The sequence below is a fragment of the Cellulosimicrobium sp. NPDC030954 genome (assembly GCF_055571305.1).
Map to the genome: position 1 here is coordinate 1 of NZ_JBVIFN010000008.1, position 115343 is coordinate 115343.

The 115343-nt window shown below is 74.4% G+C and carries 96 protein-coding genes, 3 tRNA genes and 1 riboswitch (1 of these 100 running past the window's edge); of the genes, 38 read left to right on the plus strand and 61 right to left on the minus strand.

What is annotated here, in order from left to right; genetic code table 11:
* Positions 1 to 175: 175 nt before the first annotated feature.
* The 8 genes from ACZ402_RS15300 to ACZ402_RS15335 form a co-directional block, all read right to left on the minus strand.
* Entirely contained in the window at positions 176 to 559 is a 384-nt protein-coding gene (locus ACZ402_RS15300) for a hypothetical protein (protein WP_375825281.1), read from the minus strand.
* A 155-nt stretch (positions 560 to 714) separates the two neighbouring features.
* The gene (locus tag ACZ402_RS15305) at positions 715 to 1380 is read right to left on the minus strand and encodes a hypothetical protein (protein WP_375825280.1); all 666 of its coding nucleotides are present in this window, start codon (positions 1378 to 1380) and stop codon (positions 715 to 717) included.
* Positions 1377 to 1580 carry a helix-turn-helix transcriptional regulator gene (locus tag ACZ402_RS15310; RefSeq protein ID WP_375825279.1) on the minus strand — a complete coding sequence of 68 codons (204 nt, stop codon included), beginning with the start codon at positions 1578 to 1580 and terminating at the stop codon, positions 1377 to 1379. Before ACZ402_RS15310 ends, ACZ402_RS15305 begins: the two co-directional genes overlap by 4 nt.
* Positions 1581 to 1815: 235 nt before the next feature.
* Positions 1816 to 1888: transfer RNA gene (locus ACZ402_RS15315), tRNA-Ala, on the minus strand.
* Positions 1889 to 1952: 64 nt separating this feature from the next.
* On the minus strand, positions 1953 to 3215 hold the full coding sequence (locus ACZ402_RS15320) for a hypothetical protein (protein ID WP_375825278.1): 1263 nt from the start codon (positions 3213 to 3215) through the stop codon (positions 1953 to 1955).
* A 61-nt stretch (positions 3216 to 3276) separates the two neighbouring features.
* Positions 3277 to 3927 (minus strand): GNAT family N-acetyltransferase, encoded by a 651-nt coding sequence (locus ACZ402_RS15325; RefSeq protein WP_375825277.1) that lies wholly within the window; start codon positions 3925 to 3927, stop codon positions 3277 to 3279.
* Between the two features lie 133 nt (positions 3928 to 4060).
* Positions 4061 to 6517, minus strand: coding sequence for a glycoside hydrolase family 94 protein (locus ACZ402_RS15330; RefSeq protein WP_375825276.1), 2457 nt, complete (start codon positions 6515 to 6517; stop codon positions 4061 to 4063).
* A gap of 67 nt (positions 6518 to 6584) precedes the next feature.
* Positions 6585 to 8831 (minus strand): NTP transferase domain-containing protein, encoded by a 2247-nt coding sequence (locus ACZ402_RS15335; RefSeq protein ID WP_375825274.1) that lies wholly within the window; start codon positions 8829 to 8831, stop codon positions 6585 to 6587.
* Between the two features lie 179 nt (positions 8832 to 9010).
* On the opposite strand from ACZ402_RS15335, the gene ACZ402_RS15340 reads away from it, so the two are divergent.
* On the plus strand, positions 9011 to 9643 hold the full coding sequence (locus ACZ402_RS15340; protein ID WP_375825273.1) for a 5-formyltetrahydrofolate cyclo-ligase: 633 nt from the start codon (positions 9011 to 9013) through the stop codon (positions 9641 to 9643).
* A 343-nt stretch (positions 9644 to 9986) separates the two neighbouring features.
* Here the strand turns inward: ACZ402_RS15340 and ACZ402_RS15345 are convergent, their stop codons facing one another.
* A complete protein-coding gene (locus tag ACZ402_RS15345; protein WP_375825272.1) occupies positions 9987 to 12650 on the minus strand; it encodes a penicillin acylase family protein in 2664 nt (887 codons plus the stop codon).
* Between the two features lie 165 nt (positions 12651 to 12815).
* On the opposite strand from ACZ402_RS15345, the gene ACZ402_RS15350 reads away from it, so the two are divergent.
* The 3 genes from ACZ402_RS15350 (at position 12816) to mscL (ending at position 14632) form a co-directional block, all read left to right on the plus strand.
* Complete coding sequence (locus ACZ402_RS15350; RefSeq protein WP_375825271.1) at positions 12816 to 13124, plus strand: FmdB family zinc ribbon protein; 309 nt, start codon at positions 12816 to 12818, stop codon at positions 13122 to 13124.
* A gap of 158 nt (positions 13125 to 13282) precedes the next feature.
* Positions 13283 to 14008, plus strand: a complete 726-nt coding sequence (locus ACZ402_RS15355) for an SAF domain-containing protein (protein WP_375825270.1) — start codon at positions 13283 to 13285, stop codon at positions 14006 to 14008.
* A 156-nt stretch (positions 14009 to 14164) separates the two neighbouring features.
* Positions 14165 to 14632: a large conductance mechanosensitive channel protein MscL gene (gene mscL / locus ACZ402_RS15360; protein ID WP_375825269.1), complete on the plus strand. Its 468-nt coding sequence runs from the start codon at positions 14165 to 14167 to the stop codon at positions 14630 to 14632.
* A 192-nt stretch (positions 14633 to 14824) separates the two neighbouring features.
* Here mscL and ACZ402_RS15365 read toward each other — a convergent pair whose 3' ends face one another.
* Positions 14825 to 15064, minus strand: a complete 240-nt coding sequence (locus ACZ402_RS15365) for a hypothetical protein (RefSeq protein ID WP_375825268.1) — start codon at positions 15062 to 15064, stop codon at positions 14825 to 14827.
* Between the two features lie 327 nt (positions 15065 to 15391).
* Positions 15392 to 19405 (minus strand): hypothetical protein, encoded by a 4014-nt coding sequence (locus ACZ402_RS15370; protein WP_375825267.1) that lies wholly within the window; start codon positions 19403 to 19405, stop codon positions 15392 to 15394.
* A gap of 823 nt (positions 19406 to 20228) precedes the next feature.
* Here ACZ402_RS15370 and ACZ402_RS15375 point away from each other — a divergent pair.
* Complete coding sequence (locus ACZ402_RS15375) at positions 20229 to 21293, plus strand: hypothetical protein (protein WP_375825266.1); 1065 nt, start codon at positions 20229 to 20231, stop codon at positions 21291 to 21293.
* A gap of 121 nt (positions 21294 to 21414) precedes the next feature.
* On the opposite strand, the gene ACZ402_RS15380 is transcribed toward ACZ402_RS15375, so the two are convergent.
* Together ACZ402_RS15380 and ACZ402_RS15385 are read right to left on the minus strand one after the other, a co-directional pair.
* Entirely contained in the window at positions 21415 to 21558 is a 144-nt protein-coding gene (locus tag ACZ402_RS15380; protein ID WP_375825265.1) for a hypothetical protein, read from the minus strand.
* Positions 21559 to 21617: 59 nt separating this feature from the next.
* Positions 21618 to 21690, minus strand: a tRNA-Arg gene (locus ACZ402_RS15385).
* Positions 21691 to 21810: 120 nt separating this feature from the next.
* On the opposite strand from ACZ402_RS15385, the gene uriH reads away from it, so the two are divergent.
* A complete protein-coding gene (uriH, locus tag ACZ402_RS15390) occupies positions 21811 to 22776 on the plus strand; it encodes a uridine-preferring nucleoside hydrolase UriH (protein ID WP_375825264.1) in 966 nt (321 codons plus the stop codon).
* A gap of 21 nt (positions 22777 to 22797) precedes the next feature.
* Here uriH and ehuA read toward each other — a convergent pair whose 3' ends face one another.
* Genes ehuA through ACZ402_RS15410 form a run of 4 tightly spaced genes read right to left on the minus strand, consistent with a single transcriptional unit; the run spans position 22798 to position 26047 of the window.
* Complete coding sequence (ehuA, locus tag ACZ402_RS15395; RefSeq protein WP_375825263.1) at positions 22798 to 23601, minus strand: ectoine/hydroxyectoine ABC transporter ATP-binding protein EhuA; 804 nt, start codon at positions 23599 to 23601, stop codon at positions 22798 to 22800.
* Between the two features lie 28 nt (positions 23602 to 23629).
* The gene (gene ehuD, locus ACZ402_RS15400; RefSeq protein ID WP_375825262.1) at positions 23630 to 24271 is read right to left on the minus strand and encodes an ectoine/hydroxyectoine ABC transporter permease subunit EhuD; all 642 of its coding nucleotides are present in this window, start codon (positions 24269 to 24271) and stop codon (positions 23630 to 23632) included.
* Complete coding sequence (gene ehuC, locus ACZ402_RS15405) at positions 24268 to 25092, minus strand: ectoine/hydroxyectoine ABC transporter permease subunit EhuC (RefSeq protein WP_375825261.1); 825 nt, start codon at positions 25090 to 25092, stop codon at positions 24268 to 24270. The genes ehuD and ehuC overlap by 4 nt, the downstream gene beginning before the upstream one ends.
* Before the next feature lie 4 nt (positions 25093 to 25096).
* On the minus strand, positions 25097 to 26047 hold the full coding sequence (locus ACZ402_RS15410) for a transporter substrate-binding domain-containing protein (protein ID WP_375825260.1): 951 nt from the start codon (positions 26045 to 26047) through the stop codon (positions 25097 to 25099).
* 251 nt (positions 26048 to 26298) lie between these two features.
* On the opposite strand from ACZ402_RS15410, the gene ACZ402_RS15415 reads away from it, so the two are divergent.
* Positions 26299 to 27066: a GntR family transcriptional regulator gene (locus tag ACZ402_RS15415; RefSeq protein ID WP_375825259.1), complete on the plus strand. Its 768-nt coding sequence runs from the start codon at positions 26299 to 26301 to the stop codon at positions 27064 to 27066.
* A 54-nt stretch (positions 27067 to 27120) separates the two neighbouring features.
* On the opposite strand, the gene ACZ402_RS15420 is transcribed toward ACZ402_RS15415, so the two are convergent.
* Entirely contained in the window at positions 27121 to 27735 is a 615-nt protein-coding gene (locus ACZ402_RS15420) for a dihydrofolate reductase (protein ID WP_375825258.1), read from the minus strand.
* A gap of 5 nt (positions 27736 to 27740) precedes the next feature.
* Entirely contained in the window at positions 27741 to 28580 is an 840-nt protein-coding gene (locus tag ACZ402_RS15425) for a thymidylate synthase (RefSeq protein ID WP_375825285.1), read from the minus strand.
* Between the two features lie 232 nt (positions 28581 to 28812).
* Between ACZ402_RS15425 and ACZ402_RS15430 the strand changes: the two genes are divergently transcribed.
* A complete protein-coding gene (locus ACZ402_RS15430; RefSeq protein ID WP_375825257.1) occupies positions 28813 to 30270 on the plus strand; it encodes an NAD(P)/FAD-dependent oxidoreductase in 1458 nt (485 codons plus the stop codon).
* A 49-nt stretch (positions 30271 to 30319) separates the two neighbouring features.
* On the opposite strand, the gene ACZ402_RS15435 is transcribed toward ACZ402_RS15430, so the two are convergent.
* On the minus strand, positions 30320 to 31084 hold the full coding sequence (locus ACZ402_RS15435; protein ID WP_375825256.1) for an SDR family oxidoreductase: 765 nt from the start codon (positions 31082 to 31084) through the stop codon (positions 30320 to 30322).
* A gap of 129 nt (positions 31085 to 31213) precedes the next feature.
* Here ACZ402_RS15435 and ACZ402_RS15440 point away from each other — a divergent pair, with 129 nt between their 5' ends.
* From ACZ402_RS15440 to ACZ402_RS15450, 3 genes are read left to right on the plus strand one after another with little or no spacing between them, the layout of a single operon-like run.
* Complete coding sequence (locus ACZ402_RS15440) at positions 31214 to 31708, plus strand: OsmC family protein (RefSeq protein ID WP_375825254.1); 495 nt, start codon at positions 31214 to 31216, stop codon at positions 31706 to 31708.
* Positions 31709 to 31747: 39 nt separating this feature from the next.
* Positions 31748 to 32689: a hypothetical protein gene (locus ACZ402_RS15445; RefSeq protein ID WP_375825284.1), complete on the plus strand. Its 942-nt coding sequence runs from the start codon at positions 31748 to 31750 to the stop codon at positions 32687 to 32689.
* Between the two features lie 35 nt (positions 32690 to 32724).
* Positions 32725 to 33201, plus strand: a complete 477-nt coding sequence (locus tag ACZ402_RS15450) for an SRPBCC family protein (RefSeq protein ID WP_375825253.1) — start codon at positions 32725 to 32727, stop codon at positions 33199 to 33201.
* An 87-nt stretch (positions 33202 to 33288) separates the two neighbouring features.
* On the opposite strand, the gene ACZ402_RS15455 is transcribed toward ACZ402_RS15450, so the two are convergent.
* Positions 33289 to 34167 (minus strand): PadR family transcriptional regulator, encoded by an 879-nt coding sequence (locus ACZ402_RS15455; protein ID WP_375825252.1) that lies wholly within the window; start codon positions 34165 to 34167, stop codon positions 33289 to 33291.
* A 305-nt stretch (positions 34168 to 34472) separates the two neighbouring features.
* Between ACZ402_RS15455 and ddaH the strand changes: the two genes are divergently transcribed.
* From ddaH to ACZ402_RS15480, 5 genes are all read left to right on the plus strand, one after another.
* A complete protein-coding gene (gene ddaH, locus ACZ402_RS15460) occupies positions 34473 to 35387 on the plus strand; it encodes a dimethylargininase (RefSeq protein ID WP_375825251.1) in 915 nt (304 codons plus the stop codon).
* Positions 35384 to 36643, plus strand: coding sequence for an ornithine--oxo-acid transaminase (gene rocD / locus ACZ402_RS15465; RefSeq protein ID WP_375825250.1), 1260 nt, complete (start codon positions 35384 to 35386; stop codon positions 36641 to 36643). Before ddaH ends, rocD begins: the two co-directional genes overlap by 4 nt.
* 10 nt (positions 36644 to 36653) lie before the next feature.
* Positions 36654 to 37937, plus strand: coding sequence for an aspartate aminotransferase type Ic (locus ACZ402_RS15470; protein ID WP_375825249.1), 1284 nt, complete (start codon positions 36654 to 36656; stop codon positions 37935 to 37937).
* Positions 37938 to 38159: 222 nt separating this feature from the next.
* Positions 38160 to 39161, plus strand: a complete 1002-nt coding sequence (locus tag ACZ402_RS15475) for an ATP-binding cassette domain-containing protein (protein ID WP_375825248.1) — start codon at positions 38160 to 38162, stop codon at positions 39159 to 39161.
* Complete coding sequence (locus ACZ402_RS15480) at positions 39161 to 40012, plus strand: ABC transporter permease (protein WP_375825246.1); 852 nt, start codon at positions 39161 to 39163, stop codon at positions 40010 to 40012. The genes ACZ402_RS15475 and ACZ402_RS15480 overlap by 1 nt, the downstream gene beginning before the upstream one ends.
* Positions 40013 to 40097: 85 nt before the next feature.
* On the opposite strand, the gene ACZ402_RS15485 is transcribed toward ACZ402_RS15480, so the two are convergent.
* The 3 genes from ACZ402_RS15485 to ACZ402_RS15495 all read right to left on the minus strand — a co-directional run bounded on the left by ACZ402_RS15485 (position 40098) and on the right by ACZ402_RS15495 (position 43073).
* Positions 40098 to 41045: a universal stress protein gene (locus ACZ402_RS15485; RefSeq protein ID WP_375825245.1), complete on the minus strand. Its 948-nt coding sequence runs from the start codon at positions 41043 to 41045 to the stop codon at positions 40098 to 40100.
* Positions 41046 to 41231: 186 nt separating this feature from the next.
* The gene (locus ACZ402_RS15490) at positions 41232 to 42032 is read right to left on the minus strand and encodes a C40 family peptidase (RefSeq protein ID WP_375825244.1); all 801 of its coding nucleotides are present in this window, start codon (positions 42030 to 42032) and stop codon (positions 41232 to 41234) included.
* 2 nt (positions 42033 to 42034) lie between these two features.
* A riboswitch (cyclic di-AMP (ydaO/yuaA leader) is annotated at positions 42035 to 42195 on the minus strand.
* A 167-nt stretch (positions 42196 to 42362) separates the two neighbouring features.
* Complete coding sequence (locus tag ACZ402_RS15495) at positions 42363 to 43073, minus strand: metal-dependent transcriptional regulator (protein ID WP_375825243.1); 711 nt, start codon at positions 43071 to 43073, stop codon at positions 42363 to 42365.
* 249 nt (positions 43074 to 43322) lie between these two features.
* Between ACZ402_RS15495 and serC the strand changes: the two genes are divergently transcribed.
* Positions 43323 to 44465, plus strand: a complete 1143-nt coding sequence (serC, locus tag ACZ402_RS15500) for a phosphoserine transaminase (RefSeq protein ID WP_375825242.1) — start codon at positions 43323 to 43325, stop codon at positions 44463 to 44465.
* Positions 44466 to 44562: 97 nt separating this feature from the next.
* Here the strand turns inward: serC and ACZ402_RS15505 are convergent, their stop codons facing one another.
* The 6 genes from ACZ402_RS15505 to ACZ402_RS15530 form a co-directional block, all read right to left on the minus strand.
* On the minus strand, positions 44563 to 45909 hold the full coding sequence (locus tag ACZ402_RS15505) for an MFS transporter (RefSeq protein WP_375825240.1): 1347 nt from the start codon (positions 45907 to 45909) through the stop codon (positions 44563 to 44565).
* Positions 45906 to 46292, minus strand: coding sequence for a MarR family winged helix-turn-helix transcriptional regulator (locus tag ACZ402_RS15510; RefSeq protein ID WP_465272293.1), 387 nt, complete (start codon positions 46290 to 46292; stop codon positions 45906 to 45908). Before ACZ402_RS15510 ends, ACZ402_RS15505 begins: the two co-directional genes overlap by 4 nt.
* Before the next feature lie 162 nt (positions 46293 to 46454).
* A complete protein-coding gene (gene manA / locus ACZ402_RS15515; RefSeq protein WP_375825238.1) occupies positions 46455 to 47804 on the minus strand; it encodes a mannose-6-phosphate isomerase, class I in 1350 nt (449 codons plus the stop codon).
* A 9-nt stretch (positions 47805 to 47813) separates the two neighbouring features.
* Complete coding sequence (locus ACZ402_RS15520; RefSeq protein WP_375825237.1) at positions 47814 to 49289, minus strand: NCS2 family permease; 1476 nt, start codon at positions 49287 to 49289, stop codon at positions 47814 to 47816.
* Positions 49290 to 49374: 85 nt separating this feature from the next.
* Positions 49375 to 50121 (minus strand): hypothetical protein, encoded by a 747-nt coding sequence (locus tag ACZ402_RS15525; RefSeq protein WP_375825236.1) that lies wholly within the window; start codon positions 50119 to 50121, stop codon positions 49375 to 49377.
* Between the two features lie 40 nt (positions 50122 to 50161).
* Positions 50162 to 51676, minus strand: coding sequence for a sugar transferase (locus ACZ402_RS15530; protein WP_375825235.1), 1515 nt, complete (start codon positions 51674 to 51676; stop codon positions 50162 to 50164).
* A 447-nt stretch (positions 51677 to 52123) separates the two neighbouring features.
* On the opposite strand from ACZ402_RS15530, the gene ACZ402_RS15535 reads away from it, so the two are divergent.
* Positions 52124 to 52387, plus strand: coding sequence for a DUF2530 domain-containing protein (locus tag ACZ402_RS15535; RefSeq protein ID WP_375825234.1), 264 nt, complete (start codon positions 52124 to 52126; stop codon positions 52385 to 52387).
* On the opposite strand, the gene ACZ402_RS15540 is transcribed toward ACZ402_RS15535, so the two are convergent.
* Genes ACZ402_RS15540 through ACZ402_RS15555 form a run of 4 tightly spaced genes read right to left on the minus strand, consistent with a single transcriptional unit; the run spans position 52363 to position 57631 of the window.
* Positions 52363 to 55494 (minus strand): sacsin N-terminal ATP-binding-like domain-containing protein, encoded by a 3132-nt coding sequence (locus ACZ402_RS15540; protein ID WP_375825233.1) that lies wholly within the window; start codon positions 55492 to 55494, stop codon positions 52363 to 52365. The genes ACZ402_RS15535 and ACZ402_RS15540 overlap by 25 nt on opposite strands.
* Entirely contained in the window at positions 55491 to 56456 is a 966-nt protein-coding gene (locus tag ACZ402_RS15545; protein ID WP_375825232.1) for a DUF3027 domain-containing protein, read from the minus strand. The genes ACZ402_RS15540 and ACZ402_RS15545 overlap by 4 nt, the downstream gene beginning before the upstream one ends.
* 1 nt (position 56457) lies before the next feature.
* Positions 56458 to 56841, minus strand: a complete 384-nt coding sequence (locus tag ACZ402_RS15550) for a cold-shock protein (RefSeq protein WP_087469799.1) — start codon at positions 56839 to 56841, stop codon at positions 56458 to 56460.
* Between the two features lie 40 nt (positions 56842 to 56881).
* On the minus strand, positions 56882 to 57631 hold the full coding sequence (locus tag ACZ402_RS15555) for a TetR/AcrR family transcriptional regulator (RefSeq protein WP_375825231.1): 750 nt from the start codon (positions 57629 to 57631) through the stop codon (positions 56882 to 56884).
* Positions 57632 to 57751: 120 nt separating this feature from the next.
* Between ACZ402_RS15555 and ACZ402_RS15560 the strand changes: the two genes are divergently transcribed.
* The 7 genes from ACZ402_RS15560 (at position 57752) to ACZ402_RS15590 (ending at position 69693) form a co-directional block, all read left to right on the plus strand.
* Positions 57752 to 58690 (plus strand): NAD-dependent epimerase/dehydratase family protein, encoded by a 939-nt coding sequence (locus ACZ402_RS15560; RefSeq protein WP_375825230.1) that lies wholly within the window; start codon positions 57752 to 57754, stop codon positions 58688 to 58690.
* 179 nt (positions 58691 to 58869) lie between these two features.
* Entirely contained in the window at positions 58870 to 59823 is a 954-nt protein-coding gene (locus ACZ402_RS15565) for a hypothetical protein (protein WP_375825229.1), read from the plus strand.
* Between the two features lie 116 nt (positions 59824 to 59939).
* Positions 59940 to 62402, plus strand: a complete 2463-nt coding sequence (locus ACZ402_RS15570; RefSeq protein ID WP_375825228.1) for a helicase-associated domain-containing protein — start codon at positions 59940 to 59942, stop codon at positions 62400 to 62402.
* A 67-nt stretch (positions 62403 to 62469) separates the two neighbouring features.
* A complete protein-coding gene (locus ACZ402_RS15575; RefSeq protein ID WP_375825227.1) occupies positions 62470 to 64167 on the plus strand; it encodes a DNA repair helicase XPB in 1698 nt (565 codons plus the stop codon).
* Positions 64168 to 64428: 261 nt separating this feature from the next.
* Positions 64429 to 66627 carry an adenylyl cyclase gene (locus ACZ402_RS15580; RefSeq protein ID WP_375825226.1) on the plus strand — a complete coding sequence of 733 codons (2199 nt, stop codon included), beginning with the start codon at positions 64429 to 64431 and terminating at the stop codon, positions 66625 to 66627.
* Between the two features lie 141 nt (positions 66628 to 66768).
* Complete coding sequence (locus tag ACZ402_RS15585) at positions 66769 to 68820, plus strand: TPM domain-containing protein (protein WP_375825225.1); 2052 nt, start codon at positions 66769 to 66771, stop codon at positions 68818 to 68820.
* 69 nt (positions 68821 to 68889) lie between these two features.
* Positions 68890 to 69693, plus strand: a complete 804-nt coding sequence (locus ACZ402_RS15590; RefSeq protein ID WP_375825224.1) for a PspA/IM30 family protein — start codon at positions 68890 to 68892, stop codon at positions 69691 to 69693.
* 109 nt (positions 69694 to 69802) lie between these two features.
* On the opposite strand, the gene ACZ402_RS15595 is transcribed toward ACZ402_RS15590, so the two are convergent.
* A complete protein-coding gene (locus tag ACZ402_RS15595) occupies positions 69803 to 70561 on the minus strand; it encodes a type 1 glutamine amidotransferase (RefSeq protein ID WP_375825223.1) in 759 nt (252 codons plus the stop codon).
* Positions 70562 to 70653: 92 nt separating this feature from the next.
* Here ACZ402_RS15595 and ACZ402_RS15600 point away from each other — a divergent pair, with 92 nt between their 5' ends.
* Positions 70654 to 71253 (plus strand): NYN domain-containing protein, encoded by a 600-nt coding sequence (locus ACZ402_RS15600; RefSeq protein WP_087469806.1) that lies wholly within the window; start codon positions 70654 to 70656, stop codon positions 71251 to 71253.
* A 20-nt stretch (positions 71254 to 71273) separates the two neighbouring features.
* Here ACZ402_RS15600 and ACZ402_RS15605 read toward each other — a convergent pair whose 3' ends face one another.
* Positions 71274 to 72503, minus strand: coding sequence for a winged helix DNA-binding domain-containing protein (locus tag ACZ402_RS15605; RefSeq protein WP_375825222.1), 1230 nt, complete (start codon positions 72501 to 72503; stop codon positions 71274 to 71276).
* Between the two features lie 115 nt (positions 72504 to 72618).
* Here ACZ402_RS15605 and ACZ402_RS15610 point away from each other — a divergent pair, with 115 nt between their 5' ends.
* The 4 genes from ACZ402_RS15610 (at position 72619) to ACZ402_RS15625 (ending at position 76433) form a co-directional block, all read left to right on the plus strand.
* Positions 72619 to 73356 carry a response regulator transcription factor gene (locus ACZ402_RS15610; RefSeq protein WP_253052672.1) on the plus strand — a complete coding sequence of 246 codons (738 nt, stop codon included), beginning with the start codon at positions 72619 to 72621 and terminating at the stop codon, positions 73354 to 73356.
* A complete protein-coding gene (locus ACZ402_RS15615) occupies positions 73353 to 75047 on the plus strand; it encodes a sensor histidine kinase (protein ID WP_375825221.1) in 1695 nt (564 codons plus the stop codon). Before ACZ402_RS15610 ends, ACZ402_RS15615 begins: the two co-directional genes overlap by 4 nt.
* A gap of 236 nt (positions 75048 to 75283) precedes the next feature.
* Complete coding sequence (locus ACZ402_RS15620; protein WP_375825220.1) at positions 75284 to 76015, plus strand: HD domain-containing protein; 732 nt, start codon at positions 75284 to 75286, stop codon at positions 76013 to 76015.
* Positions 76016 to 76139: 124 nt separating this feature from the next.
* Positions 76140 to 76433 (plus strand): WXG100 family type VII secretion target, encoded by a 294-nt coding sequence (locus ACZ402_RS15625; RefSeq protein WP_237840153.1) that lies wholly within the window; start codon positions 76140 to 76142, stop codon positions 76431 to 76433.
* A 27-nt stretch (positions 76434 to 76460) separates the two neighbouring features.
* On the opposite strand, the gene uca is transcribed toward ACZ402_RS15625, so the two are convergent.
* From uca to groL, 15 genes are all read right to left on the minus strand, one after another.
* Positions 76461 to 80168 (minus strand): urea carboxylase, encoded by a 3708-nt coding sequence (gene uca, locus ACZ402_RS15630; protein WP_375825219.1) that lies wholly within the window; start codon positions 80166 to 80168, stop codon positions 76461 to 76463.
* A 357-nt stretch (positions 80169 to 80525) separates the two neighbouring features.
* Entirely contained in the window at positions 80526 to 81224 is a 699-nt protein-coding gene (locus ACZ402_RS15635; RefSeq protein WP_375825218.1) for a GntR family transcriptional regulator, read from the minus strand.
* Between the two features lie 114 nt (positions 81225 to 81338).
* On the minus strand, positions 81339 to 82031 hold the full coding sequence (gene urtE, locus ACZ402_RS15640; protein WP_375825217.1) for an urea ABC transporter ATP-binding subunit UrtE: 693 nt from the start codon (positions 82029 to 82031) through the stop codon (positions 81339 to 81341).
* On the minus strand, positions 82031 to 83029 hold the full coding sequence (gene urtD / locus ACZ402_RS15645) for an urea ABC transporter ATP-binding protein UrtD (protein ID WP_375825216.1): 999 nt from the start codon (positions 83027 to 83029) through the stop codon (positions 82031 to 82033). Before urtD ends, urtE begins: the two co-directional genes overlap by 1 nt.
* Complete coding sequence (gene urtC / locus ACZ402_RS15650; protein WP_375825215.1) at positions 83026 to 84234, minus strand: urea ABC transporter permease subunit UrtC; 1209 nt, start codon at positions 84232 to 84234, stop codon at positions 83026 to 83028. Before urtC ends, urtD begins: the two co-directional genes overlap by 4 nt.
* Positions 84231 to 85115 (minus strand): urea ABC transporter permease subunit UrtB, encoded by an 885-nt coding sequence (gene urtB / locus ACZ402_RS15655; protein ID WP_375825213.1) that lies wholly within the window; start codon positions 85113 to 85115, stop codon positions 84231 to 84233. Before urtB ends, urtC begins: the two co-directional genes overlap by 4 nt.
* Before the next feature lie 94 nt (positions 85116 to 85209).
* A complete protein-coding gene (urtA, locus tag ACZ402_RS15660) occupies positions 85210 to 86475 on the minus strand; it encodes an urea ABC transporter substrate-binding protein (RefSeq protein WP_375825212.1) in 1266 nt (421 codons plus the stop codon).
* A gap of 432 nt (positions 86476 to 86907) precedes the next feature.
* A complete protein-coding gene (locus ACZ402_RS15665; protein ID WP_375825211.1) occupies positions 86908 to 87954 on the minus strand; it encodes an energy-coupling factor ABC transporter permease in 1047 nt (348 codons plus the stop codon).
* Between the two features lies 1 nt (position 87955).
* A complete protein-coding gene (locus tag ACZ402_RS15670) occupies positions 87956 to 88933 on the minus strand; it encodes an urease accessory protein UreD (RefSeq protein ID WP_375825210.1) in 978 nt (325 codons plus the stop codon).
* Positions 88934 to 88954: 21 nt separating this feature from the next.
* Positions 88955 to 89788 (minus strand): urease accessory protein UreG, encoded by an 834-nt coding sequence (gene ureG, locus ACZ402_RS15675; RefSeq protein ID WP_375825209.1) that lies wholly within the window; start codon positions 89786 to 89788, stop codon positions 88955 to 88957.
* On the minus strand, positions 89781 to 90689 hold the full coding sequence (locus ACZ402_RS15680; RefSeq protein ID WP_375825208.1) for an urease accessory UreF family protein: 909 nt from the start codon (positions 90687 to 90689) through the stop codon (positions 89781 to 89783). Before ACZ402_RS15680 ends, ureG begins: the two co-directional genes overlap by 8 nt.
* A gap of 3 nt (positions 90690 to 90692) precedes the next feature.
* Positions 90693 to 92411, minus strand: coding sequence for an urease subunit alpha (locus tag ACZ402_RS15685; protein WP_375825207.1), 1719 nt, complete (start codon positions 92409 to 92411; stop codon positions 90693 to 90695).
* Between the two features lie 3 nt (positions 92412 to 92414).
* A complete protein-coding gene (ureB, locus tag ACZ402_RS15690; RefSeq protein WP_375825206.1) occupies positions 92415 to 92873 on the minus strand; it encodes an urease subunit beta in 459 nt (152 codons plus the stop codon).
* Between the two features lie 50 nt (positions 92874 to 92923).
* Positions 92924 to 93226 (minus strand): urease subunit gamma, encoded by a 303-nt coding sequence (locus ACZ402_RS15695; RefSeq protein ID WP_375825205.1) that lies wholly within the window; start codon positions 93224 to 93226, stop codon positions 92924 to 92926.
* A 169-nt stretch (positions 93227 to 93395) separates the two neighbouring features.
* The gene (groL, locus tag ACZ402_RS15700; RefSeq protein WP_375825203.1) at positions 93396 to 95021 is read right to left on the minus strand and encodes a chaperonin GroEL; all 1626 of its coding nucleotides are present in this window, start codon (positions 95019 to 95021) and stop codon (positions 93396 to 93398) included.
* 292 nt (positions 95022 to 95313) lie between these two features.
* Between groL and ACZ402_RS15705 the strand changes: the two genes are divergently transcribed.
* Complete coding sequence (locus ACZ402_RS15705; protein ID WP_375825202.1) at positions 95314 to 96780, plus strand: glycoside hydrolase family 15 protein; 1467 nt, start codon at positions 95314 to 95316, stop codon at positions 96778 to 96780.
* A 66-nt stretch (positions 96781 to 96846) separates the two neighbouring features.
* Here the strand turns inward: ACZ402_RS15705 and ACZ402_RS15710 are convergent, their stop codons facing one another.
* The 4 genes from ACZ402_RS15710 to ACZ402_RS15725 form a co-directional block, all read right to left on the minus strand.
* Positions 96847 to 98346: a phytoene desaturase family protein gene (locus tag ACZ402_RS15710; protein WP_375825200.1), complete on the minus strand. Its 1500-nt coding sequence runs from the start codon at positions 98344 to 98346 to the stop codon at positions 96847 to 96849.
* 19 nt (positions 98347 to 98365) lie between these two features.
* Positions 98366 to 98569: a cold-shock protein gene (locus ACZ402_RS15715; RefSeq protein WP_047232397.1), complete on the minus strand. Its 204-nt coding sequence runs from the start codon at positions 98567 to 98569 to the stop codon at positions 98366 to 98368.
* A gap of 181 nt (positions 98570 to 98750) precedes the next feature.
* Complete coding sequence (locus ACZ402_RS15720) at positions 98751 to 99401, minus strand: LytR C-terminal domain-containing protein (RefSeq protein ID WP_375825198.1); 651 nt, start codon at positions 99399 to 99401, stop codon at positions 98751 to 98753.
* A 79-nt stretch (positions 99402 to 99480) separates the two neighbouring features.
* Positions 99481 to 99801, minus strand: coding sequence for a DUF3263 domain-containing protein (locus ACZ402_RS15725; RefSeq protein ID WP_253052634.1), 321 nt, complete (start codon positions 99799 to 99801; stop codon positions 99481 to 99483).
* Positions 99802 to 100042: 241 nt separating this feature from the next.
* Here ACZ402_RS15725 and ACZ402_RS15730 point away from each other — a divergent pair, with 241 nt between their 5' ends.
* Entirely contained in the window at positions 100043 to 100702 is a 660-nt protein-coding gene (locus tag ACZ402_RS15730) for a uracil-DNA glycosylase (RefSeq protein WP_375825283.1), read from the plus strand.
* 176 nt (positions 100703 to 100878) lie between these two features.
* Positions 100879 to 101718, plus strand: coding sequence for an SGNH/GDSL hydrolase family protein (locus ACZ402_RS15735; protein WP_375825282.1), 840 nt, complete (start codon positions 100879 to 100881; stop codon positions 101716 to 101718).
* Between the two features lie 161 nt (positions 101719 to 101879).
* On the opposite strand, the gene ACZ402_RS15740 is transcribed toward ACZ402_RS15735, so the two are convergent.
* The 4 genes from ACZ402_RS15740 to ACZ402_RS15755 form a co-directional block, all read right to left on the minus strand.
* A tRNA-Thr gene (locus ACZ402_RS15740) sits at positions 101880 to 101955 on the minus strand.
* A 91-nt stretch (positions 101956 to 102046) separates the two neighbouring features.
* On the minus strand, positions 102047 to 102901 hold the full coding sequence (locus ACZ402_RS15745; RefSeq protein WP_375825197.1) for a DsbA family protein: 855 nt from the start codon (positions 102899 to 102901) through the stop codon (positions 102047 to 102049).
* Positions 102902 to 103003: 102 nt separating this feature from the next.
* Positions 103004 to 103579: a hypothetical protein gene (locus ACZ402_RS15750; protein ID WP_375825196.1), complete on the minus strand. Its 576-nt coding sequence runs from the start codon at positions 103577 to 103579 to the stop codon at positions 103004 to 103006.
* Between the two features lie 98 nt (positions 103580 to 103677).
* Positions 103678 to 105399 carry a serine/threonine-protein kinase gene (locus ACZ402_RS15755; RefSeq protein ID WP_375825194.1) on the minus strand — a complete coding sequence of 574 codons (1722 nt, stop codon included), beginning with the start codon at positions 105397 to 105399 and terminating at the stop codon, positions 103678 to 103680.
* 216 nt (positions 105400 to 105615) lie between these two features.
* Between ACZ402_RS15755 and ACZ402_RS15760 the strand changes: the two genes are divergently transcribed.
* From ACZ402_RS15760 to ACZ402_RS15780, 5 genes are all read left to right on the plus strand, one after another.
* Complete coding sequence (locus ACZ402_RS15760) at positions 105616 to 107079, plus strand: alpha,alpha-trehalose-phosphate synthase (UDP-forming) (protein WP_375825192.1); 1464 nt, start codon at positions 105616 to 105618, stop codon at positions 107077 to 107079.
* The gene (gene otsB / locus ACZ402_RS15765; protein ID WP_375825191.1) at positions 107076 to 107942 is read left to right on the plus strand and encodes a trehalose-phosphatase; all 867 of its coding nucleotides are present in this window, start codon (positions 107076 to 107078) and stop codon (positions 107940 to 107942) included. Before ACZ402_RS15760 ends, otsB begins: the two co-directional genes overlap by 4 nt.
* A 250-nt stretch (positions 107943 to 108192) precedes the next feature.
* Entirely contained in the window at positions 108193 to 109317 is a 1125-nt protein-coding gene (locus ACZ402_RS15770; protein ID WP_375825189.1) for an ABC transporter ATP-binding protein, read from the plus strand.
* Between the two features lie 225 nt (positions 109318 to 109542).
* Positions 109543 to 111213 (plus strand): discoidin domain-containing protein, encoded by a 1671-nt coding sequence (locus tag ACZ402_RS15775; protein ID WP_375825188.1) that lies wholly within the window; start codon positions 109543 to 109545, stop codon positions 111211 to 111213.
* Between the two features lie 155 nt (positions 111214 to 111368).
* Positions 111369 to 112628, plus strand: coding sequence for a DUF4032 domain-containing protein (locus ACZ402_RS15780; RefSeq protein ID WP_375825186.1), 1260 nt, complete (start codon positions 111369 to 111371; stop codon positions 112626 to 112628).
* Positions 112629 to 112686: 58 nt separating this feature from the next.
* On the opposite strand, the gene rlmB is transcribed toward ACZ402_RS15780, so the two are convergent.
* Both rlmB and cysS read right to left on the minus strand, forming a co-directional pair.
* Complete coding sequence (gene rlmB, locus ACZ402_RS15785) at positions 112687 to 113700, minus strand: 23S rRNA (guanosine(2251)-2'-O)-methyltransferase RlmB (RefSeq protein ID WP_375825184.1); 1014 nt, start codon at positions 113698 to 113700, stop codon at positions 112687 to 112689.
* A gap of 231 nt (positions 113701 to 113931) precedes the next feature.
* Positions 113932 to 115343, minus strand: the 3' portion of a protein-coding gene (cysS, locus tag ACZ402_RS15790; protein ID WP_375825183.1) for a cysteine--tRNA ligase. 19 nt of this gene lie beyond the right edge of the window; the window shows 1412 of its 1431 coding nt (coding positions 20-1431); the start codon falls outside the window, past its right edge — the gene reads right to left on this strand; it ends in the stop codon at positions 113932 to 113934.

A 115343-nucleotide genomic window follows, 5' to 3' on the forward strand; every position in this document is an offset into this window, starting at 1 on the left:
GATCCCATCGACCTGACGACGCAGATTCCGCGCTGGACGCCCCAACGACGCGACAGGCAGCAAAGACTCGATCACCGCCCACGCCGCATCACTCAGATCATGCCGCCCCGCAACCTCAGCCACGACCCCGCAGCATGCCGAACCCGCAGGTCAGACACCACTTCCGAAACAGGCCCTAGGCAGATCGAACAGGCTGAGGTGTCGTCATGCATCGGACGGCCTGTCCTGTGTCTGCAGTGCGACGACGGGCACAACGGGCGCCGCTGTCGAACGACTCCACGTCCGAGGTCGCATCGTCTGCAACGATCTCCGGCTCCCAAAGGGCCTCCTGACCATGAAGCTGGACCTTGCCATCCCCATCGAGTTCCGCGACCGCCCACTCGATCGACTGCAGCTGCCGCGGCATCGACCAGACCATCACGAGGACGAGCGGCATCTTCTCGCGAACTGCCTCCAGCACGATCGTGGTCTCGGGACAGTCGGAACCAGTCGCGACCTTCTCAGGGAAGTCACCCTCCCAGAGCATCGCCGGGGGCGGCGCCGCGACGAAGCCGCTCAAGCAGGTCGGGCTCGAGGCAAGTTCCTCACGGCCCCCGGGGCCTCAGGGACACGCCACACGTATGCGAGACAGTCGTTGACTACGGCGAGCTCATAGCCGCCAGGGGCCAGAGTGTGCGACCGGCCAGCAGGTTCTGGGTCTGAGAAGGGTGGGGGTCAAAGGGTCGGCACAGGCAAGGTGCACCTCCAGCGGACGGCTGCTCGGAGGCGGAAGACGTCGGTCACCGTCAGCGCGGCGGGGTTCGGCTGCTTGCAGCGCGGCGTCGTGGTCTTGTCCATCGGGTTGGAACGCAGCGCATCATGAACGATCGCGCGGTCCAGCACCGCCTTGAACGCCATCCGCACCTGCGCGGCCGTGACGACCATGTCGTGCGGCCCCTTCCTGCCCGCCTCGATGATCCCGTCGATCCATGCCTGGCACCTCGCTGTGGTCAGCTCGTGAAGCCGGAGCCTGCCCAGCTTCGGCACCATGAGCGTCCCGAGGAGCCGCTCGTACTCATCGACGGTCTGCGGTCGACGCCGTGCATTCGGCCACGCCGACTGCACGCGCAACTCGTCGATCCACTGCCGGGCAGCCAGGCCGACCGTGCTGTCGTGCTTGAGATCGGCCGATCCCATCGGCCGCCTGAGCCGATCGTCGATCTCGGCCTGCACGGCGAGCCGTGCCGCGGCCCGAGTCTTGCGGCTCCGCGAGATCTGCGTCTCCGTGCCGTCGAGCAGTCGCACACGAACGCGCGCCTGGAACGACCCGCTCAAGGTCTGCTTGATGAAGATCTCGCCGTGCTCGCCAACCTTCAGCCTCTCGTGAGCCATCCCGCTCACCAGCCCGATCCGGAGCCGGCGCCAGGCTCACCGTCAACGGGGACGGTCCGGGCGTCGAGCCACGCACGGACGTCCGACTCCTCGAACATCAGGTGCCGACCGATGACGTACGCCTTGGGCGCAGTCCCTCTCTTGCGCCAGGTGTGCACCGTCGCGCGGCTCACGTGGACCTTGTCGCAGAGCTCGTCGAGCGTCCACATCGGGGTGTGTGACAGGGTTTCGCTTCTAGTGACCATGGACCTCAGGTGCGTCACCGACGCCGGCGTCCAAGGTCGATCGAGGTCGTTCGCATGCATGCTCGGTGAGCACTCGCGTGGAATCTCGCGTGGAATCTCGCGTGGAATCACGGTCGTCCTGGTCCTCTCCTCGAGGACTTCGGGGAACGACGAAGGCCGTTGACCAGGACCTTCATCCTGACCAACGGCCTTCAAGGAGTGGAGCTAGGGGGATTCGAACCCCCGACCTTCTCATTGCGAACGAGACGCGCTACCAACTGCGCCATAGCCCCTCAAGCGAGGAACAGACTAGCACCCCGGGGGCGGGGTCTACCAAACCGGCCGTCCCCGGGGGAGCTACTGCCCCGCAGCCCGACGGCGAGCGAGGATCTCGTTGAGGTCGAGGCCGAGCGTCTCGGTCGACGGCTTGCGCTCGTCGCCCACGGCGGGCTCGGGCGCCCCTGACGGTGCGTCCGCGGCCGCCTCCGCCTCGATCACCGGGGCGGGCGCCGTGGCCGCCCGGGTGGGCGAGACGACGTCGTCGTCCGTGAGCGGCGCGGGCTCGCGGCGCGGGGCCGTGGGCTTCATCGTGTACGTGGGCGGCGGCACGGGGACCGGGTCCCAGGCGCGGCCCGAGGGCACGTGGTCCTCGTCGGCAGGTGCGACCTCGACCTCGACGACCTCCGCGACCTCGACCGCGACCTCCGCGACGACGTCGGCCGGACCAGCACCCGCAGAGGCGGGCTCCTCGGAGCCGGGGTCCTCGGCCGCGGCGCTCGACGACGTGGCCCGCTCCCGCGGCGACGCGGCCGCGGCGGACCCCCCGGAGAGCGCGGCAGCGGTGGCGTTGGCCCGCGCGAGGTCCTGGGGCGTGACGCGCGGGATCATCTGCGTGCTCACCTGCGACCCGTGCACGGCACGGCCGGTGACGCGCGGTCGGGCGCCCCGAGGTGCGGGCGGCGCCCCCAGGACGGTCCCGCGCGCGGCGCGGGCGGCGGCACGCCGCTCGGCCAGCCACGCGGCGTCGGACCGCTGCGCGGCGAGCACCGCACGGCGGCCCAGCACGAGCACGAGGCCGAGGACCGCCGTCGGGACCACGCCGGCCCACCACGGGAGGTACCCGAGCGCGACGACGACCCACACCGCGACGCTCGCGAGGAGCAGCACGACCGTGAGCGCGAGACGACGGCGCGCCGCGGCGGCGCGCCGTTCGAGGAGGGCGAGGCGGGACTGCTCGGACGCCGGCTGACGGCGCGGCGGTGCGCCGCGCGAGGGTGACGCGCTGTCGGTGCTCCCCATGGCGTGCGTTCCCTCCTCCTCGTGCGTCCGGCCGGTCGGCCGGTCCTGCGTCGCCGCTCCCCCGAGGAGGGCGCGACCCCCGTCCGCGGACGGACCCGGGCCGATCGACGCGACGGCCGCGACGCCGTCGAGCCGTGCGTCCCAGCCGCCCGAGCCCCCGCCGCCCGGGCCGGCGACGGCCAGGACGCGCAGGGAACCGGAGAAGCGGTCGTCCGTGCGCGCCTCCAGCAGCTGCTGCCGGTGACGCACCCGGTGCGGGACGTAGAACCCGACCCACAGCAGGAACACCGCGAGCGCGACGATCCCCGAGGCCGATTCCACATCCCGACCGTAGGCGAGGCGTGCGGCCACGGTCCGCACGCGCTCCGGCGTGTCGGTGGGCTCAGATGGTCTCGCGACGCGTCGCCTGCCAGCGCGCGAGGAGCCCGTCGGGGACCTCCTCGCTCGTGATCGCGAAGGTGCGGTGGTCGCGCCAGGCCCCCTGGATGTGCAGGAACCGCTCGCGCACGCCCTCGTCGCGCAGGCCCAGCTTCTCCACGACGCGCAGGCTCGGGCCGTTCTCCGGACGGATGTTGATCTCGATGCGGTGCAGGCCGAGGACGGCGAAGCAGTAGTCCGTCGCCATGGCGACGGCGGTCGGGATGACGCCCCGCCCCGCGACGTGCTCGCTCACCCAGTAGCCGATGCTCGCGCCGCACAGCGACCCGTACGTGATGGAGGAGACCGTGAGCTGCCCGACGAGCTCGCCGTCGAGCTCGACGGCGAACGGCAGCGACGACCCGGCGCGGGCCTGGGCGGACAGGACGCGGACGTACTCCGCGAAGGTCGGCGGCCCTCCCCCTGCGCCCGGGCGCGGCGACGTCCCCTCCCAGCGCTCCAGCCAGTCCGCGTTGTGCGCGCGCAGGCGCATCCACGCGTTCGCGTCGCGACGGCGCAGCGGCCGCAGGACGATCGACCCGCCCAGCGTGTCGTCCCGCAGGGTCACGGGCCACGGCTTGGTGACGGTCCAGCCGCGCGTGATCTTGTGCGTCATGCGGCGGTGACCGTCCTCGGGAGCTGTCGGCGGGCACGAGCGGGCGCCCGGTCCTCGGTGCACAGGGTGGCACCACCGGGCACCCGCGCGCCACCGACCGGTGACGGGGGCACCCGGTGGTGCGACCGCGGGATCAGCCGAGCGTGACGACGACCTTCGCCTCGGTGCCCTCCGGCAGCGCGGGGATCGGGGCCGCCGGGTCGTGCTCGACGCCGTCGACCGTCACCGAGCGCACGCCCTTCGACACGTGGTCGGGGTTGCGGACCTCGATGTCGTAGACGGCGCCGCGCCACTCGCGGCGCACCTCGAACCCGTCCCAGTCCGTCGGGATCGACGGGTCGACGACCAGGCCGTCGAGCGCGAGGCGCACGCCGAGGACGTACTTGGTCACGGCGGTGTACATCCAGCCGGCCGTGCCCGTGAGCCACGGGTTCTGTGCCTTGCCGAACCACTCGTGGTCGCGGCCGTAGAGGAACTGGACGTACGCGTACGGCTCCGCGCCGCGCACCTCGATGTTGTCGTTCTGGTGGTACGGCAGGATCGCGTCGTAGAACTGCACCGCCTCGTCGCCGCGCCCGAGCATCGCCTCGGCGATGATCGGCCACGCGTTGGGGTGGGAGAAGATCGCGGCGTTCTCCTTGATGCCTGGGTACACGCGCGTGACGAACCCGACCGTGTCGTCGACCTTCGTGAACGCCGGCCAGTTGAGGTGGTTGCCGTACTCGGAGCCGAGCAGCTCGCGCACCGCGTCCATCGACGCCTCGCCGCGCTCCTGGCTCGTGATGCCCGCGATGACGGGCCACGCCTGGTGCTCGAGGAAGATCTTGCCCTCCTCGTTCTCGGCCGAGCCGATCTTCACGCCGTCGCGCGTGTAGCCGCGGATCCACCAGCGGCCGTCCCAGAGCTGGGCGTCCGCGACCTTCGCGATGCGCTCGCGCTCGGCCGTGAACCGCGCGACGTCGGCCTCGGCCCGCTCGTCGCCCGCCGCGGCGAGCGGCTCCGCGATCTCGAGGAACGCGCCGATCGCCCACGCGTGCAGGAACGTCACGAGCGACGTCTCGCCGCCGCCGAGGTTGAGGCAGTCGTTCCAGTCGGCACGCAGACCGAGCGCGACGCCGTTCTGGCCCACCTGCTGCGCGGAGAACTCGAGCGCCCGGACCAGGTGGTCGTAGACCGTGCCGGGCGTGCCCTCGGCGAACGGGATCTCCAGGTCGAGGAACGCGCGGTCACCCGTCTCCTTGACGTACTCGACGATCGACGGCACGAGCCACAGGTGGTCGTCCGAGCACGTGTCCTCGAGCCCGTGGATGAGGTCCTTCGGTTCGACCGTGGGCACGATCGTCGGCGACGGGACGTCGGGCAGCTTCTCGGCGTCGGGGTCGAACGCCTTCGGGTCGAACAGGTGCAGGCCGTACCCGGCCTCCGTCTGCGCGCGCAGGAGCTCGACGATGCGCTGGCGCGTCTTCGTCGGGTTCGAGTGGATGACGCTCATGACGTCCTGCGCGGTGTCGCGGTACCCGAGGCCCGCGCGGCCGCCCACCTCGACGAACGACGCGAAGCGCGACCACTGCACGCACGTCTCCGCCTGGAGGAGGGTCCACGAGTTGATCATCGTGTTCATGCCCTCGTGGGGCGTGCGGATCCGCAGCTTGTCCTGCTTGGCGCGCCAGAACGCGCGGAGCCGTGCGCGCTCGGCGTCGACCGTCGCGAGGTCCGAGTACTTCGCCTGGATCGCGCGACCGGCCGCGTCGCGCGAGCCGTAGCCGAGCATGTAGACGAGGCGCTTGGTCTCGCCCGGCGCGAGCGTGATCTTGTGCTGGAGCGAGCCGCAGTGGTTCTGCGTCGTCGCGGACTCGTTCGACCCGTGCCCGCGCTCGATCGCGATCGGGTTCGCCTCGGACCGGTACGGGCCGATGAAGTTGTCGCGCAGCGAGTCGTACGACGACGGCGTCTCGCTCGACGCGAAGAAGTGGTACGTCCACGGCTCGTAGTAGAAGTCGTACTCGATGATCCCGTCCTCGTAGGAGGACCCGGACGCGTAGAGCGACATCTGCAGGTTCTGGTTGTCGATCGTGATCGTGTGGAAGCTGAACTCCACGTACGACCCGACGGTGAGCTCGCGCACCTCGTCCGTCGTGTTCGTCAGCCGGACGTCCCAGACCTCGACGTCGTCGTCCACGGGGATGAAGACCGTCTGCTCCGCGTCCACGCCCTTGTACTCGGCACGGAACGTCGAGTAGCCGAGCCCGTGCCGGGTCGTCCACCGGCCCGCGCCGCCCGCCGGGTCGAGCTCCTCGCCGGGGCCGACGAACGGCTTGCCGACCGGCTGCCACGACACCGACCAGCAGTCGCCGTCCGCGTCGTCGCGCAGGTACACGTAGTGGCCCGGCCGGTCGACCGGGACGCCGTTCTGCCGGAAGCGCGTGATCCGGCCGTACTGCGAGCTCTTGTAGTACGAGTACCCCCCGCCGGTGTGCGACAGCACGGTGCACAGGTTCTTGCTGCCGAGGTAGTTCGTCCACGAGACGGGGACGTCGGGGCGCTCGACGACGTACTCGTCGTGCGCGGTGTCGAAGTGGCCGTAGCGCATCGTTGCTCTGGTTCCTGTCGTGGGGGGTGGGGCTGGGTGGGGCGGGGGTGGGAAGGGTTCGGCGCCGTCAGACGCCGGCGGTGACGAACCCCTGGAGCCACTCGAGGAGCTCGGCGGCCTTCTCGGGAGAGTCCGCCTCGACGAACATGCGCAGGACGGGCTCGGTGCCGGAGAACCGCAGGAGCGCCCAGTTGTCGTTCTCGAGGAGGATCTTGGTGCCGTCGAGGTGGGAGACCGAGACGACGGGGTACGGGCCGACGTGCGTGAGCGGCTCGGCCTCGAGGCGCCGTGGCACCTCGACGCGCATCTCCGGCGTCGCCGGCACGCCCGCCTCGAGCGTGTACAGGCGGCCCGTGATCTCGTAGATCATCGCGCGCAGCTCGGAGATCCGCTTGCCCGTGCGCGCCAGCATCTCGGCGACCAGGGCGCACGCGAAGATGCCGTCCTTGCCGAGGATCCAGCCGCGGATCGTCAGACCGCCCGACGACTCGCCACCGAGCACGGCGCCGATCTCCTCCATGCCCGCGGTGACGTGCTTGAAGCCGACCTTCACCTCGCGCGACTCCTCGCCGAAGTGCGCGGCGAGCCGGTCGAGCAGGTGCGTCGTCGCGAGGTTGCGCACGACGCCGCCCTTCTCGCCACGGACCTCGTGCAGGTACCAGTACAGGAGGAGGAGCAGGTCGTTCGTCGAGATGTACTCGCCGGTCTCGTCGACGATGCCGATGCGGTCGGAGTCGCCGTCCGTGGCCATGCCGAGGTCGTAGCGCCCCCCGCCCTGCTGGATCATCGTCACGAGCGTGCTCAGGCGCTGCAGGTCCGGCGCGGGCGCGACGCCGCCGAACAGCGGGTTGTGCGCCGCGTGGATGAACTCCGAGCGCACGCGCATGTCGGACAGGATCGTGCCGAGCGTGAGCTGGCTCGTGCCGTACATCGGGTCGACGACGACCTGCAGGTCGGAGCCGCGCACCGCCTCGACGTCGATGATCTTCTCGATCGCGTCGACGTAGGGGTCGGTGAGCGACCGGTCGACCACGACGCCCGTGCGACGCGCCACGTCGATGTCGAGCGTGATGACGTCGTCGACCGAGAGCGCGTTGGCCTCGTCCTGGTAGCGGTCCGTCTCGTCGTCGAGCGGCAGCGAGCCGTCCTGGCGGAACACCTTCATGCCGTTCCACTCGGGCGGGTTGTGGCTCGACGTGACGATGATCCCGTAGGCCGCCCCGAGGTAGGGCGCGGCGAACGTCACGAGCGGGGTCGGGACGTCGTCGGGCAGGAGCGTGACCGCGATGTTGTTGCCCGCGAACACCTCGGCCGCCGCGATGGCCGACTCGCGCGAGAGGAAGCGGCGGTCGCCGCCGATCACGACGCCCTTGCCGTCGAGGCCGCGGCGGATCGTCTCGTTCGCGATCGCCTGGCACAGGCGGCGCACGTTCGCGAGCGTGTACCCCTCGCCGATGACCGCGCGCCAGCCACCGGTGCCGAACACGATCTTGGTGTCCGTGTTCTTCTTCGGGACGAACAGGCGCTTGAGCACGATGTCCGCCGCCTGCGCGAGCTCGTCCGGTGTGTTGATGCCGCGCACCTCGTCCACGTCGACGATCCGGTACGACGAGATCCGCTTCCCCGCGCCGATGACGCGGCGAGCGAGCTCCGTGAGCCGGTGCTCGCCGTCGGACGCCATGCGCTCCAGCTCGCCGAACAGCAGACCCGGCGCCGCCACGTACGCGCCCACGTTGATCTCCGTGCGCGGCTCGGCGACGCCGCCCGCCTCGGACGACTCGAGGATCGCCGCGATCTCGCCCTCGGCGCGCACCACGCGGCCGTAGCCGTCCGGGTCGTCCACGACGGCGGAGAGGAGCGACAGGTCGGCGCCCGTGAGGGTGTGGCGCGTGAGCAGGCCCAGGAGCGACTCCGAGCGCAGCAGCGGCGTGTCCGCGTACGCGACGAGCACCGGCTCGTCGACCCCGAGCCCCAGCACCGACGCGACCGCCCCGCGCGCCGCGAGGACCGCGTCGCCCGTGCCGAGCGGCGCCTCCTGCTCCACGTACACGACGTCCTCGCCGAGCAGCTCGCGCACGGTCGGGTCGTCCGGCGCCACGACGACGACGATGCGGCTCGCGTCCACCACCCGCCGGACGTTCGCCACGGCCAGCTCGACGACGGTCGCGCTGCCCAGCGGCTGGGACAGGAGGTCGCGCGACGCGGCGTCGTGCCCCGCGGCGAGCACGACGGCGGCCCTCGCGGTCCGGCTGTGCGCGCCACCTCGCGGTCGCGGGGTCGTGGCGCTGGGCTTCGCGGGCGTCGTCGCGGTCATGGCGTCCTCACTGGTCGACCTCTGTCGGACTACGACTCATTTGTCAGGAGTCCGAACTACTGGCTCTCCCTGATCATAGGCACCCGGGACCCGTCGAAGGAACCCGATCCGGACCGCCAGGGCCGAAGGTCACCCGCGCTGCGTCCGCGTGGAAGCCCGAGCCGGGTGACAATAGGGACATGAGTGGCCCGGTCCAGCCGTACCCCCTGCACGGAAGCATCGAAGCCGAGGACGCGAAGGAGATCCTCCGCAAGGCCATCCGCACCAACCGCCAGGCGCGGTCCGAGCGGCTCCGCAAGGAAGCGGCCGCCGCGATCGCCGACGTCGTCGAGACCATCCCCGAGGTCGCCGCCGCCACGTGCGTCGCGACCTACGCCGCCCGCCCCGCGGAGCCCGGCACCACGGAGATGCTCGAACGGCTCTCCGCGCGCGGCGTGCGCATCCTGCTGCCCGTGCTCGGCGCCGGCCTGCAGCGCGACTGGGCCCTGTACGACGGCCCGGCCGACCTCCAGGTCCGCGCCCCCGGCCGACCACCCGAACCCGGCACCCCGCCGCTCGGCGCCGAGGCCATCGCCCAGGCCGACGTCGTCGTCGCCCCCGCGCTCGCCGTCGACTCGCGCGGCGTCCGGCTCGGCCAGGGCGGCGGGTGGTACGACCGCGCCCTCGAGCACCTGCGCCCCGGGACCAAGGTCGTCGCCGTCGTCTTCCCCGAGGAGGTCTTCGACGCCTCCGACCGCCCGCTCCCGGTCGAGTCCCACGACAAGACCGTCGACGCCGTCGCGACCCCCCTCGGCTGGCGCTGGCTCCCGTAGCGTCTCCGCGCGGGCCTGCTCCACGACACGCGCGTTCGGGCTGCGTCGGTCGGTTCCGGCCCGCCACCCCGTGCGGTCGGGGTGACGTGGGTGACCGGTCGGGCTGCCGCTCCGTCGCCACAGGGCGCGCGTGGTGACGAGATGCGAGAAGTGGCCCCTGATACGGGGCCCGGAGGGGCAACTTCTCGCATCTCAGCCGGGGGCCATCCCGCCATCGGTGGCACGGCGGCGCGCCCGGGCCGAGCGTGGCCGCCGGACCCGGGCCGCGGCTCGTGCGGTGACGGGCACCAGACCCCACCCGACCGGCGGACCCGACCCTGCGGGCCGTGAACCGAACCGAGGACTACGGGACGAGGGTGAGCTCGTCCTTGCTGGCGTCGGCGACGGCCTGGGTGGAGAACGGCCAGTCGTAGGTCTCGCCGCGGGCCCAGGTCTTGAGCTGGTCGGAGTAGTGCGTGGACGCGGGGTGGCCGGACGTGCCGGTGACGGTGACCCACGTGGAGCGGTCGAGGTCGTCGAGGTCGACGACCATCCGCATCGACGGGCCGGCCGTCACGTCGAACGACCCGGACGCCGCGTCCCACGCGGTGGCGTTGACGATCGAGGAGCCGCCGGGCATGCCGACGGGGTCGGGGTTGACCCAGCTGCGGACGGGGCCGGGGATGGACTCGCCGCCGAGGATCGGGTGCTCGAGCGCGAGCACGTGGAGCTTGCCCCAGGCCCAGTCGGAGGGCTGCTTGCTCTGCTCGACGGTCAGGTCGAGGCGGGCGGACACGAGCGCCTGCGTGAGGACCTCGTCGCGCGTCTCCACGACGCTCACCGTCTGACGGTCGTCCCAGAACGGGTCGGTCGGGTTCTCGAGGAGATTCTCCACGACGGCGAGCCAGCGGCTCCCGCCGTTCGGGCGCGCCGACTCGGGCAGGTCGTCCCAGAAGGTGAGCTGGAGCAGGTTGCGCCAGACGGCGGCGAAGTAGGCGGCCGCGGCGGAGTCGGTGTCGGTCCGGTAGTCCCAGTCCGCGAGGAGCGCCTGGCCCTCGGCGGCGAAGCCGTCGTCGATCTCCTGGTCGAGCAGGAGCGGCACGAGCACCTCGGCGTAGGGGCTGCGGTCGTCGGTCTGGATCTCGTTCATCGTGTCGACGTCGACGGGTCGTCCGGCGGAGATCTCGGCCTCGAGGAGCTGGCGGATGCGCTGCGAGCGGTAGCCGTAGTCCCAGTCGGTCGTGAGGAACGGCGCGACGCCGGTGGGCAGGACCGCCTGGTTGGCGGCCACGACGAACCCCTCGGCCGGGTCGACGACGCGCGGCATCTGCTCGCTCGGGACGTAGCCCTGCCAGTCGTAGCGCTCGTCGGAGCCGTCGCGGGGCCACGTGCCGTCGGAGGGCACCTCGGCGTCGGGCACCGCCTGGCGGACCGGGATCTTGCCGGGCGCCTGGTAGCCGATGTGGCCGTCCACCGTCGCGAAGACGATGTTCTGCGCGGGCACCTCGAACAGCGCCGCGGCGGCCTGCATGTCGTCGGCGTCCTGGGCGAGGTTGAACGCGAAGACCGCGTCGGCGGTGCGGCCCGGCTCGAGCGCGGTCCACTGGAGGGAGACGGCGTACTCGCCCAGGCGCGTGTCGAGCGAGGGGGTGTCGACGGCAGACTCGGTCGCGGGGATCGCTTCGGAGACGATCGGCCCGTGCACGGTCGAGCGGATCTCGAGCTCGACGTCCTCGCCCCCGGCGACGCTCAGCGTCTCGGTGCGGGTCTCGAGCGGCACCCACTCGTCGCCGCGCAGGTAGGTGTCGTCGCGCACGCGCTCGACGAAGAAGTCGGTCACGTCGGCGCCCATGTTGGTCAGGCCCCAGGCGAGCTGCGCGTTGTGGCCGATGATGACGCCGGGGAACCCGGCGAACGAGAAGCCCGCGACGTCGAACGCGCACTGCGGCCCGACCTCGTTGCAGTGCAGGCCGACCTGCGCCCAGATCCCGGGGGCGCCGAGGGCCAGGTGCGGGTCGTTCGCGAGGATCGGCTTGCCGCTGACGGTGTGGTCGCCGGAGACGACCCAGGAGTTGGAGCCGGTACCCTCGCCGCGCCCGATGAGGACGGGGACGGCGTCGAGCGCGCGGTCCGCGGCCTCGAGCGCGCCCCGGAGGTGGTCCGAGCCGTAGGCGGCGCGCGCCTCGGGGCCGAGCTCGAGCGCGACCTGCTGCGGGTTGTCGAGCTCGCCGGGGTCGAGGATCGGCGCGTTGACGTCGGACGGGTAGGCGGGGAACAGCGCGGCGACGCGAGCCGGGTCCTGGAGGGTGCTGTACGACAGCGCGCGCTCGAGCTCGTCGTCGTAGTTGCCGCGCAGGTCCCACGCCATCGCCTTGAGCCAGGCGAGCGAGTCGACGGGGTCCCAGGGCTCGGGCTCGGCGACGTCGACCTGGAGGCCGAGCACGGTGTACTCGATCGCGATCTCGGACGGGCTGCGGTTCTCGAGGTACGCGTTGACGCCCTCGGCGTAGGCCTGGAGGTACGCCTTCGTCTCGGGTGAGACGACGTCCCACTCCTCCTCGGCGACCTGCCGCCAGCCGAACGTCCGCGTCACGGTGTCGGCGGCGATCGCGTCGGGGTTGTCGCCCACGAGCTCCGCGAGCCGGCCCGCGGTGACGTGCCGGCGGTAGTCCATCTCGAAGAAGCGGTCCTGCGCCTGGACGTAGCCCTGGGCGCGGAAGAGGTCCTCGGGGGTGTCCGCGTAGATCTGCGGCACGCCCTGGGCGTCGCGCAGCACCGTGACCTGGGCGTCGAGCCCGGGGAGCTCGACCTCGCCGGAGGTCTGCGGCAGCGGCCGGCGCACGGTGACGACGACGAGCGCGGCGCCCGCGACGAGCGCGAGGACGAGCAGCACGGCCACGCCGATCAGGACGCGCCGACGGCCGGACCGACGACGTCGGGGCGGGGCCGCGGTCTCGACCGGGCTCGCGGGGTCGGCACCGGGGACGGCGTCACCGGCGGGGGCCTCGGCGGGTTCGTGCACAGACACGGATGCGAGACTACCCGGCCGAGGGCGAGCGCCGGTCCGCGTATGATTAGCACTCGGAAGTTTCGAGTGCCAGGCGGTGTTGACACCGACGACCCGGCCGAGACCGACCCGATCCCGACCCGCCGGTGGCCGCCCCGACGGCCGTCTCGTGAACGAGGAGAACCCGTGCCCACCTACGCGTACACGTGCACCGCCTGCGGTCACGCCTTCGACATCCACCAGTCGTTCAGCGACGACGCCCTGACGGTGTGCCCCGAGTGCTCGGGCCGCCTGCGCAAGGTGTTCTCCTCGGTCGGCGTGACGTTCAAGGGCTCGGGCTTCTACCGCACGGACTCGCGCTCGGGCGGGAAGTCCTCGACGACGCCCGCCGCGTCGAAGCCCGCCGCGTCCTCCGCGGCGTCCGGCACGAGCAGCGCGTCCGGCGGCACGAGCAGCACCTCGTCCGCGTCGGGCGGCTCGACCACCTCCTCCTGACCTGACGCCCCGGGACGCCGGACCGAGGCGGCCCGGCCGACGGCGGTCGACCACAGCCCCGCACAGGACGGTGTCGGCGGCATCGGCCACGCGCCCCGTCCACAGGCCCGCACCGGTCTGCGCCCGCCCTGGGTGCGCGCACGGCTACGGTCGCGCCCATGCTGCGTCCCTCCCGCCCGCCGACCCCCCACCCGCGACCTGACCGCGCGCCGGTGCGGCGTCGGCTGCTGCGCGGGTGGTGGTGGCGGTCGCGCTTCGTCGTGGCCGCGCTGTGCTGCGGTGCCGCGGCGTCCGTGGTCGTCGGCGCGCTCCGCCCTCCCCCGCCACCGACCGCACCGGCGGTCGTCACGACCCGCGAGGTGCCGGCGGGTGCCGTGCTGACGGACGCGGACCTCCGCGTGGACCCCGTGGCGGCGGAGCTCGTCCCGGCGGGCTCCGCCGCCACGCCCGACGACGTCGTCGGGCGCCGCGCGACCGTCGCCCTGCCCGCGGGCACCCTGCTGCAGGACGCGCTCGTCGCCGGCGGCGAGCTCGCCGCCGCTGCTCCCACGGGCACGGTCGTCGCACCCGTCCGGCTCGACCCCGGTGTCGCCGCCCTCCTCGGCCCGGGAGACCGCGTCGACCTCCTCGCCGCCGGTGACCAGGTGACGACGCCGCTCGCCGGAGTGCCGACCGACGGCCAGGAGCCGCCGGCCGCGGATCCCTACCTCGCCCGCGCGGCCGTCGTCGTGCCCGCACCGGAGCCCGACGGCGGGGGCGGGCTGCTCGGCGCGGGCGGGGCGGGCGCGGACGTCGTGACGCTCGTCGCGGTGCGTCCCGAGGAGGCGGTCCGGCTCGCTTCCGTGAGCGGGCAGGCGAGCGTCACGGCCGTCCTCGTGCCCTGACGGACGGCCCGGGCGCACCGACGGGTGAACCGGCCGCCGGTGCCCGACCCGCCGGGCGAGGCCGTTGCCGGGCGGCGCCCGCGTTGGGAGGATCGGGCGTGCACCTGTCGTGGCCCCGCCGCCACGCGGACCACCGACCTGAGAGGGAAGCAGCACATGAAGGGCGTGTTCCAGGGATTCAAGGAGTTCGTGCTCCGAGGCAACGCGATCGACCTGGCGGTCGGCGTCGTCATCGGCGCGGCGTTCTCCTCGGTCGTCGACGCGATCGTCACCTACCTGATCAACCCGATCATCGGCGCCATCTTCGGCAAGCCGGACATCTCAAACCTGTGGGACATCACGTTGCGACCCGCCCACGGCAACGTCGAGGCCTCGGTCCTCTCCGTCGGCGGCCTCCTCAACGCGATCCTGCAGTTCCTCATCATCGCGATCGCGCTCTACTTCGTCATCGTCCTCCCGATGAACAAGCTCGCCGAGCGTCGCAAGCAGGACGTCGAGCCCGAGCCCGAGGCACCGGCCGAGGACGTGCGCGTCCTCCAGGAGATCCGCGACCTCCTCGCCGCGCAGGCGGGCGACGGCCCGGGCGGTGCACCCGGCGGCCCGACGCCGCCGCGCGGCCTCTGAGCAGGAGCCGCCCCGCCGCCGCCTGCGATCACGCGTCGCGCGGCGGTCTCGGACGAACCCGGGGTTGCTCCTCACCTCACGCCGTGAGCGGGGAACGACCCCGGGTTCGGCACGTCAGCGAGCAGCGCGGCGCCGACGACCGCCGCCACGGACCGGCCGCGGGACTCGTCCGCGCGCGTCAGTGGCGCGCGGTCAGTGCCGCCCGTAGTGCGGCGGGACGTCCCGGAGCAGCCGGTCGTCGTTCTCGCCCCGCCCCCCACGTCCCGGCGCCGCCTCGTCGCCCCAGCCCTCGGACCGCTCGTCGGCGCTCACCCCGGACACGATCTCGCTCTCCGTCCCCCGTCGCACGGCCCGCCGCGGCCGCCGACGCCGCACCGCGCCGTCGGGCACGTCGTTCGGGCGGTCAGGACTCGGGTCGGACGTGGTGCTCACGCCTCCATCGTCGCACCGCCGAAGCGTCCGACGTCGAACCACCACCCATGCCGTCATGACGCGAGGTCAGCCGGCACGGGACCCCGCGCGACGTGATGACTCGTCGGCGACGAGCACGCGTCATCTCAGGCAGCAGCCCGCGGTGAGACGACATGGCGGGGTGGGAGGCGGCGTCGGGTCGTGGCGGGCCTGGCGGGAGCCGCGAGGGACGAGCGGCGGATGGTAGACCCGGCGCCGCCTCCCACCCCGCACCCAACCCGACCAGGCGGGCAGTCGCTCCCCCGACCCCGCGCCCACGGTGACGACCCCGAACGGGTCGGCCGAAAGTCAGAGGTCGTCGTCGCCGTGCTGCTCGTCGTCGTCGATCACGGGCACGACGACGATCCGGTCGCCCCCGCCGGTCTGCGCGACGCCTCCGGTCTCGGGCAGCCGCGCGTCGCGCACCGCCTGCACGACCCGACGGATGCGCTCGGCCTCCTTGGCGGGGTCGAGGAACGCGGCGGCGGACCACACCTGGGCGACGGTCCACCCGATGCGCTCGAGGCGTTCGGCCACCTGCCGGTCCCGCACGCGCACGCTGCGCTCGGCGACGTACGCGGCGTCGTCGGTGAGGACGGCGACGAGGAGCTCGCCGGGCAGGTCGGGATGCCCGACGACGAGCGGGATGCGGTCGCCGTCGCCGATGCCGTAGTCGGTCTCGACGACGAGGCCGGCCCGCCAGAGGCGCTCGGCGAGGTCGAGCACGAGGCGGTCGGGGCTGCCGCCGAGGTCGACGCCGTTGCCGAGGGTCACCTGGTCGGCGGCGCCGCTGCGCTGCTCGGCGAGGTCGAGGACCTCGGCGAGCAGCCGGGCGCCGGCGCCGCGGAGCCGCTCGGGGTCGAGGTCGCCCGCGGTGAAGCACGACACGACGTGCAGGCGGCGGCGGGTGGCGCCGACGGAGTCGAGCAGCATGGCCTCGGCACCGGGGGTGTTGAGGATGCCGAACCGGTGGAGCACGCGCCCGTGCGGGGTGCGGCCGAACCCGACGGACAGGACGATCGTGTCGCGCACGAGCCCGGCGACGCCGGACACGTCCGCGACGACCACCGGCTCCTCGCGCGCCCCGGAGAAGAATCCGGCGAGCGCGGGGTTCTGGCGCACCTCGACGAGGAGGGCGTCGCGGATGCGGTCGGCGTGCAGGGGCGTGACGGTGACGATCGCGAGCGACTCGTCGGGCCGCGTGAGCGCGTGCTCGATGGCGACCTCCACGACGCGGTCGACCTCGGCCTGGGTGCTCTCGACCGCGCCGGACGTCGGGTCGGGCATGCCGGCGCCGTCGACGACGTCGAGCTGGACCAGGACCTCGGCGCGGGGCAGGGGCGCAGGGCGCAGGACGCCGTCGTAGCCGTGCTCGGCGAGGAAGGTCGTGACGAAGGGGTCGCGTCGCGAGCCGTCGGCGAGCAGCTCGACCGTCGGGAGCAGCTCGGCGAGCTCGCGGACCGTCTCGGTCGAGGCGGCGCGCGGGTCGCCGACCGCGACGACCTGCCGCCCGCGCGCGAGCGCGGAGAGCACGAGCTCGACGGGCGCGTGCTCGATCGCGTCGAGGACCACGAGGTCGACGGTGCGCGTCGCAGGGACGAGGTGCGGCACGAGGGTCGGCGTCGCGACGAGCACGGGGCGCAGGCGCCGCAGCACGGCGGGGTGCTTCTCGGCCGTCTCCCGCAGGCTCACGAGGCGGCCCTCGAGCAGCTCGGTGAACAGTTCCTCGGCCTCGTCGCGGTGCTCGCGCATCGCGGTCCCGAGGTGCTCGCGGACCGCCGCGCGGACGGGTGCGGCCAGCGACGCGACGTGCGTGCGGTCGAGGTCGCGGAACCGGCGGGCGAGCGCGTCGAGGCCGGCGCCGTCCTGCCCGGCCAGGGCCTGGTCCTGCGCGAGCACCTGCTCGAACACGGAGCTCCACCACGCGAGCTCGAGCTCGGGGCCCACGAAGTCGGGCTCGACGCGGCGCACGGCGAGGTCGGCGAGGAGCTCGCCGAGACCGAGGTCGGTGAGCCTGCGCAGGATCGCGGTCCGCGCGGGGAGGGAGTCGAGGGACTCGGCGTCCTCGGCGAGCGCGTCGAGGCGCGCCGCGAGCGCGTCGAGCGGGGCGTCGAGGAGGTCCCGGCCCCCGGGGGTGCCGTCGAGCGCGGGCTCGAGCTCCTCCACGTCGATGCGCACGGCCTCGTGCGTGTCCTCGATCGCGGACAGCCCCTCGGGCAGCACGGGCCAGCCGCCGCGCGGGCACTGCTCCTGCCAGACCGCCCGCTGCGCCTGCACCTCGACGAGCGCGGCGTGCAGGTCGGGCACGCGGACGCCGGGGCGGACCATGTCGCGCGCCTGACGGTGCAGACGTCGGCGGGCGAACCAGCCCATCTCGATGCCGCGCTCCGCGCGCCACTGCTTCGTCGCTGTCGCCTCGACCATGTCCTGCGCGGTGCGCTCGAAGATGAGGGGCTGGAACACGTCGAGCGTGCCGCGCATGCCGCCGAGCATGGTGAGCTGGTCGCCCCACTGGCGAAGCGTCGTCGCGGGCGTCAGCCCGGTGCGCTGGGCGACCTGCTCGACCTGTGCGCGCAGCTGCGGGAGCGTGTGGGTGCGCAGGCGCTCGACGCGCACGAGCGCGTCGTGGGCCTCCTGGGGCGTGGTGAGGGCGGCGCCGTACCAGGGGGTCGAGGTCGCGCGCGCGGTGAAGGCGCCGAGCAGCGCCGCCTCGCGCAGCTCGGCCGCGATCCGCTCCCGCTGCGGCCCGACGCCGAGCACGACCTCGGTCGTGAGGCGCACCCGGGTGTCGGGGGCCGGTCGCTCGGCGGTGAGCCGGGCGAGCGCCTGGAGCGCGTCGTAGGCGGAGACGCCCCACGGCTCGCGCACGAGGTGCAGCGCCTCGATGTACCCGGCGAGCCGGGCGCGCGCGCCGAGCAGCGCGTCGCGCGTGCGCGCGAGGTCCTCGTCCTCGCCCGGCTCGGGCTCGGTCGCCATCGCGGACAGGAGGCGGTGCGACGCCGTCTCGCGCCACGTCGGCTCGGGGACGACGTCGAGCACGAGGCCGCCCAGGCCGAGCTCGTCGAGCCGCGCGAGGAGCGCGTCCGCGGCCCGGCGGTGACCCGGGACGTAGAGCACGTGGCGCCCGGACGCCGCGGCCTCGGCGACGACGGCCGCGAGCGTGCCCGCGACGTCGGACCCGGCCGGCGCGTCGACGAAGAGGTGCGACCCGCTCGCGAGCACGTCGACGACGTGGCGCTGGGACGGGTCGAGGTCGCCGGCACCGCGCTCGTGCACGGGGTCCGCGTCGCCGACGCGCGGCGCGGGCAGCTCGGCGCGCAGCGCGGTGGCGGAGCGCTCGTCCCCGGCCAGCGCGGCGACGACCTCGTGCCGTTCCAGGGCGGGCGCCAGCTCGTCGAGGTCGTCGACGAGTACCTGCCCCGGGTGCACGAACGTGCCGACGAGGACGCGGTGGGTCAGGTCGAAGTCGTCGAGGACGGCCTCGCCGAGCGCGGCGATACGGCGGGTCGCGTCACCGGGGTCGAAGCCCGCGCCGGTGAACGTGGAGCGTGCGAGCGTCACCGGGTCGAGGAGCGCGCCGTGCGCGCGCAGCGTCCGCGCGAGGAGCGGGTTGATCTCGGCCGTCGGCTCGAGGGTCAGCTCGTAGTCGGTCTCGCCGTCCCCGCGCGGGGTGACGGTCAGGGGGCGCAGGAGCACGGGGGCGCGCACGGTCCGGGACGTCGGCTCCTGCTCGGCCTCCTCGACCGCGCCCCGGGGCTGACGGCCGGCGTCGGGGACGTGCGCGCCGTCGGTCCCGTCGCGCTCGTCGGAGACCGTGGGACGGTCCTCGCCCGTGGCGCCACCGGGGCCGGGGCCGGCCTCGCCGGGGTCGACGACGTCGTCGTCCCCGCTCGGGACGACCGTCGCGGGGGCGCGCCCGGCGACCCGGGCGAGCGCGGCGACGTCGTCCTCGGCGAGCGGCGCCGAGAGGCTCTGGGTCCAGGTCGCCACGCCGATCGCCAGGTACGTGGGCGCGACGCCGTAGCGCTGGGCGTGCTCGGCGGCGCGGACCACGACGGCGCGCGCGCGGCGTCGCGCGGCGGGCAGCGACCCGCCCTCGCGGAACAGGTTGGAGAGCCGGGTCGGCCGCCCGGCGAAGAGCTGGGCGACGCCCGAGGGGTGGGCCGCCGTGAGGTCGACGACGGCGTCGCCGAGCAGCGAGACGTCGGCGAGCGACGACCCGCCGGCGAGCTCGACGAGCCCGGCGCGCCACCGCGCCACCGCCTCGTCGACGAGGTCGGCCGTCGTGGGCTCGGGGACGAGCACGGGGCGGGGCGGCGTCACGTCGGCTGCCTCGGCGGCGGGCTGGTCGGTCCCACCGGGAGCGGTAGCGGGCAGCCGAGCAGGATCGGCCACGCTCCGGGCGGCTGAGCTGGTGCGGGCTGCGGCATTCACCCTCCGACGCTAACCGTCCGCCTCGCGAGGCCCGGCGCGGCGCGCCGGAGGGTCGGCGACCCGGACCGTCGGGCGGTACCGGGCCGCGGCCGCCCGACGGCCGGACGTGCGCGAGGCTGCGACGAGGCAGGACGACGAACGGCCCCGGATCACGAGAATTCGTGTTCCGAGGCCGTCGTTCCGAACTATTCCGGGATGTTCTCCCGGAGAAGTGTGAAACAGCGCGCACCGCGCAGGGGGCAGGCGATGCGCGCTGTCGAGGACTATCTTGCACGGCGAGATGCCAGGCGTCAACACGGCCCACGCTCCTGGACGGGTGAATCACGCGCGCGGCCCGGAAGCGCCTGAGAACCACCTGGACGAGCGTCCACAACTCGCGCGGGATTCTGCGATTCCTGTGGCTCGCGCGGCCGCCTCCGCCCTGTGGCGGGGACCACACGGCGCTCGTCTCCCCGGGCCCGGCGACGGTCGGCGCGGACCTCGGCAGGATACGTCGCCGCCCCTCCCCGCCGCGGTGCCCCGACCGGCGGCGTCACAGGATCTCTCCCGTTCCTCTGAGCCCCCGGCACGACGCCCCTGAGCGAGGTCCACACGAGCGGCCTACCGTGGGAGGACGCCCGTGGCCCGACGCCGGTCCCTGGCGCGCGGCCGACGTCCACGGCCGGTGGCGGCGGGTGGTCCTGACCCGCCGACGACCGGAAACCCGCACCACGTGACGACGCCCCCAGCACCCCGCCCCGACAGCGACGACTCCCCCGCACAGCGCCCCGCGCCCCACGACGCCGGGCGCGAGGCAGGACGTGCCGCCGCGGAGACCGCGCCCGCGAAGGAGCGCGAGGCCCCCGCCCGGCTCTCCCTCACGCAGGTCCTCGCGAGCTCTCTCGCCGCCGTGAGCACCACGGTGCTGCTGTCGTACTTCGGGACCGCGGGCACGATCATCGGCGCCGGCATCGCGAGCGCGCTCACCGTCGTCGCGAACTACGTCTACACGCGCTCGATCCAGAAGACGCGCGAGCAGCTCGTGCCCGTCGTCGGCAAGGTCGTGCAGGTGACCACCGGTGGGAGCACCCCGCGCGAGCGCGCGACGACCACCACCGTCACGACCGCCGTCGCGAGCGTGCCGCGCGGGACGGTCGTCGTCGACGGCTCGGCGCCGGAGGCGGACTCGGCCACGGGGACGGCGGCGGACTCGGCCACGGGGGCGGAGGCCGCCCTCGCGCTGGGCGGCGACGCGACCGGGGGCGCCGACGGCGACCCGGTGGCCCCCGAGGGCACGGAGCCGGAGCCGCCGCAGAACGCCTGGCTGCGGCTCGTCGACCGCTACGGCCGCGGGCGCGTCCTGACCGTGTCGGCGCTCGCGCTGTTCGTCGTGGTGATGGGTGTCGTCCTCGTGGTCGAGCTCGCGATCGGCAAGCCGATCTCGGACGCCGTGCGAGGCGTGGAGGGCTCGGGGACGACGATCAGCCGCGAGCGCCCGACCGGGACCGACGCTCCCGCGACGCCCGCGCCGTCGGACCCGGCCGTGGACCCGTCGACCGTGCCGACCCAGGACCCGGCGCCGTCGACGACGCCGACGGACGAGCCGTCCACGACCCCGACCCCGGACCCCACCGAGAGCCCCACCGTGGAGCCCTCACCGGAGCCGACGACGCCGGACCCCGGTCCCTCGACCACGCCCGACCCCGGCACGGGAACGGGTGAGGGCGCCGAGGCCGAGACGGGCGGGAGCACGGGCACGGCGCCCACCCCCGCGCCCTCCACACCCGCGTCCGCCTGAGGACGGCCGAGGGCACGACGGCGGTGGGCGGATCCGAGTCCGTGCGCGTCCGCCCACCGCACGACCGCCCGCGCACCGACCACCTGGCCAGGGTCGCTCCCGTCGTCGGGCGCGGGCTCGGTCACCGTGCGGGCAGCGTGACGGGCGTCGTGGGCCGCGGGTCGAAGCAGGCGAGGAAGCGCCGCACGACGTCGGCGTCCGTGACCGTGGTCGCGCGGGCCAGCACGTCGTCCGCGGCCGCGATGTCGCTGCTGAGGCTGCGCACGGCGGGGTGCTCGGCATGGGATCGCCGGCCCAAAGATCGTGAGCCGCGGTGATGCTCGGTGCGCCTGGCCAGATTCGAACTGGCGACACCCGCTTTAGGAGAGCGGTGCTCTATCCCCTGAGCTACAGGCGCGCGGCCCCGGGGAACGGGCCGGGGGACAGCCTAGCCGTCGGCGACGGTCGGAGGCGAAGCGCACCTGCGACCGGCCGCGGCTGCCGGGCCGGACCGCGGCTGGCGGGCGAGGATGGGCCCATGCCCACCGGACGTGCCGACGCGCCACGCCGCGTCCTCCTCGACTGCGACCCCGGCCACGACGACGCGATCGCGATGCTGCTCGCGCACGGCAGCCCCGCCGTCGAGCTCGTGGCCGTGACGACGGTCGCGGGGAACCAGACGCTGGAGAAGGTCACGCGCAACGCGCTCGCCGTCGCCGAGCTCGCGGGGATCGACGTCCCGGTCGCGGCCGGGTGCGACCGGCCGCTCGTGCGGCCGCGGATCGTCGCACCGGACATCCACGGCGAGTCCGGGATGGACGGGCCGGTCCTGCCCGCCCCGCGGCGCGCCGTCGACCGCCGCCACGCGGTCGACCTCGTCGTGGAGACGGTCATGGGCGCGGAGCCCGGGGAGATCACGCTCGTGCCGACCGGGCCGCTGACGAACGTCGCGATGGCGGCGCGCCGGGAGCCGCGCATCGTGCCGCGCGTGCGGGAGGTCGTGATGATGGGCGGCGGCTACCACGGGGGCAACCGCACGCCGGTCGCGGAGTTCAACGTGCTCGCCGACCCGGAGGCGGCACACGTGGTGCTGCACGAGGCGTGGCCGGTGACGATGGTCGGGCTGGACCTGACCCACCAGGCCGTCGCGACGCCGGACGTGCGCGACCGGCTCTCCGCGCTCGGCACACCGGCCGCCCGGTTCGTCGGCGAGCTGCTCGACTTCTACGGGGCGACGTACCGCTCGGCGCAGGGCTTCCCCTACCCGCCGGTCCACGACCCGTGCGCGGTGGCGGCCGTGATCGACCCGGAGGTCATGACGACGCGCCGCGCCCCGCTGGACGTCGAGCTCCACGGCGCACTGACCACCGGCATGACGGTCGCGGACCTGCGCGGCGACGAGCCGGGCCCCGACGAGTGCCGCACCCAGGTCGCGGTCACGCTCGACCACGCCCGGTTCTGGGACCTCGTCGTGGACGCGCTCGCGCGCGTCGGGGACGTCTGACCTGCGAGTCAGACCTGCGAGTCAGCCGAGCACGGCCCGGAGGAACTCCTGCGTGCGCTCGTGCCGCGGCGCGGTGAACATCGTCTCGGGGTCGGCCTGCTCGACGATGTGCCCGTGGTCGAACATCAGCACGCGGTCGGAGACCTCGCGCGCGAACTGCATCTCGTGCGTGACGAGCAGCATGGTGATGTCCGTGGTCGCCGCGACGTCGCGCAGGACGCCGAGGACGTCGGCGACGATCTCCGGGTCGAGCGCCGACGTGACCTCGTCGAGCAGCAGGATCTCCGGGTCCATCGCGAGCGCACGGGCGATGGCCACGCGCTGCTGCTGCCCGCCCGAGAGCTGGTTGGTGCGGAAGTCGCGCTTGTCGGACAGCCCGACCTGCTCGAGGAGCTGCTCGGCACGGACCACCGCCTCGTCCTTGGACCGTCCGAGCACGTGGACCGGCGCCTCGACGACGTTCTCCAGCACGGACATGTTGGGGAACAGGTTGAACTGCTGGAACACCATGCCGACGCGGTTGCGCACGACCCGGCGCCGCTTCTCCGGGACCGCGACCCGGCGCTGCCCCCGGTACTCGTGCGTGTAGGGGTCGCCGTCGACGAGGATGAGCCCGCCGTCGGCCTCCTCGAGCGTCATGAGCAGACGCAGGATCGTCGTCTTGCCGGACCCGGAGGGTCCGATCAACGTCACGCGCTCGCCCTGCGGGACGGTGAAGTCGAGCCCGTCGAGCACGACGTTGTCGCCGAACCGCTTGACGACGTCGCGGAACTCGATAGCGGGCGCGACGCCTCGGTCCGCGGTGTCGGCCTGGTCGGTGGTCACGGTCGTCCTCCCGGTGGAGGTGGTCAGGTCAGGCAAGGCGGGTCTCCATGCGTCGGACGAGCAGCGACGTCGGGTAGCTCACGACCAGGAAGAGGATCCCGACCATGGTGAGCGGCTCGACGTACGAGAACGTGTTGGCGCCGAAGGTCTGGGCGGCGGTGAACATCTCCACGACGGAGATCGCGAAGAGGAACGGCGTCTCCTTGAACATCGAGATCGCGTAGTTCCCGAGCCCCGGCAGCGTGTTCTTGATCGCCTGCGGCAGGATCACGGCCCGCCACGTGCGCCCGCGCGGCAGGTTCAGCGCCGTCGCGGCCTCCCACTGCCCGCGCGGCACGGCGTCGATCCCGGCCCGGTAGACCTCGGACATGTAGGTCGCGTAGTGCACGCCGAGGACGACGCACCCCACCACGATGCCCGGCACGGCGGGCAGGAGGAGGTAGACGAACACGAGCTGCACGAGCAGCGGCGTCATGCGGACGAAGTCCACCACGAGGCGCAGCGGCGCCGTGGCCCAACGGCTCGGGGCCCGGCCGGCGAGCGCGATGAGCAGCCCCAGGACGGACGCGATGACCATCCCGACGACGGTCGCGAGCACGGTGACCCTGAGCCCCTCCAGCAGCTCGGGGAACACCTGGGCGGCGCGGTCCCAGCTCCAGATCTCGTTCATGCGTCCTCCCCTCGCACGCCGGCCGCCACGGGGCGCGCGGCGCGCTCGTGGGGCTCCCCCGCGAGCGGCGCGGTGCCCCGCTCCGTCGGCACGTCCCCGGGCCGCTGCGCCCTGGGCGGGCGCACCCGGAGCACCTCGCGCAGCGACGGGCGGGTCGGCACGACGCCGAGCCGCCGCTTGGCCCGCGCCTCGAGCCCGTTCATGCCCCAGGTGAGGAGGTAGGCGATCGCGAAGTACACGAGCAGGCCGACGGTGAAGCTGAAGACCGTGTCGCGCGTCGCCGTGCGGAGCTGGTCCGTCCAGAAGAAGACGTCGTGCAGGTAGATGTACGTCGCCAGCGCCGAGCCCTTGAGCAGCTGGATGAGCAGGTTCGCGAGCAGGGGGATCATGAGCGCCCACGCCTGCGGGAAGATCACCCGCCGCACGCGGTGGACCGGGCCCAGGTTGAGCGCGGTGCACGCCTCCCACTGGCCGCGGGGCACCGCGTTGATCGAGCCGCGGACGACCTCCGCGCCGTACGCCCCGTAGTTGAGGCCGAGCGCGAGGACGCCCACGGCCATCGACTCGAGCTTGACGCCGAACGCGGGGAGCACGAAGAAGAGCCAGAAGAACTGCACCACGAGCGACGTCCCGCGGAAGAACTCCACGACGACCCGGGACGGCGCGCGCAGCCACAGGGTGCGGGCGCGCGAGCCGAACCCGAGGAGCAGCGCGACGGCCATCGCGAGCAGGGCGCCGCCGACCGTCAGCTGCAGGGTGACCAGGACGGCGTCGCCCAGCCGCGGGAGGCGGTCGACGAGCGTCTGGATGTCGTCGGACATCGGCTCAGGAGCCCAGGCCGAGCTCCGGGCCGAGCTCGTCCGCGATCTTCTCGAGGTCGCCCTCGCACAGCATCTCGGCGGTCAGGCCCTCCACGGGGCGCTCCGCCTCGGTGAACCCGAACGGCCCGAGGACGTCCTCGTACCGCTGCGGGTCGGACACGATCTCGGCGAGCTGCTCGTTGTACGCGTCCAGCAGGTCGGTGTCGCCCGCGCGGAAGACCGTCGCGCCCGCGCCGATCTGGGGGACGCCGTCGATCACGGCGACGAACGACTCCGTGGCCTCGACCGGGGCGTCGGCGCTCTCCGCGAGCGCCCGCAACGAGATCCCGGTCAGCGCGAACGCGTCGGCACGGCCCGAGACGACGGCGTCCAGCCCGTCCTGGGGGCTGCCCACCTGGGTGGTGCGCACGTCGGTCTTCTCGGCGTAGCCGGCCTCGATCGCCCCGGACATCACGGCGAGGTTCACCCCCGCGTCGACGGCCGACTGCCAGTCGGTGAGGTTCTTCGGGTTGCCCTCGGGGACGAGGAACGCCGTGGTGTACATGATCTCGGGCTCGCTGAAGGCGGCCTGCTCGCACCGCTCGGGCAGGATCGACATCCCGGCGCTGATCGAGTCGAAGCGGTCCGCGTTGAGCCCGGGGATGAGGGCGTTCCACTCCGTGAGCGTGCCCTCGACCGTGTCGATGCCGAGCTCGCCGTAGACGGCCTCGTTCAGCGCTACGGCGGCGCCCGTGAGCTCCCCGGACGCGTCCTGGAAGCTGTACGGCTCCTCACCGGCGAAGCCGACGGTGATGGTCCCGGCGTCCTGGAGGTCGGCCAGGAGGCCGCCGTCGCCGGTCGCGCCGCCGGACCCGCCGTCGACGCTCGAGCAGGCGGCCGTCGCGGTGAGCAGGACGGCGGCACCCGCCCCGAGCAGCGCGCGGCGACGGTACGGGGTGGTTCGCGTGGAAGACATGGTTCCCTTCGTGCCCGTCGACGCGAGCGGTCGCGGACGGTCGTGGGGCTGAGCGGACGGTCGGCCACGCTAACGCTTTGTCCGACGTTAGACAATCCGACTGTCCTATGGTCCGATTGTCGACAATAACCGCACCGCCGTGCGGACGTCCGCGACAGGGGATGATGTGATACCGGATCGTGACCCAACGGTCTGGGCACGAAGGCCGGCACCGGCACCGCCACGACCACCACGACGCGGAAGGGGACTCGATGAGCCCGACCTCGCGCGCGCCGCACAGCGCCGCACCGTTCCTCTCGCCGGTGACGCGACCGTCGACGGTCGACCTCATCACGCGCGAGCTGCGCGACGCGATCTACTCCGGCGCGCTGCGTGTGGGAACGCCCATCCGCGAGGTCGAGATCGCCGGACAGCTCGGCGTCAGCCGCGGCCCGTTCCGCGAGGCCGCACAGCGGCTCGTGCAGGAGGGGCTCCTGACCGCGACCCCGGGGCGGGGCCTGCGCGTCGTGACGATCGGGCGCGACCGCATCCCGGCGCTGTACGCCGCGCGCACGAGCGTCGAGACCACGGCCGCCCGCCTCGCCGTCGCCCGAGCGACCGACCCGGAGGTCGCCTCGGTCCGCGCCGCGTACGACGCCCTCGTGTCGGCCGGCGCCTCGCAGGACCCGCGCCGGATCGGGGACGCCGACCTCACCCTGCACTGGACCCTGGTGGCCGCAGGCGGCAACCCGTGGTTGCTGCGCTGGATGACGACGCTCATCGTCGAGGTCCGGGTCGCGAGCTTCACGGTCAGCGACGAGTACGCCGTGCGCGCCGACTCCCCCGAGTCCCACGAGATCCTCGTCGACCGCCTCGAGGCGCGCGACGCCGACGGCCTGGTCGCCGCGATCACGACCAACCTCGAGGAGGCCGTCGCGCGGCTCACCGCCCCGCAGGAGGCGGCCGTCGAGACGATCGAGGAGCCGCACCCCGTGCCGCCGCCCCGGCTCGACCCGATCGAGCCGACCGGCCTGCTCTGACGCACCCGTGCCCCGTCCGTGCGGCACGGAGGGCTGACGACCCCGGGACCGAGGTCAGACGCGCGTGCAGGTCGTGAAGCGGTAGCGCAGGCCGGTGGACGACGTCGCCCACCCGCCCGCGTGCACGGCCCACCCGTCGGGGACGTCGGGAGCGTAGGTGTCGCCCGCGACGACGGCGTCGATCTCCGTGACGACGCACCGGTCCGCAAGCGCGATCGTCGCCGCGTAGAGCTGCGCGCCGCCCATGACCCACACCTCGCCCGACCCGGTGTCGCGCGCCGCCGCGCGGGCCGCCGCGAGCGCCTCCGCGACCGACCCGGCCACGCGCACGGGCGCGCCGGCCGGCTCGGCCGGGTGACCGCCGTCGGGCACCGCACCGCCGGACGCACCGGCGCGTGGCGAGGGCTCCCCGGGCGACCAGCCCCGCTGTCGCGTCACGACGACGTTCGTCCGCCCCGGCAGGGGCCGGAACCGGGGCGGGAGCGAGTCCCAGGTGCGGCGGCCCATGACGACGGGGTGGCCCGACGTGACGCGCCGGAAGTGCGCGAGGTCCTCGGGCAGGTGCCACGGCATGGTGCCGCCCGCGCCGATGACGTGCCGCCCGGCGGCGTCGCGCGCCTGCGCCCAGACCAGCCCGAGCGTCGGCCCGCCGAGCGTCTCCTCCCCCACCGCCGTCAGACCGCGATCGGGGCCTTGATCGTCGGGTGGTGCTGGTACCCGACGACCTCGATGTCCTCGTACTCGTACGCGTCGATCGAGTCGCGCGGCGCGAGGCGCAGGGTCGGGTAGGGGTACGGCTCGCGCGTGAGCTGCTCGCGCACCTGCTCGACGTGGTTGTCGTAGATGTGCACGTCGCCGCCGGTCCACACGAAGTCGCCGACCTCGAGACCGGTCTGCGCGGCGACCATGTGGACGAGCAGCGCGTACGACGCGATGTTGAACGGCACGCCGAGGAACAGGTCGGCCGAGCGCTGGTAGAGCTGGCACGACAGCTTCCCGTCGGCCACGTAGAACTGGAAGAACGCGTGGCACGGCGGCAGGGCCATGTCCTCGATCTCCGCGACGTTCCACGCGGAGACGATGTGGCGACGCGAGTCCGGGTTGGACCGGATCTGCTCGATCACCTGGGCGACCTGGTCCACGTGCCGGCCGTCCGGCGTCGGCCACGAGCGCCACTGGACGCCGTAGACCGGGCCGAGCTCGCCGTCGGCGTCGGCCCACTCGTCCCAGATGCTCACGCCACGCTCCTGCAGCCAGCGCACGTTCGAGTCGCCGCGCAGGAACCACAGGAGCTCGTACGCGATCGACCTGAGGTGGACGCGCTTGGTCGTGATGAGGGGGAAGCCCTGCGACAGGTCGAACCGGAGCTGCCGACCGAACACGCTGCGCGTGCCCGTCCCGGTGCGGTCGCCCTTGGGGGTCCCGTGGGCGAGGACGTCGCGCAGGAGGTCCTCGTACGGGGTCGGGACCGGCCCGGCGGGGCTGCCCGACGGCGCACGCTCGCCCTCGGTCACGACGGCAAAGATCGGGGAGGTCGAGTCGGGGGCCACGGTCGTCAGTGTGGGTCGTCGCCGCGGGGCGGGTCAACAACTGCCGTCGGCCTGTCCCGGCCTCGACCGCCCACGGCCGCGGGCGCTCGTCGACGAGGGTGACGCACGTCATGTCACGCAGCGCGCTCCCGGGCGGTCGTACGGGTAGGGCGTCGGACGGACGCTCGTGGGGCACAGGGGCAACCAGGAGGCAGTGATGGAACGCATCGTCATCGTCGGCGGGGGCTACGCCGGGTTCACGGCGGCCCGGGAGATCGAGAAGCGCCTGCGGCGCGAGCTGCGCCGCGGCGAGGTCGAGCTGGTCCTGGTCGACCCGCGCCCGTACATGACCTACCAGCCGTTCCTGCCCGAGGTCGTCGCGGGCTCTGTCGAGGCGCGGCACGCCGCGGTCGCGCACCGCAGCCACCTGCGCCGCACGCGCCTGCTCGACGGGACGGTCGAGCACGTGGACCACGCGCGCCGCGTGGTCGTCGTGCGGCCGCGCTCGGGCGAGGCGTACGAGCTCACGTACGACACGGTCGTCGTCACGGCCGGTGCCGTGACACGCGTGTTTCCCGTGCCGGGCGTCGCCGAGCACGCGATCGGGATGAAGCACGTCGAGGAGGCCGTCGCGATCCGCGACCGGCTGCTCACGTCGTTCGACCGGGCCGCGAGCCTGCCCGCCGGTCCGGAGCGCGAGCGGCTGCTCACGGTGACGTTCGTCGGCGGCGGGTTCTCCGGCGTGGAGGGGTTCGCCGAGCTCCTGTCGCTCGCGCACGACCTCACGCGCGTCTACCCCGAGATCGACCCGGCCGAGCTGCGGTTCCACCTCGTCGAGCGCAACGCGCGCATCCTGCCGGAGGTCACCGAGCGTCCGGGGCGGTGGGTCCTGCGAGAGCTGGAGCGCCGCGGCGCGCACGTGCACCTGGAGGCCGGGCTCGTTTCCGCCGAGGGCGGGGTCGTGACGCTCTCGACCGGCGAGTCGTTCGCCACGGGGCTGCTCGTGTGGACCGCGGGCAACGCAGCGAACCCCGTCGTCGCGACGCACACGGACCTGCCCGTGGACGCGCGCGGCTACCTCGTCACGCGGCCGGACCTGCGGATCGGGACGGTGGACGACACCGTGCCCGACGCCTGGGCCGCGGGCGACGGCGCCGCCGTCCCTGACCTCGCGGTCCCGCGGCCGGGCGCGCTCACGGTCCCGAACGCCCAGCACGCGGTGCGGCAGGGCAGGCGCCTCGCCCGCAACCTCGTCGCCGCACGCCGTGGCCGCGCCACGCGACCGTACGTGCACGGGAGTCTCGGCGTCGTCGCGACGCTCGGCCTCGGCTCGGGCGTGTTCGAGTACCGCCGTCTTGTCGTGCGCGGGCGCCTCGCGTGGCTCATGCACCGCGGGTACCACGTGCTCGCGATCCCGAGCTGGGAGCGCACGGCCCGCGTGCTCGCGGTCTGGGCCACGGCCGCTGCGTTCGGGCGCGACGTCGTCTCGCTCGCCTCGGTGCAGCGGCCGCGCGAGGCGTTCGTCGCCGGGGCGACGGCAGCGGTCGCCGCCGACGGCCGACCCGGCCCGCGGCTCGACGGATCGTCCGACAGTGCCGACGGCGACGCCCCCGCTGGGTCCACGCGGCCCCCGCGGCCCTCGCGACCCGCGCCGGAACCTCTCCGCGCGGCCTGAGACCGCCGTCCGGGTCCGTCGGCCCGCCCCGACCGACGGACCCGGGCGGCTACCCCTGCGCCTGGCGCGGGTTCGCGGCCCGGGCCGCGAACCGTGCGAAGGACGTCCCGCCGTGCAGCGCCTCGCCGTGCGGCACGAGCGAGCCCTGGACGAGCCGCGCCCCGAAGTACCGTGCCTCGGGATCGGTGACCACCTCGCGCCCGTCGCCCCGCGCGGCGAGGACGTCGCGCAGGAACGCGTCGAACCGCACGCGCTCCGGCCCGGCCAGGTCGACGACCTCCCGCAGTGGTTCCCCCGTCGCGACGTCCGCGAGCGCCGACGCCACGTCCGCCGTCGCGACGGGCTGGAACGCGACCGGCGGGACCCGCACGACGCCGTCGACCGTGAGGTGGTCCGCGATCGTGCCGACGAACTCGAAGAACTGCGTGGCCCGCACGACCGACCACGCGACGTCCGACGCGCGCACGAGGTCCTCCTGCGCGCGCTTCGCCCGGTAGAACCCGGCGTCCACGTGGTCGACGCCGACGATCGAGAGCACCAGGTGGTGTCGGACGCCGGCGCGCGCCCCGGCGTCGAGCAGCGTCCGGGTGCCGGTGGTGAAGAACGCCAGGACCTCCGCGTCGACGTACGTCGACGGCCGCGTGACGTCCACGACGACGTCCGCGCCCGTGAGGGCCGCGTCCACCCCGGCGCCGGTCTGCAGGTCGGCGCCCGTGCTCCGGGCGAGCGGGACGGCGTCGTGCCCGCCCGCGCGCAGCATCGCGACGAGCTGCGCGCCCACGCGTCCGGTCCCTCCTGCGACGACGACCCTCATGCCCCGATCCTCCCCGCCCGGAGCACCGGCGGCACGGCGGGAATCACGTGGCCGCCGTCCGCGTTCTCGCGGGCGACCGACCGGTGGGCGACGAGCGCACCGGCACCGCACGAGTGCGAGGATCGACGCATGACGACCGAGCCAGCCACCACGCCGCCGCAGCCGGGCACCGACGAGATCGCCCCGTCGTCGCCGTCGCCCACGGACGCCCTGTGGGTCGAGCGCACCGGCGTGCGCACGTACACCGGTTACTCCGCGCGCGGCGCGCAGGTGCTCATCGGGCCCGCGAGCGCGGGCGCGGTGTTCACGCCGGGAGAGCTGCTGAAGATCGCGCTGGCCGCGTGCGCGGGCATGAGCTCGGACCGCACGTTCGCGCGCCGCCTCGGCGACGACTACGCGGTGACGATCCACGCGGAGGGCGTCAAGGACCTGCCCGAGGACCGCTACCCCGAGATCACGGAGCGGTTCGAGATCGACCTGTCCTCGCTCGACGACGAGGCGCGCGAGCGCCTGCTCACGGTCGCCGAGCGGGCGATCGAGAAGACCTGCACAGTGGGACGGACGATCAAGGCCGGCGCGACCGTGCACACGGTGTTCCAGCAGCCGGGCGGCAGCGTCGAGTGACGACCGGGCCGTGAGGCCCGACCGACGACGGGAGGCGTGATGGCGCACGAGCAGCCGTCCGGTACGCCGGACTACGGGACGTGGGACCCCCCGGGGACCCCCACGTCGGACGCCGTCGCGCGGCGGGGCCGGCGCGCCGTCCGGGCGCCGCAGGACGCGACCGGCGACGCGACGGACTGGGCCGCCTACCGCCCCACGCCGCTGCTCGACGCGGCGCTCGACAATGCCGTGACGATCCCCTCCCACGTGATCCGCGCGCACGTGGACGGCGTGCGCCGCCGGAACCCGGAGGCGAGCCCCGCGCAGATCGTGCGGATCCTCGAGCGCGAGTACCTGCTCGTCATCCAGGCCGCCGGCGGCGCCGTGGGCGCGGCCGCGGCCATCCCGTCGGTGGGCACCGGCGTGGGGATCGCGCTGACGTCGAGCGACATCGCGACGTTCTTCGCGTCGTCGGCCGCGTTCGCGCTCGCCGTGGCGGACGTGCACGGGATCGCCGTGGACGACGTCGCGCGCCGCCGCGCCCTGCTCCTCGCCACCGTGCTCGGCGAGAAGGGTGCGCGCGACGTCGAGCGCGCGACCCAGGGGTCGGGCCTCGCGTGGGGCAAGGTCCTGCTCACGAGCATGCCCGCCGGGACGCTCGTCAAGGTGAACAAGGCGCTCGGCAACCGTTTCCTGCGCACGCAGCTCGCCAAGCAGTCCGGCCTCGCGATCGGACGCCTCGTCCCGTTCGGCGTCGGGGCGGTCGTCGGCGTCGCCGGGGCGCGCGCGCTCGGGCACGGCGTGATCGGCCAGTCCCGGCGCGCGTTCGGGCCGCCGCCGTCGGTGTTCGGGCGGCTCCTGGAGGTCGTCGAGTCTCCGGTCGAGGACGCACCGCCGCGGCTCGTCCCGGTGCCCGACGGCGCGGCGAGCCCGCGGCGGCGCCGTCGCCTCCTGCCCGGGCGCGGGCGGCGGGACCACTCCCCCGCGCGCGACGCGGAGTGACGGGCGGCGACGAGGCGCCCCGCCGGGGTCGACCCGTGCGGCGGGTCGCCGTGGCGCGCGAGCTCGACGTCGACGCGTCCGTCGCGTTCGCGTGGGTCGCCGACCCGCGCACGCACCCGCGCTGGATCCCGCTCACCGTGATGGCGACCCCCGCGGCCCGCGGCCCGGAGGTCGGCGACCGCTTCACGATGGTGAGCGGTCCGCGCGTCGGGCGCACGGGGCGAGGCTTCACCGACCGCATGGTGGTCGAGTCGCTCGACCGCCCGTCCGTCGCGGCCGGCCGGACCGGGAGCACGCGGGTGCACAAGCTCGGTCCTGTCCTGCTCGGCGACGCGGGGTTCGACGTCGTCCCGCTGGGCCGCGGTCGCTGCCGCGTCGTGTGGTGGGAAGAGGCGTACCTCGCCGGCCTGCTCCCGCGCGCCGTCACCGCACCGCTGGTCGGCCTCGCGCTGCGCTGGATGATGCGGACGTCGCTGCGCCGCCTCGAGACCCGGCTGTCCGCCCACCGCTGAGCCCCTGGACACGCCGAACCCGGGGTTGCGGGCCACCAACCTGCGCTGGTGCCCCACGACCCCGGGTTCGGCGGGGGCCGGGCGAGGTCAGGCCGGCGGGGCGTCCTCGACCTGCGCGTCCGACGATGCGGGGGCACCCGTCGTGTCCGGCGCGGGGGTCGTCGCGGCGGGGCCGGCGAGGATCAGGTAGAGCTCGCGGCGCGTGCGCTCGAGGAGCTCCGCCGCGGCCTGCGCCTGCTCGTCGGTGCCCGTGCGGGCGACCTGGTGGACCGCCGCGGCGACCGCCTCGACGCCCGCGCGCAGCTCGCGCCGCGAGCGGCCGCCGCGACCGGCGGCGTCGGCGAACGGGTCGCCCAGCTCGGCGGCGTGCTCCGCGACGTACGCGGTGCCCGCCTCGGTGAGCGTCGCGAGGCGGCGCCCGCCGTCGGCCGAGAGCTCGACGAGCCCCTCGTCCTGGAGCAGGTTCAGCGCCGGGTACACCGCGCCGGGGCTCGGGCGCCACTGGCCCTCGCTCCGCTCGGCGATCTCCTGGATGACCTGGTAGCCGTGCATGGGCTGCTCGGCGAGGAGCAGCAGGACGGCGGCGCGGACGTCACCGCGGCCGGCGCGCCCGGGGCCGCGACCGCGGCCCCCGTGACGACGCCCGCCGTGGCCCGGACCGAAGCCGGGGCCAACGGGGCCGCCCGGCCCGAAGCCGGGCCCGAACCCGCGGTCGCCGGAGCCGGGGCCGAAGCCGCGTCCGCCGTCAACCGGGCCGCCGAACCCGCGGCCACCGCCGCGGCGCGCGCCGCCCCGACCACGGCCGGAGGGGCCGTCGCCGCGGAACCAGGCCGCGTCGTCGGGCACGGGCGGGAAGCCGTCACGACGACGGCGGCCGGGCCGCGGCCCGGGACGCCCGCCGAACGGCTGGGACATGTTCTGGACGTTCTCCGGGGTGCTGCCCCGGTGCTGGTGTGCGTAGCTCATGGGATGTGTCTCCTGGGTGTTCGTGGGGCTCCGGGTGTTCCGCGGAGCGGTGGCGGGCCGTGCCGGCCTCGCGATGGTCGCGAGTCGTCTCGACTCTCAGCGACACGCTAACGATATATCGATAGAATATCGCTGTCAACAGCCGGGCGTGACGTGCGCCGTCCCAGGACGCGCGCACGTCACGGACGTACGCTGGCATCCAGCAACCAACCGGCAGCCCACCAGCACCATCGGACGCCACCCCCGTCCGACCACCACCCGGGCCGCACCACCCCGGCAGGCCCGGCTCCCGCGAGGAGGCGGCGATGCGCCCAGGCCAGCCCCGGCACTACCTCATGTGCCGGCCCACGTACTTCACCGTGAGCTACGAGATCAACCCGTGGATGGACCGGCGCACCCCGGTCGACACCCCGCTCGCGGTCGCCCAGTGGGAGCGCCTGCGCGACACCTACCGGGACCTCGGCCACACCGTGGAGACGATCGATCCCGTCCCGGGTCTGCCGGACATGGTCTACGCCGCGAACGGCGCGACCGTCGTCGACGGCCTCGTCTACTCCGCGCGCTTCACGCACCCCGAGCGCGGCCCCGAGGGCCCCGCCTACCTCAAGTGGTTCGCCGACCACGGGTACGTCACCCACCTCGCCGAGCACGTCAACGAGGGCGAGGGCGACCTGCTCGTCGCGGGCGACGTCGTGCTCGCCGGCACCGGCTTCCGCACCGACCGCGCCGCACACGCCGAGGCCGCGGCGCTGTGGGGGCGCGAGGTCGTGACGCTCGAGCTCGTCGACCCGCGCTTCTACCACCTCGACACCGCGCTCACCGTGCTGCGCGGAGGCTCCGGCACGACCCCGGGCGCCACGCGGCCCGACGACGACGCGCACCCCGGCCTCACCGGCCCCCCGCCCGTCGACGTCGCCTACTACCCGCCCGCGTTCTCGCCCGCCGCGCAGGAGGTCCTGCGCGAGCGCTACCCCGACGCGCTCCTCGCGACCGAGGAGGACGCCGTCGTGCTCGGCCTCAACGCGGTGAGCGACGGCGTGCACGTCGTGCACGCCCCGCGCGCCGAGCGGTTCGCCGCCGCGCTGCGCGAGCGCGGCTACGAGACGGTCGCCGTCGACACGTCCGAGCTGCTGCGCGGAGGCGGTGGCGCCAAGTGCTGCACGCTCGAGATCCGTGAGCCGGCCCCCGTGTCGCGGCCCACCACCGGGAGCGCGTCGTGACCGCGCAGGACGTCCGCCCGGTCGCCGGGGCGGCGGACGACGGCCCACGCGACGCGCTCGCGCACAACTACCACCCGCTGCCCGTGACCGTCGCGACCGCCGAGGGGTCGTGGGTCACCGACGTCGACGGGCGCCGCTACCTCGACTTCCTCGCGGGCTACTCCGCCCTCAACTTCGGGCACCGGCACCCCACGCTCGTCGCCGCCGCGACCCATCAGCTCGGGCGCGTCACGCTCACGTCGCGCGCGTTCGACCACGACCTCCTGCAGCCGTTCGCCACCGCGCTCGCCGCGCTCGTCGGACCGCTCACCACCGGCGGGACGGACTCCCTGGTGCTCCCGATGAACACCGGCGCCGAGGCCGTCGAGACCGCGGTCAAGACCGCGCGCAAGTGGGGGTACGACGTCAAGGGCGTGCGCCCCGGAGAGGCGACGATCGTCGTCGGCTCCGGGAACTTCCACGGCCGCACGACGACGATCGTGTCCTTCTCCGACGACGAGGACGCGTGCCGCGGGTTCGACCCGTACACGCCCGGCTTCCGCCTCGTGCCGTACGGCGACGCCGACGCCGCCGCTGCCGCGATCGACGAGACCACCGTCGCGGTGCTGCTCGAACCGGTCCAGGGCGAGTCAGGAGTGATCGTGCCGCCCGCCGACTACTGGCCGCGGCTGCGCGCGCTCACCGCCGAGCGCGACGTGCTTCTCGTCGCCGACGAGATCCAGTCCGGGCTCGGCCGCGCCGGCACGACGCTCGCGGTCGAGACGTGGGGCGTGCGCCCCGACCTCGTGACGCTCGGCAAGGCGCTCGGCGGCGGGATCCTGCCCGTGTCCGCGGTGGTGGGCCGTCGAGACGTGCTGGAGGTGCTCACCCCGGGCACGCACGGCAGCACGTTCGGCGGCAACCCGCTCGCGTGCGCGGTGGCGCTCGCGGTCCTCGAGCTCCTCGCGACCGGCGAGCCGCAGCGCCGCGCGCGCGAGCTCGGCGCCCGGTTCCACGCGCGGCTCGCCGGGTTCGTGGAGGCCGGCCTGCTCGACGACGTCCGCGGCCTCGGGCTGTGGGCGGGGCTCGACCTCGACCCCGCGCGCGGGACCGGTCGCGACCTGTGCGAGGCGCTGCTCGCGCGCGGCGTCCTCGCCAAGGACACGCACGGCTCGACCATCCGCCTCGCTCCCCCGCTGACCATCTCCGCCGACGACCTCGAGACCGGGCTGTCCGCCCTGGAGGACGCTCTCACGGGTCTTGCGCGGGGTCGGTAGAGTCCGGAGGGTGACCACGCCCGAGCACCCCGCACCCGGTACCACCACCCTCGCGTCGTCCCTGGACGACCTGCGTCGCGCGTACGCCGACCTGCAGGCCCTGGGGCTGAAGCTGGACCTCACGCGCGGCAAGCCCTCGGCCGAGCAGCTCGACCTCTCCGAGGCCCTGCTCGCGCTCCCGGGCGAGGGCGTGCACACCGACGCCGACGGCACCGACGTCCGTAACTACGGCGGCCTCGACGGGCTCCGGCGGCTCCGGGAGATCTTCGCCGAGCTGCTCGGCGTCCCGGTCGAGCAGCTCCTCGCGGGCGGCAACGCGAGCCTCACCCTCATGTACGACACGCTCGCGTACGCCACCCTGTTCGGCGTCCCCGGCTCCGAGCGCCCGTGGGGCCGCGAGGAGAAGGTCCGCTGGATCTGCCCCGTGCCCGGCTACGACCGTCACTTCTCGGTGTGCGAGGCCCTCGGCATCGAGATGGTCACCGTGCCCATGACCGCCGACGGCCCGGACGCCGCCGCCGTCGCCGAGCTCGTCGCGAACGACCCCACCATCAAGGGCATGTGGGTCGTGCCGACCTACGCGAACCCCGACGGGTCGGTCGTCACCGAGGAGGTCGCGCGCGCGCTCGTGTCCGTGCCCGCCGCCGCCCCGGACTTCCGCATCCTGTGGGACAACGCGTACGCGCTCCACCACCTCACCGACGACGAGGTCCGCAGCGCCGACGCGCTCTCGCTCGCCGCCGAGGCCGGGCACCCCGACCGTGTGATCCTCTACGCCTCGACGTCGAAGATCACGTTCGCCGGTGCGGGCGTCGCGTTCCTCGCGTCGTCGCCCACGAACGTCGCGTGGTACAAGAAGCACCTGTCCGCCCAGTCCATCGGCCCGGACAAGGTCAACCAGCTCCGCCACGCGCTGTTCTTCGGCGACGCCGACGGCGTGCGCACGCACATGCGCAAGCACCGCGACATCATCGCGCCCAAGTTCGACGTCGTGACGAGCATCCTCGCCGAGCGTCTCGGCGGCACCGGCGTCGCGTCGTGGACCGAGCCCAAGGGCGGCTACTTCGTCAGCCTCGAGGTCGTCCCCGGCACCGCGTCGCGCGTCGTCGAGCTCGCGAAGGCCGCCGGCATCGCCCTCACGCCCGCCGGCGCCCCGTTCCCGTACGGCAAGGACCCCGAGGACAAGGTCCTGCGCCTCGCCCCGACCCTCCCCCCGATCGAGGAGGTCCGCGTCGCCATGGACGGCGTCGCGACGTGCGTCCTCCTCGCCGCGGCGGAGCAGGCCGCGAGGTAGAAGGCTCCACCCCGCGAGATAGAGCCTCCGGTCGCGAGGTAGAGCCCCACGGGTTCTACCTCGCGACCGGAGGCTCTACGTCGCGCAACCACACTCCGCGCCGCGCAGGATGGAAGACGTGCGCGACCGATGAGTTCTGCCGGCCCCGACGGTCGGTGGGTGGGTGGCCCGGGGAGCCGGGCAGCTCGTCGGCTCCGGCGAACGACCACCCGCGGAGGGGACATGACCGACACTGCACGCGGCGACCTCGCCGTCGAGGCACGCGGCCTCGTCAAGCACTTCACGACCGGGAAGTCCGTCACCAAAGCGGTCGACGGCATCGACCTGCTCATCCCCGAGGGCACCGTGTTCGGCGTCCTCGGGCCGAACGGCGCGGGCAAGACGACCGCGGTCCGCATGCTCGCGACGCTCCTGCGCCCCGACGCGGGGACGGCGCGCGTGCTGGGCCACGACGTGGTGCACGACGCCGACAAGGTGCGCTCCGTCGTCGGGCTCACCGGGCAGTACGCGTCCGTGGACGAGGACCTCACGGGCACGGAGAACCTCGTGATGCTCGCGCGGCTGTACGGGTTCCTCGGCGGCACGGCGCGTGGGCGCTCGGCCGAGCTCCTGGAGGCGTTCGGCCTCGGCGACGCGGGCGACCGCCAGGTCAAGACGTACTCGGGCGGCATGCGGCGGCGCATCGACCTCGCGGCGAGCCTCGTCATGAGCCCGCGCGTGATCTTCCTCGACGAGCCGACGACGGGCCTGGACCCGCGCAGCCGCAACCAGGTGTGGGACATCGTGCGCGTGCTCGTCGCGGACGGCGCGACGGTCCTGCTGACGACGCAGTACCTGGAGGAGGCGGACCAGCTCGCCGACCGGATCGCCGTGATCGACCACGGCAAGGTCATCGCGGAGGGCACGGCGACGGAGCTCAAGCGCTCCGTGGGCGAGGGAGCGGTCCACGTCCGGCTCGCCGACGCGACCCGGCGGGGCCGCGCGGCGGAGGTCGTCGGCACGCTGCTCGGCACGGAGATCACGCTCGCGAACGACCCGTACGCGTTCACGGCGCGCGTGCCCGACGACGGCGCCGCGGACGTCGCGCGCATCCTGCCCGCGCTCGGGGACGAGGGCATCGTGGTCCCCGAGTTCACGCTCGGCCAGCCGAGCCTCGACGAGGTGTTCCTCGCGCTGACGGGTCAGCCCATGGACGACGACGAGACGACCGAGGAGGTGGCCTGATGGCCGCGGACCCCACCCTCACCGCCGCGGAGCTGTGTGCGCCGGAGGCGAACGCGCTGCGGGCGGCGGTCGCGCTCGAGCGACGGCCGTCGCGCCCGTCTGCGATGTCGGCGACCTTCACCTACACGTGGCGCGCGCTGCTCAAGATCAAGCACGTCCCCGAGCAGCTCTTCGACGTCACGGTCTCGCCGATCATCTTCACCTTGATGTTCACGTACCTGTTCGGCGGCGCGCTCGCCGGGGACGTGCAGAGCTACCTGCAGTTCCTGCTCCCCGGCATCCTCGTGCAGGCGGTGCTCTTCACGACGATCTACACCGGGTACACGATGAACACGGACATCAGCAAGGGCGTGTTCGACCGGTTCCGGTCGCTGCCCGTGTGGCGGCCCGCTCCGATCGTCGGAGCGCTGCTCGGCGACACCGTCCGCTACACGATCGCGTCGGTCGTGACCCTCGCGCTCGGCCTCGTGCTGGGCTTCCGCCCGCCGGGTGGCGTCGTGGGGGTCGTCCTCGGGATCGTGCTGCTGCTCGTCTTCGCGTTCGCGCTGAGCTGGGTCTTCACGGCGCTCGGGCTCGTGCTGCGCTCCCCCAACGCCGTCATGGGCACGTCGATGCTCGTGCTCATGCCGCTGACGTTCGCGTCGAACATCTTCGTCGACCCGTCGACGATGCCCGTCGTGCTGCAGCGCTTCGTCGACGTCAACCCGGTGACCCACCTCGTGACCGCGGTCCGCGGCCTCATGGCGGGAGAGCCCGCGACGGAGGGGATCGTCTGGGTCCTCGTCGCCTCGGTCGTCCTCACGGCGGTCCTCGCCCCGATCACCATGCGGCTCTACCGCAACCGGAGCTGACGGGTCGCCGGGGCTCCGGGCCAGAGCCGGACCTGCGAGGCGCACCCCCTCGCGGGTCCGGCGCTCCCGCCGCCCGCCGCGCGGCTCAGCCGTCCTCGGGCGGCGGCGCGTCGTCCTCGCACTTCTTCGTCACGACCATGACCGGGCACGCGGAGTGGTGCAGGACCGCCTGGCTCGTGGAACCGAGGAGGAGCCCGCGGAAGCCACCACGGCCACGGGACCCGACGACGATCAGGTCGGAGGCCGTCGAGAACTCCGTGAGGAGCTCCGCGCCCGTGCCGTCGAGGACGATGCGCTTGATCGTCAGCCCCGGGTGCTCCGACTCGTGGCGGTCGATGATGACGTTGAGGCCCTCGGTGACGTCCGCGAGCACCTGCTCGTGGTCGATCGACGCGGGCAGCCACGCCAGGAGGCCCGCGCCGGCACCGACCGGGACCCCGGCGACCGCGACGAGCTCCGCGCCCCAGGCCTGCGCCTGACGGATCGCGTGGCGCAGGGCGATCTCCGCCGACGGCGACCCGTCGACGCCGACGACGATGCGCCGCAGCGGCGTCACGGCGGGCAGCTCCTGCGGCGCGTCCTCCTCGCCCTTGGCCCCGGCACGGTACGGCACGACGACGGTCGGGCAGTGGGCGTGCGCGGGCAGCGCCGAGGACACGGTGCCGAGCAGCCGCTCGGTGAATCCGCCCCGGCCCCGCGTGCCGACGACGACGAGCGAGTGCTCGCGCGACATCTCGACGAGCACGCCCGCGGCGTCGCCCGTCGTCACGGTCGCGGTCGTGCGGACCCCGGCCGCCTCGGAGCGGGCGCGCGCCTCCTCGAGGACGGCCCGGGCGCCCTCCTGGATGGCCGAGTCGTCGAGCGCCGCGTAGCCGCCGTCCAGCGAGGCCGCCGTGAACGACGGCAGCGAGTACGTACAGACGATGTGGAGCGGCCAGCCCACCTGCAGCGCGTACGCCGCGGCCCAGTCCAGGGCGTGCAGGCTCGGTGCTGAGCCGTCGACGCCGACGAGGACGGATTCCGTGCGGGTCATGAGCGACTCTCCTCTCGACGGCCCGGTGCCATCGGACGACCAACCTAGCCGAGACCAGCGCGCCCGTCCGTCTGCCACGAGTCATGAACACGTCAAGAATGCCACGAACCCCGCCTCCTCGCGACGATGCGCGAGGTGACGGGGTTCGTCAGGCCAGTGACCGCGTGGGCCCTGAGGCGTGGGCGATCAGGCCACGCGGATGAACGTGGGGTTCGACTGCCAGATCTGACGGAACTGGACGGTCTTCCCGGGGCGCGGGGCGTCGATCATCATGTTGTCGCCCGCGTAGATCGCGATGTGGCCCGGCGTCCAGATGAGGTCGCCCGGCTGCGCCTGGTCGCGCGACACCTTGGTGCCGACGGAGCCCTGGGCGCTCGACGTGCGCGGCAGGCTGATGCCGACCTGCGCGTAGACGTAGCTGGTGAAGCCCGAGCAGTCGAAGCCGTCGGGGGTGGTGCCGCCGTAGACGTAGGGGACGCCCACGTAGCGCGCGGCGATCGAGACGATGGACGAGCCGTAGGCCGAGGCGGGAACCTCGACGGCCGCCTCCTGCTGGGCAGGAGCCTCGGACTGGGTGGACTGACGCTCCTGCGTCCGGCTCGTCTGCGTGGTGCGGACGGGCTCCGGCTCGGGCTCCGGCTCGGGAGCCGGGGTCACGGTGACGGGCGCGACAGCCTGCTCGATCGTGAACGCCGCGTCGGCCGCGACGGTCACCGCGGGTGCGGCCTCGAGCGCCTGGCGCGCCTGCGCGGTGAGGGCGCTGAGGTCGACGGCGTTGAGCTTGCCGGACTCGTTGTCGACGGGGGCCGCGGTCGCCGGGGCGGCGGCACCGATCATCGAGACGATGAGGCCCGAGGACGCGGCGACGACGGCGGTGCGGCGACCGACGGTCGACATCTGGTCCGACGCGGCCTGGGCGATTGAGCTGAGTGGCGTCACGGGACGCCGCGCCGCGCGGTGGCGGGCGCGAGTCGTGCTCACGGTCACTTTGTGCCTCTCCAAGACGCCTGCGAGGTCAGCTGTCGGGTTCGGGTGGAAGAGTCACCCGGCCGTCAGGACCGAGGTCCGTCGGGCTTCACCCCAAGGGCGCTGTCTCCAGCACCCGGAAGTGGGTCCCCCGTCCCTGTCATCGGGTCGTCGTTGGCCTCATGCGGTGACAGGGTTAGGCGTTCCGCGCGAGGACTCCGTCGAATGGGTATTCCGATGGAGCAGCACCGACCGTACAGGACGCCTCGGCAAAAGTCACGTTCCCATTACGAATCGATGCGGACGATCGCATCTCTGCAGGTCAGCGCCCGTTTGCCGGTGAACGGGCGGCTAGCCCCGGGCGACGAAGAGGTGACGCGCGACGTCGTCGGGCAGGTCCAGCACGACCTCCGCGCCCTCCCCCTGCACGGTCACGCCGCCGTCGCCCGTCGACCGCACGACGAGGGTCCGGCGGGGCAGCACCTCGGCCTCCGCGAGCCGTGCGAGCAGCTCGACGTCGACCTGGATCGGCTCGGCGATCCGCTGCAGCACGACGCGCGTCTCCGCACCGTCCCGGCCGTGCTCCGCGAGGAGCGCCGGGAGAGAGACGACGCCGTCGAGGAAGTCGACCTCCTCGAACTGCTCCCCGAGCTCCGGGAGGCCCGGGATCGGGTTCCCGTACGGGTCGAAGTGCGGGTGGTCGAGCAGCCCGATCAGACGCTCCTCGACGAGCTCGCTCATGACGTGCTCCCAGCGGCACGCCTCGGTGTGCACGTACTCCCAGTCGAGCTTGATCACGTCGGTGAGCAGCCGCTCCGCGAGCCGGTGCTTGCGCATGACGCGCGTGGCCTTGTCGTGGCCGACGGACGTGAGCTCCAGGTGGCGGTCCCCGGTGACGACCACGAGACCGTCGCGCTCCATGCGCGCGACCGTCTGCGACACCGTGGGTCCCGAGTGGCCGAGGCGCTCCGCGATGCGCGCGCGCAGCGGGACGATGCCCTCTTCCACGAGCTCGTAGATCGTCTTCAGATACATCTCGGTGGTATCGATCAGATCGGTCACGTCACGCTCCCAGTCGCTCGTCGGCTCGGGGCGCCCGGTCGTCGTCGCCGCGGGCGCCTGCCCGCACCGGCGGGCCGCTGGGGACAGTCTATGGCGAGCCCGTGACCCGGCCTGGGGACCGCGCGGGAGAACCCGTGGTGCCGGCCCCGACCGACGGCACGGGTACCCGTCCGCGACCCGGCGACCGCCGTCGACGCCCGTCCACGGACGCCGCTCCCGGCCCGCGCGCCACGCGCGTAGGGTGACGGCGTGCCCGATCCCGCGAACGCCCCGATCACGATCCCCTCGGACCTGCTGCCGGCCGACGGCCGCTTCGGCTCCGGGCCCAGCAAGGTCCGCGCCGCCCAGGTCCGCGCCCTGTCCGACGCCGGTGCGTCCCTGCTCGGGACGTCCCACCGCCAGGCACCGGTCCGCTCGGTCGTGCGCCGGGCGCGCGAGGGGCTCGCCGAGCTCTTCGCGCTGCCCGAGGGCTACGAGGTCGTGCTCGGGAACGGCGGCTCCACGACGTTCTGGGACGTCGCCACGGCGAGCCTCGTGCGCACCAAGGCGCAGCACGCCGCGTTCGGCGAGTTCGGTGCCAAGTTCGCCGCCGCGACGACGTCGGCGCCGTTCCTCGAGCCGTCGCAGGTGATCTCGGCGCCTGCCGGCTCCGTCGCGCTGCCCGCGCCGGCCGACGACGTCGACGTGCACGCCTGGCCGCACAACGAGACCTCGACCGGGGCCATGGCGCCGGTCCGCCGCGTCGAGGGGTCGCGCGAGCGCGGCGCGCTCACGCTCGTCGACGCCACCTCGGGCGCGGGGGCGCTCCCCGTGGACATCGCCCAGACCGACGTCTACTACTTCGCGCCGCAGAAGGTCTTCGGGTCCGACGGCGGTCTGTGGCTCGCGCTGTGCTCGCCCGACGCGCTCGCGCGCGCGGAGGAGGTCGAGTCGAGCGGTACGCGCTGGGTGCCGGAGTCCTTGTCGCTGCGCACGGCCGCGGCGAACTCGCGCCTGGACCAGACGCTCAACACGCCCGCGATCGCCACGCTCGTCATGCTCGCGGAACAGGTCGAGTGGATCCTCGGCAACGGCGGTCTCCCCTGGGCCGCGGCCCGGTCGGCCGAGTCGGCGACCCACCTCTACGGCTGGGCCGAGGAGTGCGAGTGGGCGACGCCGTTCGTCACCGACCCGGCGCAGCGCTCCACCGTCGTCGGCACGATCGACCTCGACGACGCGGTCGACGCGACCGCCGTCGTGGCCGCGCTCCGCGCGAACGGGATCCTCGACGTCTTCCCCTACCGCAAGCTCGGCCGCAACCAGCTCCGCGTGGCGATGTTCCCGGCGATCGAGCCCGATGACGTCCGCGCCCTCACCGCGTGCGTCGACCACGTCGTCGCGCACCTGGCCTGACGACCACGACCCTGCTCCGCGTCGAACACGACCTTGGTGTCGCTATGGAGGTCATAGCGACACCCAGGTCGTGTTCGGCGGCGGGGGGACCGAGGCGTCAGGCGGCGCGGGCCGCTTCCTCCGCGTCCTCGACCCCGAGGCGACGGCTCGTCTCGGCGCGGGCCGAGCGGTCCGTCGGGGTGCCCGCGTCGAGGTAGCGCACCACGAGGTGCGGGCGCTGGAGGACGCGGTAGCGGACCTCGAGGTGCCAGTTGCGCACGGCCCAGACGGCGGCGCCGACGGCGACGAGGCCGGCGGTGATCGACCCGACGCCGATGGCCCAGCGCGGGCCCCACGCCTCGGCGATCCAGCCGACGAGCGGCGACCCGACCGGCGTCGCGCCGAGGAACACGATCATGTAGAGCGACATGACCCGCCCCCGCATGACCGGGTCGACGGACATCTGGATCGTGGAGTTCGCGGCGGTCATCATCGTGAGCGACGCGAGGCCCACGGGGATGCAGGCGATCGCGTAGCTCGGGTACGTCGGCATGAGCGCCATGACGCCCGTCGCGACGGCGAACCCGAACGCGGACCCGATGACGAGCCGGACGCGCGGGCGCTCGCGCCGCGCGGCGAGCAGTGCGCCGGTCAGCGACCCGATGGCGAGGATCGACCCGAGGATCCCGTACTCCCCCGGCCCCTTGCCGAACTCGACCTTGGCCATCATCGCGGACGTGAGCTGGAAGTTGAGCCCGAACGTCGACACGACGCCGACGACGACCATGATGACGATGATGTCGGTGCGCCGGCGCACGTACCGGATGCCCTCGCGGATCTGCCCCTTCTCGCGCGGGGCGCTGGGCAGGACGTGGAGCTCGCGCGTGCGCATGTACATCAGCGCGAGGATCGTCGCCCCGAACGTCACCCCGTTGAGGACGAAGAGCCAGCCCGAGCCGACGGCCGCGATGAGCAGACCGGCGACGCCCGGCCCCACGAGGCGCGCGGCGTTGAACGACGCGCTGTTGAGCCCGACGGCGTTGGACAGCTTGTCGGCGGGGACCATCTCGGCGACGAACGTCTGGCGCACCGGGTTGTCGAACGCGGTGACGACGCCGAGGAGCCCGGCGAACACGTAGACGTGCCAGAGCTCGACGCGCCCGGACAGGACGAGGGCACCGAGGCCGAGGGCGAGCACACCCATCGCGCCCTGCGTGGCCATGAGGAGCCGGCGGCGCGGGAGCCGGTCGGCGAGCAGGCCCGCCCACGCGGACAGGGCGAGCACGGGCGCGAACTGCAGCGCTGTCACGACGCCGACGGCGATGCCGGAGTTGTCGGTGAGGTCGGTGAGGACGAGCCAGTCCTGCGCGACGCGCTGCATCCAGGTGCCGACGTTCGCGACGAGCGCGGCGCCGAACCAGACGCGGTAGTTGTAGTACTTCAGGGAGGAGAACGTCGCGCTCATCGGGCGGCGATCCGGGTCAACAGCTCACTGGCGCGGGCCAAGGTCTCTCTTTCGTCGGGCGTGAGGGAGGACAGCTGCTGCGTGAGCCACACGTCCCGGCGGCGGCGGGTCTCCTTGACCTCGCGCACGCCGGCGTCGGTGAGCCCCACGACGACCTGACGCCGGTCGCTCGGGTGCTCGCTCTTCTCCACGAGCCCCATCTCGACGAGGGCGTTGACGGCCCGGGTCATCGAGGGCGGCCGCACGCGCTCGTGCTCGGCGAGCTCGCTCGGCGACATGGCGCCGTGCTTGTGCAGCACCGTGAGCACGCCGAACCGCCCTTCGGGGAGGTCGGCCTCGCCGCGCTGGGCGCGCAGCCGGCGCGAGATGCGGGTGAGCGCCACGCGGAGCTCGCCGCCGAGAGTGGCGGGCCGGCACTGGCTCCGGGAGGGGGCAGTGGGATCCGCAGCAGGCATGATAGTTACCCTAACTCATTACCTAGAGTAAAGAAAGGGACGCACGTCACCCCCGCGGGCAGAGAGGGTGAGCGAGCCGTGCGGACCCGGTCAGGGCACGTAGGCGACGACGACGCGACCGTCGCCACGCGCGACGACCGGCCCGGTCGCGTGGGGCACGAAGACCGACCCGCCGCGCACCAGGCTCGTCCCGGCGACGTCCTCGTCGAGGTCCTCGGCGAGCGTCACGGCACCGTCGAGGCACAGCACGACGCGTGGACCGGCGTCGGGCAGGGGCACCGGGCCCGTGACCCGACCCGCCCGGAGCGCGAACTCCGCGACCGGCGGACGGTAGGTGACGAGGCCGGTCCCGTCGTCGACCAGCCGCGGTCGCGCGGCGGGTCCGGGCGTGCACGTGGCGCACTCGAGCAGCGCGTCGACGTCGACGAGCTTGCTCGTGAGCCCGGCGCGCAGCACGTTGTCCGAGCTCGCCATGACCTCGACCGCGCAGCCGGACAGGTAGGCGTGGACGTGGCCGGACGGCACGAACATCGACTCCCCGGGCGCGAGCGTGACCCGGTTGAGCATGAGGGAGACGACGGCGCCCGGGTCGCCCGGGTGCTGCTCGGCGAGCGCGAGCACCGTGGCGTCGGCGCGCCGCGACGTGCGGCGGGGGGCACCGGAACCGGCCGGGGTCCCGGCCGGAGCGTCGGCCCGGGCCCGCACCGACGCGACGGTCCGTGCGAGGTCCGCCGCGACGTCGGGCTCGGAGCGCGCGTGCAGGGCGAGCGTGAACGCCGTGCGGACGCCCGCCTCCGTGGGGCTGGCGAGGAGCGCCGCCCGCATGCGCCCCACGAGATCACCGTCGAGGCCGTCGAGGAGCTCGAGGATGCGGGTCGGCCGGCGGAAGCCCGACAGGCCCTCGAAGCGCGACACCGCCACGACCATCTCCGGCTTGTGCTGGTCGTCGTGGAAGCTGCGCAGCGGCGAGTCGCGCGCCACGCCCTCCCGGTTCTCGCGGTTGAACCCCTCGCGAGCGCGGTGCGGGTGCGGGTGCACCTGCAGCGAGAGCGCGCGCTCGGCGGCGAGCACCTTGAGGAGGAACGGCAGCCGGGGACCGTGCTGGTCGAGCACGCGCTGGCCCAGCACCCCCACCGGGTCCGCGCGCACCAGGTCCGCGAGCGTCGTGCCGGACGCCGCCGCCCCGCCCGGTCCCTCGCTCGGGCGCAGCGCGCCGTCGGGCACCACGCGCGACGGTGCGAGCGGGTGCGCGCCCATCCAGAGCTCGGCCGCCGGACGACCGTCCGGCTCCACCCCCAAGAGGTCCTGGATCGCCGACGTCGAGCCCCAGTCGTACGCCTGGACGGTGTTCTCCAACCGGTAGAACGCGGGCGGACGACCGGCGGGGACGGCGTCGTCGACCGACGCCTCTCCCGACCGCTCGTCCGCCGTGCTCGTCATGGGCCGAGCCTAGACGCCCAGCGCTTCCCGGATCGGGCCGAGGAGGAAGTACACGAGGAACATCGCCGACGCGACCCACATGAGCGGGTGGATCGCGCGGATCTTGCCGAGCGCGAGCTTGATGACGACGAACGCGAGGAAGCCCGCGCCGATGCCGTCCGCGATCGAGTAGGTGAACGGCATGACGATGATCGTGAGGAACGCCGGGATCGCGATCTCGACGTTCTTCCAGGAGATGCCGGCGATCTGGGTCATCATGAGGAACCCGACGAAGACCAGCGCCGGTGCGGCGGCCTCGTAGGGCACGAGCGCGACGAGCGGCGACAGGAACGTCGCGAGCAGGAACGCGACGCCCGTGACGACCGAGGCGAGACCGGTGCGCGCACCCTCGCCCGCGCCGGTGGTCGACTCGACGAAGCTCGTGTTCGACGACACGGAGCCGGCGCCGCCCGCGGCCGCGGCGAGCGAGTCGACGACGAGGATCGCGCGCGAGCGCGGCGGGACGCCGTCGGCGTCGTTGAGGCGCGCCTCGGCGCCGACGGCGACCATGGTGCCCATCGTGTCGAAGAAGTCCGCGAGCAGGAGCGAGAACACCAGCAGGATCACGGTGACGGTCGCGATGTTCTGGAACGAGCCCAGGAGCGAGAACTGGCCGAGGAGGCCGAAGTCCGGGACCTGCACGACGCCGTCGAACGTGGGCGCGTTGAGGTTGAAGCCGTTCGGGTTGGAGCCGTCGGGCGCCTTGGCGCCGATGTGCAGCGTGTTCTCCAGCACGACGGCGAGCGCGGTCGCCGTGAGGATCGCGACGAGCAGAGCGCCCTTGACCTTGCGGACCCACAGCACGATCGTCAGCACGAGGCCCACGACGAACACGAGGATCGGCCACGTGCCGAGGTTGCCCAGGGCGAGGAGCGTGCCGCTGCCCGCGGTGACGAAGCCCGCGTTGACGAGGCCGATGAGCGCGATGAAGAGGCCGATGCCCACGCTGATGGCCGTCTTCAGCTCGACCGGGACCGCGCGGAAGACCGCCTCGCGGAACCCGGTGAGCACGAGGAGCAGGATGATGAGGCCCTCGATGACGACGAGGCCCATCGCGTCCGCCCAGGTCACCCCCGGCAGCGAGGCGATCGAGTACGCCACGACCGCGTTGAGGCCCAGCCCGGCCGCGAGGCCGAGGGGGAAGTTCGCGAAGACGCCCATGGCGATCGTCATGACGCCCGCGACGAGCGCGGTCGCCGCGGCGATCTTGCCGAAGTCGGGCTCGGCGCCGCCGCCGAGGAACTGGCCCGTGCCGTCCTGGACGGTCCCGATGATCAGCGGGTTCAGCACGATGATGTAGGCCATCGCGAAGAACGTGACGAGACCACCACGGATCTCGGTGCCGATCGTCGAGCCGCGCTCGGTGATCTTGAAGAAGCGGTCGATCGCGCCGGACGCGGGGGCAGGCGCCTGCTCGTCCTCGTGGACGGAGGTGGGGGTGGACATGGGGAGAATGCTGCCAGAACCCTGTGACCGCGCGGTAACACGCGGGACACGGTCCGGCATCGTGCCCTGCGGGCGTCCTCCCACGTCAGGCGGCGCCGACGGCGGCGAGGGCCGGCGCGGGTGTGCTCGACGCCACGTCGGCGTCCTCGCGACCCTGCCGGCCGCGACCCCCGAGCGTCGTGGGACGCGGCGTGCCGACCCCGTGCCCGAGCCCCTCCGCGGTGGCGAGGTCGGTGACGGTCCGGGGAGCGCCGCTCGCGAGCTGCACGGCGTGGAGCGCGTCGAGGATCGCGGCCGCCCGCTCGCCGGCCGGGCCGGCGGGGACCCCGTGGACGAGCCGGGGCGGGTGAAGGAGGTCGACGACCGCGCGACCGGGCCGGTGCTCGTCCGGGACCCACGCGACGGTCGCGCGGACGCCGTCGGCGACCAGGCCCGCCGCGAGCCACTCCGCGGTCCCGGCGGGCACGCGGGCGCGCCCGACGACGAGGTCCCCGGGGCCGAGGTGCGGGGCGAGGTCGTCGAGCGCGTCGCGGAGCGTGGCCACGCGCGAGGCGCCGTCGGGGTCGGGGTCGGGTCCCGCGCCGACGCACAGGACGTGCACCCGCGCCCCCGCGACCGCCGTGCGGTCCGTCGTGGGGCGCAGCCGCCCGCTCACGAGGCCGAGCGCGAGGAGCCGGTGGAGCCGGGGCTCAGCGGCGCGGTTCAGTCCCGTGCGGAGCGCGTCGAGGGCAGCGGGGTCCGTGTCGTGGAGCACGACCTCGTGACCCGCCGCCGCGAGGTACGCCGCGTGCAGGACGCCACGGCGACCGCATCCCGAGACCGAGACCCGCACGACGCACCTCCTCGCGCCCGACCCTGCACCCCGGCCGGCCTCAGTAGGCCCCGGAGCCGGAGAACACCGCGCGCGCCGTGCGCGCGAGGATGAGGAAGTCGCCGAACATCGTCCAGTTCTCGACGTAGTAGACGTCGAGCCGGACGCTCTCCTCCCACGACAGGTCCGACCTTCCCCCGACCTGCCACAGGCCCGTGAGACCCGGCTTGACCAGGAGGCGACGACGCACCTTCTTCTCGTACTTCTGCACCTCGCGCGGCAGCGGCGGCCGCGGCCCGACGAGGCTCATGTCGCCGCGCAGCACGTTGAAGAGCTGCGGGAGCTCGTCGAGCGAGTAGCGGCGCAGCACGCGGCCGACGCGCGTGACGCGCGGGTCGTCGCGCATCTTGAACAGCGGGCCGGCACCGTCGTTCTGCTCCTCGAGGTGCTGGACCTCGCGGTCGGCGCCGACACGCATCGACCGGAACTTGAACATGGGGAACGTCCGTCCGTTGCGGCCGACGCGCTCCTGGCGGAAGAGCACCGGGCCGCGGCTCGTCGTGCGGACGGCGAGCGCGACGAGCACGAGCACCGGCAGCGCGGCGAGCGTGATGAGCGCCGCGCCGGTCCAGTCGATGACCGACTTCACGGCGAACTTGGGGCCCGTGAAGCGCGGCGCGTCCACGTGCAGGAGCGAGACGCTCTCGGCGGGCGTGATGGTGATGCGGGGCCCGGCGACGTCCGCGAGCTCGGCCGTGAGCATGAGGTCGACGCCGTACGGCTCGAGCTCCCAGCCGAGCCGCCGGACGACCTCGGCCGTGATGGCGTCCGAGCCCGACACGGCGACGACGTCCGCGCCGACGCGCGTGGCGACCTCGCCCGCGTGCCGCAGCTCCCCGAGGACCGGGACGCCGCGGATCTCCTCGCCCGCCCCGAACCCGCCCGAGGGGACGCACACGCCCACGACGCGGTACCCCGACTCGTCGCGGCCGTTGAGGTCGCGGATGAGCCGCTCGGCCTGGTCGCGGTGGCCGATCGCGAGCACCGCGGAGCGCATGCGCCCGTGGGCCCGCTGGGCGTGCAGCCACTGGCGCCACGCGTACCGTCCGAGGAGCAGCCCGCCGAGACCGAGCGGGAACGCGAACGCGAGGTACCCGCGCGCCTCGGGGAAGCGGAGCAGGAACGCGAGCACCGCGAGGACGGCGAAGAGGCGCCACGACGCGTCGAAGACCCGGTGGTACTCGGTAGGGCCGCTCCCCATGACGCGCGGGTCGCGCGTCCGGCTCGCGACGAGCGAGACGGACCAGGCGACGCCGACGAGGAGGCTGAGCACGACGTACGGCACGCGCGTCTCGCGGACGGGCTCGTTGATGAACTGGTCCCAGCGCAGGAAGTAGGCGACGAGCACGGCGACGACGATCACGGCGGTGTCGGTGAGCAGGAGCCGGCGCCGGTAGGCGACCTCCCAGCCCTGGGCGGCGAACGCGGCGCGCGCGGCGCGGATCCGGGCCGCGGGAGTCGTGGCGAGAAGGGTGCGCAGGCTCCGCCTGGCGTCCTCGGTGACGCTGTGGGACATGCGTCCACCTCCGGTCGGTTCTACACCCTGCATGGCGACTCATCCTAGGGTTCGGAAACTGCGGGAACGAGGGTTGTCAGGGGGTTTCACCCGGGTGAGAAGACGTTCCGCACCATCGTGGTCGGAGTCGTCCTGAGGGTCAGGATCCTGCGGATCTGGTGCCGCGTCAGCCGCTCGGAGAAATAGATTGGACGGGTGTCCAGGTTCCACGTTCTGCCGAAGGTCCGGATACCTCGGACGAAGGTCCCGAAGCGATGCGCGGCCCGGCGCCGGCCAGATCCACCTGGACGAGTGACCATCTGTGGAGGCCGTAGCGCGGCGCCTGCATCCTAGCGTGCCGTTGCGAGTGGTCCCGACGTGTGTTCACACCAGAAGGAGATGTGGTGCAGGTCACGGGTGTGACACCCAGGTGCGGGTGAAAAACCGCGCGGTGGCTACGATGCCCCTGTGCCCTCGTTCGTCACGCTGCTGCTCCACCCCGACCGCCGCCGCCCCGACCCCGGGCCCTGGCGGGTCGACCTGCGCGTCGTGATCCTCGTCGGCATGGGCCTCTGGACGGTCGCGCTCGTCGTGTGCACGGTCCTCCTCGCGACCGGCACGATCGCCCCGCGCGCCGTCGCGACGTGCGGCGTCGGCCTCGTCCTCGGCCTGCTCGGCCTCGTGTGGGAGCGCCGGAACCGCACCCGCTACCGCGCGTCGTCGGGCGACTGAGGGTCGTCCCAGGCGGTCCGCGCGAGCGCGTCCTGCGCCGCGTCCGGGTCGCGGAGCGCCGCCTCGAGCACGAACCGCGCGTTGTGGCGTCCCGTCGCGACCGCGAGCCCCGCGGCGAGCCCGGCCGGACCGGTCGCGTGCACGACGGCGTCCGCTCCCCCGCCGCGCTCCACCCACCACGAGACCGCGACCCCGCCCACACGCAGGTCGTCGTGACGTTCCCAGGTGCGAGGCGCCGGACCGTCGAGGACCGCGCGCACCGCCTCGGGGACGTCGCCACGACGGCCGGGGGCGTCGGGGGCGGGAGCGGTGCGCGGGACCGTCCGGACGTCCAGGAGGTCGGCGACCTCGGCCAGGAGCCCCGGCGGCGCCGGGAGGACCGCACGGACCGGTGACCACATCGGGTCGGGGGCGACGGCGACGTCGTCCGCACCGACCACGACCACCGCGCCGGCACGCAGCGCAGGCACCCGGTCGGGCGGCGGGTCCAGCCGCTCGCCCCGGGCCGCGAGGGCACCGAGCGCACGCCAGAGCGTCAGCGCGGCCCGCGCGTCGACCGCCTCCCCGACGTCGGGCAGGTCGTCCAGCAGCTCGACCCACTCGTCCGGCTCGAGCTCCGCGAGGCCCCGCACGCCGCCCAGCGCAGCCAGCACCTCGTCGTCGAGCCCCGTCACCTCCGGCGGGGCCGGGCGCAGGAACGGGACCTGCCGGGGGCCCGTACCGAGCGCGAACGCCCCGCCGAGCTCCTCGCGCAGCCACCACGCGGCGTAGGAGCGCGCCGTGGTGGTCCGTCCTCCCTCGGCCCGCACCGGGGCGAGCAGCGCCTCCCGGGTGGCGGGGTCCGCGGCGAGCCGCGCGAGCGCGTCCGGCCACGCCGCGTCGGCGACCGCGTCGAGGTCCGCGACCGCGAGGACGTCGCCCACGTACGCCTCGGGACCGAGCGTCACCGCGAGGTACGCGAGGTACCCGCTCCAGTCGGACAGCCAGCCCTCGGGGGCGTGCGGGTCCAGGTCCGGCTCGTCGTCGGCCGACGCGGTCGTGAGCACGTCGCGCACGCGGAGCACCCCGAGCCCGTCGGCCGCGCCCACCGCGCGCAGCACCGACTCGCCCCAGCGGTCGACGACCGCGGGATCCACAACGTCCAGCGTGTCGAGCGCGTCCGCGGCCCACGTCCCCGGCAGCGCGCAGCCGCGCACGGGCGACCAGTCGCCGTCGGCCGTCGGGACGGGCAGCTCGCCCCACCAGAACGGCAGCCCCGCCCGTGCCGGTGCCGCGCGCGCCGCGGCCGCGACCAGCGCGAGCAGCCGCTCCACGTCCGCCGTCGGCTCGTCGCCCGCGTCCGCCACGTCCGACGCCGCCAGGACGCGCTCGCGCACGGCCCCGTCGGAGAGCACGGTCCGCAGGTCGGTCGTCCGCGCCCCGAGGCGCTCGAGCAGCGGGTGCGCGGCGCGCGGGTCGACGACGCGCAGCCCGAGCTCGGCCGCGTCGCGCGCGTCGAGCACCCCGCCGTCCGACGGCTCGCCCGACCCGGCGTCCAGGAGCAGCAGCCCCCGCGCGCCGCGCACGACCTGCCCGCCGAGCAGCGGCACGGGGAGCGCCCCCAGCGCCTCCAGCACCGACCGGTCGCCGGCGTGCGCCGCGAGGGCGTCGTACAGGGCGCGCCAGCGCACCGGGTCGGCGACGAGCGGGAGGTCGTCCACGACGTCCGCGAGGTCCACGACCTGGGTTCCCAGCGACCGCGCGACCACGCGGAGCGGCCCCGGGACGTCCACCAGGTGCGCGACCCCGAGCTCGGCCCGCACGCGCGCGTCGCCCACGTCCCCCGCGAGGACCCGCGCCTCGGCGGGCGTGACCAGGGAGTGCCGGTCGACCGACGTCCCGGCCTCGTCGTCGGCCGCCCCGCGCGGCTCCCCGGTGCCGCGTGCAGGCGGCGCGTCGAGCGGGAGGAGCGGGGTCCGGGCGAGCGCGGCCTCGGCCGACGCACGGACCTCGGCGTCGACGGCGCTCGACGGCAGCCCGGTCGGGACGAGGGCGAGCACGTCGGCACCGCGCGCGTGCGCGAGCTCCCCGAGCAGCTCCGCGTACGCGCGCCCCGCCGCGCGGGCGACGTGGGCCGTGACGGGCCCCGGCGGGACGTGCCGGCGCGCCGGGTCCAGCGGGAACGTCGCCAGGAGCAGCGCGGGGAACGTGAGGCGCTCGTCGGTGGGGGTCGGGGCGTGCAGGACGTCGGTGCGCGCGCCGTCGTCCGGGAGCGCCCACGTGACCGACCACCGCGTCGACGTGCGCTCCTCGACCGGGCGGTCCGCGAGCAGCGCGGCGTCGACCGTCCCCTCGCGCCGCAGGACGGTCCACCGGTCGGCGACGTCCGCGACCCGACGCTCCTCGACGCCGTCGCCCGACACCACGACCTCGGTGAGCGCCGGGAGCGCGAGCAGGAGCGGGTCCCCCACGTCCGCGAGCTCGGCGCGGACGGCGGCGAGCGCGTCGGCGTCGCGCAGCTCGACCTCGACGACCGTGTCGTAGCCCGCCGGCACCTCCACGCGGCCCGGGAACGGGAGCCGCAGCACCGGGAGCCGGTCGCCGCGGCGCGCCACCTCGGCGGCGAGGTCGGGACGGTCGGCGACCACGTCGTCGAGCGCGGCGCGCGTGCGCGCGAGCGACAGCTCGACGGTGCGCTCCCCCGCTCCGACCCGCACCCGGTCGGAGACCGACCGGACCGCCGCGAAGCCGACCCCGAACCGGCCGACCGTGGAGGTCCGGTCGCCGGCGTCGCGCGCGCCACGTCCCGTCGCGGACGCGCGCAGCGCCACGAGCGACGCGACGCCCGACGCGTCCAGCGGCTCGCCGGTGTTCGACGCGCGCAGCACCCAGGGCTCGTCCGGCCCCGACGGCGCGTGCAGGCTCAGGCGCAGCCGCCCCGGGACCCCGGCGCGGGCCGCGGCGTCCGCGGCGTTCTGCGCGAGCTCGACGACGACCCGGCCCCGGTACGACCCGTGGGCGTGGTCCTCCTCGGTGTTCGCGTCCTCGCGCAGCCGCGTCGGGGACGACCGCCACGCCTCCAGGACCGCACGGCGCAGCGCGGCCGTCCCGAAGACGTCGTCCGTCACTCCTGCGGCTCGTCGGCCGCCGGCTCGGTGGCCGGCTGGGCGTCGGCCGGCCGGGACTCCAGCGCAGCTCCCGGCTCCGGGGCATCGGCCGTCGGCTCGGGGGCCACGGCGTCGGCCTCCGGCTCCGCCACCGGCTCCCCGTCGGGCGGCGCCGACGGGGCGACGGACTCGAGCAGGGAGACGATCTCGACGTGCAGCTCGTCGACCAGCGGGTCGGCGTCGGGCCAGTCGCTCCGCTGCTGCTCGACGTCGGTCTCCGAGTGCGCGCCGCACCCGTGGTCGAGGCTCACGACCTTGCCGTCGTCGGGCGACCACTCGTTCGCGCACACGCCGAACACCTGACCGAGGCTGCCCTGGAGCGTGACGAGGAACCCGCACGACCCGCACTCGGCGGCCGACGCCACGGCGCCGCGCGCCGTCGGGCCGCGCGAGCCGCGGTACCAGCGCTCGGCGGCCTCGTCCCGACCCTGCGGGGACAGCACGCGGGCGCGCGCGAGGGCGAGCTCGTCGATCGCGACCGCGTCCTGCTCCTCGTCGCCGGTGGGGACGTAGCCGGGCTCGAGGCGCGGGTCGTCGGCGCGGAACGGGAGCACGTCGCCCGGCCCCACGTCACCCGGCTGCAGGCGCTCGGACCACGGGAGCCACGACGGCGCGAGCAGCGCGCCGTCGCCCGGCAGCAGCTCGACCTCGCACACCGTGGCCGTCCGCCCGCGCGGCACGCGCGCGAGGGTGACGGTCCAGTGCCAGCCGCGGTAGCCGCGCATCGTGCACGCGAACCGGTGGGAGATGAGGCGGTCCGCCTCGGCGAACGTGCCGAGGTGCTCCCCGACGTCCTCGGGGCGCTCGGCGACCTCCTGGGCCGCGGCGCGCGCGAGCTCGACCGCGCCCGTGAGCACGGCGTCCCGCGCGGCACGCGCGGACACTCCCCGGGAACGCTCCTCGGCGGCAGCCACGGCGACCATGTCAGCCCTCGATCTCGTCGGCGACCACGCGCAGGACCTTGGCGACCATCGTGGCCTTGCCCTTCTCCGGGTAGCGGCCCTTGCCGAGCCCGTCGCGGATCCGGTCGAGCTCCTTGATGAGGTCCTCCACGATGACCGCCATCTCGTCCGCCGAGCGGCGCTTCGCCTTGACCACGGACGGGGCCGGGTCGAGGAGCGTGACCGCGAGCGCCTGCGGGCCGCGACGCCCGTCGGCGACGCCGAAGTCCACCCGGGCGCCCGGCTTGGGCGCGGGGGCGTCCGCGGGCAGCGCGGAGGCGTGCAGGAAGACCTCGCCGCCGTCGTCGTTGGCGATGAAGCCGAACCCGCGTTCGGTGTCGAACCACTTGACCTTGCCGGTGGGCACGTGAACCTCGTTCGTGCTCGTAGGAACCAGAACCCCCAGGCTACCGGCCGGACGGCGGCAAGGCCGCATCCGTCCCGCGCGGGACGACCCCGGCGTCGGCCCCGACGCGCAGGGCGACGGCGTCGAACCAGTCCGCGTAGTCCGCGACGGTGCGGTGGAGGTGGCCGAACAGCTCGAAGGAGACCGTGCCGAACAGGGTCGTCCAGGCGACGAGCGTGCGCACGACGGCCTCCGCCGGCGCGTCGCCGCCGACGAGACCGCGGGAGGCGACGTACGCGACGGCGGGGGCGACGAGCGCGCCCGCGTCGCCGGCCGACGGCGGGGCGGGCGCGGGGCCCTCGCCGCCCGCCCAGGAGTCGGCGACGATCCGCACGAGGGTCCGCACGACGCGCGTCGCGGGCTCCACGGTGTCCTGCGGCGCCGCGTATCCCGGGACGGGCGTGCCGTAGAGCAGGGCGAAGTCGCCGGGGCGCTGGACGCACCACGACCGCAGCGCCCGGCACGCGGCGAGCCACCGCCCGGGCAGGTCGTCGCGCGCGACGGCGGCCTCCGCGGCCTCGACGGCGGCGCCGAGCTCGTCGTAGCACTCGACGAGGAGCGCCGTGAGCAGCGCGTCGCGGCTCGGGAAGTAGCGGTAGACGGCCGACGACACCATGCCGACGTCGCGCGCGACGGCCCGCAGCGAGAGCGCGGCGGGGCCGTCGGCCACCAGGCGCGCACGGGCGGCGTCGAGGATGTCGCGCGTCAGGGTCTCGCGCGCGAGGGCGCGTGCCGTGCGAGGGGCCGTCATCCCGCCAGGGTGGCAGACGAGAGCGCCGCCCACAAACGAGAGCACCGCTCTTGCACTGGACGACCGCCCGTGCCATGCTCCTCGACGAAGCGAGAGCACTGCTCTCGGAAAGGAGATCCCATGTCCAGCGCACCCTCCTCGGCCGACCGGCACGTCGTCGTCGGTGCCGGCCCCGTCGGCCGGCACGTCGCCGCCGAGCTCGCGGCCCGCGGGTCGCACGTCACCGTCGTCACCCGCAGCGGCCGGGACACCGGCGTCGCGGGCGCCACGCACCTCGCTCTCGACGCCACCGACGCGGACGCTCTCGCGCGCGTCGCCGAGGGTGCCGACGTGCTCTACAACTGCGCCAACCCCGGCGACTACACGCAGTGGGAGCGCGTGTGGCCGCCCCTCGCGACGGCGATGCTCACCGCCGTCGAGCGCACCGGCGCCGTCTACGCGATCACCGGCAACCTCTACCCCTACGGCCCCGTCGACGGGCCGATGACCGAGGACCTGCCCGACGTCGCGACCGACCACAAGGGCGTCCTGCGCGCGCGGCTGTGGGCCGACGCGCTCGCGGCGCACCGCGCCGGTCGCGCGCGCGTCGTCGAGGTGCGCAGCTCCGACTTCGTGGGGCCCGGCGTCGGGGCCAACGGGCACGTCTCGCGCGTCGTGCCGGCCGCCCTGCGCGGGCGCGCCGTGACGATGATCGGGCGCACCGACCTGCCGCACACCTTCACCGACGTCCAGGACGCCGCCCGCACCCTGGTCGCCGCGGCGGCCGACCCCGACGCGCACGGCCGGACGTGGCACACGCCGAGCAACCCGCCGCGCACCCAGCGCGAGGCGCTGACCGACGTCCTCGCGAGCGTCGGGTATCCGCCCGTCCGCGTCCGCTCGCTGCGAGGCGCCGGCCTCGCCGCCGCCGGTCTCTTCTCGCCCCTCCTGCGCGAGCTGCGCGACCTCGCCTACCAGTGGGACCGCCCCTACGTCCTCGACGACACGGCGGCACGCGCCCGCTTCGGGATCGAGCCGACACCCTGGGACGAGGTCTGCCGACGCACCGCCCGCACCTGACCGGACGCACGAGGTCGGCACCCACCGGTGAGATCGGCGGTCGCGGGCGAGATCGGCGGTCGCACCTGCCGATCTCGGCAGAAGCTGCCGATCTGGCGTGACGTGCCGGCTCGACCGTTGTCCACAGATCCGGTGCGCACCCTGTCGCGACCGTGACGGGAACGGCACGATCCCACCTCATGCCGAGTCGAGAGCCTGAGACACCGCTGCACCTCGCGCGCGAGCACCTCCCCGAGGAGGTCCGACGCCGTCTCGCCGCCGGCGAGTGGGAACGGGTGCGGCGCGGCACCTACCGCGACACGCCCCCGCCCGACGTCCCACCCGTCGTGGCGGCGCGCACCCTCGCGGTCGCCCGAGCGCGTGCCGTCGCCCTGGGCCTCGGCGCCGACCCCGTCGTGAGCCACGCGTCCGCCGCGCTCCTGCACGGCCTGCCTCTGTGGGAGCTCCCCACGACGACCCACGTGGTCCAGCCGTACCGCCGGTCGGGCTCCGCCGCGCTCGACGTGACACGACACGTCGGCGACATCGGCGTCGAGGACCGGGCGACGGTCCTCGGTGTCACCACGACGTCGCTCGCGCGCACCGTCGCCGACTGCCTGCGCACGATGCCTGCGCTCGACGGTCTCGTCGTGGCGGACGCGGCCCTCGCGCGCGGCGTCCGCCGGTCCGACGTCGCGGCCGTCCTCGACCGTCGACCACGAGGTCGCGGTTCCCGCCGGTCCCGGCACGTGCTCGAGCTCGCGGACCCGGGCGCGGAGTCGGCCCGCGAGACCTGGCTGCGGTACGTCCTCCTGCGGACCGGGCTGCCGCGCCCGGAGACCCAGGTGCCGCTCCGGACCGAGGCCGGCCCGGTGCGGGTCGACCTGGGCTGGACGCGCTGGCGGCTCCTGCTCGAGTTCGACGGGCTCGTGAAGTACCGCACCGGTCCGTCCGGGTTGGCTCCCCGCGAGGACCCCGGGCGCGTTCTCGTCCGGGAGAAGCTCCGACAGGAGGCGATCGAGCGCACGGGGCACCGCGTGCTGCGCGTCACCTCCCGGGACCGGCCGTCCCACGTCGTGGCGCGGGTCCTCCGGCACGTCCCGCCCGACGTCGTCCGCGGCCTTCGTCCTGACCCGTACCTCCCGCCGCCGTGAGATCGGCGGTCCGGTGCGACGTCGGCACCTTCCGTCGAGATCGGCGGTCGTGACTGCCGATCTCGACCGCGGTCGCCGATCTCGTGGTACCGGGCCCGGCGCGTAACATCGAACGGATGGCCACCTCCCGGCCCGAGCGGGCTCCGACGTACAGCGAGTCGCTGCGCCAGCGCGACGACGCCGCCCTGGTCGCGCTGCTCGGACGGCGGCCCGACCTCGCGACGCCGTCGCCCTCGACCCTCCTCTCGCTCGCCGCGCGCGCGATGAACCGGACGAGCCTGGAACGGGCGCTCGCGGGGCTGGACGAGCTCACGCTGCACGTCCTGGAGGCGGTGCTGGTCCTCGACTCGGTGGGCTCGTCCGCGACGGCGGCGGCGGTCGCCCGCGCGACGGGCGTCGGCAAGGCTCCCGTCACCGCGGCGCTGGCGCTGCTCGACGAGCTCGCGCTCGTGTGGACGCCGGGTGCGCGGTCGGCCGGGTACCGCCCGGCGCCGGGCCTCGCCGAGGTCCTGGGGCCGCACCCCGCCGGCCTGGGCCCGGTCGCGACCGCAGCGGGCGCACCGGCCGCGGGGCCGCCGTCCGACCTGCCCGACGACGCGCCGCCGGGCGCCCGGGCGATCCTCGACGCGCTGGCCTGGGGCCCGCCGGTCGGCGTCGCTCCCCGGTCGGACCCGTCGGCCCGGCGTGCGACGGACTGGCTCGTGGGGCACGGCTACCTGCGCGCGACCGACGAGCGCCACGTCGTGCTGCCGCGCGAGGTCGGGCTCGCCCTGCGCGGCGGCCGCACCCACCGCGACGTGCGGACCGCGCCGCCCGTCCCGGAGGTACGGGAGCTCCCGGCTGCCACGGTCGACGCGGAGTCCGCGAGCGCCGGGCTGGAGGCCGTGCGCCTCGTCGCGCGCCTCGTGACGCACTGGACCGAGCACCCGCCGGGCGTGCTGCGTGCCGGCGGGCTCGGGGTGCGCGACCTGCGCCGCGCCGCGCTCGCCCTGGAGGTGGACGACCCGACGGCGGCCGCGGTCGTCGAGCTGGCCGCAGCAGCCGGGCTCGTGGCCGACGACGGCGACGACCCGCCCACGTTCGCCCCGACCCTCGCCGCGGAGGACTGGCTCGACGACGACCTGGGCGACCGCTGGGCGACCCTCGCCCGCGGCTGGTGGCGCTCGCGCCGCACCCCCTGGCTCGTGGGGAGCCGCGACGAGAAGGGCGCCCTGCGTGCCGCGCTCGACCCGGAGCTGTGGCGCCCGTGGGTGCCGCGGCTCCGCCGGTCGGTCCTCGACGTGCTCGACCTCGCCCCCGGGCGCCCGCTCGCCGCCGCCGACGTCGTCGCGGTGCTGCGGTGGCGCACGCCGCGCGCGGTGCCGCCGGAGCAGGCGGTCGCGGGGCTGCTGCGGGAGGCCGCGCTGCTCGGGGTGACGGGGGCCGGCGCGCTCGCTCCCCCGGGCCGGGCCCTGGTGGGGTCCGACGACGTCGCGTCGTCGTCCGACGCCGGTCCGACCGACCTCGGCGCCGCCTTCGAGGCCGTCCTCCCGGCCGAGGTCGACGACCTGCTGCTCCAGGGCGACCTCACGGGCATCGTGCCGGGCCGGCCGACGCGCACGCTCGAGCGCCTCGTGGAGGTCGCGGCGGACGTCGAGTCGCGGGGCGCCGCGACGACGGTGCGGTTCACCCCGGACTCCGTCCTGCGCGCGCTCGACCGCGGCGCGACGGCCGACGACCTCCTGGGCGAGCTCGCGGCGCACTCGCGCACGCCCGTGCCCCAGCCGCTGGAGTACCTGGTGCGGGACACGGCCCGCCGTCACGGCCGGGTGCGCGTGGGGACGGCGTCGTCGTACGTGCGCGCGGAGGACCCGGTGCTGCTCGCGGGGATCGCGGAGGACCCGGCCCTGCGCGGGCTGGGCCTCGTGCTCCTCGCGCCGACCGTGCTCGCGTCCTCGGCACCCGCCGGAGAGCTGCAGGAGGCGCTGCGGGCGCGCGGCGTCCCGGCGGTCGTCGAGGGCCCGGACGGGCGCGTGCTCGTCGCGGACCGGGCGGCACGGCGGGGCGGGCCCGACGACGTCGCACCCTCCCGGCGCGGACGGCTCGCCGCCGCGGGTCGGCGTGGTCGGGCGCGGACGGGGGTCGTCCCGGGGTCCGGGGCGCGCGTCGACGAGCCCGGCTCCGATCGGCGGGAGGCACGGTTCGCGGACCTCGTGGCGCGGCTGCGCGCCGCCGACTCCCGCGCCGCCGCGCAGGCCGACGGCCGCACGGGCCGGGCCGCCGGGGACGGCGACGGCTCGCACGGGGCCGACCGGGCGCCGTCGGGCACGAACGGGCACAGCGGGTCCGGCGGGTACGACCTCGGGGAGGGAACATCCGACCCGGTGGCCGCGTTGGGCCTGCTGCGCGAGGCGATCGCGGACGGGGCGATGGTCTGGCTCGAGGTGGTGGGACCGACCGGAGGGCAGGACCGCCGCCGCGTCCGACCCCTCACCCTCGACGCAGGACGGCTGCGCGCGCAGGACCCGGCGCGCGACGCCGAGCTCACGGTCGCGGTCCACCGCATCGCCTCCGTCACCCCCGACACCCCGCCGAGGTAGAGCCCTGGTAGCGCGGCACCACGGCTCTACCTCGCGAGACCACGGCCCTACCTCGGCAAGGAGACACATGACCGACGGACCTCTCATCGTCCAGAGCGACAAGTCGCTGCTGCTCGAGGTCGACCACCCCCGTGCCGACGACGCGCGGCGGGCCATCGCGCCGTTCGCCGAGCTCGAGCGCGCCCCCGAGCACGTCCACACCTACCGGCTGACGCCGCTCGGGCTGTGGAACGCGCGCGCCGCGGGCCACGACGCCGAGCAGGTCGTCAACACGCTCATCGAGTACTCGCGCTACCCCGTGCCGCACGCGCTGCTCGTCGACGTCGCGGAGACCATGTCGCGGTACGGACGGCTCACGCTCGCGCAGCACCCGACGCACGGGCTCGTGCTCGAGGCGACGGACCGCGCCGTCCTCGCCGAGGTGCTCAAGTCCAAGCGCACCGCCGGGCTGGTGGGCGAGTCCGTGGAGCCTGTCGGCGAGGGGACCGTCGCCTGTGTCAAGGTCCACCCGTCCGAGCGCGGCCACCTCAAGCAGGTCCTGGTGAAGCTCGGCTGGCCCGCAGAGGACCTCGCGGGGTACGTCGACGGCGAGAAGCACGCCATCGCGCTCAGCCCGACGACGCCGCCGCGCGCCGAGGGCGAGGCGCCGAAGCCGTGGGAGATGCGCCCGTACCAGGCCCAGGCCGTGGACGGGTTCTGGCACGGCGGGAGCGGCGTCGTCGTGCTGCCGTGCGGCGCTGGGAAGACGATCGTCGGCGCGGGCGCGATAGCGAAGTCCGGGACGACGACGCTCATCCTCGTGACGAACACGGTGAGCGCGCGCCAGTGGCGCGACGAGCTCGTGCGGCGCACGACGCTCACCGAGGACGAGATCGGCGAGTACTCCGGCGCGCGCAAGGAGATCAAGCCCGTCACGATCGCGACCTACCAGGTGCTGACGACCAAGCGGAAGGGCGTGTACACGCACCTCGAGCTGCTCGACGCCCGCGACTGGGGACTCGTCGTGTACGACGAGGTGCACCTGCTGCCCGCGCCGATCTTCCGCATGACGGCGGACCTGCAGGCGCGCCGCCGCCTCGGGCTCACCGCGACGCTCGTGCGCGAGGACGGCCGGGAGGACGAGGTGTTCTCGCTCATCGGGCCCAAGCGGTACGACGCCCCGTGGAAGGACATCGAGGCGCAGGGGTACATCGCGCCCGCCGACTGCGTCGAGGTGCGCCTCACACTGCCGGAGTCCGACCGCATGACGTACGCCGTCGCCGAGCCCGAGGACAAGTACCGGCTGGCCGCGACCGCCACGGGGAAGAACCGGGTCGTGGAGCAGATCGTCGCGCAGCACCCGGACGACCAGGTGCTCGTGATCGGCCAGTACCTCGACCAGCTCGAGGAGCTGTCGCAGCACCTCGACGCGCCGCTCATCACGGGTGCGACGACGGTCCGCGAGCGCCAGCGCCTGTTCGACGCGTTCCGCTCGGGCGAGATCTCGCGGCTGGTCGTGTCGAAGGTCGCGAACTTCTCCATCGACCTGCCCGAGGCGTCGGTCGCGATCCAGGTGTCGGGGTCGTTCGGGTCGCGCCAGGAGGAGGCCCAGCGCCTCGGCCGCGTCATGCGCCCCAAGTCCGACGGACGCACCGCGCACTTCTACGCCGTCGTCGCGCGTGACACGGTCGACCAGGACTTCGCGGCCCACCGCCAGCGGTTCCTGGCGGAGCAGGGGTACGCCTACCGCATCGTCGACGCGGAGGACCTGGGCGTCGTGCAGTGACGGGTGGGGGCCCGCGACGCAGGAGCGCGGCACCCGCCCGGCACGGAACGCCGCCCAGTCCGACCGAGAGCACGAGGACCTGGGCGTCGTGCAGTGACGGGTGGGAACACGCTTCGTCGAGCACGTCCCACGATGTGAGAGCGCTCCCAGCAAGTTACTGACAAGACAGTCAGTCGTGCCCTAGGCTCCCGGCATCAGCGCGACGACGCGCTGGTGCCGGCGCGCTGGCGTCGGCTCCCCGTTCGAAGGAGAACACCCACCGTGACCCTCTCGACGACCATCCCCGGCGCGGGCAGGACCGCCCGTCGGGCCCGTGCCGCAGGCGCGGGCGTGGCGGCGCTCGCCGTGGCCGCGACGGGCGTGGCGCTCGGCGCGCCCGCGACGGCCGCCCCGGCCACCGACCCCGACCTCGGACCGAACGTCGTCTTCATCGACGACTCGTGGTCGGTGGACCAGATCAACTCCTACCTCGCGTCGATCAACGACGAGGCGGAGTTCAGCCAGGACCGGCACGCCGTGTTCTTCGAGCCCGGCGTCTACGGCGACGCGTCCGGCGCGGACGACCCGGCGACGGCGACCGGGATCGTCAACGCCGAGGTCGGCTACTACACCGCGATCGCCGGTCTCGGCGCGCAGCCGGACGACGTGCTCGTCAACGGCGCGCTGAGCGTGCAGCCGGTCGTGAGCTGCCCGAGCAACCCGTGGGACTGCCAGGATCCCGGTTCGCTCACGCGCTTCTGGCGCTCGCTGAGCAACGTCGCGATCAACCCGATCCAGCGCCCGGTCGACGAGGACGTGGACCGCCCGTTCCCGGCCGGGGTCACGGACCCGCACCAACTCCGGTTCGCGGTGTCGCAGGCCGCGCCGCTGCGCCGGGTCGACATCCAGGGCGACCTCACGGTGTTCGGCCGCTTCGGCGAGTACGCGAGCGGTGGCTACCTGGCCAACTCGCGCGTCTCCGGCCGCCTCGTGACCGGCTCGCAGCAGCAGTGGTACACGCGCAACTCCGAGGTCGGCACCTGGGACGGCGGCGTGTGGAACATGGTCTTCTCCGGCGTCGAGGGCGCCCCCGCCACGGACTTCGGCCCCCAGCCCGACGGCACCGCCGGCAACAAGACGACGCTCGACACCACCCCGCTGAGCCGGGAGGCGCCGTTCCTCTTCCGCGACGGCGAGGACCTCGCCGTGTTCGTGCCGAACGCGCGGACCGAGACGCGCGGCGTCGACTGGTCGACCGACGCGGACGCGGGCCAGAAGCTCTCCCTCGACACGTTCTTCGTCGCCCACGAGGGCGACTCGGCGGCAGAGATCAACGCGGCCCTGTCGACCGGCAAGAACCTCCTGCTCACCCCCGGCGTCTACCACCTCGACGAGGCGATCCGCGTCGAGAACCCCGACACGGTCGTGCTCGGCGTCGGCTACGCGTCCCTCGCGCCGACGTCGGGCACCGCGGCGCTGGAGATCGGCGACGTCGCGGGCGTGAAGGTCGCGGGCATCACGGTCGACGCCGGCCCGGTCGAGTCGGACGTCCTCGTGCGCGTCGGTCCGGCGGACGCGCACGTGGCGGACGCCGCCGACCCGACGACGCTCACCGACGTGTTCGTCCGCGTCGGCGGACCGTGGGTCGGCAAGGCCACGACGAGCATCGAGGTCAACAGCGACCACGTGCTCATGGACCACATCTGGGCCTGGCGCGGGGACCACGGCAGCGGCATCGGCTGGGACCAGAACACGGGCGACCACGGCGTCGTCGTGAACGGCGACGACGTGACGGCCACGGGCCTGTTCGTCGAGCACTACCAGAAGAACCAGACGATCTGGAACGGCGAGCGCGGCCGCACGGTCTTCTACCAGAGCGAGATCCCCTACGACGTGCCGAGCCAGGCCGCGTTCATGGACGGCGACCGCAAGGGCTACGCGTCGTACCGGGTGGGCGACCACGTCCGGCGGCACGACGCCGTCGGGCTGGGCGTGTACTCGTTCTTCAACCAGGGCGTCGACGTGCGCGTCGCGAGCGGCGTCCAGATGCCGGTCCGCGCGGGCGTGACGTTCCGGTCGATGACGAGCGTCTTCCTCAACGGCTCGGGCGGCATCGACCACGTCGTCAACGACACGGGCGCGCCTGCCGTCGGCTCGTTCGCGTCCCCGCAGGTCGTCGCCTACCCGACGGACCTCCCCGCGGAGGCGGACGTCACGGTCGAGGCCTCGACCCGCTGTCTCGCGGGCAGGGCGTACGTCGCCGTCCGGGCGACCAACGGGGGCGAGGAGCCGCTCGCGGTGACGCTCTCGACGCCGTTCGGGTCGCGCACCGTCGCGAGCGTCGCCCCGGGCGCGAACGCCTACCAGTCGTTCGCGGTGCGCGCCGCCTCGGTGGCGGCGGGCGACGCCGTCGTCAGCGCGGTCGCCGGAGGGGTCACGAGCGAGGTCAGCGCGCCCTACGCGGCGCTGACCTGCGGGTGACCGACCGCACCGGTCGAGCGTCACGAGGCCCGTCTCCCCGAGGGGGAGGCGGGCCTCGCCGTCGTGCCGGCCGACGGCGCAGCGTCCCACGGCGCCCCGGCCCCGATTGCGGGACCCCAGGGGCTGGGAAAGGATCGGCGCGTGAGCACGGCCCACCGTCCCTCGCTCCCCCGCGCCGCCGCGGACCGTGGTGCGCGCGCGTCGCTCGCCCTCGCCGCGACGGCGCTCCTCGCCCTCGTGACCGGCCTCGCCCTGCTCCTCCCCGCCGCGACCGCGCACGCCGTGCCCCCGATCGACGTCGCCGACGAGATCACCGACCCCGACGGCGTGCTCGGCGACCAGACCGACGCGGTCCAGGACGCGCTCGACCGCCTCGCGCAGGACACCGACCTCCAGCTCTTCGTCGTGTACGTCGCGAGCTTCGACGGCATGGACGGCGTCGACTGGGCGAACGCCACGGCCAACACGTCCGGGCTCGGGGTGGACGACCTGCTCCTCGCCGTCGCGACCGAGGACCGCCGCTACGGGCTCTCCTACGACAACAACGTGTCGCTCACCGACGCCGAGCTGGACCGGATCTCCGCCGCGGTGGAGGACGAGCTGCGGGACGACGACTGGCCGGGTGCCGCGATCGCCGCCGCCGAGGTCGCGCGCGGCGCGAGCCAGGGCTCCGGGGGCGTGTCCTGGTTCTGGGTCCTGCTCGGCCTCGGCGTGCTCGTCCTCGTGGTCGTGCTGGTCGTGCGAGCGGTCGCCAGACGCCGCCGCGCCGCCCCGGGCGGGGGACCTGCGGAGGGTGGCCTCGCGGCCCTGCCCACCGACGAGCTCAACCGGCGTGCGAGCGCCGCGCTCGTCGCGATCGACGACGCCGTGAAGACGTCGGAGCAGGAGCTCGGCTTCGCGCAGGCCCAGTTCGGCCTCGAGGCGACGCAGCAGTTCTCCGCGGCGCTCGCCGAGGGCAAGCGGAAGGTCTCCGAGGCGTTCGCGCTCCGCCAGCAGCTCGACGACGACCGCCCCGAGACCGAGCCGCAGGCCCGGGACGCGATGGCCCGCATCGTCGCGCTGTGCGACGAGGTCGCGGAGTCCCTCGACGCCCAGTCCCGCACCTTCGACGAGCTGCGCGACCTCCAGGCGCGCGCCCCGCAGGTGCTCGACGAGACCGACCAGCGCGCGAGCGAGGTGCTCGCCCGCGTCGAGCCCGCGCGCGCGACGCTCGACGGGCTCGGCCGCACGTACCCGCCGACGTCGCTCGCCTCCGTCACGCAGAACCCGGACCAGGCGCAGGCGCTCGTCGCGAACGCGCGCGAGTCCGTCGCCCGGGGCCGCGAGGCGCTCGCCAGGAAGGACCGGGCCGCGGCCGTCGCCCTCGCCCGCGCGGCGCAGAACGCCGTCGGGCAGGCGGTCACGCTGCTCGACGCCGTCGACCGGGCCGGCGCGGACCTCGCCGAGTCAGGCCCGCGCCTCGACCGGGGCCTCGCCTCGATCACGTCCGACGTCGCCGACGCCGGTCGCCTCGCCCCCGCGGACCCCGCCGTCGCCCCGGCTCTCGCGGAGGCGCAGGCCGCCGCGGCCGCGGCCGGAGCCGCGCGCGACGGGGGCGACCCCCTCGCGGCGCTACGGCGCCTCACCGAGGCCGAGGCCGCGCTCGACGCCGCGCTCGCCCCCTTCCGCGAGCGCGCCGAGCAGGCAGCGCGCGCGAACGCGCTCCTGCGCGACACGCTGGCGCGCGTCGACTCGCAGGTCCGCGCGACGAACGACTTCATCGAGACCCGGCGCGGCGCCGTCGGGCCCGAGGCACGCACCCGGCTCTCGGAGGCGATCCGGCTGCTCGGCGAGGCCCGCGCCCTCCAGCCGACCGACCCCGTCGCCGCGCTCGACCGCGCGCAGCAGGCCGACGCCCAGGCGCAGTCCGCCGCCCAGCGCGCCCAGCAGGACGCGTCGAGCTGGCAGTCGTCGCAGGGCGGCGGGATGTTCGGCGGCGGGGGCGGGGGCGGGAGCAACGTCGGGGGCATGGTGCTCGGCGGCATCCTGCTCGACTCGATCCTGCGGGGCGGCGGGGGCGGCCGGTCCGGCGGGTTCGGGGGCGGGAGCTTCGGAGGCGGGTCCGGGGGCGGCGGGTTCGGCGGCGGACGGTCGGGCGGGCGCTCCGGCGGACGGTCGTCGGGCGGGCGCTCGGGCCGCGGCGGGCGCTTCTGACAGGACGGACGAACGAGACCAGCACGCAGCACCGACCAGCACGAGACGGCTCACCAGAGAGGGACGACCATGGCGGAGAAGCAGAGCATCTTCGGACGGATCGCGCAGCTCGCCCGCGCGAACATCAACGCGCTCCTGGACAACGCGGAGGACCCGCAGAAGATGCTGGACCAGCTCGTGCGCGACTACACGAACAACATCGCCGACGCCGAGCAGGCCGTCGCGCAGACCATCGGCAACCTGCGCCTCGCCGAGCAGGACTACAACGAGGACGTCGCCGCCGTCCAGGAGTGGGGCCAGAAGGCCGTCGCCGCCTCCGCGCAGGCCGACCGCTACCGGCAGCAGGGCGACACGGCCAACGCCGACAAGTTCGACAACCTCGCCAAGGTCGCGCTCGGCAAGCAGATCTCCGCCGAGGGCGAGGTCCGCCAGGCCGAGCCCCTCATCGCGTCCCAGCGCGAGTCGGTGGAGAAGCTCAAGTCCGGCCTCGCGATGATGAAGGACAAGCTCGGCGAGCTGAAGTCCAAGCGCGACTCCCTCGTCGCGCGCCAGAAGAGCGCGCAGGCCCAGCAGACCGTCCAGGGCGCCATCAGCTCGATCAACGTGCTGGACCCCACGAGCGAGATCTCCCGCTACGAGGAGATCGTGCGGCGCGAGGAGGCGCAGGCGATCGGCCAGGCCGAGGTCGCCGCGTCGAGCATCGACTCCCAGTTCGCCGAGCTCGAGACGTCCGGCGAGGCCGTCGAGATCGAGGCGCGCCTCGCCGCCCTCAAGCAGGGCTCGTCGCCCGCACCGCAGGTGTCACCCACCCAGGTCACGCCCGCGATCGAGTCCGGCACCACCACCCAGGACGCCCCCACCACCGACTGGTGACGCCCCGCGCGGGAGAACCGGGACCGAGGTCGAGAACCCTGGGCCGCGCGAGGTAGAGCCCTGGTCGCGCGACCACGGCTCTACTTCGCGGAGCGGGCGGCGACAGCGCTCAGGCCGGGACGCTCTGCCCGACCGTCGTGCGGACCTCGGCGACGAAGGCCTCGGCGAGGCGACGGCCGCCGTCGAGGATCTCGGCCGCGTGCTCGTCGAACCCGGCCAGGGCTGCCGCGGTGTCGACGTCGTCGTACGCGTCGCACCACGCCTCGAAGCCCGCGCGCGTCGTCTCCGGGTGGAACTGCACGCCGAGCGCGGAACCGAGGCGGAACGCCTGGTAGGGGTACATGTTGGACGACCCGAGCCAGACGGCGCCGCGCGGGAGGTCGACGATCGCGTCGGCGTGCATGCTCGTCACGTGCCGCACCGGCGCATCGCCCGCGGCGAGCGCCGAGAGCACGGGGTCGGTCTCGGCGTCGGCCCGCCAGAAGACGCGGGTCGCGCCGATCTCGGGCCCCGGGGGCGGGCTCACCTGCGCCTGCCCGCCGCCGGCGACGGCGAGGAGCTGCGCACCGAGGCAGACGGCGAGCGTCGGGACGCCGGTCGTCGCGGCGCCGAGCAGCGTCTCGCGCAGCGCGGGGAGCCAGGGCGCGAGCTCGTCGTCCCGCGCGGACATGCGCCCGCCGATGACGACGAGCCCGTCGTCGAGCCCGTCGGCCGACGGGATCGCGTCGCCGTCGTACGCGCGCACGACCCGCAGGTCGGCGGCGAGCAGGTCGGCGAAGCCGTCGAGCGTGACGTCCGGGGAGTTCTGGACGACCGTGATCCGGACGGTTCCGGTTGCGGCCGTGGCGTCGGTGTCGTACGTGGTCACGAGGTCCGACGGTACCCACTCAGGGGTACCCCGACGCAAACACCCACGTCGTGGACATGGCAGGCGACCGTCGCGCGGATAGGCTGACCAGCATGTCCGACCTCCAGACCCCCGACGGCCGAACGCTGACGACGCCGCGCCGCACCTACCTCGTCGTCGACGGCGAGAACATCGACGCGACGCTCGGCATGAACGTCCTCGGGCACCGGCCCGCGCCGGAGGAGCGGCCGCGGTGGGACCGCATCGTGGAGTTCGCGCGTCAGGCCTGGGGCCAGGACGTCACGCCGCTGTTCTTCCTCAACGCGTCGTCGGGCCAGATGCCGATGTCGTTCGTGCAGGCGCTGCTCGCGATGGGCTACCGGCCGATCCCGCTCGCCGGCTCGAGCAGCGAGAAGGTCGTGGACATCGGTATCCAGCGCATGCTGGACGCGATCGTCGACCAGCCGGGCGACGTGCTCCTCGCGAGCCACGACGGCGACTTCCTGCCGCAGGTCGAGACGCTGCTCGACGACCCCGACCGCCGCGTCGGCGTCCTCGCCTTCCGCGAGTTCGTGAACGTGCGGCTCACCGAGCTCACGGGCCGCGGGCTGCAGGTGTTCGACCTCGAGGACCACGCCGGCGCGTTCACGACCGTGCTGCCGCGCGTGCGCATCATCCCCCTCGACGAGTTCGACCCGCTGCGCTACCTCTGAACTCAGCCGGGTCTCCACCGTCAGGCGTGGAGCTCGCGGTACAGGGGCGTGGGGAACGACGCCGTCACGCCGTCACCGCCGAGGAGCGCCGCGATCCGCTCCGCCTCCGCGGCGACGGCGCGCTCGGCGTCCGACCCCACGTCCTCGAGCAGCCGGAACGCGGGCTCCCCGCCGGGGCGCACGACCCACGCCCCGACGATCCGGCCCTCCCACCAGACTGTCGCGCCGGCGTTGCCGATCGTGTCGAAGACCGCGGCCTTGTGCGGGCCGAGGTACCAGTCGCGCGCGGCCCAGCCCATCGTCGTCGGGTCGAGCGCCGGCAGGAGCGCGACGCTCCCCTCCAGCGGGACGTCCTCGGGCCCGGGCAGGTCGGTCCCGCGCAGCATCACGCCGTCCTGCGGGGCCGGGTCGTCGGGCGTGCCCGTCTCGACCTCGACGGCGACGACGTCGAGCTCCGCGAGCGCGGCGCGCGTGTCTCGTAGGTTCCAGCCGGTCCACCACGACAGGTCCTTGACCGTCGCGGGGCCGAACACCTCGAGCCAGGACCTGGCCAGCGCCGTGCGCGCGACCGCCTCGTCCATCGCGGGGATGCCGCCCGGGAACCAGTCCTCGACCGGCGACCAGACGTGCCGGTTGGACGACCACGACCCGCGCGGCTCGCCCCGCACGACCGCGCCCTCCGCCGAGAGCAGCGCTGTGAGCTGGGACGTCATGGTGCGGCGCACGTCCCAGGTCTTGGCGGTGGTGGGCAGGAACGCGGTGCGCAGGAGCGGCGCGGCCTTCGACAGGCTCGCACCGTCCATCGGACCGTGCTCCGCGAGCGCGCCGTGCACCTGTGCCTCGACGGCAGCGAGGAAGGTCGCCGCGTCGTCGACGGGCGGGTCCGTGGGCAGCGTCGCGAGCTCCTTGAGCAGGCGGGCGCGCAGCCGTCGGGCCACCGCGAGCGCCGCGGCCGCGTGCACGACGGGCACCGTCTCGCGCCGCACGACGAACATCGTGCGCCGCATGGCGAGCACCTTGACCAGGGTGCGCCGTCGGAACACGGCGTCCCGGACGTCGTCGAGCACGAGGCCGGGGACGCGCCCGAGGACGGAGAGGTAGACGCTCGGTGCGTCGGTGGCGTGCAGCGCGAGCAGCCGGTCGACGACGTCCTCGGGGGTGCGGGCCGCCGGCCGTCCGGGCAGGTCCGTCGCGAGCGCGAGCTGCTGCGCGACGAGCCGCCGTCGCCTCTGGTCCACCGTGATCCGCACGTCCGCCATCCTGCCCGACGCCGCCCACGCGCACCGAGGACGGCGTCTCCGGAACGCGCCACGGGTGGAGCCCCTTCCCAGGCGACTCCCAGACCGCGGGAGGACACTGGAGGACATGAGCACCACGCCTGAGGCACGCCTCGTCGTCGTCGACGACGAGCCGAACATCCGCGAGCTGCTGGCCACGTCCCTGCGCTTCGCCGGGTTCGAGGTGCACGCCGCCGCGGACGGGCAGAGCGCCCTGCGGCTCGTGCGCGACGTCGACCCCGACCTCGTCGTGCTCGACGTCATGCTCCCGGACATGGACGGGTTCACCGTCACGCGGCGCCTGCGCGAGAAGGGGCAGCACACGCCCGTCGTCTTCCTCACCGCGAAGGACGACACGCGGGACAAGATCACCGGCCTCACCGTCGGCGGCGACGACTACGTGACGAAGCCCTTCAGCCTGGAGGAGGTCGTGGCGCGCATCCGCGCGGTGCTGCGCCGCACGCACGCCGAGCCCGTCGAGGACGCGGTGCTGCGGTTCGCCGACCTGGAGATGGACGAGGACTCGCACGAGGTCCGCCGCGCGGGCATCGACGTCGACCTGTCCCCCACGGAGTTCAAGCTCCTGCGCTACCTCATGCTCAACGCGGGCCGCGTGCTCTCGAAGGCGCAGATCCTCGACCACGTGTGGCAGTACGACTGGGGCGGGGACGCGAACATCGTCGAGTCCTACATCTCCTACCTGCGCCGCAAGATCGACAACCTCACGGTCCCCGGTCCGGACGGCGAGCCCGTCGCCCTCCCGCCGCTCATCCACACCAAGCGCGGCGTGGGCTACCTGCTGCGCCAGCCGCCGACGACCTCATGACGTCCGGCCCCGACCGCACGACGACGGGGTCCCGACCGGTCCCACCGCCCCCTCCCCCGCCCCCCGGGTCGCGCACGGCCCCAGCCGGCCCCGCGCCGTCCGGCACGGGCGACACCTCCGCGGCGGAGGCTCCCTCCTCGCCGGGCGACGGCGGCCCGACGGCGGAGCGCCCCTACGGCCGACCCGTCCCCACCGAGGGGTGGGGCTGGTTCGCGCGCGTGCCGCTGCGCGCCCGGCTCGTCGCGATCACGGTGCTCCTGCTGGCCGCCGGGCTCGGGCTGGCGTCGGTGGTGACGACGACGGTCGTGTCGAGCTATCTGGTCGAGCAGGTCGACGACCAGCTCAACCGGACGGCGAAGGACCTCGCGAACGAGCCGTTCCAGAGCCTGCCCGGGACAGCCTCGACCATGCCCTCCGACTACTACGTGCTGTATCGGTTCGCGGACGGCTCCGAGGTCGAGCGCAAGACCGACGTCACCCTGCTCCGGTACGGGGTCCCCGACATCCCCGCGCTGTCCGAGCCGGAGCTGCGAGCCCTCGACGGCGAACCGTTCACCGTGGATGCCACGACGTCGACTCTCGGGGTGGCCGTCCAGCCGACGCAGTGGCGGGTCATCGCCCTCACACGGCCCACCGAGGAAGGCGCGGTGGAGAGCGCGTTCGTGGCGCTGCCGCTGACAGGCATCCACGAGACGGTGAAGATCCTGGGGCGCACGCTCGCCCTGTCCGCCCTGGGCATCGCGCTCGTCGGCGGCGCGATCGCCTTCCTGGCGGTGCACCGCTCGCTGCGCCCGCTGCGCGAGATCGAGGAGACGGCGGCGGACATCGCGGCGGGCGACCTGTCGCGGCGCGTGCGTCCCGCCCCGCCGACGACCGAGGTGGGTTCGCTGGCCGCGTCGCTCAACGCGATGCTCTCGCAGATCGAGGAGGCGTTCGCGGTCCAGGAGGCGTCGGAGGAGCGGATGCGGCGGTTCGTGTCCGACGCGAGCCACGAGCTGCGCACGCCGCTCGCGACGATCCGCGGCTACGGCGAGCTCTACCGGATGGGCGCGCTCGACACGCCCGACAAGGTCGACGACACGATGGGGCGCATCGAGGACTCGGCGACGCGCATGGGCACGCTCGTGAACGACCTGCTCGCGCTCGCGCGCCTCGACGAGGGGCGGCCGCTGCGGCACGAGCCGGTCGACCTCGTGTCGCTCGCGCGCGACTCCGCGCAGGACCTGCACGCGCTCGACCCGACCCGGGACGTCCGTCTCGTGGGCCTGCCGGCCGGGGCGAAGGCGCCGGGGGCGCTGCGCGTCGTCGGCGACGAGGACCGGCTGCGGCAGGTGCTGGCGAACCTCGTCGGGAACGTCGCGCGCCACACGCCCGCGGGGACGCCGGTCGAGATCGCGCTGGGCGCCGCCCGCTCCGCGACGCCCTCCGACGACGCGCAGGACGGCTCCCGTGACACCGTCGCCGTGCTCGAGGTACGCGACCACGGCCCGGGCGTCCCCAACGAGCAGCGCGGGCGGGTGTTCGAGCGGTTCTACCGCGCGGACTCCTCGCGCAACCGCGCGTCGGGCGGCTCGGGACTGGGCCTGGCCATCGTCGCCGCGATCGTGGGCGCGCACGGGGGTCGTGTGTCGGTGCGCGAGACGACGGGCGGCGGGCTGACCGTCCGCGTCGACCTCCCGCTGCCCTCCTGATCCGCGCGCACCCCGTCCCACCTGCGCGTCCGTGCGTGCCGCGCCCGGTGCTCCCGGGCGGCCCGACGGCGTCCGTCCCACCCGTCGCCGAGTGCGGCTACGATGGCGGGTCGTCCCGCGCGACCTAGGCTGGAGGTGAGGCCGCGCGGCGACGCGGGGGCCTCCGCGCCAGGTACCGCACCTGGTGACGACGACCTCCGTCATCTCCTCGTGTCCGACGAAGAAGGCGAAAGTTCATGGGCGTCAACAGCGCCGACGCACCGCAGTGGTTCCTCTCCTCGTTCGTCCGCAGCGCCCGCGGCGCCGGGGCGACCGCCCCGGACGACGAGGTCCGCGCCGTCGGGCAGGGGCTGCTCGACCGCTGGGACCAGCCGGACCGCCACTTCCACAACCTGCGCCACCTGGCGGACGTGCTGGGGCGGGTCGACGAGCTCTCCGAGGAGACGCACGACCCCGACCTCGTGCGCCTCGCCGCGTGGTACCACGGCGCGATCTTCGACGCGAAGGGCCGCGCGACGTACGCGAACAAGGGCGGCGAGGACGAGTCCGCGAGCGCCGCGCTGGCCCACGACGAGCTCACGACGCTCGGGGTCCCGGAGCCGGCCGCCCGCCGCGTCGCGTACCTCGTCAACGCGCTCGTGCGGCACTCCCCGGACGCGACGGACTTCGACTGCGCGGTGCTGTGCGACGCCGACCTCGCGATGCTCGCCGCGGAGCCGCAGCGCTACAAGGAGTACCTCAAGGATGTGCGCGACGAGTACGCGCACATCCCGAAGGTCGACTACGTGCGGGCCCGGATCGCGATCCTCACGAAGCTGCTCGACCGCCGTTCCCTCTTCTCGAGCCCGCTCGGCGCAGCGTGGGAGGAGCCCGCACGGCAGAACCTCGACGCGGAGCTGCAGCGGCTGCGCAAGGAGCAGCTCAAGCTGGCAGAAGCGTCGACACCGTCCACAGGTCCCGCGTCCTGACCCGTCGTCCACAGGGACGTCGCCGCGCCCGCGGCGCCCGGGGTCCCGTGGCTAGCGTCGTCGTCGCACCGGCACCCGCCGCGTGCGGGACGGCCCGCGGGCCGACGAGACGACGGAGGACGACATGAGCCGGTACGAGGTCGACAGCGCACGGGTCGCCCAGGCGAGCGCGGCGGTGAACGGGTCGGTCACGGCGATCCGGGCGGAGGTCGGGGCCATGATGCGCCACCTCACCGACCTTCAGGCATCGTGGCGCGGCGGCGCGGCGACGTCCTTCACGGGCGTGATGACGCAGTGGCAGACCACGCAGAACCAGGTCGAGCTCGCGCTCGACGACATCACGGCGGCGCTCGGCGCGGCCGCCCAGACCTACGCCGACGCCGAGTCCCAGGCCGCGCGGCTGTTCACCACGCGGTAGCACCCGGGCGCGACGGCGCTCGGCGCGTCATGCGTCGAGGTGCACGACGGCGAGCCGGTCGCCGGCGCGTACGTGGTCGCCCGGGCGCACGCGGACGTCGACGACGATGCCGTCGGAGGGTGCCAGGACCGGCAGCTCGAGCTTCATCGCCTCCAGCACGACCACGGGCGTGCCCTCGGCGACGCGGCGCCCCGGCAGCGCCTCCACGCGCCACACCACCCCGCCGAGCGGCGCGCGCAGCACGACGCGCGCCGGGTCGTCCAGGTCGGCGGAGGCGAGCTCGGTGTCGCGTGCGCCGGCGGACGCCGGGTCGAGACCGCCGCGCGCGGTCGCGCGCGCGGCGGACCCGACGAGCTCGCCTGCCTCCGCCCAGGCCGCGGCCTCGCGTCCGAACGCCGCGCGGCGCGCCGCCCCGACCGCGGCGATGTCGTCGGCCTCGCGCGCGAGGAGCGCGGCGTGCTCCCGGCCGGAGAAGACGCCGTCCTCGATCGGCACCTCCAGGACCCCCGCGCGGGCCGCCGCGCGGCGCTCGGCGAGCTCGTCCGGGTCGACCGGCTCCCACACGATCCGGTCGAAGTGCCGGAACAGCCACGGGACGCCCGGGCGGAACGGCGGGCGCTGCGCGTGGGCCGACCAGACGGGGACGGTCCTGCCCACGAGCTGGTAGCCCCCGGGGCTCGCCATGCCGTACACGCACAGGAACGCCCCTCCGAGGCCGACGGCGTCGGACGGGGTCCAGGTGCGCGCCGGGGTGTACTTCGTGGTGAGCAGGCGATGTCGCGGGTCGACCGGCACGGCGAGCGGCGCGCCCAGGTACACGTCCCCGAGCCCGAGCACGAGGTACTCGGCGCCGAGGACGGTGCGTCGCACGTCCTCGACGCTCGCGAGCCCGTTGGCCCGACGGACGAAGTCGACGTTGGACGGCAGCCACGGCGCGTCGGACCGGACCGCGGCCGCGTACCGCTCGACGGCGTCCCGGATCGCGGGGTCGTCCCAGCTCAGCGGCAGCCGGAGCACGCGGCTCGGCACCTCGATCTCGTCGCTCGGCGGCAGGTCCTCCTCCAGCTCGCGCAGCAGCCCGACGAGCCGTGTCACGGGCAGCGTCTCGGGATCGACGTGGAGGTGGAGCGTGCGGACGCCCGGTGTCACGTCGAGCAGGCCCTGCGGGGCCGCAGCCTCGAGACCGGTCGCCAGGGCGTGCACGCGCAGACGGTCGTGCAGGTCGAGCCCCTCCCCGCCGTCGTACTCGACGAGGAGCGCGTCGTCCGCGCCGCGCAGGTAGCGGACCGCGGGTCGCCGGTCGGCGCGCGGCGTCGGCCCGCCCGGAGGTCGGACGTCGTCGCCGACGAAGGCCCCGACGTCCCGGCCCCGGACGGCGCGCACCGCCGTCGGGACGCGCGCCGCCGCCCGGGCCGCGTCGTCGCGACGCAGCCGGTCGGCGCCGTCGCCGTGGACGGTCACGAACCGCACGACGTCGCCCGGCCGCATCTGTCCGAGCTTCCACCGGGAGCCGGCCACGACGGTGAGCGCGCACACGAAGCCGCCGAGGCTCGGTCCGTCCGGGCCGAGCAGGATCGGCGTGTCCCCGCTGATGTTCAGCGCACCCACCGAGTACGGGTTGTCGAGCACGTTGGACGGGTGCAGCCCCGCGTCGCCGCCGTCGGGCCGCACCCACGTGAGCGGCGGCCCGGCGAGCCGCACGCCCGTCCGGTCCGCGTGCGGCAGGACCCGCCACCAGGACGCCCGCAGCCGACCGAGCGCGGCGGCGGTGAGCGCCGCAGACTGCGGTCCCGTCGTCACGGCGAGCTCCCACGAGTGCCCCATCCGGGGCCGGGCGCCGGGCGGCACCGCGCCCGCCGCACCGAGCCCGGGAGACGCCGTCTCGCCCGGCCGACCGGCTGTCCCGGGACCAGTGGTCCGAGGGTGCAGCGCGTCGCCCGCGACGAGCGCGCGCCCGGCCGGGCCGCCGACGGCGCCGAGGACGAAGGTCGCCGCCGACCCGAGATGCTCCGGGACGTCCAGGCCGCCCGCGACGAGCACGTACGTCCGCAGCCCGACGGCGTGCGGCGCGCCGACGGCGAGCACGCCGCCCGCGGGGACGACGACGGGCTCCCACTGCCGCACGGGCTCACCGTCGACCGTCACGGGCGCCGGCGCCCCCGTGACGCACACCGTCGCCTCGTGCGAGAACCGCAGGGTCGGGCCGGTGAGGGTGCACTCGAGCCCCGCCGCACCCTCGGGGTTGCCCAGCGCGCGGTTGCCGGTGCGGAACGACAGGTCGTCCATCGGGCCCGAGGGCGGGATGCCCACGCCCCAGTACCCGGTGCGGCCCGGCCAGTCCTGCACCGTGGTCAGCACGCCAGGGTCGAGCACGTCGACCCAGGGTTCCGGGTCGTGCACGATCGCGAGCGTGGTGGTGGTCGCCGATCCCTCGGCGACGGCGGGGTCGGCGAGCGCGGCGCGCAGCAGCGAGACGTTCGTGGGGACGCCGTCCACCCGCACGTCCCCGAGCGCGGTGCGCAGCCCTGCGACCGCGAGCGTGTGCGACGCCGCGTGCACGACGACCTTCGCGAGCAGCGGGTCGGCGTCGGGACCGAGCTCGTCGCCCGCGCTCGCGCCGGTCTCGACGCGGACGTCCGTCCCCGCGCCCGAACGCGGAAGGTCGAGCCGCGCGAGCGTGCCCGCGGCGGGTCGCCCGTGGCGCACGTCCTCGGCATAGACGCGCGCCTGCGCCGCCACCCCCCGGGCCGCAGGGCCCGACGGCAGCACGTCGTCGAGCACGGTCGTGTCGCCGAGGGCGAGGCGCAGCATCCAGGCCACCAGGTCGACGCCGGTGACCTCCTCGGTCACGGTGTGCTCGACCTGGATCCGCGGGTTCACCTCGAGGAACGTGACCTCGCCCGAGCCGACGTCGAGCAGCGCCTCCAGCGTCGCGGCCGAGCGCAGCCCGACCCGCGCCGCGAGCCGACGGGCGCCGTCGTGCAGGGTCGCGCGCACGCCGGTATCGAGGCCGGGCGCGGGCGCGACCTCGACGACCTTCTGGTGGCGGCGCTGGAGCGAGCAGTCGCGGTCGCCGAGCGAGACGACTCGGCCCGCCCCGTCACCGAAGAGCTGCACCTCGAGGTGGCGAGCCCGGTCGACGTGACGCTCGACGAACAACCGCCCGGACGACCCGGGGCGCGACGACTCCCGCCGCCACGCCCCGGCGAGCCCCGCCGCGTCGCGGCACACGTGCACGCCGGTCCCGCCACCGCCACCGGCGTCCTTGAGCACGAGCGGGAAACCGATCTCGTCCGCCCACCCGAGCGCGTCCTCGAGGCCGCCGAGCACCGGCGACCCCGGCAGCACCCGCAGGCCGCACTCCTGCGCGAGCGCGCGGGCGCGGGCCTTGTCGCCGAGGAGACGGAGCTGCTCCGGGGTCGGGCCTGCGAACGCGACGCCGGCCGCCTCGACCGCCGCGGCGAACTCCGCGTCTTCCGCGCGGAAGCCGTAGCCCGGGTGCAGCAGGTCCGCACCCGACGCGAGCGCCGCATCGAGGAGCCGTCGCCCGTCGTCGTAGGACTCGGCGACGGGTGCCGGACCGATCCGCACCGCCTCGTCCGCGAGGCGGACGTGCCGCGCCCCACGGTCTGCGTCGGAGTGCACGGCGACGGTGCGCAGCCCAAGCTGCCGCGCGCTGCGCAGCACGCGGCAGGCGATCTCGCCGCGGTTCGCGACGAGCAGCGTGGCAGCCATCGCCCTCCCCGGGGTAGGGGCGCGAGGCCACGCCTCGCCGTCGGACAGAACGGGCCCAGCCTAGAGCCCACCGCCGGCGCCGCGGGCAGTCGCCCGAGGTGGGCGAGGCCTGGGCGAGCCGAAGCCGGTCGGGGTGGGTGGTGGTTCCGCGTCGTGGCGGGCCTGGCGGGAGCCGCGAGGAACGAGGGGCGGATGGTAGACGCGGCTCCACCACCCACCCCGACCACCCCAGGCGACCACACGCCGTCGAGCACAAGAACCACGGTTCTACCTCGCGCGACCACGGTTCTACCCCGACCGACCGGGGTTCTACCTCGGCCGACCAGAGCTCTACCTCGGCCCGTGGGACGCCGAGCGTCAGACGGCGAGGGCCATGCGGGAGAGGGCTCGCGCCGCGCGTTCCATGACGACGGCGAGCGACTCGCCGACGTGCAGGTGGAGCGCGGTGCGCGCCTCGGGGAGGCGGTCGGCGAGCGCGAGCTCGAGGATCTCGATGTGCTCGTCGATGGTGATGCGGATGCGCTCGGACTCGACGAAGTCGTACATGCGGACGGCGCGCACCTTCTCGTTGACCTCGACGAGCGCCTCGGTGAGGCGGTCGTTGCCCGCGGCGCGGGACAGCACGGTGTGGAAGCGCTCGTCGAGGAGCACGAAGCTCGGGTCGGGTTCCGGCGGCGCGGCGCGGAGCTCGACCCACCGGCCGAGCTCGTCGCGCAGGGCATCGGTGTCGTAGTGCAGCTCGGTGTTCTCGATGATGCGCTCGACGCCGCGCAGCTCGAGGGTCACGCGCAGCTCGTACAGGTCGCGCAGCTCGGCGAGGCTGGGCACGACGACGGCGTACCCGAAGTCGGTGCGCTGGATGAGCCCGTCGGACAGGAGCCGGGACAGCGCCTCGCGCACAGGCGTGCGCGACACCTCGAACCGCCGGCTCAGCTTGGGCTCGGTGAGCCGCTCGCGCGGGTCGACCCGGCCGTTGAGGATCTCGGCGCGCAACCGCGTGTAGACGGCGTCGCGCAACGAGGTCGCGGCGGGTTCCGGCGCGGTCACGATGTCCATGCGGGGTCTCCTGGTCGTCCGGCCCGTGCGTCGTGGTCATGCCCTGCCATCATCCCGCACGGCGACCCGGCGGCGGTGCCGCCGGGTACGCCGTGCGGGTCGACGCCGCGTCGGCTACACGGCCATCGCCGCACGGACGCTCTCCTCGGCGGCCTCGCCGCCCGACCCGCGGCTCGTCACGCGCCCGGACTGGAGGACGACGTAGTCGCGCGCCGCGCCGAGCGCGAACCCGACGTGCTGCTCGACCAGCAGGACCGACAGGCCGCCCGCGTCGGTGAGGGTGAGGATCGCGTCCTCGATCTCGGTGACGACGGACGGCTGGATGCCCTCGGTCGGCTCGTCGAGCACGAGCACGCGCGGGCCGGTGATGAGGGCGCGCGCGATGGCGAGCTGCTGCCGCTGCCCGCCGGACAGGAGCCCGGCCCGTCGGCCGAGGAGCCCGCGCAGCGCCGGGAACAGGTCGAGCGCCTCGTCGAGGCGTCGCGGCCCCTCGCGCGACGTGTCGGCGACGAGCTGGAGGTTCTCGCGCGCCGTGAGGTCGCCGAACGACTGCTGCCCCTGCGGGACGTACGCGAGACCTCGCCGCACGCGCTGGTGCGTCGGCAGCCGGGTGACGTCCTCGCCGTCGAGCACGACGCTCCCCGACCGGGCCTTGAGCAGCCCGAGCGCGGTCCGCAGGAGCGTCGTCTTGCCGGCGCCGTTGTGCCCCAGCACGGCGGCGACGCCGCCCGCCGGCACCGTGAGGTCGACGCCGTGGAGCACCATGGTCCGGCCGTAGCCCCCGTGCAGGCCCGTGAGCTCGAGCATCACGCCTCCTCGTCGTCGTTCGTGGTGGTCGCCGGGCTCGTCGCGCGCTCCTCCGTGCCGGACGCCGCGGGCTCGCTCCCCGCATCACGTCCCGGAGGGCGGCGGCGAGCGCCGCGGGTCGCGCCCGCGCTGCCGAGGTAGACCTCCTGCACGCGCGGGTCGGCCTGGACCTCGGCGTACGTGCCCTCGGCGAGCACCTGGCCCAGGTGCAGCACCGTGACCGAGCTCGCGAAGGCCCGGAGGAACTCCATGTCGTGCTCGACGACGACGACCGTCCGCTGGGCGCCGATGCGCTGGAGCAGCTCGCCGGTCTGCTCGCGCTCGGACTGGCTCATGCCCGCGACGGGCTCGTCGAGCAGCAGCAGCCGGGCGTCCTGGACGAGCAGCATCCCGATCTCGAGCCACTGCTTCTGCCCGTGCGCGAGGATCCCGGCCTGGACGTCGCGCAGGTGCGCGAGCCCGACGGTCTCGAGCGCCTGCTCGACGGTCTCGGGCGTCGAGGTGCGACGCCGCAGGAGCGTGAGCGGGCCGCGTCCGGCACCCGCAGCGATGTCGAGGTTCTGGAGCACGCTGAGCTCCTCGAACACGCTCGCCGTCTGGAACGTGCGCCCGACGCCGGCCCGCGCGATGCGGTGCGTCTTCTTGCCGAGCAGGTCGACCCCGCCGAACTGCACCGATCCCGACGCCTTGGCGAGGCCGGTGATGGCGTCCACGATCGTCGTCTTGCCCGCGCCGTTGGGCCCGATGAGGAACCGGAGGTCGCCCGCGGTGACGGTGAGGTCGACGCCCTGGACGGCGACGAACCCGTCGAACTCGACGCGCAGCCCGCGCACCTCGAGGTAGTCGTGCCGGAACCGCGAGTCGTCGACGCCGAGGACGGACTGCGCGGCCTCGAGGTCGAGCCCGTCGCCCGCGACGCCGGTCTCGAGGACAGCGGCGCCCGCCGCCTCGGGCACCGGCACCGTGCCCGACGCCGGTCCCGTGGGTTGCGTGGTCATGCGGTCCTCCCGGAGGTGGCGGGGTCGTGGTCGACGGCGGTCGGTCGCTCGGTCGCCGGGTCGCCGGTGCCCGGCTCGTCCGCGGTGCCGCCGTCCGCCGGGGCGGGCACACCGCCGTCGGGCACGGCGCCGCGGCGCGCGCGGCGCCACCGCGTGAACAGCTCGGCGAGCCCGCCGGGCAGGAATGCGACGACGAGGATGAACAGCGCACCCTGGGCGTAGATCCAGCCGGACGGGAACGCCTCGGACAGGCTCGTCTGCGCCCAGCTCACGGCGATCGACCCGAGCACCGGGCCGAGGAGCGTCGCCCGGCCGCCGATGGCGACGCCGATGAGGAACCCGATCGACGGCACGACGCCTACGTCGGCGGGCGAGATGATCCCGACGATCGGCACGAACAGCGCGCCGCCCACGGCCGCCATGAACGCCGCGACGGCGTACGCGACGACCTTGACCTTGGCCGGGTCGTAGCCGAGGAACCGGACGCGGTTCTCCTGGTCGCGCACGGCGACCAGCAGCTCGCCGAACCGCGACACCATGAGCTGGCGCGCGATCGCGACCATGACGAGCAGGGCGCCGGCGGCGATGAAGAAGAGCATGCGCTTGTTGACCGGGTCGGCGAGGTCGTACCCGAAGAACGACCGGAAACCGTTGAGGCCGTTGGTGCCGCCCGTCGTCGCCTGCTGACCGATGAGCAGGATCGCGAAGGCCGCCGCGAGCGCCTGCGAGAGGATCGCGAAGTAGGCGCCCCGCACGCGCCGCGTGAAGACGGCGAACCCGAGCAGCGCGGCGAGACCGGCAGGTATGACGGCGATGGCGAGGATGGTCACGACCGGCGACCGGAACGGCTCCCACCAGCCCGGCACCTCGCCCGAGCCGTAGAGCATCATGAAGTCCGGCACCCCGCCCGGCCCGGCGTCCGCAAGCTTGAGGTGCATCGCCATGATGTAGGCACCGAGGCCGAAGAACACGCCCTGCCCGAGCGTGAGCATCCCGCCGCGGCCCCACGCGAGGCCGATGCCGACGGCGACCATCGCGAGGCACAGGAACTTGCCGAGCAGGCCGAGGCGGAACGTGGAGAGCGTCGCGGGCGCGACGGCGAACAGCAGGACCGCCGCGACGGCGAACCCGACGATCACGCGGGCGCGCGAGGAGCGGTACAGGGTGGTGAGCCGGGACGTGCCCCCGGTCGTGACGGCGCTCATGCGAGGCTCCTCGTCCGGACCGACACGAGGCCCTGGGGTCGCACCTGGAGGAAGACGACGATGACGACGAACACGAGCACCTTCGCGATGCTCGCCGTCGTGGAGTACTCGAAGGTCGCTTGGAGCAGCCCGAGCGCGAACGCCGCGATGACCGTGCCCTTGATCTGCCCGATGCCGCCCGCGACGACGACGAGGAACGCGTCGACGATGTAGCTCGTCCCGAGCGTGGGGCCGATCGACCCGAGGAGCGTGAGCGCGACGCCCGCGATCCCGGCGAGACCGGACCCGATGAAGAACGTCAGGCGGTCCGTCGTCCGCGTGGAGACGCCGCTCGCCTCGGCGAGGTCGCGGTTCTGCACGACGGCGCGGATCCGCCGCCCGAGCGGCGTCACCTTGAGCACGACGGGCAGCGCGACGACCGCGACGACCGCCAGCGCGAGGATGAACACGCGCGTCTTGGGCACGGCGAGGCCGAACAGGTCGACGGCGCCGCTCAGCCAGGCGGGGGCGCGCACGTCGACGTTGGGGGCCCCGAACACGTCGCGCGCGACCTGCTGGAGCACGAGTGCGACGCCCCACGTCACGAGCAGGGTGTCGAGCGGCCGCTTGTACATGCGGTGGATGAGCGTCGCCTCGAGCAGCAGCCCGAGCAGGCCACCGACGAGGAACCCGAGCGGCAACGAGACGAGCAGCGAGACGCCGGCGTTGCCGACGACCCCTTGCACGACGAACGCCGTGTAGGCGCCCGCCATCATGAACTCGCCGTGCGCCATGTTGATGACGCCCATCTGGCCGAACGTGAGCGCCAGCCCGAGGGCGGCGAGGAGCAGGACGGAGCCGAGGCTCAGTCCCGCGAAGAGCTGCGAGAACAGCACATCCATGGGCGTCGTGCCTTCCGGTGAGTGCGGACGAGGACTCACGGAGCGCCGGGCACCCGCCGCCGCGTGGGGCGGCGGATGCCCGGCGCTCACGGGGTCAGGAGAGGCCCTCGGCCCAGTCGTAGCCCTCGAGGTACGGGTCGGGCTCGATCGGCTCGCCCGAGCTCCACTCGGTGTAGATGAGGCCGTCGGGGCCGATCTTGCCGATGAGGGCGGTCTTGGCGATGTGGTGGTTGTCGCCGTTCACGGTGACGGAGCCCTCGGGGGCGTCGAAGGTCACGCCGTCGGCGGCCTCCTGGACGTCGGCGACGTCGAACGACTCGGCCTTCTCGACCATGCCCTTCCACAGGTAGAGCGAGGTGTACGCCGCCTCCATCGGGTCGGACGTCACGCGGTCGGCGCCGTACTTGGCCTGGAACGCCTCGACGAACGTGGTGTTCTCCGGGCTGTCGATGGTCTGGTAGTAGTTCCAGGCCGTGAGCTGGCCCTCGACGTTCTCGACGCCGACGCCGCCCACCTCCTCCTCGGCGATCGACACCGACACGACGGGCATCGTGTCCGGCCCGAGGCCCGCGTTCTTGTACTCCTTGAAGAACGCGACGTTGGAGTCGCCGTTGAGCGTGTTGAACACGGCGTCCGCCCCGGCGGACTTCACCTTGTTGACGATCGTGGAGAAGTCGGTGTGGCCCAGCGGCGCGTACTCCTCACCGAGGACCTCGATGCCGTTCGCCTCCGCGTACGCGTTGATGATCTTGTTCGCCGTGCGCGGGAAGACGTAGTCGGAACCGACGAGGAAGATCGACGTGACCCCCTGCTCCTTGAGGTAGTCGAGTGCGGGGACGATCTGCTGGTTGGTCGTGGCGCCGGTGTAGAAGATGTTCGGCGACGACTCGAGGCCCTCGTACTGGACCGGGTAGAAGAGCAGCGAGTCCTGCGCCTCGAAGACGGGCAGCATCGCCTTGCGCGACGCGGACGTCCAGCCGCCGAACACGGCGGCGACGCAGTCGCTCGTGATGAGCTTCTCCGCCTTCTCGGCGAAGACCGTGGGCTCGGACTGGCCGTCCTCCTGGACGATCTCGAGCTGCTTGCCGAGCACGCCGCCGTCGGCGTTGATCTCCTCCGCCGCGAGGGCCAGGGAGTCGGCGACGGTCTGCTCGGAGATCGCCATGGTGCCGGAGAGCGAGTTGAGGAAGCCGATCTTGACGGTGTCGCCGGAGGTGTCGACGCAGCTCTCGGCAGCGCTGGTCGCGGCGCCCGCTCCGTCGCCGGTCTCCGTCTTCGCGCCGCACGCGGTGAGCGTGAGCGCGAGGACGACGAGAGCGGCGGCCGGGGCGAGACGGGTCGTGGCGCGTGAAGGTGTCACGAGAGTCCTTTCAGCGAGGTTCGCACAGCGGAGTTCTCCGCAGGTTTCTCAGCAGGAGGCCGGCGGCCGCCGGGGAGGCGGTCGCGCGCCGCGAGCACCGGGTACAGGCGTGTATACGAGCCTGTGCCCGGGGTGGTGCCCACTGATGTCGACGCTAGTGACGCCGTGTTTCGGCCGATCTGCCCGTCCTGTTAACGGCACGTGTCACACGGTCACGATCCGGTCACGCGCCCGGGAACACTGCCGAGAGAGAACCCTGGTAGCGCGAGATAGAACGCTGGTCGCAGAGGTCAACCCCAGGTCCGCCGACGTAGAACCCTGGTGGTGAAGCGTTCTCGAGGCTCGGGTGCCCCTCGACCCACCAGAGTTCTACCTCGCACGACCACGGTTCTACCTCGGGCAACCGGGGTTCTCCCTCGCCGGGGAGGGCCGTCAGGCGGCCGGGGCGGTCGCCGTGCGGCGGCGGGTGGTCGCGCTCAGGACGGCGGTGAGGAGCCCGGCCGTGAGCGCGACGACGAGGGCGACGCCCACGAGGCCGGCGACGCCGACGAAGATCCCGCCGGCCTCGCCGTAGTCGGCGAGCGGCATCCCCGCGAACGCGTGGTCGCGCGCCGCGTCGGCGAAGCCGACCGACTCGGCCGTCGCCTCGAGGCCGTCCGGCGTGGCCGCCGCGAACGACGACACGACGACCGCGGCGAGCAGCGCGCCCGACCCGAGCGCGAGCACGGCACGCCGCACCGCGCCGGCCGGGGCCGCCGCGAGCGCCGTGGAACCAGGCGAGACAGCCGTTCCCGGCGAGGCCACGGCGTCGGGCCCGACGGCACGGCTCGGCGCAGGTCGTGCCACGCCCTCGATGGCTGCGACGCCCGGAGCGACCGCGAGCACGAGCCCGACGACCCCGGCCGTGATGAGCGCCTCGCCGAGCCCGATGACCGCGTGCACGGAGAGCATCTGACCGACGAGCTCGCCCACCGGGACCGGTACCGTCCCGCCGACGGCGAAGAGCGAGGCGAACACCGCGGCCGAGGCGGGCACGCTCACGAGCGCTCCCACCCCCGCGGCGCCGGCTGCACCGCGTCCGCGCGTCAGGCGCAGGACGCCACGCGTCGCCGCCCAGCCGACGAGCGTCCCGACCACCGCCATGAGCAGCACGTTCGTGCCCAGCGCGGTGATCCCGCCGTCCGCGAAGACGAGCGCCTGCACCAGCAGCACGAGCGTCACGGACAGCACGCCGAGCCACGGCCCGACGAGCGCGGCCGCGAGCGCCCCTCCCATGAGGTGGCCGCTCGTCCCGGCGGCGACCGGGTAGTTGAGCATCTGGACGGCGAAGACGAACCCGGTCGTCGCAGCCGTCAGCGCGACGCGACGCGGGGTGAGGTCCTCGCGCGCCCGGTACGCCGCGTAGCCGACGGCGGCGAGGGACACGACGGCGGTCGTCGCCGACGTGGGGTCGTTCAGGAAGTGGTCGGGGACGTGCATGTCAGGCTCCTGTCGTCAGCAGTGTCGTGCGGGGTTCGGGAAGGTCGGTGTCCGACGGCGCCGCGCGAGCGGGCTGCGGGTCGTCGGGCAGGTCGCCAGCGATGCCACGGGCGGCGCGCACCGCCGTCGTCCAGGCCGCCACGACGGCGTCGATCCCGGCGTCGTGGGTGCTCGGGCCGAGGTGGCGGCCGATCGCGCCGGGGCCGTCGAGGTCGAGCCGCAGCGGTGCGGGTGTCGTGCTCGCGGGCCGGTCTGCCGCGAGGGCGCCGAGCGCGACCGGCGGGCGCGTCCCGAGGCACAGCACCGAGTCGACGACGCGCGCGTCGCCGAGGATCCCGGGCAGGGTGCGGTCGTCGTCGAGGTCGAGGTCCTCGACGAAGAGCTCGCGCACGTGCCCCGGTCGTGCCGGGTCGCTCCGCCATGGAGGTCCCGACCCTGCTGGCGTCGCGGACTCACCGGTCCCGCCGACACCGCGGGACGTCGGGGCGGCACCAGGTGCCGACAGGGCGACGCGCGTGCGCGACCGCAGCCGGCCGCCGACCTCTCCCGAGCGGCCCAGGACGAGCGTCTCGCGCAGGAGCGCGACGCCACCTGCACCCCGGGTTCCGCCGCGGGCGAGCGCCACGCGCGTGGAGCGCTCGACGTCGGCCCCGTCGGCGACGACGAACGGCAGCGCGTCCCACACGAGGAGCCCACCGGCGTCGACCTGCACGGCCACGTCCCACGAGGCCGACCGCCCGCGCCCGGCGTACGCGACGGTGCCCGACACCTCGACGAGCTCGAGCTCGACGCCCTCCCCCACGTGCACCTCGATCCGCACGCGGTCACCGCCGAGGAGCAGCGCGCGCGTCGCGACGAGCGCGACCCGGACCACGCCCGGCCCGGTGGACAGGACGCGCGGGCTGAGCGCGCCGGGGCGCAGGTCGCAGCGCACCCGGCCCGCGTCCCGGTACGCCCCGACCCGCGTCACCTCGTCCACGAGCGTCTCGTCGCCCGGGTCTCAGTCGCGCCCGACGGCGGCCACCGGCTCCGCGGCCGCGTCGCCGTGCTCGTGGGCGTGAGGGTGGCCGTGGCCGTGGGCGTGCGCCGCGTCGCCCTCCTCGTGCGTGTGGAGGAACCCGTTGCCCTCCTCGTCCGCGTGGAAGTGCGGCGCCATCGGACCCGGGTCCTGCGGCACGTGCGCGCCCGCGCGGTGCGCCGCGAGCAACGTCTGCACCCACGTGGTGAGCGCGTCGATCGACTCGCGGTCGAGGCGCGAGAGGGCGAGCACCGGGGCGCCGTCGCGCGCGGCCGTCGCGTCGAGGACCATCCGCGGCACGTCGACGCCCACGTAGGGCGCGAGGTCCGTCTTGTTGACGACGAGCAGGTCGGCCCGGGCGATCCCCGGCCCGCCCTTGCGCGCGACGTCGCCGCCGCCCGCGACGTCGAGCACGAAGATCTGCGCGTCGACGAGCGCGGGCGAGAACGTGGCGGTGAGGTTGTCGCCGCCCGACTCCACGAGGACGACGTCGAGCGGCGCGAAGTCCTCCTCGAGGTCCTCGACCGCGAGGAGGTTCGCGGTCACGTCGTCGCGGATCGCGGTGTGCGGGCACGCGCCGGTCTCGACCGCGCGGATGCGTTCGGGGTCGAGCACGCCCGCGGAGCGCAGGAAGCGCGCGTCCTCGTCGGTGTAGATGTCGTTGGTGATGACGCCGAGCTGGAGCACGCCGGACAGCTCGCGGCACAGGAGCGCGATGAGCGAGCTCTTGCCCGTGCCGACGGGGCCGGCGACGCCGAGTCGCAGGGAGCGGGTGGAGCGGTTGTCGGGAGTGTTCTCAGGCAGGTTGTCAGGCACTGAACAGCCTCTCGGTGGTGCGGGCGTGGATCTCGGCCCACTGCTCGACGAGCGGTGCGCCGTGCGCGGGGATCGCGCGGGGGTCGGTCACGTGGGCGACGTCGTGAGCGAGCGCGTCGATCGCGGGCTGGGCCGCGACGACCCAGCCCGTCGCGACGACGGGATCAACGGGCTCGAGCTTGAGCGTCGCCGCGGCGACGGTCTGCACGTCCTCGTACCCGACGAGGCGCGCGACCTGCAGCGCGGACAGCCCCGCGCACGCGGCGGTCACGCCGAGCACCACCGGTCGCGGGGGCTGCGGCGCCCTGCGGCCCGCCGCACCCCGACCCCCCGCGCCGTGTCCCGCGCCCGACGGAGCCGGCGCGGCCGACGTGGCGCCCTCGTGCGGGTCGGACATCCCGTCGGCGCGGCGCGCGTCGGCGACGAGCACCGCGGCCTCGTCCAGCGCAGCGACCGCGGGACGCTCGGCCCACAGCCGGCGCAGGAGCCGCAGATAGCCGCGGCCGAGCCGCTGCGACGTCTCGCGGAGCGCGGGCGACGGCGTCCGCGCCGCCCAGGCGAGCCAGGTGTCGGCGAGGTCGAGCGCCGCGGACGCCACGCCGTCGGGCACCCTGGCGGACGGTGCGCGATCCGCGGGGGCGGATCCGGCGCCGTCGGGCCCGGGACCGGCCGCGAGCGCCACGTGCCGTGCGACGACCGCCGTGGCTGCCTCGACGCGCGTGACCGTCGCGAGACGCGCGCGCACGTAGTCGGGCACGCGCGGAGCGGGCATGCCCGCCCGCAGCGCGGGCTCGAGGCCCGCGGACTGCGTGTGCCCGCCGGTGGGCAGGCGCGCGTCGGCGAGCAGCGCGAGCATGAGCTCCGCGCGTCCCGCCACGTCGACCTCGGGTGTCTCGCTCACGGCTCAGAACAGCGAGTAGAGCTGCGCGAGCGGCAGCCGGTCGGCGGGCGCGGGGACGACGAGCTCGCCGTCGACCTCGATCGCGAAGGACTCCGGGTCGATCACGATCTGCGGCAGGTAGTCGTTGTTCTTCATCTGCGCCTTGCCGACGCCGCGCGTGTCCGCGACCGGGAGGAGCTGTCGGGCGAGCCCGAGCCGCTCCTCGAGGCCGTCGTCGAGCGCGGCGGGCGAGACGAACGACATCGAGACGTCGGCCCCGATCGCGTCGGCGAGCGCCGGACGCATGAGCACGGGCTGCGGCGACGGGATCGACGCGTTGGGGTCGCCCAGCGCACCCCAGACGAGCGCGCCACCCTTCATGACGACGCTCGGCCGCACGCCGAACAGCTTGGGCTCCCACAGCACGAGGTCCGCGACCTTGCCCGGCTCGACCGACCCCACGTACGCGTCGATCCCGTGCGCGACGGCCGGGTTGATCGTGTACTTGGCGACGTACCGGCGAGCGCGCAGGTTGTCCGCCGGCAGCTCCGGTCCGCGCGCCCCACCCGGGTGCGCGCCACGCCGCGCCTTCATGACGTGCGCGACCTGCCACGTGCGCGTGACGACCTCGCCGATGCGGCCCATCGCCTGCGCGTCGGACGACGTGATGGACATGGCGCCGAGGTCGTGGAGCACGTCCTCCGCGGCGATCGTCGTGCCGCGGATGCGCGACTCGGCGAACGCCAGGTCCTCCGCGACCTGCGGGTTGAGGTGGTGACACACCATGAGCATGTCGAGGTGCTCCGCGACGGTGTTCACCGTGTGCGGGAGGGTCGGGTTGGTCGAGCCGGGGATGACGTTCGGGTGGCTCGCGACGGTGAGGATGTCGGGTGCGTGCCCGCCGCCCGCGCCCTCGGCGTGGAAGGCGTGGATCGAGCGGCCGCCGATCGCGCGCAGCGTCGACTCCACGAACCCGGCCTCGTTGAGCGAGTCCGAGTGCAGCGCGACCTGCAGCCCCCAGTCGTCGGCGGCGCGCAGCGCGGCGTCGATCGCGGCCGGCGTCGACCCCCAGTCCTCGTGGACCTTGTAGCCGCCCGCGCCGGCCATGGCCTGCTCGCGCAGCCCTTCGGCGCTCACGGTGTTGCCCTTGCCGAGCAGCAGGACGTTCACGGGGAGCCGGTCGAGCGCGCGGTGGATCGCCTCGAGGTGCCACGCCCCGGGCGTGACGGTCGTGGCCTTGGTGCCCTCGCTCGGCCCGGTGCCGCCGCCCGCGACGGTCGTGATGCCGGTGGCGAGCGCCTCGACCACCTGGGACGGCGAGATGAGGTGCACGTGCGAGTCGATGCCGCCCGCGGTGAGGATCTTGCCTTCGCCGCTCACGACGTCGGTCGAGGGGCCGATGTGCAGGTCGGGATGCACGCCGTCCGCGACGTCGGGGTTGCCCGCGCGTCCGAGCGCGACGATCCGCCCGTCCCGGATCCCGACGTCCGCCTTGACGATCCCCCACCAGTCCAGGACGACGGCGTTCGTGATCACCGTGTCGAGCGCGCCCTCGGCGCGGGTCGTCGACCCCTGCGCCATGGACTCGCGGATCGACTTGCCGCCGCCGAAGACGACCTCCTCGCCCCCGAACGTGCGGTCCTCCTCGACCTCGATCCACAGGTCGGTGTCGCCGAGGCGCACCTGGTCGCCCGTCGTCGGGCCGTACAGCGCGGCGTAGCGCTCGCGCGAGATCGCGACCATGCGTCAGTCCTCCTCAGGGGTGGTCGTGCTCCGTGTGCCGAACCCGGGGTCTCTCCCCACGTCCGCCGGATCCTGGGGAGCGACCCCGGGTTCGGCAGGCTCGGTCGCGCGGTCCAGCGCGCCGCCGTCGGGCTTGCCGCGCTGGAGCCCGGGGACGCGGCGTCGGCCCCGCAGGGCGACGGCCTCGACCTCCGCCGACGCACCGGGCTCGAAGCGACGCGACGTGCCGGACGGGACGTCGAGCCGGAAGCCGTGCGCGGCGTCCCGGTCGAACGAGAGCGCGGCGTTGGCGTCGGGGAGGTGCAGGTGGGAGCCGATCTGGACCGGGCGGTCTCCGGTGTTCGTCACGACCAGCGTGACGCGCTCGTCGTCGGTGCGGTCGGCGTTGAGGACGACGGGGACGTCCTCGGTGCCGCGCTTGAGCCGGATCGCTCCGGGTCCGCTCGTGCTGATGCCTGCCATGGGTCGCCTCGCTCTCGCTGCGTCTGGTGCGTGCGCCGGACCGGGACGGCTCAGGCGATCGGCTGGTGGATGGTGACGAGCTTGCGCCCGTCGGGGAAGGTCGCCTCGACCTGGACGTCGGGCAGCATCTCCGCGACGCCGTCCATGACCTCGTCGCGGCCGAGCACCGCGCGGCCGGAGACCATGAGCTCCTCGACGCCCGCCCCCTCGCGGGCGCGCTCGATCACCCACGTGGTGAGCAGGGCGACGGTCTCGGGGTAGTTGAGCAGCACGCCACGCTCGCGCCGGTCGCGCGCGACCATGCCCGCGACGGCGAGCAGCAGCTTCTCGGTGTCCGCGGGGGTCAGGTGCATGACCGCGATCCTGCCGCGCGTTCGTTTCCGGCGTGTATACACCGCGTTATACGTCCGTGTACCGCGTCCGTTCCCGGGCACGACGAAGGCCGCCGACCGGGCGAACCCGGCCGGCGGCCTTCGATGTCCTGCGGTCTCCCGGCAGGGCCGGGAAGGGGTCAGGCGTGGATCAGAAGTCCATGCCGCCCATGCCACCGTCGCCACCGGGGACGGCCGGAGCCTTCTCCGGCTTGTCGGCGACGACGGCCTCGGTCGTGAGGAAGAGCGCCGCGATGGAGGCGGCGTTCTGCAGCGCGGAGCGCGTGACCTTGACCGGGTCGTTCACGCCGGCGGCGAGGAGGTCCTCGTACTCACCGGTCGCGGCGTTGAGGCCCTGGCCAGCGGGGAGGTTGCGCACCTTCTCCGCGACGACGCCACCCTCGAGGCCCGCGTTGACGGCGATCTGCTTGAGCGGGGCGTCGATCGCGGCGCGCACGATCTGCGCACCGGTCGCCTCGTCGCCCTCGAGCTCGAGCTTCTCGAACGCCACGGCACCGGCCTGGATGAGCGCGACGCCACCACCGGCGACGATGCCCTCCTCGACGGCCGCCTTCGCGTTGCGCACGGCGTCCTCGATGCGGTGCTTGCGCTCCTTGAGCTCGACCTCCGTGGCGGCACCCGCCTTGATGACGGCCACGCCGCCGGCGAGCTTCGCGAGGCGCTCCTGGAGCTTCTCGCGGTCGTAGTCGGAGTCCGACTTCTCGATCTCGCCACGGATCTGGTTGACGCGACCCTGGATCAGGTCGGCGTCGCCCGCGCCCTCGACGATCGTGGTCTCGTCCTTGGTGACGACGACCTTGCGCGCCTGGCCGAGCAGGTCCAGCGTCGCGTTCTCGAGCTTGAGGCCCACCGTCTCGGTGATGACCTGGCCGCCGGTGAGGATCGCGATGTCCTGGAGCATGGCCTTGCGGCGGTCGCCGAAGCCCGGGGCCTTGACGGCGACGGACTTGAACGTGCCACGGATCTTGTTGAGCACCAGGGTCGCGAGAGCCTCGCCCTCGACGTCCTCGGCGATGATGAGGAGCGAGCGGCCGGCCTTCATGACCTGGTCGAGGACCGGGAGCAGGTCCTTCACGTTCGAGATCTTGGACTCGACGATGAGGACGTACGGGTCCTCGAGCACGGCCTCCTGGCGCTCGGGGTCCGTCTCGAAGTAGCGCGCGAGGAAGCCCTTGTCGAAGCGCATGCCCTCGGTGAGCTCGAGCTCGAGGCCGAACGTGTTCGACTCCTCGACCGTGATGACGCCCTCCTTGCCCACCTTGTCGAGGGCCTCGGCGATGAGCTCGCCGATCGCGGGGTCGCCGGCGGAGATGGCGGCCGTGGCGGCGATCTCCTCCTTGGTCTCGATGTCCTTGGCGGCGTTGAGCAGCTGCTCGGTCACCGCGTCGACGGCCTTCTCGATGCCGCGCTTGACGGCGATCGGGTTGGCGCCGGCCGCGACGACGCGCAGGCCCTCGCGCACGAGCGCCTGGGCGAGCACGGTCGCGGTGGTGGTGCCGTCACCCGCGACGTCGTCGGTCTTCTTGGCGACCTCCTTGACGAGCTCCGCACCGATCTTCTCGTACGGGTCCTCGAGCTCGATCTCCTTGGCGATGGAGACGCCGTCGTTCGTGATGGTCGGCGCGCCCCACTTCTTGTCGAGCACGACGTTGCGGCCCTTGGGGCCGAGGGTGACCTTGACGGTGTCGGCGAGGGCGTTGAGCCCGCGCTCCATGCTCCGACGAGCCTCCTCGTCGAAGGCGATGATCTTGGCCATGGGGAATGATCCTCCGCTGGTGGCGTATGGCGGTCGGCCGGCGCCCGCGACGGACGACCCGCGACGGGCGGCGTTCCTGTCACGCCGCCGGGGCGGGCCTCACCTGTCGACCTGGTGGGTTGCGCCGCACCCGCGGTGAGCGGCTGCCTGCGCTGTTCACTTCTGTCACTCTCATGACGAGAGTGCTAACGCCATTATTGGCACTCGCAGGGTGCGAGTGCAAGACAGCCCGCCAGGGCCGGTCCCCGTATCGCGACGGGCGAAACCCGCGGCACCGCGCACTCCGCCTAAGATGCGCGGTGTGATCCGCGCAACACCGTCGTGGCGCCTCGCAGCAGCCCTGGCCGGCTTCGTGCTGGTCCCCGCCCTCGGTCTCACCGCCGCGACCGCCGTCGCCGCTCCCACGGGCGAGCACATCGACCTGTACCAGGACGGCGTCGCCGTCGCGACCGCCCCCGACGGCGGCACCGCGCTCCTGCGCCTCGCCCCCGGGGCCGCCGTGACGTACCTCCCCGGCAGCCGCGTGCTCGACCCCATGTCGCTCGACCCGGTCGCGCTCGCCGACGGCGTCGACCCCGCGGACGGCGAGGCGGACCGCCTCGCGCAGGTCGCCGGGGCGCGGCTCGACGCGTCGGCGCTCCTCGACCCCGGCCTGGCGCAGGACGCCGCCGCCGCGTCGCGCGCCTGGCTCGTGTCCGGCGTCGTCCCCGGCGCGGACGGGCCGTTCGCCGCGCTCGGCGAGGCCGCGCTCCTCGACCTGCGCGCCCTCACCCTCGACGACGGCGCCGCGCTCGCCGCCGCCTCGCCCAAGTGGCGCTACGTGTGGCCGCGCGACGCGTCGTTCACGGCGGCGGCGTTCGCGCGCACCGGGCACGTCGACGACGCGCGGGACGTCCTCGGCTTCCTCGCCCGTGTCCAGGAGGACGACGGGTCGTTCCACGCGCGCTACCTGCCCGACGGCTCCGGCGTGCCCGACGACCGCGGCCTCCAGTCCGACGGCGTCGGCTGGGTGCTGTGGGCGGCCGACGTCGTGCTGGAGGAGACGCCCGCCGCCGAGCGGCGCGAGGTCGCCGCGGAGCTGCGGCCCCTCGTCGACGCCGCGACCGACCACGCGCTCTCGCTCGTGGACGGCGAGGACCCGCTGCCCCCGCCCTCCAGCGACTACTGGGAGGTCGAGCCGACGGCGCTCACCCTCGGCACCGCCGGCCCCCTGCTCGCCGGGCTCGAGGCCGCGGCCGACGTCTACGCCGCGGCGGGCGAGACCGGGCGCGCGACCGACGCGACGTTGGCCGCGGCGCGGCTGCGCATGGCCGTCGAGCGGTCGTTCGGGTCCCAGGGCTACCCGCGCCACGTGACCGGCGGCGCGCGCGACGCGTCGACCGCGTTCGTGCTGCCGCCGTTCCAGCCCGAGCCGCTCGCGGGCGCCGACGTCGCGTGGCGCGCGTCGGTCACCGAGATGCTGCGGCCCGCGGGCGGTCTCGCGCCCGGCGCGGGCTGGCGCGAGGACGGCATCTCCTGGACGCCCCAGACGACGCTCTACGCGCTCGCCGCCGCGTCGTCGTCGGACCCGGAGGACCAGGCCGACGCCCGGGAGTGGCTCCGCTGGGTCGGCGACCACCGCACGGCGTCCGGGGCGATCCCGGAGAAGGTCCTCGCGGACGGCTCCCCGGCCGCCGTCGCGCCGCTCTCCTGGAGCTCCGCGCTCGTCGTGCTCGCGCTCGTGGAGCTCGACACGACCACCGCCGACCCGGCGAGGTAGAGGCGCGGTCACCTGAGGTAGAGGCGTGGTCAGACGAGGTAGAGGCGTGGTCGCGGACCGCGACCGCTACCTGGCGCCCACCTCCGACGTCGGCGCCAGATCGGGCTCCGCGCGGACGTCGAACTCCCGGCGCAGCACGCGCCGCGCGGCGTTCCAGCCGCCGAGCCCGTGCACGCCCGGTCCGGGCGGCGTGGACGCCGAGCACAGGTAGACGCCCTCCAGCCCGACCGCGTAGGGGTCGAGCCGGGGGGTGGGGCGCGCGACCATCTGCCACATGCTCACGGCACCGCCCGCGATGTCGCCGCCCACGTAGCTCTCGTCGTGCGTGGCCATCTCCGCGGCGGGCACGCACCGCGACGCGACGACGAGGTCCCGGACCCCCGGGGCGAACCGTTCGAGCTGGCCGAGGACGTCCTCCGTCACGTCGCGCGTCGAACCGGCGGGCACGTGCGCGTACGTCCACAACGGCCGCGCCCCGTCGACCTCGCGCGCGGGGTCGACGACGGTCGGGTCGCTCACCAGCACGACCGGGCGCGCCGCGTGCCGACCGGCCGCGACGTCCGCCTCGGCACGCGCCATCTCGGCACGCGTCCCGCCGACGTGCACGGTCCCGGCACGTCCCACCTCGGGATCGGTCCACGGGACCGGCCCGGAGAGCACGAGGTCGACCTTCGCGGCGGCGTCGCCGTGCCGGAACCGCCGCAGGGCCCACTCGGCCCGGGGCGACAGGCGGTCGCCGAACACGTCCGCGACGACGCCGGGCGCGGTGTCGAACACGTACGCCCGGGCCCGCGGCAGGTCCTCGAGCGCACCGACGCGGTGGCCGGTCACGACCTCGCTACCGTGCGCGCGCAGGTCGTCCAGGAGTGCCGCGACGATCGCGCCCGACCCGCCCCGCGGCAGGGGCCAGCCGCCCGGCGCGTGGCCGAGCGAGGCGAGCAGGAGCGCGGTCCCGGCGGCGGCCAACGACGGCAGGCGGGAGATCGCGTGCGCCGCGACGCCCGTGAGCAGCGCCCCCGCCTCCTCGGTGCGGAAGCGTCGGCCCCAGGCAGCGCTCCCCTGCTCGAGGACGGCGGCGCCGAACCGCGCGGCGACCGCGGCCCCGCCGGGCGTCAGCGCGCGCCCGGGGACCGAGCGCTTGTCCCCGAGGGCGAGCGCGACCACGTCGCGCCAGCCCTCCGCCAGCGGGCCGAGCAGCGCACGCCAGGCGGCGCCGTCGACGCCGAGACGCTCCACCGTGCGGTCGAGGTCGTGGTACGCGACGCCCGCGCGACCGCCGTCGAGGGGCTGCGCGTACGACACCTCCGGCGCGAGCAGCTCCACGCCGCGCGCGCCCAGGTCGAACGCCTCGAAGAACGGCGACGCCCACGCCATCGGGTGCACGGCCGAGCACACGTCGTGCACGACCCCGTCCGCCAGACCGAGGTCGAGCGTGCGCGCGCCGCCGCCGGTCGTCGGCTGTGCCTCGAGCACGCGCACGGCGAGCCCGGCACGCGCGAGGGTCACGGCGGCGGCCAGCCCGTTGGGGCCCGAACCGACGACGACGGCGTCGAGGTTCTCCGTCACGCGACCCTCGCGAGCGGCGTCAGAGCGGCCGCACCTGCTCGGCCTGCGGGCCCTTGGTGCCCTGGCCGAGCTCGAACTCGACCTCCTGGCCCTCGTCGAGCGTGCGGTAGCCGTCGGTCTGGATCGCGCTGAAGTGCACGAAGAGGTCCTGTCCGCCGGCCGCGGGCGTGATGAACCCGTAGCCCTTCTCGGAGTTGAACCACTTCACGGTGCCCTGAGCCATTGACGTTCTCCTCGTGCATCGTCGCCCGCGAGGCGACCCCCGCCCCGTGGTAGCCCGAGCCTAGCCCGACCGTGGCGTGCGCGGTAGGTCGAACGCGTGGCCGCGACAGGCAGACGGCGAGGCGAACGAGCAGGTCACACCGGTGCCACCACGATCGCAGGGAGAACCGACCGCGCCGTCGTCAGCCGACAGGCGTGAGCTCCGACTTGACGATGACCACCACGTCACCGGCACGGAGAGTCTGCTGACTCACCTGCTCGGCCGGGATCCCGAGGATCGCCGCCACGGCGGCGGCGCTGTCGCTGCGGTCCTCGCCGTACCAGACCGTGGTTGCTGCGATCTCGTCCGGGTCGCCCTCGTAGTCCGCAGCCTCGACGTTCGTGAACCCCTGGCTCGTGAGCGCGTCGCGGCCCTTCCCTGCCTCACCGCCGATGCCGCTGGCGTTGAGGACGCGGACGCTGGCCGACGGGTCGGCCGCGGCCATGAGCGTGGCGAGGTCGGGCGCCGCGGGCGGCTCCTCGACGGCCGGATCCTCCGCGGCCGGGGGCTCCTCGGTCGCCGGAGCCTCCTCGGTCTCGTCGGCCGGCGGCGCCTCGGTCTCTTCCGCGGCGGGGTCGGTCGACTGCGCCTGCGGCGGGTTCTCGGTCGCGCCGTTGTCCGACAGCAGCGCGACGCCCCCGTACGCGAGGCCGGCGAAGACGACGGCGACCAGCAGGAACGGCCACGTCTTGCTCCACCCGCTGCGCGGCGTGCGGTGCACCCCCACCGGGGAGCCCTGCTGCGCGGGCGCGTCGAACTCGTCGGGCGCGTAGGGGTAGCGGCTCTTCGTCACGGCGACAGGGTAGCCCGGTCAGGCCGGTTGGCTAAACGCCTGGTTCGCCCGGACTTCACGGGCGGCGGCGGTCCGCACGTCAGAGGCCTTCGAGCCGACGGGCGGTACGGGCCCGCTGCCTGGTGGAACGCATCCGGCGCAGCCGCTTGACGAGCATGGGGTCGTGCGCGAGCGCCGCCGGGGAGTCGATGAGCGCGTTGAGCACCTGGTAGTAGCGCGTCGCGGTCATGTCGAACAGCTCGCGCACCGCCTGCTCCTTGGCGCCCGAGTACTTCCACCACTGCCGCTCGAACGCCAGGATCTCCTGGTCCCGCTCGCTCAGGCCCGACGACGGGGCCTCCTGCACGGTCGGGTCGCCGACCGCGTCGGGTCCGTCGAGCACGTACGCCGCCTCGCTCATCGTTCCCTCCCTGCACTCTCTCGTCACCACACCTGCGCACTCCGGCGCCCGGCCGCCTCTCAGCGTACGCACGAACCACACGCGTGTCATTCGTCCTCGCCGGAGTCGTGAGAGGCCGCTCCGTGCGGCCGTTAGGCTCGGTGCCGTGGAGAGCGCACCCGCCCAGCCCGTCGACGTCGCCCCGGGCAGCACCCCGGCCGCCACCGGTCCGACGCCGAGCCCCCGCCCCCCGCTCGCGAGCATCATGGCGCCCGACTGGGCCGAGGCCCTCGCGCCCGTCGAGCCGCAGCTCCACGCGACCGGGGACTTCCTGCGCGCGGAGGTCGCGGCCGGGCGCGAGTACCTGCCCGCGCCGTCGGCGATCCTCAACGCGTTCTCGCGGCCCCTCGCGGACGTGCGCGTCCTCGTCGTCGGGCAGGACCCTTACCCCACGCCGGGGCACCCGATGGGGCTGTCGTTCTCCGTGCAGCCGCACGTGCGCCCCGTGCCGCGCTCGCTCCAGAACATCTTCGCCGAACTGGCCGACGACGTCGGCGCCCCCACGCCCGCGAACGGCGACCTCACCGCGTGGAGCGACCAGGGCGTCATGCTCCTCAACAGGGTGCTCACCGTCCGCCCGGGCGAGCCCGGCTCGCACCGCGGCCAGGGCTGGGAGGCCGTGACGGAGGCCGCCATCCGCGCGCTCGTCGACCGCGACGCCCCGCTCGTCGCGATCCTGTGGGGCCGCGACGCCGCGACGCTGCGCCCGATGCTCGGCGACACCCCCGTCGTCGCGAGCGCCCACCCCAGCCCGCTCTCGGCCCGCCGGGGCTTCTTCGGCTCGCGCCCGTTCTCCCGCGTCAACGAGCTCCTCGTCGCCCAGGGCGCCACCCCCGTCGACTGGACCCTCCCCACCCCGTGACCTCACCGTCGAGGTAGAGCCCCGGTCGCCCGAGGTAGAGGCGTGGTCACGGTGCACGGCGCTACCTCAGGCGACCACCGCTCTACCTCGGCACACCACGGACGGGGCTCGGTGGTGCAGGGCCACGGCGGGAGCAGAATGGGCGGGTGACGACGCAGAACCCGACGACCACTCCCCTGGCCGGTGACACCTCCGACGCACGCCGACCCGAGGACACCCCACCCCGCTGGACGAGCTACCTCGCGATCGGCGACTCGTTCACCGAGGGGCTGTGGGACCCGTACCCCGGCGAGGACGACCACCAGCGCGGCTGGGCCGACCTCCTCGCGCAGCACCTCGCCGCCCGCCGCGTCGCGGCGGGCGAGGAGCCGCTGCGCTACGCGAACCTCGCGATCCGCGGGCGCAAGCTGCGCTCGATCCTCACCGAGCAGGTCCCGGCGGCGCTGGAGCTGAAGCCGGACCTCGTGAGCGTCATCGGCGGCGGCAACGACATCCTGCGGCCGAACGCGGACGTGGACCGCCTCGCACGCAACCTCGAGCACGCCGTCGCCCGGCTGCGCGACGCGGGGATCGACGTCCTCATGGCGACGGGCTTCGACGCGTCGCAGTCGCCGCTCGTGAGCCTCACGCGGTCGCGCGTCGGGGTGTACAACGCACACGTGTGGTCGATCGCGCGCCGGCAGGGCGCGTACGTGCTCGACCTGTGGGGCATGCGCGCGCTCCAGGACTGGCGCGTGTGGTCGGAGGACCGCATCCACCTCACGCCCGAGGGGCACCGGCGGGTCGCGCAGGCCGCGCTCGTCGGGCTGGGCCAGGCGCCCGACGACGCGGTGTGGGACGACCCGCTCGCACCCCTGCCGCCGGTCCCGGCGCTGGACCGGGCCCGGCAGAACGCGCAGTGGGTGCGCACCCACGTCGTGCCGTGGGCCCAGCGCCGCCTCCGCGGGACGTCGTCGGGCGACGGCCGGCTCCCCAAGGCGCCCGAGCTCCTCCCGGTCCCGCTCGCCGACCGCTGAGCGTCGCCGACCGCTGACGTCGCCGACCGCCGAGCGCACGAGATCGGCGGTGTCTGCGGAGATCGGCGGTCGCGACTGCCGATCCCGGCAGAAGCTGCCGATCTCACGATGCGTGCCGACACGACGACGCCCCCGGCTCCGAGGAGCCGGGGGCGTCGTGGTGGAGCCGCCTGTCGGGTTCGAACCGACGACCTTTCGCTTACAAGGCGAGTGCTCTACCAGCTGAGCTAAGGCGGCGTGCCCGGGCCGCCGGGCGAGCGAACAGACTACCCGCTCGCCCGGCCGGCCCGGGACCGCTCACCGCGCCGACGAGGGCGCGGTGCCGCGGTCAGCCCTGCGCGGCCGTGACGGCGGCGGAGAGGGCGTTCGGGTCGCTCCAGTTGCCGTCCCAGCGCTCGCCGTCGATGGTGATCGTCGGCGTGCCGAAGCCGCCCGACTGCGGGTTCGCCAGCGCCTCGTCCTGGGTGACGAGGCTCGTCGCGGTGGCGGCCCAGTCGCCGAACGTCTCGACGGCGGTCCCGTCCGCGATCCCCGCGGCGACGTCGGCCGGGACGCCGGCCTGCTCGGCCAGGTCCGCGATCTGCTCGTCGGTGAGGGTCGAGACGTTCTCCTCGGGCTGGTTCTGGAACATGATCGCGTTGAACGCGTTCATCTGCTCCGGCGCGCGGTCGGCGACCCACGCCGCCGCGGCGGCGGAGCGGGTCGAGAACTGCTGCGCGTTCGCCATCCGGTCGAGGATCGCGACGGGGTGCAGCACGACGGTCACGTCGCCCGACTCGCGGAGCTGGTCGAGCGTCGGGCCGTTCGTCTGCTCGAACTGGCCGCAGATGGGGCACATGTAGTCGAGGTACACGCCGACCTCGACCGCGCCGTCGTTCTCCGTCCCGGCGGCGCCGTCGACGCCCAGGGGGATGCCGCCGTCGTCGCGCGCGGTGGTCGGGCTGGTCACGTCGGCGAGGTTGCCGGCCGCGACGGCGTCGATCGTCTTGTTCTGGTCCTTCATGGCCGGGATCCAGACGGCGAGGAACACACCGACGAGGACGAGGACGCCCGCGACGAGCGCTCCGATCGTGATGAGGCGGTTCCGCTTGTCGCGCTTGGCCTGCGCCTCGCGCAGCGCGAGGGCCTCCGCGCGCGCGGCCTCGCGGCGCTGGGCCTTGGTCTGGGCTTCGTTGCTGGGCATGGTCGTCCTCCGAGGGAGTTCCGAGAGCTGGGGATGTGTCGAGGTGCGCGCCGACGGGGGCGCGCTGGGCCGTGCGTCCGACGGCGTCGTCAGACGTCGGCGTCAGACCAGGGCGAGCCGCGGCGGCCCGCGCCGCGTGCGCACCACCGCGTCCGCGAGGTGGTGCAGCGCGGCGGGGACGGCGTCGGGCACCGGGCGGACGACCCGCCGGGCACCCGCCACGAGCGCGCGCACCGGGCGCGCGGCGCCCCGCAGGACCGTGCGCAGCACGCGCGCCGCGCCGGTCACGACGGCCCGCGAGCGCTCGTGGGCGCGCCGCGCCCACGCCGAGACGCCCCACGCGACGGCCGCGGCCACGGCGTGCCCGACCACCACGGGGAGCGCGAGGACGCCCACAACGGTGACCATGGCGGCGGGGTCGCCGCCGAGGGCGGTGCCGGACGGGCAGTCGGGGGTCTCGTGGACGAGCGCCAGGTGCATCCCGGCGACGCCCCACGCACCCGGCACCGTGACGCACTGGTGCACGACGGCGTACCCGCGGTCGGCGAGCTGTGTCACCAGGGCTGCGAGGAGCGTGAGGAGCAGGAGGGCGGGGCCGACGAGGCGACCGGTCACGGGCACGACGGACGTGCGCGTCACGCCGCGCGACCACGCGCGCGGCACCGTCGTCCGGAGCACGGCGCCCATCCTACGCATGCGGGCTGGTAGCGGGCTGGGAACGTCCAGGACGGGTCGGGCGCACCGGCCGGGCGCGTCGGCGAGCGACGCGATGCCGCTCAGCGCAGCGACGGGGGCCCGGGGAACGGCCACCACGTCACCTCGGGGTCGCCGGCGAGGAGGACGACGCACAGGATCGTGAGGGCGAGCCCGACGCCCGCGAGCACCAGGGTCCCCGTGCGTCCCGGGGCGAGCCGCGCGAGCGCGGTCCGCGTCCCGTAGCGCGTGAGGTGGGTCAGCGGACCGGCCCACGCGAGCACGACGGCCGCGAGCGCCGCGAGGCCCAGGATCACGGTCGTGACGACGGGCGAGTTCCCGCCGTCCGCGCCCTCGACGACGACCCAGCGGTCGGACTCCAGCAGCCACCACCCGGCCACGACGACGAGCACGCCCGCGCAGGCCGCGACGAGCAGGGACGGGAGCGCCCCGACCACGGCGCGCACGACGTACCAGGGTGACGCCGCGACGGCCCGCACCGTGTCCCGGGGCGAGACGCCGCGCCGCTCGCGCCGTGCGTGCAGCGACTCGGTCGTCACCCCGACGACGCGCGCGAGGACGACGAGCACGGAGAGCACGACGAACGCGACGCCCGGGTGCAGCATGCCCAGGAGCACGAGCGGGGCCGCGAGGAGGAGCAGCGCGGTGCGGCGCGCGGCGGGCACGGGCCGCACGTAGAGCGGCTCGCCGTCCTCCCCCACGGGCGGGGCCCCGAGGTCGTCCATGAGGTCGTGGCCGGCCGGGACGGCCATGGTGCGGCCGTCGTTGACCTGGGACTGCGACGTGGGCAGGGGCGGCGGCACGACGTGCGCCTGGCCGGTCCACGCCTGCGCCCCGGTGCCCCCCGGGACGACGGCGACCGGCGGCACGACCTGCGTGGGGCCCGTGGGCGCGCCGACGACCTGGGTCGCAGGGGCGGCGTCGCCCGTGTCGGCGGCGTGCCGCAGTGCGGCGACGACCTCGGTCGGCCCGAGCCGCTGCGCGGGGTCCGCGTGCAGGGCCCCGGCGAGCACGCGCGCCGTGACGGGCCCGAGGCCGGCGAGGTCGGGCCGCCCGCTGCGGGCGCGGGCCAGGACGACGTCGGTCGGTCGCACCCCGAACGGGGCCCGGCCCGTCGCGGCGTAGGCGAGGAGCGCGGCCCAGCCCCACCAGTCGCTCCCGACGCTCGGGGCGGCCCCTTCGAGCAGCTCGGGCGCGAGGTAGCCCGGCGTCCCCATGACGAGGCCGGTCGACGTGACGCGCGCGTCCTCCAGGCCCTGCGCGATGCCGAAGTCGATGAGCACCGGGCCGCGCGAGGAGACCATGACGTTGCTCGGCTTGAGGTCGCGGTGCACGACGCCCGCCGCGTGCACCGACTCGAGCGCGGCGGCGAGCTGGTCGGCGAGCTCGTAGAGGTCCCACGGGTCGAGCGGGCCGCCCTCGGCGACCTCGTCCTCGAGGGTCGGGCCGTCGACGAGCTCGGTGACGATGAACGCGTCGGGGCCGTCGAGCTCGACGTCGAGGATCTGCGCGACGGCGGGGTGCCGCAGGCGCTGCAGGGCGAGCGCCTCACGGCGCAGCCGCTCGCGTCCCTGGGCCGCGGCGTCGAGGTCGACGTGCGCGTGCAGGAGCTTGATCGCGACGAGGTTCCCACCGCCGTCGTGCGCGCTGTGGACGGTGCCCATGGCGCCCGAGCCGAGCCGCGAGCCGATGAGGTAGCCCCCGACCTCGGTGCCCGGTGTCGGCCCGCGCGCCGGGCCGCCCGGCGCGGTCCGCGCGTCGACGCGCTGCGTGGGCTCCTCCATGGTGACAAGGTAGCGGCAGCGGGCCGGTCGTCGCCTTCCGGACGAACGTTCCGGACGGGCGTTCAGACGGGCGATGCGGGCCCGGTGGGCGGGTCGGCCCGGGACGGACGCCCCGTCCGCGGGGCGGACGGGCCGACTACCCTGGGTCGCCCAGGCGCGATCTATCGAACCTCAAGGAGAAGTCCATTGACAGGCAAAGACGGATTCGATCTCGTCGTGGTGGCCAACCGGCTGCCCGTGGACTTCACGGTCGGACCCGGCGGCGACGTCGAGTGGAACCGCTCGCCCGGCGGTCTCGTCACGGCGCTCGAGCCCGTCATGCAGGCGTCCGACGGCGCGTGGGTCGGCTGGTCCGGCGCGCCCGACCTCGCGAGCGACCCGTTCGACGCCGACGACATGCGGCTCGTGCCCGTCACCCTCTCCGCCGACGAGATCGAGCGCTACTACGAGGGCTTCTCCAACGACACGCTCTGGCCCCTCTACCACGACGTCATCTCGCCGCCCACGTACCACCGCACGTGGTGGGAGGCGTACCGCCGGGTCAACCAGCGCTTCGCCGACGCGGCCGTCGCGCAGGTCTCGCGGGGCGGCGTCGTGTGGGTGCACGACTACCAGCTCCAGCTCGTGCCGCAGATGATCCGCGCCCAGCGCCCCGACGTGCGGATCGGGTTCTTCAACCACATCCCGTTCCCGCCCCTCGAGCTGTTCCAGCAGCTCCCGTGGCGGCGGCAGGTGCTCGACGGCCTCCTCGGCGCGGACCTCGTGGGCTTCCAGCGCGCCGGCGACGCCGCGAACTTCATCCGCGCGGTGCGCCGCCTGCGCGCGCACACGACGCGCGGCCCCATCATCACGGTCCCCGGTGAGGACGGTCGCGACCGCCACGTGCGCGCCGCGGCGTTCCCCATCTCGATCGACTCGCGCCGCTTCGACGAGCTCGCCCGCACGCCCGAGGTCCAGCAGCGCTCGCGCGAGATCCGCGCGGACCTCGGCGACCCGGACATCATGATGCTCGGCGTCGACCGCCTCGACTACACCAAGGGCATCCGGCACCGCATCAAGGCGTACGGCGAGCTCCTGCAGGACGGCCGGCTCGACGTCGAGCACGCGACGCTCGTCCAGGTCGCGAGCCCGAGCCGCGAGAACGTCGACGCCTACCAGGAGCTGCGCGAGCACGTCGAGGGCGCGGTCGGGCGGATCAACGGCGAGTACGCGGAGATCGGGCACGCCGCGATCCACTACCTGCACCACTCCTACCCGCCCGAGGAGATGGCCGCGCTGTACCTCGCGGCGGACGTCATGCTCGTCACCTCGCTGCGCGACGGCATGAACCTCGTCGCCAAGGAGTACGTCGCCGCCCGCTCGGACGACCGCGGCGTGCTGGTCCTCTCGGAGTTCACGGGCGCTGCGGACGAGCTCTCCTCCGGCGCGCTCCTCGTCAACCCGCACGACATCGACGGGATGAAGGACATCATCGTGGCGGCCGCGCACATGGACCACCGCGAGCAGCGCAAGCGCATGCGCCGCCTGCGCCGCAAGGTCCTCAACGACGACGTCGCGAAGTGGTCGGAGTCGTTCCTGGGGGTCCTCACGGCCATGCCGTCGCGCGTGCCGCACCGGCGGCCCGACGACGCGGGCCAGGACGGCGCGCAGGCCGACCTCGCCGCGGGGGCCGGCGCGTGACCCGGCCCGACGACGTCCCCTTCCAGCCGGTGACGCCGCCCGGTCCCGTCGCGGAGGCCGCGCGCGCGTTCGCGGCGGACGGCGGTGACGCCCCGCACCCCCGGCTCGTCGCGCTCGACTTCGACGGGACCCTCGCGCCGCTCGTCGACGACCCGCACGCGGCACGCATGGCGCCCGCCGCACGGGCCGCCGTCGACCGCCTCGGGGCGGTCCTCGCCGGGACGACGACGCGCCTCGCCCTGGTCTCCGGGCGCCACCTCGCGGACCTCGCCGAGCGCAGCCTGCCGCCCGTCGGGACGTTCCTCGTGGGCAGCCACGGCGCCGAGACGGGCGTCGTCACGCCCGCGGGGCTCGAGGCCGTCCCCCTGGAGCTCACCCCGGACCAGGCGGACCGGCTCGACGCGCTGCGCGCGGGGTTCGCCGACGCCGTCGCGGGGCGCGAGGGGGCCTGGGTGCAGGAGAAGCCGAGCGCCGCCGTCCTGCACACGCGGCTCGCGTCCGCGGCGGACTCGCGCGCCGCCGAGGACGCCGCGGACGCGGTGGCCGTGCGCCTGGGGCTGCACGCGATGCACGGCAAGGACGTGGTCGAGGTCGCCGTCGTCGAGACGTCGAAGGGCGAGGCGGTCGACCGGCTGCGGGACGTCGTCGGGCACGACGCGGGGCTCCCGCACGCGCGGACGCGCGTGCTCTACGCCGGGGACGACACGACGGACGAGACCGCGTTCGCCGTGCTCGGCCCGGGCGACCTCGGGGTCAAGGTCGGCGACGGCACGACGCTCGCGGCGCAGCGGGTGCCGGACGCGGACGCGCTGGCGGCGGTGCTCGACCTGCTCGCCGACCTGCTGGGGCGCCCGGGGGCCTGAGGGCCCCGGCCCGGGGCACCACGAGACCGCTACCCGATCGTGACCGGCTCTGTGACGAAGCACTCAGAACCGGGAGTAGTATCGGGTCCACGATGACGTCGGGTCCCCTGCTCGGGCTAGAGGGGGTCCGACTTCTTCTGTGTCGTCGAAGACACGCTCGTCCGCCATCGCGAACAGCTACGTCGACGTGGCACGTCACTGCACAACGGATCGTCCGGCACGTACCTGCCGGTGGAGGGATGTACCAGTCATGGCTACGGTCACCTACGACCACGCAACCCGGCTCTACCCCGGGACCGAGCGTCCCGCCGTGGACCAGCTCAACCTGCACATCGAGGACGGCGAGTTCCTCGTCCTCGTCGGCCCCTCGGGCTGCGGCAAGTCGACCTCGCTCCGCATGCTCGCGGGCCTCGAGGACGTCAACGGCGGACACATCTACATCGGCGACCGCGACGTCACGGACGTCCAGCCGAAGGACCGCGACATCGCGATGGTCTTCCAGAACTACGCGCTCTACCCGCACATGTCCGTCGCGGACAACATGGGCTTCGCGCTGAAGATCGCCGGCACGCCGAAGGCGGAGATCCGCCAGCGCGTCGAGGAGGCCGCGAAGATCCTCGACCTCACCGAGTACCTCGACCGCAAGCCGAAGGCGCTCTCCGGTGGTCAGCGCCAGCGCGTCGCCATGGGCCGCGCGATCGTCCGCCAGCCGCAGGTGTTCCTCATGGACGAGCCGCTGTCGAACCTCGACGCCAAGCTCCGCGTCCAGACCCGTACGCAGATCGCGTCGCTCCAGCGTCGTCTCGGCGTCACGACCGTCTACGTCACGCACGACCAGACCGAGGCCCTCACCATGGGTGACCGCATCGCGGTCCTCAAGGACGGCCTGCTCCAGCAGGTCGGCACGCCGCGCGAGATGTACGACACGCCGGCCAACGTCTTCGTCGCGGGCTTCATCGGCTCGCCGGCGATGAACATCGGCACGTTCGTGGTCAAGAACGGCGTCGCCGAGGTGGGCCCGGCCCGCATCGCGCTCGAGCGCGAGACGGCCGCGAAGATCACCGAGGCGGACAACGGCAAGGTCACCATCGGCTTCCGCCCCGAGTCGCTCGACGTCGTGTCGCAGGCGAACGAGGCCGCGTTCCCGGTCGAGGTGAACATCGTCGAGGAGCTCGGCTCCGACGCGTTCGTCTACGGCACGCTCAAGGGCGACCTGGCCTCGCAGGCCGACGTCCACTCGGGCGCCGGTGACAACCAGGTCATCGTCCGCGTCGACCCGCGCAACGTCCCGGCCAAGGGCGAGCGCATCTACGTGACGATCCGCCCGGGTCACTCGCACGTCTTCGGTGCGGCGTCGGGTCAGCGCATCAGCTGACACCCGTCACGCAGCACCGCCGCAGGGCGGGTCCTCCCGGTCGGGAGGGCCCGCCCTTCGTCGTCTCCCGGCGGTGCGCTCCCCGAGGCACGGTGCCGGGCCACGGGCGTCGGCGCGGCTCGCCCTTGACAGGGTCATGGTCGACCACAAGACTACTTTTGCACACGTGACATCAGAAGTCGCATGTTCGTCAGCCAAATAGACAACGCTGTCAATTGGAGCCTCATGCAGATCTCGCACCCTTCGTCCCGCGCCCGGCGCCTCGGCGCCGCACTGACGGGCGGCGCGCTCGTCGCGGGCACGTTCGCCGCGGCCCCCGCCGTCGCCGCCCCGTCAGCCGAGACCAGCCCACCGACCACCCTCGCCGCGGCCGAGACGTGCGGCCCGGACGACGGCCTTCCCGACTCGAAGATCTCCATCCAGCTCTACACGCACGTCGGTGAGCTCGGGGGCTCGGGGACGCCGTCCGCCGAGACGATCGACCGCGTGCTCGGGGAGGTGGCGGGCGCAGGGTTCACCAACGTCGAGCCGTACAACCAGCCCTACTCGATGCCCGTCGAGGAGTACCAGGCGATCCTCGACAAGCACGGCCTCGCGGTGTCGTCCAGCCACGGCAGCACGGACTGGGGCTCGTGGCCCCAGACCGTCGCGTACGCCGTCGCGCTGGGCCAGGACTACATCGGCACCGGCGGCATGGCCGGTGGCTACGGCACCTACGCCGAGGCGGTCGCGACCGCCGCCTACGTCAACCAGCTCGGCCAGTACGCGCACGAGAACGGCGCGAACAAGATCGTGCTGCACAACCACCAGAGCGAGTTCACCACGCGGTACCCCGACCCGGTCACCGGCGAGATGGTCAGCGCCTGGGAGGTCATCGAGGAGAACACCGACCCGCGCTACGTCACGTTCGAGCTCGACGTCGGCTGGGCCGCCGACGCCGGCCTCGACGTCCCCGCGTGGATCGAGGAGCACGGGGACCGCATCGAGCTGCTGCACATCAAGGACGCCGTGAACGTCAACGCGCCCGGCGACATGCGGCAGGTCGCCCTCGGCCGGGGCGACCTCGACCTCCCGGCGATCATCGCCGCGGCCGAGCCGTACGTGCAGTACTACACCTACGAGTGGGACTGGGCGCCGTCGTTCGAGACCTCGGCGGAGTCCTACCGGTACCTCCGCTGCTTCGAGTCCGAGGACGGGGGCGGGAACGAGGGCGACGAGTCGCTCGCCCTGGGCCGCCCGGTGACGGCCTCCAGCATCGACGAGGCCGGTCACGAGCCCGAGATGGCGGTCGACGGCAACGCCGGCACCCGCTGGAGCAGCGCGTGGAACGACCCGGAGTGGATCGCGGTGGACCTCGGCGCGAGCTACGACCTCAGCCAGGTCGTGATCGACTGGGAGACCGCGTACGGGTCGGGGTACGAGATCCAGACCTCGCCGGACGGCGAGACCTGGACCACGGTACACACCGTCACCGACGGTGACGGCGGGTACGACGAGCTGGACGTCGCGGCCACGGGCCGGTACGTGCGCCTCTACCTCACCGAGCGCGCGACGCAGTGGGGCTTCTCGCTCTACGAGCTCGAGGTCTACGGCACGCCGAGCGGGCAGCTCGACCTCGACGTCGCGGTGCAGGCCCGGTGCCTCGCCGGCCAGGCGTACCTCGCGGTCCGCGCGGCGAACGGCGAGGATGCGCCGGTCGACGTGACCCTCGCGACCGCCTACGGCACCCGCGAGTTCGCCGACGTCGCCCCGGGCAAGAACGCGTACCAGTCGTTCGCGGTGCGCTCGGCCTCGGTCGCGAGCGGCACGGTGACCGTCACGGGCACCGCGACGGTCGACGGCGAGGACGTCACCTCGACGGTCGACGTCGAGCACGACGCGCTCGACTGCTCCTGACGGCTCCCCGGGTGCGTGGCCCTCGCGCCCGCACCCGGGGCCGCCCGAGCCCCGACCCGGCGCCCGCCGGCCTCGACCCGAGGCCGGCGGGCGCCGCCGTCGTGCGGAGGGCCGACGACGCACCCCCGTCGGGCGCGGGACGCAGACCGTGGACAATGGACCCCGTGACGGTGCACAACCTGCAGATCACCGCGTCGGCCCCCGACCCGGCTCTCCTCGACCTGCCCTGGGACATCCCGCTCGAGGAGTGGCCGGCCGAGACCCTCGCGGCGCTGCCGCGCGGTATCTCCCGGCACATCGTGCGGTTCGTCCGCCTCTCGGGGCGCGTCATCGCCATCAAGGAGATCGGCGAGACGGTCGCGTACCGCGAGTACGAGCTGCTGCGCCAGCTCCGGCGGCTCGAGGTGCCGAGCGTCGTGCCGGTGGGAGTCATCACGGGGCGCCAGGACGCGAACGGCGAGCGGCTCGAGGCCGTCCTCATCACGGAGCACCTGCAGTTCTCGCTCCCGTACCGCGCGCTGTTCAGCCAGTCGCTGCGCCCGGACACCGCGACGCGCCTCATCGACGCGCTCGCCGTGCTGCTCGTGCGCCTGCACCTCGTGGGCTTCTACTGGGGCGACGTGTCGCTCTCCAACACGCTGTTCCGGCGCGACGCCGAGACGTTCGCGGCGTTCCTCGTGGACGCGGAGACGGGCGACCTGCACCGCGAGCTCTCCCCCGGCCAGCGCTCGTACGACGTCGACCTCGCACGGACGAACATCATCGGCGAGCTCATGGACCTGGCCGCCGGCGAGCTGCTCGACGAGGACGTGGACGAGGTCGCGATCGGCGACGCGCTCGTCGCGCGCTACGAGGAGCTGTGGGAGGCGCTGACGACGTCCGAGTCGTTCGACGCGAACGAGCGGTGGCGCGTCGCGGCCCGCATCGAGCACCTCAACAACCTCGGCTTCGACGTCGACGAGCTCGCGATCACGACGGACATCGACGGCACGACGGTGCAGATCCAGCCCAAGGTCGTGGACGCGGGGCACCACTCGCGGCGCCTGCTGCGCCTCACGGGCCTCGACGTGCAGGAGAACCAGGCGCGCCGTCTGCTCAACGACCTCGACTCGTTCCGCGCGGCGGCGGAACGGCAGAACGACGACGAGGAGTTCGTCGCCCACGACTGGCTCAGCGGCGTGTTCGAGCCCACGATCCAGGCCGTGCCCCGCAACCTGCGCCGCAAGCTCGAGCCGGCACAGCTCTTCCACGAGATCCTCGACCACCGCTGGTTCATCTCCGAGCGCGCGGGCCGGGACGTCCCGATGGCGGAGGCGACGCAGTCGTACGTCGAGAACGTCCTGCGCCACCGCCCGGACGAGAAGGCGATCCTCGGCCTCGCGCCGGGCGAGAAGGACCCCGAGTACTACGGCTGAGACCCGTCAGCGCCCCACGGGTCCGAGGACCGGTGGGGCGCCGACAGGACGAGGGGTGTCAGGCCTCGCGGCGCAGGCGCGCGACCTCGTAGAGCGAGATGCCCGTCGCGACGGCGGCGTTGAGCGACTCGGTGTCCGAGCCGATGGGGATCGAGGCGACGACGTCGCACGCCTCGCGCACGAGGCGCGACAGCCCCTTGCCCTCGGACCCGGCGACGACGACGAGCGGCTCGGTCGCGAGCTGGAGGTCGCCGATCGCGGTCTCCCCGCCGGCGTCGAGCCCGACGACGAAGCAGCCCGCCTTCTTCAGCTCGCCGAGGGCGCGGACCAGGTTGGTCGCGCGTGCGACGGGCACCCGGGCGGCCGCCCCGGCCGAGACCTTCCACGCGGACGCCGTGACGCCCGCGGCGCGACGCTCGGGGACGAGCACGCCGTGCGCCCCGAACGCGCCCGCCGAGCGCAGCACGGCGCCGAGGTTGCGGGGGTCGGTCACGCCGTCGAGCGCGACGATCAGCGGCGGACGGCCCGTCGCCTCGGCCGCGTCGAGCAGGTCGTCGACGTCGGCGTACTCGTACGGCGGCACCTTGATCGCGACGCCCTGGTGCACGGCGCCGTCGGTGAGGCGGTCGAGCTCCGGCTTGCCGACCTCGAGGAGGTCGTAGCCGCGGCCCGCGACGATGTCGACGATCTCGCGCGTGCGGTCGTCGGCGTCGAGGCGCGCCGCGAGGTAGACGACCTCGACGGGGATGCGCGCCCGCAGCGCCTCCAGCACGGAGTTGCGGCCCGCGACGACCTCCTGCACCGAGCCACGGCCCTTCGGACCGCCGCCGCGCGACGCGCCGCCCCTGGCCGCGCCACCGCGCGTGGCGCCGCCGCGCCCGGTCGGCGTCGCGGCACGCTTCTCCTCGGCGACCTTGCGCTTGTGCGCCGCGTGGTAGACGCGGTCCTCGGCCTTCGGGGTCGGCCCGCGGCCCTCGAGGCCCTTGCGCCGCTGCCCGCCGGAGCCGACGGTCGCGCCCTTCTTGCTGCCGGGCTTGCGGGTCGCGCCGCGTCGTTGTGAGTTGCCAGCCATGGGTGTACCCGTCGTGTCGTGGTCAGGTCGGTCGGTGTCGGTCAGGTGGATCGACACCGGTCCGGTCGGTCAGGTCGGTCGGTCGGTTCGTGCGAGCGGGCGCGGGTGCGCCACCGGGTCCAGTGTCCCTCAGACACCGCGTCGAGGGAGAGCCGTGGTCCACCGAGGGAGAGGCATGGTCACGACCACGCCCCTACCTCGCACCAGGCCTCTACCTCGCGGGGACGGTCGTCAGGCGAGGGTCCAGCGCGCGCCGTCGGCCGAGTCCTCGACCGCGACGCCCGCCGCGGCGAGCCGGTCGCGGATCGCGTCGGCGGTCGCGAAGTCGCGCGCCGCGCGCGCCTCGGCGCGTGCCGCGAGCTCCGCGCCCACGACGGCGTCGAGCACCGCCGCGTAGCGCGAGTCCCCGCGGTCGGCCCACTGCGCGTCGCCCGGGTCGAGGCCGAGGACGTCGAGCATGGCCCGTACCGCGACGAGGTGGTGGCGCGCGACGGCGTCCGCGGCCGTCGTGCGGTCCGCGAGCGCCGCGTTCCCCGCCCGCAGGTGCTCGTGCACGACGGCGAGCGCCGCCGGGACGTTGAGGTCGTCGTCCATCGCCGCGGTGAACGCGGTCGGGAGCTCGGCCTCGGTCACGTCGCCCACGTCGCCGACCCGCTCGGCCGCGCGCTCGACGAACCCGGCGAGCCGCTCCCACGTGGCCTCGGCCTCGGTGACGGTCGCGGGCGTCCACTCGAGCATCGAGCGGTACTGCACGGACCCGAGGGCGTAGCGCAGCACGGCCGGGCTCGTGGTCGCGAGGACCTCGCGCACGAGGAGCCCGTTGCCGAGCGACTTGCTCATCTTGGCGCCGCCCTGCGTGACCCACGCGCTGTGCAGCCAGTGCTGCGCGAACCCGTAGCCCGCGGCGCGCGACTGCGCCTGCTCGTTCTCGTGGTGCGGGAAGCGCAGGTCGAGCCCGCCGCCGTGGATGTCGAACGTGTCGCCGAGGTACCGGCGCGCCATCGCGGAGCACTCGAGGTGCCAGCCGGGGCGCCCGCGGCCGAACGGCGTGGGCCACGACGCGGTCTCGGGCTCGCCCTCCTTGGGCGCCTTCCAGAGCGCGAAGTCACGCGGGTCGCGCTTGGCGGCGGCCTCCTCGGCGTCCGCGGGGACGTCGTCGGGCACGGGGTTGAGGTCCTCGAGGCGCTGGTTGGTCAGCGAGCCGTACTCGGACCACGAGCGCACGTCGAACCACACGTCGCCGGGACCGGTCGTGTACGCGTGCCCGCGCCCCACGAGCCGCTCCATGAGCTCGACCATGTCCGGCACGTGCCCGGTCGCGCGCGGCTCGTACGTGGGCGGCAGGACGCCGAGCGCGTCGTACGCGGCGGTGAACGCGCGCTCGTACGTCGCGGCCCAGGCCCACCACGGCTCGCCGGCGTCGGCGGACTTCACGAGGATCTTGTCGTCGATGTCGGTGACGTTGCGGATGAGCGTCACGCGGGAGCCGCCGCGCCGCAGCCAGCGCACGAGCACGTCGAACGCGACGGCCGAGCGCATGTGGCCGATGTGCGGGGCCGCCTGGACCGTCGCGCCGCACAGGTAGATGCCGACCTCGCCCGGTGTCAGGGGCACGAAGTCGCGCACGTCCCGCGTGGCGGTGT

Bases quoted from the DNA above. Each gene is read 5' to 3' on its own strand.
- ddaH (WP_375825251.1), top strand. From the start codon at position 34,473: ATGCGCCCAGGCCAGCCCCGGCACTACCTCATGTGCCGGCCCACGTAC.
- urtC (WP_375825215.1), bottom strand. From the start codon at position 84,234: ATGAGCGCCGTCACGACCGGGGGCACGTCCCGGCTCACCACCCTGTAC.
- groL (WP_375825203.1), bottom strand. From the start codon at position 95,021: ATGGCCAAGATCATCGCCTTCGACGAGGAGGCTCGTCGGAGCATGGAG.
- ACZ402_RS15775 (WP_375825188.1), top strand. From the start codon at position 109,543: ATGCAGATCTCGCACCCTTCGTCCCGCGCCCGGCGCCTCGGCGCCGCA.
- ACZ402_RS15745 (WP_375825197.1), bottom strand. From the start codon at position 102,901: ATGCCCAGCAACGAAGCCCAGACCAAGGCCCAGCGCCGCGAGGCCGCG.
- ACZ402_RS15620 (WP_375825220.1), top strand. From the start codon at position 75,284: ATGGGCGTCAACAGCGCCGACGCACCGCAGTGGTTCCTCTCCTCGTTC.
- ACZ402_RS15695 (WP_375825205.1), bottom strand. From the start codon at position 93,226: ATGCACCTGACCCCCGCGGACACCGAGAAGCTGCTGCTCGCCGTCGCG.
- ehuC (WP_375825261.1), bottom strand. From the start codon at position 25,092: ATGTCCGACGACATCCAGACGCTCGTCGACCGCCTCCCGCGGCTGGGC.
- ACZ402_RS15725 (WP_253052634.1), bottom strand. From the start codon at position 99,801: ATGAGCGAGGCGGCGTACGTGCTCGACGGACCCGACGCGGTCGGCGAC.
- ACZ402_RS15635 (WP_375825218.1), bottom strand. From the start codon at position 81,224: ATGGACATCGTGACCGCGCCGGAACCCGCCGCGACCTCGTTGCGCGAC.
- ACZ402_RS15770 (WP_375825189.1), top strand. From the start codon at position 108,193: ATGGCTACGGTCACCTACGACCACGCAACCCGGCTCTACCCCGGGACC.
- urtE (WP_375825217.1), bottom strand. From the start codon at position 82,031: ATGCTCGAGCTCACGGGCCTGCACGGGGGCTACGGCCGGACCATGGTG.
- ACZ402_RS15455 (WP_375825252.1), bottom strand. From the start codon at position 34,167: ATGAGCTACGCACACCAGCACCGGGGCAGCACCCCGGAGAACGTCCAG.
- ACZ402_RS15575 (WP_375825227.1), top strand. From the start codon at position 62,470: ATGACCGACGGACCTCTCATCGTCCAGAGCGACAAGTCGCTGCTGCTC.
- ACZ402_RS15705 (WP_375825202.1), top strand. From the start codon at position 95,314: ATGCGCGGTGTGATCCGCGCAACACCGTCGTGGCGCCTCGCAGCAGCC.
- manA (WP_375825238.1), bottom strand. From the start codon at position 47,804: ATGACGAGCACGGCGGACGAGCGGTCGGGAGAGGCGTCGGTCGACGAC.
- ACZ402_RS15780 (WP_375825186.1), top strand. From the start codon at position 111,369: ATGGACCCCGTGACGGTGCACAACCTGCAGATCACCGCGTCGGCCCCC.
- rlmB (WP_375825184.1), bottom strand. From the start codon at position 113,700: ATGGCTGGCAACTCACAACGACGCGGCGCGACCCGCAAGCCCGGCAGC.
- ACZ402_RS15310 (WP_375825279.1), bottom strand. From the start codon at position 1,580: ATGTGGACGCTCGACGAGCTCTGCGACAAGGTCCACGTGAGCCGCGCG.
- uriH (WP_375825264.1), top strand. From the start codon at position 21,811: ATGCCCACCGGACGTGCCGACGCGCCACGCCGCGTCCTCCTCGACTGC.
- ACZ402_RS15445 (WP_375825284.1), top strand. From the start codon at position 31,748: ATGGCGCACGAGCAGCCGTCCGGTACGCCGGACTACGGGACGTGGGAC.
- ureB (WP_375825206.1), bottom strand. From the start codon at position 92,873: ATGGCAGGCATCAGCACGAGCGGACCCGGAGCGATCCGGCTCAAGCGC.
- urtB (WP_375825213.1), bottom strand. From the start codon at position 85,115: ATGGATGTGCTGTTCTCGCAGCTCTTCGCGGGACTGAGCCTCGGCTCC.
- ACZ402_RS15435 (WP_375825256.1), bottom strand. From the start codon at position 31,084: ATGAGGGTCGTCGTCGCAGGAGGGACCGGACGCGTGGGCGCGCAGCTC.
- ACZ402_RS15485 (WP_375825245.1), bottom strand. From the start codon at position 41,045: ATGACCCGCACGGAATCCGTCCTCGTCGGCGTCGACGGCTCAGCACCG.
- ACZ402_RS15600 (WP_087469806.1), top strand. From the start codon at position 70,654: ATGTCCGACCTCCAGACCCCCGACGGCCGAACGCTGACGACGCCGCGC.
- ACZ402_RS15555 (WP_375825231.1), bottom strand. From the start codon at position 57,631: ATGACGGCCCCTCGCACGGCACGCGCCCTCGCGCGCGAGACCCTGACG.
- ACZ402_RS15440 (WP_375825254.1), top strand. From the start codon at position 31,214: ATGACGACCGAGCCAGCCACCACGCCGCCGCAGCCGGGCACCGACGAG.
- ACZ402_RS15625 (WP_237840153.1), top strand. From the start codon at position 76,140: ATGAGCCGGTACGAGGTCGACAGCGCACGGGTCGCCCAGGCGAGCGCG.
- mscL (WP_375825269.1), top strand. From the start codon at position 14,165: ATGAAGGGCGTGTTCCAGGGATTCAAGGAGTTCGTGCTCCGAGGCAAC.
- ACZ402_RS15520 (WP_375825237.1), bottom strand. From the start codon at position 49,289: ATGTCCACCCCCACCTCCGTCCACGAGGACGAGCAGGCGCCTGCCCCC.
- ACZ402_RS15475 (WP_375825248.1), top strand. From the start codon at position 38,160: ATGACCGACACTGCACGCGGCGACCTCGCCGTCGAGGCACGCGGCCTC.
- ACZ402_RS15610 (WP_253052672.1), top strand. From the start codon at position 72,619: ATGAGCACCACGCCTGAGGCACGCCTCGTCGTCGTCGACGACGAGCCG.
- ACZ402_RS15715 (WP_047232397.1), bottom strand. From the start codon at position 98,569: ATGGCTCAGGGCACCGTGAAGTGGTTCAACTCCGAGAAGGGCTACGGG.
- ACZ402_RS15415 (WP_375825259.1), top strand. From the start codon at position 26,299: ATGAGCCCGACCTCGCGCGCGCCGCACAGCGCCGCACCGTTCCTCTCG.
- ACZ402_RS15330 (WP_375825276.1), bottom strand. From the start codon at position 6,517: ATGCGCTACGGCCACTTCGACACCGCGCACGACGAGTACGTCGTCGAG.
- ACZ402_RS15410 (WP_375825260.1), bottom strand. From the start codon at position 26,047: ATGTCTTCCACGCGAACCACCCCGTACCGTCGCCGCGCGCTGCTCGGG.
- ACZ402_RS15480 (WP_375825246.1), top strand. From the start codon at position 39,161: ATGGCCGCGGACCCCACCCTCACCGCCGCGGAGCTGTGTGCGCCGGAG.
- ACZ402_RS15590 (WP_375825224.1), top strand. From the start codon at position 68,890: ATGGCGGAGAAGCAGAGCATCTTCGGACGGATCGCGCAGCTCGCCCGC.
- ACZ402_RS15565 (WP_375825229.1), top strand. From the start codon at position 58,870: ATGCCGAGTCGAGAGCCTGAGACACCGCTGCACCTCGCGCGCGAGCAC.
- ACZ402_RS15755 (WP_375825194.1), bottom strand. From the start codon at position 105,399: ATGGAGGAGCCCACGCAGCGCGTCGACGCGCGGACCGCGCCGGGCGGC.
- ACZ402_RS15430 (WP_375825257.1), top strand. From the start codon at position 28,813: ATGGAACGCATCGTCATCGTCGGCGGGGGCTACGCCGGGTTCACGGCG.
- urtD (WP_375825216.1), bottom strand. From the start codon at position 83,029: ATGACCACGCAACCCACGGGACCGGCGTCGGGCACGGTGCCGGTGCCC.
- ACZ402_RS15685 (WP_375825207.1), bottom strand. From the start codon at position 92,411: ATGGTCGCGATCTCGCGCGAGCGCTACGCCGCGCTGTACGGCCCGACG.
- ACZ402_RS15570 (WP_375825228.1), top strand. From the start codon at position 59,940: ATGGCCACCTCCCGGCCCGAGCGGGCTCCGACGTACAGCGAGTCGCTG.
- ACZ402_RS15530 (WP_375825235.1), bottom strand. From the start codon at position 51,676: ATGTCCCACAGCGTCACCGAGGACGCCAGGCGGAGCCTGCGCACCCTT.
- ACZ402_RS15335 (WP_375825274.1), bottom strand. From the start codon at position 8,831: ATGACCGCGACGACGCCCGCGAAGCCCAGCGCCACGACCCCGCGACCG.
- uca (WP_375825219.1), bottom strand. From the start codon at position 80,168: ATGGCTGCCACGCTGCTCGTCGCGAACCGCGGCGAGATCGCCTGCCGC.
- ACZ402_RS15325 (WP_375825277.1), bottom strand. From the start codon at position 3,927: ATGACGCACAAGATCACGCGCGGCTGGACCGTCACCAAGCCGTGGCCC.
- ACZ402_RS15545 (WP_375825232.1), bottom strand. From the start codon at position 56,456: ATGGTCGCCGTGGCTGCCGCCGAGGAGCGTTCCCGGGGAGTGTCCGCG.
- ACZ402_RS15560 (WP_375825230.1), top strand. From the start codon at position 57,752: ATGTCCAGCGCACCCTCCTCGGCCGACCGGCACGTCGTCGTCGGTGCC.
- ACZ402_RS15505 (WP_375825240.1), bottom strand. From the start codon at position 45,909: ATGAGCGCGACGTTCTCCTCCCTGAAGTACTACAACTACCGCGTCTGG.
- ACZ402_RS15355 (WP_375825270.1), top strand. From the start codon at position 13,283: ATGCTGCGTCCCTCCCGCCCGCCGACCCCCCACCCGCGACCTGACCGC.
- ACZ402_RS15665 (WP_375825211.1), bottom strand. From the start codon at position 87,954: ATGCACGTCCCCGACCACTTCCTGAACGACCCCACGTCGGCGACGACC.
- ACZ402_RS15340 (WP_375825273.1), top strand. From the start codon at position 9,011: ATGAGTGGCCCGGTCCAGCCGTACCCCCTGCACGGAAGCATCGAAGCC.
- ehuD (WP_375825262.1), bottom strand. From the start codon at position 24,271: ATGAACGAGATCTGGAGCTGGGACCGCGCCGCCCAGGTGTTCCCCGAG.
- ACZ402_RS15615 (WP_375825221.1), top strand. From the start codon at position 73,353: ATGACGTCCGGCCCCGACCGCACGACGACGGGGTCCCGACCGGTCCCA.